Origin of the sequence: Deinococcus fonticola (assembly GCF_004634215.1) — a bacterium.
GTDB lineage: Bacteria > Deinococcota > Deinococci > Deinococcales > Deinococcaceae > Deinococcus > Deinococcus fonticola.
On record NZ_SMMH01000013.1, the window covers coordinates 1 to 108,308 of the forward strand.

Annotated in this window: 113 protein-coding genes, 2 tRNA genes, 1 rRNA gene and 1 pseudogene; 53 read left to right on the forward strand and 64 right to left on the reverse strand. The window is 63.8% G+C overall.

Annotated features, from left to right (window positions below; translation table 11 throughout):
- Window positions 1-104: ribosomal RNA gene (locus E5Z01_RS09145) — 23S ribosomal RNA — on the reverse strand; the annotation flags it as partial.
- A 461-nt stretch (window positions 105-565) separates the two neighbouring features.
- On the opposite strand from E5Z01_RS09145, the gene purE reads away from it, so the two are divergent.
- The 5 genes from purE (at window position 566) to E5Z01_RS09170 (ending at window position 4,920) form a co-directional block, all read left to right on the forward strand.
- A complete protein-coding gene (purE, locus tag E5Z01_RS09150; RefSeq protein ID WP_240738269.1) occupies window positions 566-1,090 on the forward strand; it encodes a 5-(carboxyamino)imidazole ribonucleotide mutase in 525 nt (174 codons plus the stop codon).
- Window positions 1,091-1,205: 115 nt separating this feature from the next.
- Complete coding sequence (gene purK, locus E5Z01_RS09155) at window positions 1,206-2,324, forward strand: 5-(carboxyamino)imidazole ribonucleotide synthase (protein ID WP_135229088.1); 1,119 nt, start codon at window positions 1,206-1,208, stop codon at window positions 2,322-2,324.
- Between the two features lie 72 nt (window positions 2,325-2,396).
- Window positions 2,397-3,551, forward strand: a complete 1,155-nt coding sequence (locus E5Z01_RS09160) for a VanW family protein (protein WP_135229089.1) — start codon at window positions 2,397-2,399, stop codon at window positions 3,549-3,551.
- Window positions 3,552-3,615: 64 nt separating this feature from the next.
- Window positions 3,616-4,188 (forward strand): GNAT family N-acetyltransferase, encoded by a 573-nt coding sequence (locus tag E5Z01_RS09165; protein WP_135229090.1) that lies wholly within the window; start codon window positions 3,616-3,618, stop codon window positions 4,186-4,188.
- A gap of 90 nt (window positions 4,189-4,278) precedes the next feature.
- Window positions 4,279-4,920: a LysE family translocator gene (locus tag E5Z01_RS09170; protein ID WP_135229091.1), complete on the forward strand. Its 642-nt coding sequence runs from the start codon at window positions 4,279-4,281 to the stop codon at window positions 4,918-4,920.
- A gap of 175 nt (window positions 4,921-5,095) precedes the next feature.
- On the opposite strand, the gene E5Z01_RS09175 is transcribed toward E5Z01_RS09170, so the two are convergent.
- Window positions 5,096-6,067: an asparaginase gene (locus E5Z01_RS09175; RefSeq protein ID WP_167757845.1), complete on the reverse strand. Its 972-nt coding sequence runs from the start codon at window positions 6,065-6,067 to the stop codon at window positions 5,096-5,098.
- Window positions 6,068-6,419: 352 nt separating this feature from the next.
- Here E5Z01_RS09175 and E5Z01_RS09180 point away from each other — a divergent pair, with 352 nt between their 5' ends.
- Together E5Z01_RS09180 and pth are read left to right on the forward strand one after the other, a co-directional pair.
- Window positions 6,420-6,830, forward strand: a complete 411-nt coding sequence (locus E5Z01_RS09180; protein ID WP_119765476.1) for a hypothetical protein — start codon at window positions 6,420-6,422, stop codon at window positions 6,828-6,830.
- A gap of 299 nt (window positions 6,831-7,129) precedes the next feature.
- Window positions 7,130-7,768 (forward strand): aminoacyl-tRNA hydrolase, encoded by a 639-nt coding sequence (gene pth, locus E5Z01_RS09185; protein ID WP_135229093.1) that lies wholly within the window; start codon window positions 7,130-7,132, stop codon window positions 7,766-7,768.
- Here pth and E5Z01_RS09190 read toward each other — a convergent pair.
- On the reverse strand, window positions 7,765-9,249 hold the full coding sequence (locus E5Z01_RS09190; protein ID WP_167757846.1) for a pyridoxal-phosphate dependent enzyme: 1,485 nt from the start codon (window positions 9,247-9,249) through the stop codon (window positions 7,765-7,767). The genes pth and E5Z01_RS09190 overlap by 4 nt on opposite strands.
- 62 nt (window positions 9,250-9,311) lie before the next feature.
- Here E5Z01_RS09190 and E5Z01_RS09195 point away from each other — a divergent pair, with 62 nt between their 5' ends.
- Window positions 9,312-10,376, forward strand: a complete 1,065-nt coding sequence (locus E5Z01_RS09195) for a M42 family metallopeptidase (RefSeq protein ID WP_240738270.1) — start codon at window positions 9,312-9,314, stop codon at window positions 10,374-10,376.
- A gap of 93 nt (window positions 10,377-10,469) precedes the next feature.
- Window positions 10,470-11,030 carry a DUF4126 domain-containing protein gene (locus E5Z01_RS09200; RefSeq protein ID WP_135229095.1) on the forward strand — a complete coding sequence of 187 codons (561 nt, stop codon included), beginning with the start codon at window positions 10,470-10,472 and terminating at the stop codon, window positions 11,028-11,030.
- A 54-nt stretch (window positions 11,031-11,084) separates the two neighbouring features.
- Here E5Z01_RS09200 and E5Z01_RS09205 read toward each other — a convergent pair whose 3' ends face one another.
- Entirely contained in the window at window positions 11,085-11,594 is a 510-nt protein-coding gene (locus E5Z01_RS09205) for a hypothetical protein (RefSeq protein ID WP_240738271.1), read from the reverse strand.
- A 59-nt stretch (window positions 11,595-11,653) separates the two neighbouring features.
- Window positions 11,654-12,343 (reverse strand): arginase, encoded by a 690-nt coding sequence (locus tag E5Z01_RS09210; protein ID WP_135229096.1) that lies wholly within the window; start codon window positions 12,341-12,343, stop codon window positions 11,654-11,656.
- A gap of 38 nt (window positions 12,344-12,381) precedes the next feature.
- Here E5Z01_RS09210 and E5Z01_RS09215 point away from each other — a divergent pair, with 38 nt between their 5' ends.
- Window positions 12,382-13,023, forward strand: coding sequence for a PIG-L deacetylase family protein (locus E5Z01_RS09215; RefSeq protein WP_240738272.1), 642 nt, complete (start codon window positions 12,382-12,384; stop codon window positions 13,021-13,023).
- A 195-nt stretch (window positions 13,024-13,218) separates the two neighbouring features.
- On the opposite strand, the gene E5Z01_RS09220 is transcribed toward E5Z01_RS09215, so the two are convergent.
- A complete protein-coding gene (locus tag E5Z01_RS09220; RefSeq protein ID WP_135229098.1) occupies window positions 13,219-14,169 on the reverse strand; it encodes an ABC transporter substrate-binding protein in 951 nt (316 codons plus the stop codon).
- A gap of 117 nt (window positions 14,170-14,286) precedes the next feature.
- Between E5Z01_RS09220 and E5Z01_RS09225 the strand changes: the two genes are divergently transcribed.
- From E5Z01_RS09225 to E5Z01_RS09235, 3 genes are all read left to right on the forward strand, one after another.
- A complete protein-coding gene (locus E5Z01_RS09225) occupies window positions 14,287-14,487 on the forward strand; it encodes a hypothetical protein (protein WP_135229099.1) in 201 nt (66 codons plus the stop codon).
- A 129-nt stretch (window positions 14,488-14,616) separates the two neighbouring features.
- The gene (locus E5Z01_RS09230; protein WP_135229100.1) at window positions 14,617-15,378 is read left to right on the forward strand and encodes a hypothetical protein; all 762 of its coding nucleotides are present in this window, start codon (window positions 14,617-14,619) and stop codon (window positions 15,376-15,378) included.
- Window positions 15,379-15,699: 321 nt separating this feature from the next.
- Window positions 15,700-17,355, forward strand: a complete 1,656-nt coding sequence (locus E5Z01_RS09235; RefSeq protein ID WP_135229101.1) for an adenine deaminase C-terminal domain-containing protein — start codon at window positions 15,700-15,702, stop codon at window positions 17,353-17,355.
- Between the two features lie 114 nt (window positions 17,356-17,469).
- Here E5Z01_RS09235 and E5Z01_RS09245 read toward each other — a convergent pair whose 3' ends face one another.
- The 10 genes from E5Z01_RS09245 to E5Z01_RS09285 form a co-directional block, all read right to left on the reverse strand.
- Window positions 17,470-18,468 (reverse strand): beta-ketoacyl-ACP synthase III, encoded by a 999-nt coding sequence (locus E5Z01_RS09245; RefSeq protein WP_135229102.1) that lies wholly within the window; start codon window positions 18,466-18,468, stop codon window positions 17,470-17,472.
- Window positions 18,469-18,688: 220 nt separating this feature from the next.
- The gene (gene tig / locus E5Z01_RS09250) at window positions 18,689-20,080 is read right to left on the reverse strand and encodes a trigger factor (RefSeq protein WP_135229103.1); all 1,392 of its coding nucleotides are present in this window, start codon (window positions 20,078-20,080) and stop codon (window positions 18,689-18,691) included.
- A gap of 346 nt (window positions 20,081-20,426) precedes the next feature.
- Window positions 20,427-20,512: transfer RNA gene (locus tag E5Z01_RS09255), tRNA-Leu, on the reverse strand.
- Window positions 20,513-20,568: 56 nt separating this feature from the next.
- A tRNA-His gene (locus tag E5Z01_RS09260) sits at window positions 20,569-20,645 on the reverse strand.
- A 93-nt stretch (window positions 20,646-20,738) separates the two neighbouring features.
- Complete coding sequence (locus E5Z01_RS09265) at window positions 20,739-21,167, reverse strand: c-type cytochrome (RefSeq protein WP_119765449.1); 429 nt, start codon at window positions 21,165-21,167, stop codon at window positions 20,739-20,741.
- Window positions 21,154-22,965, reverse strand: a complete 1,812-nt coding sequence (locus E5Z01_RS09270; protein WP_205750479.1) for a cbb3-type cytochrome c oxidase subunit I — start codon at window positions 22,963-22,965, stop codon at window positions 21,154-21,156. Before E5Z01_RS09270 ends, E5Z01_RS09265 begins: the two co-directional genes overlap by 14 nt.
- 31 nt (window positions 22,966-22,996) lie before the next feature.
- Window positions 22,997-23,557 carry a cytochrome c oxidase subunit II gene (locus E5Z01_RS09275; protein WP_119765447.1) on the reverse strand — a complete coding sequence of 187 codons (561 nt, stop codon included), beginning with the start codon at window positions 23,555-23,557 and terminating at the stop codon, window positions 22,997-22,999.
- 2 nt (window positions 23,558-23,559) lie between these two features.
- Complete coding sequence (locus E5Z01_RS19480; RefSeq protein WP_158591570.1) at window positions 23,560-23,730, reverse strand: hypothetical protein; 171 nt, start codon at window positions 23,728-23,730, stop codon at window positions 23,560-23,562.
- A complete protein-coding gene (locus tag E5Z01_RS09280) occupies window positions 23,727-24,149 on the reverse strand; it encodes a CBS domain-containing protein (protein ID WP_119761633.1) in 423 nt (140 codons plus the stop codon). Before E5Z01_RS09280 ends, E5Z01_RS19480 begins: the two co-directional genes overlap by 4 nt.
- Window positions 24,150-24,355: 206 nt before the next feature.
- Window positions 24,356-25,165 carry an AfsR/SARP family transcriptional regulator gene (locus E5Z01_RS09285; protein ID WP_135229104.1) on the reverse strand — a complete coding sequence of 270 codons (810 nt, stop codon included), beginning with the start codon at window positions 25,163-25,165 and terminating at the stop codon, window positions 24,356-24,358.
- Window positions 25,166-25,212: 47 nt separating this feature from the next.
- Between E5Z01_RS09285 and E5Z01_RS20215 the strand changes: the two genes are divergently transcribed.
- On the forward strand, window positions 25,213-25,347 hold the full coding sequence (locus tag E5Z01_RS20215) for a hypothetical protein (RefSeq protein ID WP_276321247.1): 135 nt from the start codon (window positions 25,213-25,215) through the stop codon (window positions 25,345-25,347).
- Here the strand turns inward: E5Z01_RS20215 and E5Z01_RS09290 are convergent.
- The 3 genes from E5Z01_RS09290 to E5Z01_RS09300 form a co-directional block, all read right to left on the reverse strand.
- Window positions 25,322-26,416, reverse strand: a complete 1,095-nt coding sequence (locus E5Z01_RS09290) for an alpha/beta hydrolase (RefSeq protein WP_135229105.1) — start codon at window positions 26,414-26,416, stop codon at window positions 25,322-25,324. The two genes, E5Z01_RS20215 and E5Z01_RS09290, sit on opposite strands and share 26 nt — an antisense overlap.
- 10 nt (window positions 26,417-26,426) lie before the next feature.
- Window positions 26,427-27,326, reverse strand: a complete 900-nt coding sequence (locus tag E5Z01_RS09295; RefSeq protein WP_135229106.1) for an aldo/keto reductase — start codon at window positions 27,324-27,326, stop codon at window positions 26,427-26,429.
- Window positions 27,327-27,497: 171 nt separating this feature from the next.
- Window positions 27,498-28,475, reverse strand: coding sequence for a homoserine dehydrogenase (locus E5Z01_RS09300; protein WP_135229107.1), 978 nt, complete (start codon window positions 28,473-28,475; stop codon window positions 27,498-27,500).
- Between the two features lie 127 nt (window positions 28,476-28,602).
- On the opposite strand from E5Z01_RS09300, the pseudogene E5Z01_RS09305 reads away from it, so the two are divergent.
- The 4 genes and pseudogenes from E5Z01_RS09305 to E5Z01_RS09320 all read left to right on the forward strand — a co-directional run.
- A pseudogene (locus tag E5Z01_RS09305) lies at window positions 28,603-29,184 on the forward strand (SDR family NAD(P)-dependent oxidoreductase); the annotation flags it as partial.
- A 250-nt stretch (window positions 29,185-29,434) separates the two neighbouring features.
- Window positions 29,435-30,967, forward strand: a complete 1,533-nt coding sequence (locus E5Z01_RS09310; RefSeq protein ID WP_167757847.1) for a class I adenylate-forming enzyme family protein — start codon at window positions 29,435-29,437, stop codon at window positions 30,965-30,967.
- Window positions 30,968-31,028: 61 nt separating this feature from the next.
- Window positions 31,029-31,409 (forward strand): RidA family protein, encoded by a 381-nt coding sequence (locus E5Z01_RS09315; RefSeq protein WP_135229108.1) that lies wholly within the window; start codon window positions 31,029-31,031, stop codon window positions 31,407-31,409.
- A complete protein-coding gene (locus E5Z01_RS09320) occupies window positions 31,406-32,377 on the forward strand; it encodes an aldo/keto reductase (protein ID WP_135229109.1) in 972 nt (323 codons plus the stop codon). Before E5Z01_RS09315 ends, E5Z01_RS09320 begins: the two co-directional genes overlap by 4 nt.
- 67 nt (window positions 32,378-32,444) lie before the next feature.
- Here the strand turns inward: E5Z01_RS09320 and E5Z01_RS09325 are convergent, their stop codons facing one another.
- Both E5Z01_RS09325 and E5Z01_RS09330 read right to left on the reverse strand, forming a co-directional pair.
- The gene (locus tag E5Z01_RS09325; protein ID WP_240738273.1) at window positions 32,445-33,164 is read right to left on the reverse strand and encodes a HepT-like ribonuclease domain-containing protein; all 720 of its coding nucleotides are present in this window, start codon (window positions 33,162-33,164) and stop codon (window positions 32,445-32,447) included.
- 232 nt (window positions 33,165-33,396) lie between these two features.
- Window positions 33,397-34,398, reverse strand: a complete 1,002-nt coding sequence (locus E5Z01_RS09330; protein WP_135229111.1) for an MBL fold metallo-hydrolase — start codon at window positions 34,396-34,398, stop codon at window positions 33,397-33,399.
- Between the two features lie 110 nt (window positions 34,399-34,508).
- Here E5Z01_RS09330 and E5Z01_RS09335 point away from each other — a divergent pair, with 110 nt between their 5' ends.
- On the forward strand, window positions 34,509-34,901 hold the full coding sequence (locus E5Z01_RS09335; RefSeq protein WP_135229112.1) for a 4'-phosphopantetheinyl transferase superfamily protein: 393 nt from the start codon (window positions 34,509-34,511) through the stop codon (window positions 34,899-34,901).
- Here E5Z01_RS09335 and E5Z01_RS09340 read toward each other — a convergent pair.
- The gene (locus tag E5Z01_RS09340) at window positions 34,898-36,919 is read right to left on the reverse strand and encodes a DUF4132 domain-containing protein (RefSeq protein WP_167757848.1); all 2,022 of its coding nucleotides are present in this window, start codon (window positions 36,917-36,919) and stop codon (window positions 34,898-34,900) included. The two genes, E5Z01_RS09335 and E5Z01_RS09340, sit on opposite strands and share 4 nt — an antisense overlap.
- A gap of 228 nt (window positions 36,920-37,147) precedes the next feature.
- On the opposite strand from E5Z01_RS09340, the gene E5Z01_RS19485 reads away from it, so the two are divergent.
- A complete protein-coding gene (locus tag E5Z01_RS19485; protein WP_167757849.1) occupies window positions 37,148-37,441 on the forward strand; it encodes a hypothetical protein in 294 nt (97 codons plus the stop codon).
- 162 nt (window positions 37,442-37,603) lie between these two features.
- Window positions 37,604-37,786, forward strand: coding sequence for a hypothetical protein (locus E5Z01_RS19490; RefSeq protein WP_167757850.1), 183 nt, complete (start codon window positions 37,604-37,606; stop codon window positions 37,784-37,786).
- 38 nt (window positions 37,787-37,824) lie between these two features.
- Here E5Z01_RS19490 and E5Z01_RS09345 read toward each other — a convergent pair whose 3' ends face one another.
- The 4 genes from E5Z01_RS09345 to mqnC all read right to left on the reverse strand — a co-directional run bounded on the left by E5Z01_RS09345 (window position 37,825) and on the right by mqnC (window position 41,734).
- Complete coding sequence (locus E5Z01_RS09345) at window positions 37,825-38,229, reverse strand: hypothetical protein (protein ID WP_135229114.1); 405 nt, start codon at window positions 38,227-38,229, stop codon at window positions 37,825-37,827.
- Window positions 38,230-38,330: 101 nt separating this feature from the next.
- Window positions 38,331-38,735, reverse strand: coding sequence for a hypothetical protein (locus E5Z01_RS09350; protein WP_135229115.1), 405 nt, complete (start codon window positions 38,733-38,735; stop codon window positions 38,331-38,333).
- 288 nt (window positions 38,736-39,023) lie between these two features.
- Complete coding sequence (locus E5Z01_RS09360) at window positions 39,024-40,256, reverse strand: class I SAM-dependent RNA methyltransferase (protein ID WP_135229117.1); 1,233 nt, start codon at window positions 40,254-40,256, stop codon at window positions 39,024-39,026.
- A gap of 287 nt (window positions 40,257-40,543) precedes the next feature.
- Window positions 40,544-41,734 (reverse strand): cyclic dehypoxanthinyl futalosine synthase, encoded by a 1,191-nt coding sequence (gene mqnC / locus E5Z01_RS09365; protein WP_119765419.1) that lies wholly within the window; start codon window positions 41,732-41,734, stop codon window positions 40,544-40,546.
- Between the two features lie 81 nt (window positions 41,735-41,815).
- On the opposite strand from mqnC, the gene E5Z01_RS09370 reads away from it, so the two are divergent.
- A complete protein-coding gene (locus tag E5Z01_RS09370) occupies window positions 41,816-42,202 on the forward strand; it encodes a YchJ family protein (RefSeq protein WP_135229118.1) in 387 nt (128 codons plus the stop codon).
- Between the two features lie 368 nt (window positions 42,203-42,570).
- On the opposite strand, the gene E5Z01_RS09375 is transcribed toward E5Z01_RS09370, so the two are convergent.
- Entirely contained in the window at window positions 42,571-44,166 is a 1,596-nt protein-coding gene (locus tag E5Z01_RS09375) for a gamma-glutamyltransferase family protein (protein WP_135229119.1), read from the reverse strand.
- Window positions 44,167-44,261: 95 nt separating this feature from the next.
- Here E5Z01_RS09375 and E5Z01_RS09380 point away from each other — a divergent pair, with 95 nt between their 5' ends.
- Complete coding sequence (locus tag E5Z01_RS09380) at window positions 44,262-45,527, forward strand: cation:proton antiporter (RefSeq protein WP_135229120.1); 1,266 nt, start codon at window positions 44,262-44,264, stop codon at window positions 45,525-45,527.
- A gap of 63 nt (window positions 45,528-45,590) precedes the next feature.
- Here the strand turns inward: E5Z01_RS09380 and E5Z01_RS09385 are convergent, their stop codons facing one another.
- Window positions 45,591-47,522: an N-acetylmuramoyl-L-alanine amidase gene (locus E5Z01_RS09385; RefSeq protein WP_135229121.1), complete on the reverse strand. Its 1,932-nt coding sequence runs from the start codon at window positions 47,520-47,522 to the stop codon at window positions 45,591-45,593.
- Window positions 47,523-47,809: 287 nt separating this feature from the next.
- On the opposite strand from E5Z01_RS09385, the gene paaI reads away from it, so the two are divergent.
- Window positions 47,810-48,169, forward strand: a complete 360-nt coding sequence (gene paaI, locus E5Z01_RS09390) for a hydroxyphenylacetyl-CoA thioesterase PaaI (protein ID WP_135229122.1) — start codon at window positions 47,810-47,812, stop codon at window positions 48,167-48,169.
- Window positions 48,170-48,206: 37 nt separating this feature from the next.
- On the opposite strand, the gene E5Z01_RS09395 is transcribed toward paaI, so the two are convergent.
- The 5 genes from E5Z01_RS09395 to E5Z01_RS09415 all read right to left on the reverse strand — a co-directional run bounded on the left by E5Z01_RS09395 (window position 48,207) and on the right by E5Z01_RS09415 (window position 51,254).
- A complete protein-coding gene (locus E5Z01_RS09395) occupies window positions 48,207-48,881 on the reverse strand; it encodes a DUF2270 domain-containing protein (protein ID WP_135229123.1) in 675 nt (224 codons plus the stop codon).
- A gap of 268 nt (window positions 48,882-49,149) precedes the next feature.
- Entirely contained in the window at window positions 49,150-49,590 is a 441-nt protein-coding gene (gene rplI / locus E5Z01_RS09400) for a 50S ribosomal protein L9 (RefSeq protein WP_135229124.1), read from the reverse strand.
- Between the two features lie 11 nt (window positions 49,591-49,601).
- A complete protein-coding gene (gene rpsR, locus E5Z01_RS09405) occupies window positions 49,602-49,874 on the reverse strand; it encodes a 30S ribosomal protein S18 (RefSeq protein ID WP_119765401.1) in 273 nt (90 codons plus the stop codon).
- Window positions 49,875-49,916: 42 nt separating this feature from the next.
- Window positions 49,917-50,819: a single-stranded DNA-binding protein gene (locus tag E5Z01_RS09410; protein ID WP_135229125.1), complete on the reverse strand. Its 903-nt coding sequence runs from the start codon at window positions 50,817-50,819 to the stop codon at window positions 49,917-49,919.
- A gap of 123 nt (window positions 50,820-50,942) precedes the next feature.
- Entirely contained in the window at window positions 50,943-51,254 is a 312-nt protein-coding gene (locus E5Z01_RS09415) for a 30S ribosomal protein S6 (RefSeq protein WP_135229126.1), read from the reverse strand.
- Window positions 51,255-51,383: 129 nt separating this feature from the next.
- On the opposite strand from E5Z01_RS09415, the gene E5Z01_RS09420 reads away from it, so the two are divergent.
- Window positions 51,384-52,478 (forward strand): WD40 repeat domain-containing protein, encoded by a 1,095-nt coding sequence (locus E5Z01_RS09420; protein ID WP_135229127.1) that lies wholly within the window; start codon window positions 51,384-51,386, stop codon window positions 52,476-52,478.
- 6 nt (window positions 52,479-52,484) lie between these two features.
- Here E5Z01_RS09420 and E5Z01_RS09425 read toward each other — a convergent pair whose 3' ends face one another.
- A complete protein-coding gene (locus tag E5Z01_RS09425; RefSeq protein ID WP_135229128.1) occupies window positions 52,485-53,429 on the reverse strand; it encodes a RodZ domain-containing protein in 945 nt (314 codons plus the stop codon).
- A 94-nt stretch (window positions 53,430-53,523) separates the two neighbouring features.
- Between E5Z01_RS09425 and E5Z01_RS09430 the strand changes: the two genes are divergently transcribed.
- Complete coding sequence (locus E5Z01_RS09430; protein ID WP_135229129.1) at window positions 53,524-54,096, forward strand: RBBP9/YdeN family alpha/beta hydrolase; 573 nt, start codon at window positions 53,524-53,526, stop codon at window positions 54,094-54,096.
- A gap of 134 nt (window positions 54,097-54,230) precedes the next feature.
- Here the strand turns inward: E5Z01_RS09430 and trxA are convergent, their stop codons facing one another.
- Entirely contained in the window at window positions 54,231-54,566 is a 336-nt protein-coding gene (gene trxA / locus E5Z01_RS09435; protein WP_135229130.1) for a thioredoxin, read from the reverse strand.
- 112 nt (window positions 54,567-54,678) lie between these two features.
- On the opposite strand from trxA, the gene E5Z01_RS09440 reads away from it, so the two are divergent.
- Genes E5Z01_RS09440 through mltG form a run of 3 tightly spaced genes read left to right on the forward strand, consistent with a single transcriptional unit; the run spans window position 54,679 to window position 57,035 of the window.
- Window positions 54,679-55,002 carry a DUF309 domain-containing protein gene (locus E5Z01_RS09440; protein ID WP_135229131.1) on the forward strand — a complete coding sequence of 108 codons (324 nt, stop codon included), beginning with the start codon at window positions 54,679-54,681 and terminating at the stop codon, window positions 55,000-55,002.
- Window positions 55,003-55,053: 51 nt separating this feature from the next.
- Window positions 55,054-56,007, forward strand: a complete 954-nt coding sequence (locus E5Z01_RS09445; protein WP_135229132.1) for a carbohydrate kinase family protein — start codon at window positions 55,054-55,056, stop codon at window positions 56,005-56,007.
- Entirely contained in the window at window positions 56,004-57,035 is a 1,032-nt protein-coding gene (gene mltG / locus E5Z01_RS09450) for an endolytic transglycosylase MltG (RefSeq protein WP_135229133.1), read from the forward strand. The genes E5Z01_RS09445 and mltG overlap by 4 nt, the downstream gene beginning before the upstream one ends.
- Before the next feature lie 69 nt (window positions 57,036-57,104).
- Here mltG and E5Z01_RS09455 read toward each other — a convergent pair whose 3' ends face one another.
- The 4 genes from E5Z01_RS09455 to E5Z01_RS09470 all read right to left on the reverse strand — a co-directional run bounded on the left by E5Z01_RS09455 (window position 57,105) and on the right by E5Z01_RS09470 (window position 61,322).
- Window positions 57,105-57,890, reverse strand: coding sequence for a hypothetical protein (locus E5Z01_RS09455; RefSeq protein ID WP_135229134.1), 786 nt, complete (start codon window positions 57,888-57,890; stop codon window positions 57,105-57,107).
- 58 nt (window positions 57,891-57,948) lie between these two features.
- The gene (locus E5Z01_RS09460; RefSeq protein ID WP_135229135.1) at window positions 57,949-60,135 is read right to left on the reverse strand and encodes a hypothetical protein; all 2,187 of its coding nucleotides are present in this window, start codon (window positions 60,133-60,135) and stop codon (window positions 57,949-57,951) included.
- A gap of 67 nt (window positions 60,136-60,202) precedes the next feature.
- A complete protein-coding gene (locus E5Z01_RS09465) occupies window positions 60,203-60,595 on the reverse strand; it encodes an ExbD/TolR family protein (RefSeq protein WP_135229179.1) in 393 nt (130 codons plus the stop codon).
- 22 nt (window positions 60,596-60,617) lie between these two features.
- Window positions 60,618-61,322: a MotA/TolQ/ExbB proton channel family protein gene (locus E5Z01_RS09470; protein WP_119765379.1), complete on the reverse strand. Its 705-nt coding sequence runs from the start codon at window positions 61,320-61,322 to the stop codon at window positions 60,618-60,620.
- Window positions 61,323-61,973: 651 nt separating this feature from the next.
- On the opposite strand from E5Z01_RS09470, the gene sufC reads away from it, so the two are divergent.
- The 4 genes from sufC (at window position 61,974) to E5Z01_RS09490 (ending at window position 67,467) form a co-directional block, all read left to right on the forward strand.
- A complete protein-coding gene (gene sufC, locus E5Z01_RS09475) occupies window positions 61,974-62,732 on the forward strand; it encodes a Fe-S cluster assembly ATPase SufC (protein ID WP_135229136.1) in 759 nt (252 codons plus the stop codon).
- A 92-nt stretch (window positions 62,733-62,824) separates the two neighbouring features.
- Window positions 62,825-64,231, forward strand: coding sequence for a Fe-S cluster assembly protein SufB (sufB, locus tag E5Z01_RS09480; protein ID WP_135229137.1), 1,407 nt, complete (start codon window positions 62,825-62,827; stop codon window positions 64,229-64,231).
- Window positions 64,232-64,234: 3 nt separating this feature from the next.
- Window positions 64,235-65,587 (forward strand): Fe-S cluster assembly protein SufD, encoded by a 1,353-nt coding sequence (sufD, locus tag E5Z01_RS09485; RefSeq protein WP_135229138.1) that lies wholly within the window; start codon window positions 64,235-64,237, stop codon window positions 65,585-65,587.
- A 263-nt stretch (window positions 65,588-65,850) separates the two neighbouring features.
- On the forward strand, window positions 65,851-67,467 hold the full coding sequence (locus tag E5Z01_RS09490) for a S8 family peptidase (protein WP_135229139.1): 1,617 nt from the start codon (window positions 65,851-65,853) through the stop codon (window positions 67,465-67,467).
- 74 nt (window positions 67,468-67,541) lie between these two features.
- Here the strand turns inward: E5Z01_RS09490 and E5Z01_RS09495 are convergent, their stop codons facing one another.
- From E5Z01_RS09495 to E5Z01_RS09525, 5 genes are all read right to left on the reverse strand, one after another.
- Window positions 67,542-67,799: a CBU_0592 family membrane protein gene (locus E5Z01_RS09495; RefSeq protein ID WP_119765365.1), complete on the reverse strand. Its 258-nt coding sequence runs from the start codon at window positions 67,797-67,799 to the stop codon at window positions 67,542-67,544.
- A gap of 58 nt (window positions 67,800-67,857) precedes the next feature.
- Complete coding sequence (locus E5Z01_RS09500; protein ID WP_135229140.1) at window positions 67,858-68,274, reverse strand: pyridoxamine 5'-phosphate oxidase family protein; 417 nt, start codon at window positions 68,272-68,274, stop codon at window positions 67,858-67,860.
- Between the two features lie 271 nt (window positions 68,275-68,545).
- The gene (locus E5Z01_RS19965) at window positions 68,546-69,760 is read right to left on the reverse strand and encodes an HD domain-containing protein (RefSeq protein WP_240738274.1); all 1,215 of its coding nucleotides are present in this window, start codon (window positions 69,758-69,760) and stop codon (window positions 68,546-68,548) included.
- Window positions 69,761-69,778: 18 nt separating this feature from the next.
- Window positions 69,779-71,002: a tetratricopeptide repeat protein gene (locus E5Z01_RS09515; RefSeq protein WP_167757851.1), complete on the reverse strand. Its 1,224-nt coding sequence runs from the start codon at window positions 71,000-71,002 to the stop codon at window positions 69,779-69,781.
- A gap of 104 nt (window positions 71,003-71,106) precedes the next feature.
- On the reverse strand, window positions 71,107-71,892 hold the full coding sequence (locus tag E5Z01_RS09525; protein ID WP_338069140.1) for a hypothetical protein: 786 nt from the start codon (window positions 71,890-71,892) through the stop codon (window positions 71,107-71,109).
- A 215-nt stretch (window positions 71,893-72,107) separates the two neighbouring features.
- Between E5Z01_RS09525 and lhpI the strand changes: the two genes are divergently transcribed.
- On the forward strand, window positions 72,108-73,013 hold the full coding sequence (gene lhpI, locus E5Z01_RS09530) for a bifunctional Delta(1)-pyrroline-2-carboxylate/Delta(1)-piperideine-2-carboxylate reductase (protein ID WP_205750480.1): 906 nt from the start codon (window positions 72,108-72,110) through the stop codon (window positions 73,011-73,013).
- 94 nt (window positions 73,014-73,107) lie between these two features.
- Here lhpI and E5Z01_RS19970 read toward each other — a convergent pair whose 3' ends face one another.
- The gene (locus E5Z01_RS19970) at window positions 73,108-73,344 is read right to left on the reverse strand and encodes a GNAT family N-acetyltransferase (protein WP_240738275.1); all 237 of its coding nucleotides are present in this window, start codon (window positions 73,342-73,344) and stop codon (window positions 73,108-73,110) included.
- Between the two features lie 357 nt (window positions 73,345-73,701).
- Between E5Z01_RS19970 and E5Z01_RS09540 the strand changes: the two genes are divergently transcribed.
- The 3 genes from E5Z01_RS09540 to E5Z01_RS09550 all read left to right on the forward strand — a co-directional run bounded on the left by E5Z01_RS09540 (window position 73,702) and on the right by E5Z01_RS09550 (window position 76,075).
- Window positions 73,702-74,349: a metallophosphoesterase family protein gene (locus E5Z01_RS09540; protein WP_420810836.1), complete on the forward strand. Its 648-nt coding sequence runs from the start codon at window positions 73,702-73,704 to the stop codon at window positions 74,347-74,349.
- Window positions 74,350-74,404: 55 nt separating this feature from the next.
- On the forward strand, window positions 74,405-75,385 hold the full coding sequence (locus E5Z01_RS09545; protein WP_135229142.1) for an alpha/beta fold hydrolase: 981 nt from the start codon (window positions 74,405-74,407) through the stop codon (window positions 75,383-75,385).
- A 144-nt stretch (window positions 75,386-75,529) separates the two neighbouring features.
- The gene (locus tag E5Z01_RS09550) at window positions 75,530-76,075 is read left to right on the forward strand and encodes a 3'-5' exonuclease (RefSeq protein ID WP_135229143.1); all 546 of its coding nucleotides are present in this window, start codon (window positions 75,530-75,532) and stop codon (window positions 76,073-76,075) included.
- Between the two features lie 253 nt (window positions 76,076-76,328).
- Here the strand turns inward: E5Z01_RS09550 and E5Z01_RS09555 are convergent, their stop codons facing one another.
- Window positions 76,329-76,901 carry an NADPH-dependent FMN reductase gene (locus tag E5Z01_RS09555; protein WP_135229144.1) on the reverse strand — a complete coding sequence of 191 codons (573 nt, stop codon included), beginning with the start codon at window positions 76,899-76,901 and terminating at the stop codon, window positions 76,329-76,331.
- Window positions 76,902-77,005: 104 nt separating this feature from the next.
- Between E5Z01_RS09555 and E5Z01_RS20220 the strand changes: the two genes are divergently transcribed.
- On the forward strand, window positions 77,006-77,128 hold the full coding sequence (locus E5Z01_RS20220; RefSeq protein ID WP_276321248.1) for a hypothetical protein: 123 nt from the start codon (window positions 77,006-77,008) through the stop codon (window positions 77,126-77,128).
- Window positions 77,129-77,154: 26 nt separating this feature from the next.
- Here E5Z01_RS20220 and E5Z01_RS09560 read toward each other — a convergent pair whose 3' ends face one another.
- Window positions 77,155-77,820, reverse strand: a complete 666-nt coding sequence (locus E5Z01_RS09560) for a TrmB family transcriptional regulator (RefSeq protein WP_135229145.1) — start codon at window positions 77,818-77,820, stop codon at window positions 77,155-77,157.
- Window positions 77,821-77,957: 137 nt separating this feature from the next.
- On the opposite strand from E5Z01_RS09560, the gene E5Z01_RS09565 reads away from it, so the two are divergent.
- On the forward strand, window positions 77,958-78,344 hold the full coding sequence (locus E5Z01_RS09565; RefSeq protein ID WP_135229146.1) for a VOC family protein: 387 nt from the start codon (window positions 77,958-77,960) through the stop codon (window positions 78,342-78,344).
- A gap of 46 nt (window positions 78,345-78,390) precedes the next feature.
- The gene (locus tag E5Z01_RS09570) at window positions 78,391-79,230 is read left to right on the forward strand and encodes a DMT family transporter (RefSeq protein ID WP_135229147.1); all 840 of its coding nucleotides are present in this window, start codon (window positions 78,391-78,393) and stop codon (window positions 79,228-79,230) included.
- A 78-nt stretch (window positions 79,231-79,308) separates the two neighbouring features.
- On the opposite strand, the gene E5Z01_RS09575 is transcribed toward E5Z01_RS09570, so the two are convergent.
- Complete coding sequence (locus E5Z01_RS09575) at window positions 79,309-80,457, reverse strand: branched-chain amino acid ABC transporter substrate-binding protein (RefSeq protein WP_135229148.1); 1,149 nt, start codon at window positions 80,455-80,457, stop codon at window positions 79,309-79,311.
- A gap of 214 nt (window positions 80,458-80,671) precedes the next feature.
- Complete coding sequence (locus E5Z01_RS09580) at window positions 80,672-82,621, reverse strand: alpha/beta hydrolase family protein (protein ID WP_135229149.1); 1,950 nt, start codon at window positions 82,619-82,621, stop codon at window positions 80,672-80,674.
- A 236-nt stretch (window positions 82,622-82,857) separates the two neighbouring features.
- On the opposite strand from E5Z01_RS09580, the gene E5Z01_RS09585 reads away from it, so the two are divergent.
- The 3 genes from E5Z01_RS09585 (at window position 82,858) to E5Z01_RS09595 (ending at window position 84,527) form a co-directional block, all read left to right on the forward strand.
- Window positions 82,858-83,049: a hypothetical protein gene (locus tag E5Z01_RS09585; protein ID WP_135229150.1), complete on the forward strand. Its 192-nt coding sequence runs from the start codon at window positions 82,858-82,860 to the stop codon at window positions 83,047-83,049.
- A gap of 75 nt (window positions 83,050-83,124) precedes the next feature.
- Window positions 83,125-84,231, forward strand: a complete 1,107-nt coding sequence (locus tag E5Z01_RS09590) for a M20 family metallopeptidase (protein WP_240738276.1) — start codon at window positions 83,125-83,127, stop codon at window positions 84,229-84,231.
- The gene (locus tag E5Z01_RS09595; RefSeq protein ID WP_135229151.1) at window positions 84,231-84,527 is read left to right on the forward strand and encodes a hypothetical protein; all 297 of its coding nucleotides are present in this window, start codon (window positions 84,231-84,233) and stop codon (window positions 84,525-84,527) included. The genes E5Z01_RS09590 and E5Z01_RS09595 overlap by 1 nt, the downstream gene beginning before the upstream one ends.
- A 13-nt stretch (window positions 84,528-84,540) precedes the next feature.
- Here E5Z01_RS09595 and E5Z01_RS09600 read toward each other — a convergent pair whose 3' ends face one another.
- On the reverse strand, window positions 84,541-85,653 hold the full coding sequence (locus E5Z01_RS09600; RefSeq protein ID WP_135229185.1) for an MFS transporter: 1,113 nt from the start codon (window positions 85,651-85,653) through the stop codon (window positions 84,541-84,543).
- 216 nt (window positions 85,654-85,869) lie between these two features.
- Here E5Z01_RS09600 and E5Z01_RS09605 point away from each other — a divergent pair, with 216 nt between their 5' ends.
- The gene (locus E5Z01_RS09605; protein ID WP_135229152.1) at window positions 85,870-86,349 is read left to right on the forward strand and encodes a hypothetical protein; all 480 of its coding nucleotides are present in this window, start codon (window positions 85,870-85,872) and stop codon (window positions 86,347-86,349) included.
- 148 nt (window positions 86,350-86,497) lie between these two features.
- Here the strand turns inward: E5Z01_RS09605 and pfkA are convergent, their stop codons facing one another.
- The 4 genes from pfkA to E5Z01_RS09625 all read right to left on the reverse strand — a co-directional run bounded on the left by pfkA (window position 86,498) and on the right by E5Z01_RS09625 (window position 89,296).
- Complete coding sequence (pfkA, locus tag E5Z01_RS09610) at window positions 86,498-87,502, reverse strand: 6-phosphofructokinase (protein ID WP_135229153.1); 1,005 nt, start codon at window positions 87,500-87,502, stop codon at window positions 86,498-86,500.
- A 183-nt stretch (window positions 87,503-87,685) separates the two neighbouring features.
- Complete coding sequence (rsmI, locus tag E5Z01_RS09615) at window positions 87,686-88,528, reverse strand: 16S rRNA (cytidine(1402)-2'-O)-methyltransferase (protein ID WP_135229154.1); 843 nt, start codon at window positions 88,526-88,528, stop codon at window positions 87,686-87,688.
- Window positions 88,528-88,758 (reverse strand): hypothetical protein, encoded by a 231-nt coding sequence (locus E5Z01_RS09620; protein ID WP_135229155.1) that lies wholly within the window; start codon window positions 88,756-88,758, stop codon window positions 88,528-88,530. Before E5Z01_RS09620 ends, rsmI begins: the two co-directional genes overlap by 1 nt.
- Window positions 88,759-88,834: 76 nt before the next feature.
- A complete protein-coding gene (locus tag E5Z01_RS09625; RefSeq protein WP_135229156.1) occupies window positions 88,835-89,296 on the reverse strand; it encodes a hypothetical protein in 462 nt (153 codons plus the stop codon).
- Window positions 89,297-89,509: 213 nt separating this feature from the next.
- On the opposite strand from E5Z01_RS09625, the gene E5Z01_RS09635 reads away from it, so the two are divergent.
- Window positions 89,510-89,950, forward strand: a complete 441-nt coding sequence (locus tag E5Z01_RS09635; protein WP_135229158.1) for a 23S rRNA (pseudouridine(1915)-N(3))-methyltransferase RlmH — start codon at window positions 89,510-89,512, stop codon at window positions 89,948-89,950.
- Window positions 89,951-90,042: 92 nt separating this feature from the next.
- Here the strand turns inward: E5Z01_RS09635 and E5Z01_RS09640 are convergent, their stop codons facing one another.
- Complete coding sequence (locus E5Z01_RS09640; RefSeq protein ID WP_135229159.1) at window positions 90,043-90,846, reverse strand: enoyl-CoA hydratase-related protein; 804 nt, start codon at window positions 90,844-90,846, stop codon at window positions 90,043-90,045.
- Between the two features lie 41 nt (window positions 90,847-90,887).
- Between E5Z01_RS09640 and E5Z01_RS09645 the strand changes: the two genes are divergently transcribed.
- From E5Z01_RS09645 to E5Z01_RS09675, 8 genes are all read left to right on the forward strand, one after another.
- Window positions 90,888-91,289 (forward strand): RuvX/YqgF family protein, encoded by a 402-nt coding sequence (locus tag E5Z01_RS09645; protein ID WP_135229160.1) that lies wholly within the window; start codon window positions 90,888-90,890, stop codon window positions 91,287-91,289.
- Window positions 91,290-91,348: 59 nt separating this feature from the next.
- Window positions 91,349-91,510, forward strand: a complete 162-nt coding sequence (locus E5Z01_RS19495) for a hypothetical protein (RefSeq protein WP_167757853.1) — start codon at window positions 91,349-91,351, stop codon at window positions 91,508-91,510.
- A 238-nt stretch (window positions 91,511-91,748) separates the two neighbouring features.
- Window positions 91,749-94,892 (forward strand): Ig-like domain-containing protein, encoded by a 3,144-nt coding sequence (locus E5Z01_RS09650; protein ID WP_135229161.1) that lies wholly within the window; start codon window positions 91,749-91,751, stop codon window positions 94,890-94,892.
- 125 nt (window positions 94,893-95,017) lie between these two features.
- A complete protein-coding gene (locus E5Z01_RS09655) occupies window positions 95,018-96,703 on the forward strand; it encodes a long-chain fatty acid--CoA ligase (RefSeq protein ID WP_135229162.1) in 1,686 nt (561 codons plus the stop codon).
- 69 nt (window positions 96,704-96,772) lie between these two features.
- A complete protein-coding gene (locus E5Z01_RS09660; RefSeq protein WP_135229163.1) occupies window positions 96,773-97,165 on the forward strand; it encodes a hypothetical protein in 393 nt (130 codons plus the stop codon).
- A gap of 47 nt (window positions 97,166-97,212) precedes the next feature.
- Entirely contained in the window at window positions 97,213-98,373 is a 1,161-nt protein-coding gene (locus E5Z01_RS09665; protein WP_135229164.1) for an alpha/beta hydrolase, read from the forward strand.
- A 139-nt stretch (window positions 98,374-98,512) separates the two neighbouring features.
- Window positions 98,513-99,589, forward strand: coding sequence for a peptidase C39 family protein (locus tag E5Z01_RS09670; protein WP_240738277.1), 1,077 nt, complete (start codon window positions 98,513-98,515; stop codon window positions 99,587-99,589).
- 106 nt (window positions 99,590-99,695) lie between these two features.
- Window positions 99,696-100,505: a hypothetical protein gene (locus tag E5Z01_RS09675; protein WP_135229165.1), complete on the forward strand. Its 810-nt coding sequence runs from the start codon at window positions 99,696-99,698 to the stop codon at window positions 100,503-100,505.
- On the opposite strand, the gene E5Z01_RS09680 is transcribed toward E5Z01_RS09675, so the two are convergent.
- The 9 genes from E5Z01_RS09680 to E5Z01_RS09720 all read right to left on the reverse strand — a co-directional run bounded on the left by E5Z01_RS09680 (window position 100,498) and on the right by E5Z01_RS09720 (window position 108,131).
- Window positions 100,498-101,331: an HpcH/HpaI aldolase/citrate lyase family protein gene (locus E5Z01_RS09680; protein ID WP_135229166.1), complete on the reverse strand. Its 834-nt coding sequence runs from the start codon at window positions 101,329-101,331 to the stop codon at window positions 100,498-100,500. The two genes, E5Z01_RS09675 and E5Z01_RS09680, sit on opposite strands and share 8 nt — an antisense overlap.
- Before the next feature lie 81 nt (window positions 101,332-101,412).
- A complete protein-coding gene (locus tag E5Z01_RS09685) occupies window positions 101,413-101,802 on the reverse strand; it encodes a VOC family protein (protein WP_135229167.1) in 390 nt (129 codons plus the stop codon).
- A 56-nt stretch (window positions 101,803-101,858) separates the two neighbouring features.
- Window positions 101,859-102,392 carry a GNAT family N-acetyltransferase gene (locus tag E5Z01_RS09690; RefSeq protein ID WP_135229168.1) on the reverse strand — a complete coding sequence of 178 codons (534 nt, stop codon included), beginning with the start codon at window positions 102,390-102,392 and terminating at the stop codon, window positions 101,859-101,861.
- Window positions 102,389-103,201: an alpha/beta fold hydrolase gene (locus E5Z01_RS09695; protein WP_135229169.1), complete on the reverse strand. Its 813-nt coding sequence runs from the start codon at window positions 103,199-103,201 to the stop codon at window positions 102,389-102,391. Before E5Z01_RS09695 ends, E5Z01_RS09690 begins: the two co-directional genes overlap by 4 nt.
- Complete coding sequence (locus tag E5Z01_RS09700; protein ID WP_135229170.1) at window positions 103,201-104,073, reverse strand: serine protein kinase RIO; 873 nt, start codon at window positions 104,071-104,073, stop codon at window positions 103,201-103,203. Before E5Z01_RS09700 ends, E5Z01_RS09695 begins: the two co-directional genes overlap by 1 nt.
- Before the next feature lie 446 nt (window positions 104,074-104,519).
- Window positions 104,520-105,362, reverse strand: a complete 843-nt coding sequence (locus E5Z01_RS09705; RefSeq protein ID WP_135229171.1) for a PilW family protein — start codon at window positions 105,360-105,362, stop codon at window positions 104,520-104,522.
- Window positions 105,362-105,886, reverse strand: a complete 525-nt coding sequence (locus E5Z01_RS09710) for a PulJ/GspJ family protein (RefSeq protein ID WP_135229172.1) — start codon at window positions 105,884-105,886, stop codon at window positions 105,362-105,364. The genes E5Z01_RS09705 and E5Z01_RS09710 overlap by 1 nt, the downstream gene beginning before the upstream one ends.
- Window positions 105,883-106,347, reverse strand: a complete 465-nt coding sequence (locus E5Z01_RS09715) for a pilus assembly FimT family protein (RefSeq protein ID WP_135229173.1) — start codon at window positions 106,345-106,347, stop codon at window positions 105,883-105,885. Before E5Z01_RS09715 ends, E5Z01_RS09710 begins: the two co-directional genes overlap by 4 nt.
- Window positions 106,347-108,131, reverse strand: coding sequence for a DUF4900 domain-containing protein (locus tag E5Z01_RS09720; protein ID WP_167757854.1), 1,785 nt, complete (start codon window positions 108,129-108,131; stop codon window positions 106,347-106,349). The genes E5Z01_RS09715 and E5Z01_RS09720 overlap by 1 nt, the downstream gene beginning before the upstream one ends.
- Between the last annotated feature and the right edge of the window lie 177 nt (window positions 108,132-108,308).

Here is a 108,308-nt window from a genome sequence, read left to right on the forward strand (position 1 = left end):
GAGTCAATGCGTATCTCCAGCTCGTCAGGGCTTTTCGCAGGTAATCGCGTCCTTCGTCGGTTCCAGTGCCAGGGCATCCACCGTGGATCCTTAGTATCTTGACCTTCTTTCGATTTCATCACGGCAATGACTTTGCTAATCGCCGTGTGGTTCGCTCTTCTTGCTCTTTCGCTTCTCGGTTGTCATGCGTCTCGCCTCGTTCGAGGCTCAGAAACTATATGCCCTGCTTTGAGATCTGTCAACTCCCTGTTGCAGATGATCTCTCAATGAACGGCAAGCAGCGTCCAGCACAGCTCCAATTCATTTCGAAAAACCGCGCGCCTGCCTGCGCCACCTTGCCCGACTGGCCGCGTTGCCCTAGCAAGGGCTCAGCAGTTCTCTGGCGCCCTCCTCCAGCAGTGCCATGCATAGGGAGCACGCCTGTCTGCCCGCTTTGACCGCATAAGCAAGTTGCAGAAAAGGTCGTCAGTCGCCGGAGAACCTGAGTTCGTCTGCTTTAAGGGAGTATCCCGACTGTCCGGCTGGGTGAGTCATACGCCGGACATCCGCCTGTAGCATGGTTGCTATGACCGTGGAAGTGAACGCGCCCCGTGTGGGTGTAGTGATGGGCAGCCGCAGTGATTTCGAGACGATGCAGGGCGCACTGGAGCTTTTGCAGCAACTGGATATTCCTTATGAGGTGCGTGTTCTGTCGGCACACCGCACGCCGCACCTGCTGGCGACTTATGCCCAGCGGGCCGAACGCCTGAACCTGAGTTGCATCATTGCCGGGGCGGGCGGCGCGGCCCACCTGCCGGGAATGCTGGCAGCGTTCACGCGGGTGCCCGTGCTGGGGGTTCCGGTTCAGAGCAAGGCGCTCAGCGGTGTGGATAGCCTGCACAGCATCGTGCAGATGCCCGCCGGGGTTCCGGTGGCGACGTTTGCTATTGGGCAGGCCGGAGCGAAGAATGCTGCGCTGTTCGCTGCCGCGCTGCTGGCGACCACAGACGCGAAGATCCGCGAGAAACTCGACGCCTTCCGCGAGAAGCAGACGCAGGCCGTGCTGGATGATCCTTTCTTTGAAGGTCATCCCCAGGCGGGTGGGATGTGAGACAGGTTCCATCTGATTTTGCAACAGGCGCGAAAACACCGAAATCGCCGTGCTGCCCTACTGTTTTGCAAGTTAAATTTCATCCTGTTAAAAATGGGATTCGACTGGAGTTCCTATGAAAGAGCGGACACTGGGCATTCTGGGGGGTGGGCAACTGGCGCAGATGTTGGCCCTCGCGGCTATTCCCCTCAACGTGCGCGTGGTGGTGCTGGAACCCGACGCGCAGGCCCCGGCGCGCCTTTGCGCAGAGCACCTGGCAGCGCCGTACACCGACCCGGTGGGACTGAATGAACTGGCCGCCTGCGAGGCCGTGACGCTGGAATTCGAGAACGTTCCGGTGGAGGCGCTGGATGCCCTGCATGGACGCGTTCCGGTGCGTCCCGGCGCGGAGTTACTGGCCCGCAGCAAGCACCGCGCCCGCGAAAAACAGGCCCTGCGTGAGGCGGGGGCCGACACAGCGCCGTTCATCGTGATCGAGTCCGCGCCGGAATTGCAGGGGGCCCTGAAGCAGGTGGGTGGGCGCGGCATCCTGAAAACTTCTGAACTGGGCTATGACGGCAAAGGACAGGCACGTGTTTCCTCCGATTTCGAGCTGGGGCAGGCCTGGGAAGCGCTGGGCGGCGTGCCGTGCGTGCTGGAAGGCTTGGTGAACTTCGAGCGCGAAGTGAGCCTGGCTGTGGCGCGTACCCCGGACGGACGGGTGGCTTTCGGGCCGCTGATCGAGAACGTTCACCGGAACGGAATTCTGCGCACGAGCATTTATCCCGCGAATGTTCCAGCCGGCACCGAAGAGAAAGCGCGGGAGATGGCACGGGCGGTGGCCGAACACTGGGGGCTGGAAGGGCTGATGACCCTGGAATTCTTCCAGTTGCCCAGTGGCTCTGCCGGAGAGGGACGGCTGCTGGTGAACGAGGTGGCACCCCGTGTACACAACAGTGGGCACCTGACACAGGACGGCGGGGGCGTCAGCCAGTTTGAAGCGCAGGTTCGCGCTGTGCTGGGCCTGCCTCTGACGGACTGGAAACCTCTTCACCCCTGCGCCATGGTCAATTATGTGGGTGTGGACGGCGCAGAGCCCGAATGGGAGGGCATCGATGCACTGGAAGGCACGCGCGTTCACCTGTACCACAAGGCGCACCGCCACGGGCGCAAACTGGGGCATGTGAATCTCGTCGCGCCGGATGCCGAGACCCTGCGGCAACGCCTGGAGCAGCTGGAGAAGCTGATTCCCTGACCGTCCGATACGCGAATTTCAGGTGAATGTCGCCTCATGGGGCGTCAGCTTCACCTCTCTAGGCTGGTCGATGTGAAACGTTTTCTGCTTCCCCTGCTGACGCTCTCGCTCACCGTGTCCGCGCAGGCTGCGCCTTTTACCCTGACGCTGAGCACCAGCGAGCAGAAAATCGAGAAGGGGAACGTCAGGAATTACCCGATCAGGAAAGCGTGGGTGCTGCCCGCTGACGGCATTGCCGCAAGCAAGAAGCACCATAAATTCAGTTCTCAGCTGTCCGCGAAGCTGAGCGGCATCGAGAAGCAGGTCAACGCCCGTCGGCCTCTCCCGGCGACCTTCAAGAACGTGGGCGGCACCTGGATCGCGGCGGATCAGAACGGCTGGATTTTTGACCGCGACGGCACGAAAGCCAACATCCTGAAAGCCATCAAGGCCGGGAAATCCAACGCCCAGGTGGCCTTCAAGGTGGTGAAACCTCAGCGCAGCGTGCAACTGCTGGCGCAACGGGGCGTGCTGACTTATGTGACCACCGGGCAGAGCAGTTACGCGGGCAGCCCGGCCTTCCGCGAGAAGAATATTCTGGTGGGCGCCAGCAAACTGGATAACTTCTTCATTGCACCCGGCCACGTGTTCGACTTCAACAACGAAATCGGGCAGATCGACGCCAGCACCGGGTACGTGAAGGGCTTCGTGATCAGCGGCGGCACGCTGGCCAAGGAGGACGGCGGCGGCATCTGTCAGGTCAGCACCACCATCTTCCGCGCGCTGTACAAGGCCGGGCTGCCCATCGTGGAACGCCACGACCACAGCCACCGCGTGAAGTACTACGACCCGGTGGGCTTCGAGGCCACCGTGTACGCCCCGGATCTGAACCTGAAAATGAAGAACGACACCGGCAAGTACCTGTTCGTGCAGGCCGGCTGGGACAGGAATGCCCAGACTCTGCGCTTCGACATTTTCGGCGCGAACACCGGACGCAGCGTGAGCCTGAGCAAACCCGTGATCACGAACTTCAAGGCCCCACCCAAGAAACCCACCTACATCCAGGACACGCGCGTGGCCCTGAACACCCGCCGCCTGCTGGATCAGCCCATGCAGGGCATGACCAGCGTGATGACCCGCACCATCAAGGTCAAAGGCAAGGCGGTCAGCAGCGACAAACTCAAGAGCACGTACCGGCCGTGGGCCGCCGTGTACGGCGTGAACCCGAAAGACAAGCGCCTGAAGTAAGGGGCTGGGTCAAACAGGCCATAGCGCGGATGGCGTGGGCAGCACAAAACGGGATGATACGTGGGTGACTGACGCTGACTTTCCCTTTCCTGAGCTGCCCACAGAATTTCGTACCGCCCGCCTGCTGCTGCGTGCTCCCCGCCCCGAGGACGCGCCGGCGCAGGTAGAGGCTATTAACGCCAGCCTGCCGGCGTTGCAGCCGTGGATGGCGTGGGCGCAGGAACCCCAGACCCTCGCGGACGCACAGGAGAACCTGACGCGGGCTGCCGAAGCCTATGCGAAACGCGAGAACCTGCGCCTGCTGATCTGGAACGCGGACGGCACGGAACTGATCGGCAGCAGTGGATATCACTCGCTGGAATGGGATATTCCCAAAGGGGAAATCGGATACTGGATCGCCACCGCCCACACCGGGCAAGGGTACGCGCAGGAAGTCACGCAATTCCTGACCGAGTACGCCCTGGACATGCTGGGCTGGCGGCGTATTGAAATTCGCTGCGACGCCCTCAACGAACGCAGCGCCCGCATTCCCCGACAGCTGGGATACACGCTGGATGCCTGTTTGAAGAACGACGAACGCAGCGTGAGCCACCCGAAGGAACTGCGCGACACGCTGATTTTCAGCCAGGTGAGGTGAAGGGCCCAAAAAACTCTCTGGTGGAGGCTTGTCTTTGAGACGGTTAGACCCTTGCATCTGCGGTGCGCCGGGGCTTGTTACCCTCGTGGCATGACACTTGTTTCTGCGCTGCTGGGGTTCGCCGTGGTGGCGGGCCTGATGACCATTACGCCGGGGTTGGATACGGCGCTGGTATTGCGGAGTGCCATAACCCAGGGTCGAAAAGAAGCGGTGGTGACGGCGCTGGGCATCTGTACGGGTGTATTGGTGTGGGCAGTGGCGGCGGCCGTGGGCATTTCGGCTCTGCTGACGGCGTCTGAAGCAGCTTACACGGTGCTCAAGGTCGTGGGGACGGCGTACATGCTGTGGCTGGGGTTCGGGATGCTGCGGGCGGCATTTCAGGCAAAACCTCACGATCCGGCCCCCACGCCCACCCTGCCTGTTCAGAAAACAGGTTTGCCAGAGTGTTTTCAAAGCGGTCTGCTGACCAACCTGCTGAATCCGAAAGTCGGGGCGTTCTATGTGGCGCTGCTGCCTCAGTTCATGCCAGCGGACACGCCTCACCTGCTGGCGGGCGTGCTGCTGGGCCTCGTGCATACCATCCTGGGAATACTGTGGCTGTCGCTGCTGGCCTACACCGCTCACAGGGCCAGAGCGTGGCTCAGCCGTCCAAAAACGCAACGTCTTGTGGACGGCATCGCTGGAACGGCCGTCATTGGCTTCGGATTGAAACTGGGCCTGTCGCGCCACTAACAAAAATTCTGCCCCCTCAGCGATGAAATCACTGGGAAGGGTCGAGCGAAGCGAACAGGAACAAAAAGCGTTCCGGACGTGCAGTGACCCCTCCGGCGCTCTGCCGCAGGGAGCAGGGAACAAACGGGATGCCGATGAGCTTAACCAGTCATCATCGACCCGCGGCCAGCCCCCTTCAGAACACGCCTTCCGCGAACAGTTGCCGCACGCGCTCCAGATCCATGTCGAGGCTGAGAAGCACCATCAGGAGAAGGCGGGCTTTGTGGGCGTTCAGGAAACTGGCGGGAATGGCGCCGGCCTGTACCAATGTGGCGCCGCCGCCTGCGTAGCCGTACACGGGCAGAACCGGGCCGGCGTGCGTGCGCGTGGCAATGACCACGGGTTTCTGTGTCGTCTGCACCGTTTCCTGCACCAGGGGCAGAAGTTCTGGCGGCAGGTTCCCTGTTCCCAGCGCGGCGATAACCAGGCCGTCGGCCCGCTGGGCGGCCTCGGCGTAGCCCTCCCCCTTCCAGCCGGCATAGGCATACAGAATCTCGACTCTGGCCGCCAGCTCTTTGGGGCCGAAGGTGGGGCGCGGTTCGGGTGAGGCGAAGTAACGCACGTGCGCCGCGTCCTCGACCCGGTCGATGCGGCCAATGGGGCCGGGATAGCCCCCAAAAGCGTCCACGGCGCTGGTATGGACTTTCGTGACGGTGCGCGCGTCGAAAATGTCCCCGCCGAACACCACGAGCGGGCCGCGTCCTTTCGTTTCGGGATACAGGGCGACCTGCGCGGCGTCCAGCAGGTTGCCGGGCCCGTCCCAGGAGGCTTCGGCGGCGTGGCGCATGCTGCCGGTCAGCACCACGGGAAGGTGCGGCGGCAGGGTCAGGTGCAGCAGGAAGGCTGTTTCTTCCAGCGTGTCCGTGCCGTGCGTGACGACCACACCGTCGGCGTGCGGCGCGACTTCCTCGATGAGTTGCGACACCTGGAGCATGTGCGCGGGCGTAATGTGCGGGCTAGGCAGGTTGAACGGCTGGTACTCCCTGACCGTCACGCCACTCAGGCCTGGCAGGTCTGGGGCTTCCTGTGGTGTGACGCCGGGGCCATCCGGATTGGGGCGACTGGCGATGGTTCCACCCGTGTGAACGAGTGCAAGACGCTTGGGCATACGCGCAGAGTAACGAATAAGCGGCGCAGCGTGCTTTACCCGGGAACCCTGCCCCAGTGGCATGGTTCAGGACTGCCGGACTGAGCATCTGGCTGATCGGCGGCCTCGACCAACAGCTCGTCCAGTCCGTCAGAAACCAGGAAAGGAAAACCTGCTCTAATAAGCGGCCCTTCACACGACTGACCATCATATGCTTGAAGGTCATTTGGCGCGGGGGAAGCCAGGCAGACCGTCCAACGCCCGAAACGACTCTTGCCCAGTACCAACAACGCTCCCCAGCCGGGTAGGGGGTGGAGAGAACCACAATATCCCCATCATCCTGAATCCCTCTCCCTCTTGCTACCCTCGTGGCATGACTGCTTCCGACACTCCTTTCCGCAATAAGCTGGACGCCCTGGCAAAAGCTTTAAAGACGTACCACAAGGCCTTGCTCCACTTTGCGCGGGGTGAGTACGAGTTCCTGCACGGCCCGGTGAAGAATGAATTCGAGCTGTACTCACTGGTGATGAACAACCCGGATTTTCAGTGGTTGCGCCCGCTGTCGGGCTTGATGGCCACATTGGACGATGTGCTGGACAGCAAGAACACGACCCTGACGCAGCGCAACGTGGATGACGTGAAGGGCGCACTGGGGCTGCTGTACAGCGATACGGACGCCCGGTTCGCGGATTTCCGGGCCGGCTATGCCCGCGCGAAGAGTGACCCGGCGGTGCGAGAGACTGAAGCAAAGTGGCGCGAGTTGCTGAACGGGCTGGAGGCGTAACCTTCTGAAGCGCCCGCAGGCGATCAAGCCTGACGCGCGTGGAGAAACGCAGCGAAAGCTGGCTGGGTGACGTAAAGGTTGCGGAGACGAACCATCCGTCGATGTATTTCCTACCGCCGGAAACCTTTGTGCCGAGCGTGCTATCCCGCACACGGGGTGGCAGCGTGATGAGTGGCGAGGTAACTGACTAGCCGCTTTCGGCAGGCGGGTTTTACGACAGGTGATTCATCCCGGATATGGTGGGGCCGTTCAAGGAAGAAGTGGAAACGGCAGGTGGATAAAGTCATGGAGAAAAAGTCTTGAAACTGGTGGTGGGCCTGGGCAATCCGGGCGGACAGTACGCGCAGACGCGGCACAACGTGGGCTGGCTGGTGGTGGATGAGGTCGCCCGCCGCGCCGGGGCAACCTGGCGCAAGGACGGCCCAAATGCCGAGACGTGCGAGGTCAGGTTGAGCAGCGAAAAGGTGTTGCTGGTAAAGCCGCAGACGTTCATGAACGCTTCCGGGAAAGCTGTCATCCCTTACCTTCAGTTCTACAAACTGGAGGCGGAGGCCCTGCTGGTCGTGCAGGACGACCTGGACAGTCCCTTTGGCCTGATGAAATTGCGCCCCAGTGGGCGGCACGGGGGGCAAAATGGCGTGCGGGACATTATCCGGCTGCTGGGGCACGATCAGTTCCCGCGCCTCAAGGTGGGCATCAACCGCCCCCCGGCGGGCCGCGACCCGGCGGACTGGGTGTTGAGCAAGTGGCGTGACGAGGAGAAACCCACGTTGGAAGAACTGGTGCGCCTGGGGGCGAACGCCGTGGAAGTGTGGGCAAAAGCTGGCCTGGCCGAGGCCCAGCAGCAGTTCAACAGCACGGACTTGCGGCCAAAACCCGAGCCGGCACCGAAACCCGCTGAGCCGGCGGTGGTGGAACACGACGCCGAGAGCGTCTAATTCAGAATCCACTCTCTGATCTGCGTTTCCGTGAGGTTGCTACCGCACAGGATGGTGGCGACCTTTTTCCCATTGAACTGCGGCGGGTGTGCCAGGAGAGCGGCGACCCCCGCCGCGCCGGAGGGTTCCACCAGCAATCCTGCATGCCGGTACAGGAGTTTCATGGCCTGGATGAGGTGCGCGTCGTCCACCAGCAGCACGCTGTCCACGCTGCCCTGCATGTCGGCCACCGCTTCGGGAATGGGGACGCGCACGGCGATCCCGTCGGCAATAGTGTTCACGCTCTGTGGCTGCACCAGTTGCCCGGTCTGCCAGCTTTCGCGCATGGCGCTGGCCCCGCTGGCGCTCACGCCCACGACGCGGGTGGCGGGCGAGGCGGCCTTGAACCAGCGCCCCACGCCGTTCAGCAGGGCACCGTTCCCGAGCGGGATGGTGATGGCGTCGTAAAGTCCAGCGTGCTGAAGGAGTTCCATACCTATGGTGCCGTGGCCTTCCGAGACCGCTTCCTGCCGGCCGTCCTCAATCATGAGGGCGCCAGTCTCGTGTGCAAAGGCTTGGGCGGCTTCTTTCGCGGCGTCGAAGTCATCGCCTGCCTGACGGACTTCCGCGCCCAGGAGGCGCATTCGCTCGACTTTCAGGGGGTTGGCGTTCACACTGGCAAAAATCACGATGTCGCGCCCGGCCGCGCGGCAGGCGTAGGCCATCGCCTGACCGAAATTGCCCGCGCTGCCGCACACCACCAGGCGGTGATCTCCCTGCGCCGTCAATTGCCGGATCAGGTAACTCGCGCCGCGTCCCTTGAAACTGCGAATGGGGTTGGTGAACTCCAGTTTCAAGGTGAGTTCACAGCCCAGCGCGGCGCTCAGCGGCTCGCAATTGAACTGCGGTGAATTCAGGAACACCGGGTCGATCACGCCCGCGCTCTGGCGGATGTTCTCCAGTGAAAGGCGGTGCCTGGGTCTTCCCTCCCCCACCAGTTCCGCGTGCCGCGCCATGGGTTGCAAGGCGTCTGGCCCATGTGCCCGATCCGTCATCAGAATGCCGTCCAGATGGTCGATCTCGTGTTGCAGCAGTTCCGAGAGATCCGGGGGAAGGTTGAGCCACTCGCGCCTCCGCCCCTGCTCGTCCTGATACGTGAGGCTGATGCTGGTGTGCCGCTGCACCCTTACCACCACGTTGGGAATGCTGAGGCAATCGTCCCACACCTCGAACAGTTCGTCGCTGCGCCAGGTGATGGACGGGTTGATGAGGGTCACCGGCCCCGCACCCAGATTCAGAGCGATCAGGCGTTTCAAGATGCCGATTTGAGGCGCGGCAATGGCCCGCCCGAACCCCATTCGCGCCCGGAAATCATTCAGCGCCGCGTGCAGTGCGGCCACCTCCACCGCCAGTTCTGGTTCGTTGAAACTGACCGACAGGGCCTTCTCCCGCAAGACCGGGTGAGGGACGGTCAGGATGGGCCGCAGGTCAGGCGAGGTCATGCCCGGCATTCTAGGAGGGCTGAAAAGCAGTCCCGGCGCCTGAGCCGTTTTATTCTGTCGCCGTGACGAAAACTGATTTGCGGTTGGATGTGTTGATGCAACTGTCGGATTTGCCGGGCGTGCCGGGCAACGAGGACGCTGTGCGCAAGTTCGTGCTGCGGGAACTGGAGGGCCTGGCCGACGCCGTGCAGGTGGACGCCATGGGGAACGTGATCGCCTACCGCAAGGCGACCGCCAAGGCGAAAAAAGGTCAGAAAAAAGAGCGCGTGATGATCTCGGCGCACATGGACGAGATCGGGTTCCTGGTGCGCCACGTGGACGAGAAAGGCTACCTGCGGGTGCAGCAACTGGGCGGGTTCGACACCCGCAACCTGTTTGCCCGGAACGTGACCGTGCATACGCGCAGCGGCCAGCTACCGGGGATCATGCAGCCGGGCGGCAAACCCGTACACATCGCCGGCCCCGAAGAGCGCAAGAAAATCCCGGAAGTCAGCGAATTCTTCATTGACCTGGGCCTGGACGGCGACGAGGCCAGGCGTCGGGTGCGCGTGGGTGACATGGTGACGCTGGATCAGACCGCCCGTCAGGTGGGCAATCTGGTGTGCGGCAAGGCCATGGACGACCGGGCGTGCGTGTTCATGGCGCTGGAAACCCTGCGTCTGCTGAAGAAGACCTCTTTGAAGCACGACCTGTACGTGGTCTTCAGCGTGCAGGAAGAAGTGGGCCTGCGCGGCGCGATCACGGCGGCTTATGGCGTGGAACCCACGATTGGCATCGGGCTGGACGTGACGTTGGCGGTCGACCTGCCGGCCCTGGGCGGCGGCCCGCACGAAGCGGTGACGCGCCTGGGCGACGGCATTGGCATTAAAGTCTTCGACAGCAGCATGATCAGTACCCGCTGGCTGGTCGACGACTTCTATGACCTGGCCGAGAAGAACGGCATCAAGGCCCAGCTGGAAGTGCTGCCGCTGGGCGGCACGGACGGCGGGGCCATTCAACGCAGCCGCGCCGGCGTGCCGACCCTGACCCTCAGTATCCCCACCCGGTACATTCACACCATCGTGGAAAGCGTGAACGCCGACGACGTGAAGGCTGGCGTCGACCTGCTGGTGGCGTACCTGGCGTGAAAGAGCTTATCCCCTCTCTCACCCGCTTAAGTTAAGGTTCCATAGAGGCCCCCCGCGCCACTTCTACGGTCGGGGGGCGTAGTAGTGTCCGGTATGGACTTGTTTTCCGGGATTCTCTCGTCGCTGGGGTTGTCAGGGGCGGCGGGCCTGAACGCTTACATTCCGCTGCTGATGGTGGGCGCGCTGAATCACTTTGGGGTGATGCACCTGGCCGAACCGTACAGCCTGCTCTCGGAGCCTTGGGTGATGCTGGTGGTGGGCCTGCTGGGCGTGCTGGATTTCATCGGGGACAAGATTCCGGGGGTAGATCACGCGCTGCACGTGGTGGGCGGGCTGGTAAATACGGCGGCGGGTGCCATTCTGTTCGCCTCGCAAACGGGCGTGGCGGAGATTCCCCCGGCGCTGAGCCTGGTGCTGGGGCTGGTGGTGGCGGGCGGGGTGCATGCCACGCGCACGGCGGTGCGTCCGGTCGCCACGGCGACCACGGCAGGCCTCGGAAACCCGGTGCTAAGTGCCGCCGAGGATGTGGGCAGCCTGACCCTCAGCATTCTGGCGATCTTCATTCCGATCCTGGCAGTGGTGTTCCTGGTGCTGTTCGTGGTGGCGGCCTACCGCCTGTACGTCCGGTTCAGAGGACGTCGCCCCACCCTTTGATACCGCAAAGAAAAGCCCCGCTGCGAACACGGCGGGGCTTCTTGTTGAGTGTGCTCAGGTCTGGCGGCGACGGAAAAGACCCAGGCCGCTTCCCTCCGTTGCAGGCGTGACGCTGGGGGACGTCACCTGCTCCAGTTCGTGCAGGGCGCTGCGCAGCCACTCGGGAACGTTGTCCACCAGCTGGGCCTGCGGTACCCACAGCGCACTTTTGAACATGTCTGGCTGCGGGTTCAGGATGCCGGAGCAGTATTCCGTGCCGAAGATCAGGTTCATGCGCAGGGTGGGGTGCTCGGGACGGCCACTGCGGCTGATGTGGCTGCCCACCAGCCGGAAATCCGACACGGCGATGCCCACCTGGGACAGCAGGTGGCGGCGCAGGCCCGTTTCCACCACACCCAGGCCGGGTTCGGTATCCAGCATGATGTGGCCCGGCAGGCTTTGCGGGCCGCCCGGCAACAGAAGGTGATGGGGCCGAACTAGCAGCACATTGCCCTGCTGGCGCACCAGTGCAAAGACAGCCAGACGATAGGTGGGTTTAGGCGGCAGGCTGGGCGGGATGGTCATAATTGTCCTCTGAGGCGGCGTTTTTCTGAGGGACTGAACTCAAGTCTAAAGATTAACCGTCACAATCTTCTTTCACTGTGTGCGTTCACCCGGTTCAGCGGCGCCGTGAGGACGTGGGCACGCAGCGCCGTGACGAGCTCGTAAAAGGCCGCGTCGTGCGCCGGATTTGTCCAGGCGGGCGACTGAACCAGCAGCAGCCCGGCCACCTCCTGTGGGTGCGGCCAGCTGGGGGGGCGGGCCAGGGTCACGCGCCCGAGAACATCTGCCGGCAGCAGCCCCTCAAGTTCGGTGCGCGTGCGGGCCAGGTCATAGCCTTCCGCGACGGGAAGGTGGGCGTGCCAATCGGGGTAGTGGCAGGCGTAGTTGCTGATTTTCCCGGCTTGCAGGGCCAGGCCGGCCCAGTTGCCGGGCCTGACGCGGGCGGGGTCGCCGCTGAGACTGCCCAGGTCGTGGTGCGAATCGACGTTCAGCACCGGCTGAGGGGGAAAAAAGTCCAGCCAGGCCCAGGCGTCGGCGTGACTGAGGGCCACCCAGGCGGGTACTCCAGCGTACTGCCTCAACGCCTGCCAGCCGGAATAAAGCGGAAAGTCGTGCGCCAGAGCGTCCCAGGAATCACCCTGGCGCTGACGCACGCGCCCACGCCAGGCCTCCAGGCGGTCATGGTCGCGGTCACGGGTGCCCCAGATGGGGGCGTCGAACACCAGTTCGCGCGTGCCGCTGAAGGCGTCCCAGTCCACGCTCAGCAGCACGCGGCCTCCGTTTCACGCGGCGCGTTATGCTGGGCGGGATGAAACTGCTGCTGATCGTTCCGCATCCTGATGATGAAGTGTACGGTGCGTCAGGCACCCTGATGACGTACCTGCGGGACGGACAGGCGTGCGGCCTGGTCACCCTGACGCGCGGCGAGGCGGGCCGCACGCTGGGGCTGTGCGACGGCCCCGAGGAACTGGCCCGCATGCGCGAGGTGGAGTTGCAGGCGTGCCTGGAGGTCATCGGTCTGCCGGTTCACGAGCAGCACGCTTTTCCGGACAAGTATCTGAAAGACCAGCCGCGAGAACCCCTGATGGCCGTGGCGCGTGAGGCGATGCAGCGCCACCAGCCGGAGATCGTGCTGACTTTCCCGCCGAATGGCAGCAACGGCCACCCGGATCACGTGACCACCCACCAGATCGTGAAGGCCGCGTGGGACAGCTTGCCAGCAGGTCAGCGGCCCCGCCTGTGGTATTACGCCAGCGACACGCCCCCCGAAAACGAGGCGCTGCTCTCGCAGTGGCTGCCGCCCAACACGCGGCATGACGTGAGCGCGTTCGTGACGCGCAAATTGCAGGCCATCGCCTGCCACCGTTCGCAGGCGCTGAGCACCGTGGATTTCATCCGGAAGTTTCCGCACCGAATCACCAGCGAAACGTTTTACGAAGTGCAGGGCTGACCCGCCTTCCGATGGTGCCGTGACGTTAGCGGCACAACACCGCCATGCAAACCAGTCACCAGCTGAGACGGATTTGAACACCTCTACGTGAAGTTCGGGAACCGCAACCGAATTCATCGTGGGCCGTTCAAACCCGTCTTTTTTCACTCCCGCCCGTTCGGAACAACAGAAGACAATTGCCTGCTCTTGTTCAAATTACTTCAGGGTTTTGCTGACGAGTGAATTGGTGTAGAAGTCGGTGGCCCTGGCCCCGGCAGGCAGTTTGCCCTGCTTGACCAGGGCCGCCACTGCTTTGGCCCAGTTGGTGGGGGTGCTGGCCCCCAGACCGTTCTGGGCGGTGTAGGCGCTGGTCATCAGGGGCGTGCTGGCTTTCAGGACATCCAGCGTGCCGCCGTTTTTCCCGAAGACCGACTGGGCGGTCTTGAACGCCTGAGCAGGGCTACCGACAGTGAACTTCAGGCCGCGCTGGCTGGCGCGCACGACCTGCTTCGCCAGGGTGCCGCTGAGGTTTTTCTCCAGCGTGATCAGGCCGACGCCCACCATCGGGTACGCGCCCGACAGGTCGAGCGTATTCACTTTCGTGCCTGACGCACGGAGTTGCACCACGTCGTTGTTGATGTACCCCACGGCGGCGTCCACTTTTCCGCCGCGCACGGCGTCCAGCTGCGTGTACCCGATCGAGGCCAGCTTCACGTCCCGGCCGTCCTGAAGGTTGGCTTCGTCCAGCACCGCCTGAATGGCGTGGTAACTGCTGCCGTAAGGGCCAGGAATGCCTACCGTCATGCCCTTCAGGTCAGCGGCACTTTTCAGCGCTTTGGTGCTGAACACCGTCACGGGCGACTTCTGGTACATCGCCATGACGTACTTCACGGGCGCCCCCTGGTTGCGGGCGAAAATGGCGTCCTCGGGATCGCCGACCACGAAATTCAGTTTGCCCTGCAGCAGCAGAGGCATCAGCTCGTTGATGTAGCCGTGCTGAAAATTGACGTTCAGGCCCTCGGCCTTGAAGTAGCCCAGTTTGTCGGCCACGTAAAAAGGCGTGAACTGCACGTTCGGGATGTACCCCAGACCGATGTTGACGGTGCGGGTCTGGGCACTGGCCGCCGTGACGGTCGCCAGCAGAAGGGTCAGCAGAGTGCGTTGCATGGCGCGAGTATAGGCACACCACCTGAACGGAAATTGACGGCCCCTTACGCTGCTCTGAATAACCGGACGCCCAGCCGCCGGGGCTTTTGCCAGGCCGGTCTGTGGCACCATCGACAGATGGATCTGGACTCATGGCAACCAAGGGATATTGCCCGGCGACTGGCCACGGTGGTCGCCAGCCTGATCGGCGTCACGGCCTTCCTGGCGCTTTGGCTGGGCCTTCCCACCCATTTTCTTCTGGCCATGCTCGGAGGAGGAGGCCTCGGGTTCCTCAGTTTCCTGCTGGTTCACCCGCTGCTCCGTGCCTTCTACCGGTAACCCCCGCCTGGTTCACCCTTCACGGGGCATGTCGTTTCCTGCGGCCCGGCATGAGGTAGAGTGCAGGTTACGGCTTGCGCACCGCCTGAAAGGCAGGCCCGCGTGGCAAGCATAAGGAGTGGAGTACAGATGACCAACGATGAACAGCAGCACGAGAACGTGCAGACGCCCGAAGAATTGCGCGACGTCCTGCACCAGCTTCAGGGTGAGCCCGACGAGGATGAGGTCTTGGATGCCCAGGAAGCCGCTGCGCAGGGCACCGAGCACGACGACGACGACCAGGAAGGCGAAGAAGACGAGTACATCGACGCCGACGACCTGCTGGAACTGCTGGGTGAACTGAAGGAAATGATGGAAGCGCAGGCCAAGGAAATTCGCGGTTTGCGCCGTGAAATGCGCGAAATGCGCGAGGCCGGCGGCGCAGGCGCGGCGGCGAGCGGGAGCAGCTTCCGCGGCGGTGACCGCAATGAGCGCAGCTTCGGTGGTGACCGCCAGGGCGGCTTCCGCCCGCGCGAAGACCGTGGGGGGTATCCGGGCGGCGACCGTGGCGGCTTCCGTCCCCGTGACGACCGCGGTGGTGACCGTGGCGGTTTCCGTCCGCGCGAAGACCGTGGCGGATACCAGGGTGGCGACCGCGGCAGCTTCCGTCCCCGTGACGACCGCGGTGGTGACCGTGGCGGCTTCCGTGGTGGCGACCGCAGCTTCGGTAGTGACCGCCAGGGCCAGGGCGGCGGCTTCCGTCCCCGTGAAGATCGCGGCGGCGACCGCAACGACCGCAACTTCGGTGACCGTGAATTCCGCCCGCGCGACAACGACGCTGGCAACGAGGGCGGCTTCCGTCCCCGCGCCCGCGCCGATCGTGGCTGGGGCAACCGCCGCAACGACGAGTAAAACAGCTCTGGCCTGATTCCGACCCTTGATGGCAAACCACCATCATGGGTTTCTGTTGCTGCAAAGCACACCGTTTCTGGCTGACCTGCCTGCCGGTCAACTCCGGCACATCGCTGGCGCCAACCCAGAGCCGTGTCACTTCAGACCCCTTCTCAGCCTTCCTCGTCCTGGTGGAGCGGAAGGCTTTCTTATTGTCCAGAACAGCGAAACCGGCATCACCGGAGCTGGGCTGCCAGGCGGGCACCAACAGCTTCCCAGCTCAGGCGCGCTTGGCCTCTTTTACACCGCGCCCTTTCGATCTGGCCTGCCTTAAACTGGATCATGACATCCGTTTCGGTTCGGCGGCAGTTGGTTCAGGTGGCGCGTGGGCGCAGTCCGGGCGACCTGCTGGTGCGCGGGGCACGGGTGGTGCAGCCGGCTTCGCGGGAGATTTTCGAGGCGGATGTGCTGATTGCGCAGGGCCGCGTGGCCGCGCTATTCGGGGCAGGTGAAAGGCGTGAGGCGGCGCGGGTGATCGAGGCGCGTGGGGCTTTTCTGGCCCCGGGGTTCATCGACGCCCACGTGCACATCGAGTCGAGCATGCTGACCCCGGCCGGGTTCGCGGCCGCCGTGTTGCCACACGGAACCACGGCGGTGGTGGCCGAGCCGCACGAGGTCGTGAACGTGCTGGGGCCGCGCGGGCTGGCGTGGATGCTGGAGGCCGGGCGGGCATCGGGCCTGCGGGTGTTCGCCTCGGTGCCCTCATGCGTACCGGCCAGCGAATTCGAGGGTGGCGGCGCCCGCCTGACGCCGGAGGACGTGCAGGGCATGCTGAAGCTGCCGGGCGTGCTGGGGCTGGCCGAAATGATGAACTACCCAGGCGTGCTGAATGACGACCCGGCGGTGTGGGCGGTGCTGGCCGAGGGGTTCGCGGCGGGCGGGCGGCTGGACGGCCACGCATCGGGGGTGTCTGGGCCAGAATTGATGGCTTATGCGGCCGCCGGGCTGCATTCGGATCACGAGGCGACCACGCCCGAGGAAGCGCGCCAGCGTCTCAGGGCGGGGCTGTGGCTGATGGTTCGGGAAGGATCCGCCGCCCGCAACCTGCAGGCCCTGCTGCCGGTGCTGCGCGAGCGGCCGCGCCGGGCCATGCTGGTCTGCGATGACGTGAGCGCCGACGAACTGCTGCAACTGGGCCACCTCGACCGCCTTTTACGGGTGTGCGTGCAGGGCGACCTACACCCGCTGGACGCGCTGGCGCTGGTGACCTGCAACCCGGCGGAGTACTGGGGCCAGCATGACCTGGGGCTGGTCGCGCCGGGCTATCACGCGGATTTCGTGCTGCTAGAGGACTTGCACGACTTTCGGGTGCTGGAAACCTTCGTGGGTGGGCAAGAAGCCCAGGCGGCGGGCACAACTCCGCCTCTGGCCCAGGGAGGCGTCGACCTGGGCCGCAGTTGGGCACACGCCACCTTCGAGATTCCGGCAGCGTGGCCGGTCATGCAGGTGCAGGCCGGGCAGATCACCACCGGGCGCGGCGTGGCAGGGTCCGGCGACTCGCGGCTGGTCGTGGCCGACCGCTACGGGCGCGGCGAATGGGCCGCCTGCTGGACGAGCGGTACCGGCCTGACGGGCGGCACCCTGGGCATCAGCGTGCTGCACGACGCTCACCACGCGGCCTTCCTGGGCGGAACGGACGCCGATATCCGCCGGGCCGGCCTGGAACTGGAGCGGCTGGGCGGCGGCGTGGTGGTGGTGGTCGGGGGTGAGGTGGTCGAGACCTTGCCCCTCCCCTACGCGGGCCTGATGACCGACCGGCCTCCGCTGGAGGTGGCCGCGCAGTTAGAGGCCATCACAGCGCGGCTGGCCGGCCTGGGCTGCCGACTCACGCACCCGGTCACGACCCTCAGTTTTCTGGGATTAAGTGTGATTCCTTCGCTGAAACTGACGCCCAGAGGCCTGCTGGATGTGGACGCCTGGGCGTATATGGTGCGTTAGAGCAGGTCTCCGAATTCCATCATACGTGGAACACCACTCCACCTAACTCCATTCTTCGTTCTGCTCATCTGAATTCACTCGCGCCGCTCGGACAAAAAGCACTTCGTTCTTTTGTCAAATGCCCTCATTCGCGCCGCCCCACCATTTCAGGGCGGCGGCGCCCCAGCTGAGGCCCCCGCCGAACCCGGCCAGCACAAGCTGGTCATTGTCCCTGATCTTGCCGGCCCGCACCGCTTCGGCCAGTGCCAGGGGGATGCTGGCGGCGCTGGTGTTGCCGTACTGGTCGAGGTTCACCACCGCCCTTTCCAGCGGCAGCCCGAAGCGCTGGCAGGCCGATTCGATAATACGGATGTTGGCCTGGTGCGGCACCAGCCAGTCGATCTGCTGCACGGTCAGGCCCGCTTTCCGGATGACCGCTTCAGTCATGTCGCCCATCACGCGCACGGCGAACTTGAAAACCTCGCGCCCGTTCTGCGTGAGGTAAGCGCCCATGGTCTGACCCTCAGGAAGCTGATCGTGTGCGCCGCGCAGGAACAGGCTGGGGCCGCCGGCACTGTCCGCGCCCAGCTCGAAGGCCTGCAAGCCGTACCCGGCAGGCACTTCACCCAGCACCACCGCCCCCGCACCGTCCCCGAACAGGATGGCTGTGCTGCGATCATCCTGATCCACCACGCGGCTCATGACCTCGCTGCCGATCACCAGGGCCCGGCGGGCGGTGCCGGCATGAATCAGGCCGTGTGCCACGCTGAGGGCGTACACGAACCCGCTGCACGCCACACTGACATCCAGCGCAGGCTGTCCCCGGAGGCCCACCTGCCCGGCGATCAGGGCGGCGGTGCTGGGGAACATGGCGTCGGGCGTACTGGTGGCGCACACGATCAGATCAACGCCGGCCAGGGCGTTTGGGGAAAAGGACAGCAGGTTCTTTACGGCGTTGACGCCCAGAGTCACGGCAGTTTCGTCGGGGGCAGCGTGGCGGCGCTCGCGAATGCCGCTGCGCGACACGATCCACTCGTCACTGGTGTCCAGCCGGGCGGCGTAGTGGGCGTTGGGAATGGAAGTGGCGGGCGCGTAAGCCCCAACGGCCTGAATACCGATGGCAGGAGCAGTCATGCCCTGACGCTAGCATTCCTTGAACGCCTGTTCAATGAATTCGGTTCAGCTTTGCAGGCCCCGCCGCTGCCCGCGCTTACGTCTTTGTCCTGGCAACCGCAATGGAAAAGACCGCAGATCAGGCCTCTCCGTTGTTCAGAGCCCTCTCATGCTCAAAAGAACCAACAGCAAGCCCCCCCTTTCATGAAGGAGGGGCAACGCTGTTTGAATCGGCTGGCTGTTACTCGCCGGCCTTCTCTTCTTTGCTTTCCGCGGCGGCTTCCGTCGCCGTTTCTTCTGCCGAGGTGTCGGCCTGCTGCTCGCCGTCCGTCGCCTCTTCGCCCTGCGCTTGGGCGGTTTCGGTTCCCTCGTCCTGCTGGTCAGCCTCTGCGGGCTGCGCTTCGCCGGTCAACTGGGCGATGGCCTGTGCCAGGCCCTTGTCGCGCAACATGCTGATGTAGTAGGCGTTGATGCCGTTCGGGCCGAGCTGATCGGCGAGCTGCTGGGCGGTGATGTTGTTCATCTGGGCCAGCGCGCTCATGGTCTGGTTGAATTCCTGGTCGTTCACGCGCACGTTCAGGTCTTCGGCCAGCTGCTCCAGCGCCAGGTCGCGGCGCACGCGAATCTCGGCGTTCTTGGAGAGGTTGTCCATGAAGTCGCCCAGGCGATCCTGTTCCTTCATGAAAGCCTCGTACTCGCGCCACTGCACGCCCTGACGTTTCAGGTCGTCCTTGATCTCGTCCATCATGGCGTCGCGGCGGCGATCAATCAGAGCCTGCGGAATGTCGACCTGCATGCCTTCCACCAGCTGGCTGATGAACTCCTCGCGGCGGGCGTTGTCGCCCTCCTGCTGGGCGCGGCGTTCCAGTTCGACCTTCAGGTCGCTGCGCAGCCTGTCGATGCTCTCGAAATTAAGGGTCTTGGCGAATTCGTCGTCCAGTTCCTGAAGCTTCTTGGTTTTGACATCCAGCACCGTGACCTTCACGGTGTGCGCGGGGTGCTCGTGGTCACCGTGCTGGTGCGCAGGCACATTGATCTCCACGGTGTCGCCCTTGTTTTTCCCGAGCAGGGCTTCACGCACGTGCTCTTCGGCGACATCCAGGTAAATGGGGTAGCTGCTCTCTTCGCCGTCTTCCTGAATGGTCACCTGGTCGCCCGCCTCGATGGCGCGGTCGGCGGCCTCGAAGGTGGCGTTGCGCTCCTGCAGGTCGCTCAGGGTGCGGCCCAGCACTTCATCGGTGATTTCGGGGCTGGCGGCGCTCATCTGCGCTTCTTTCCAGTTGCCCAGTTTCACTTCCGGGTACGTCTCGCCCTTGACGGTGAACTCGAACGCCTCGCCGCTCTTGAGGGGCTGCGGGTCGATGTTGGCGTCCACCAGGTTCAGCTTCAGGTCACGGGTGCTCTGGGGGTAATGCACTTGCAGCAGGCGGTCGCGCACCTGATCTTCCACGTACCCCGTTCCCACGCGGCCCTCGATGACCTTGCGGGGGGCCTTGCCGGGACGGAAGCCGGGGACGCGCACGTCGCGGGCCAAGCCGGCCCACACCTGATCGTAAGCGCGGTTCACTTCGGCGGCGGGCACGGACACTTTGTACTCAACCTTGTTGCCTTCTCTGCTGATTAACTCTGCCATGACTCTCCCATCTCGCCCGCTCTCCCAGTCTTGCCGGAGCGGGCCTGCATTGTGCTTTGTGTGTGCTCGCGCTCCCTGCACTGCCCCTGAGCGGGGCAGGAGGGGGACGCGACAGACCGCCAGGCATGATAATGCTTTTGCGCCCAGCGTGCGAGGGCCTGTCGAACCTTCCCCGCAGCAGTCCGGCGCCTTAGGCTTTCTGCCAGCGCCGCCGCATACACCAGCAAGCGCATCTGCTTCGCCGCAAGCAGACACCGCCCCTAACCGGCCCGACCCTTGCGGCCCTGCGCTGATGCCGCCAGGAGACCACAAAAAAGCCCACCGAGCAGGTGAGCTTTTCTACGTTTGGTGCGAGGAAAGGGACTTGAACCCTCACTCCCTTCGGGAACTAGATCCTAAGTCTAGTGCGTCTACCAATTCCGCCATCCCCGCACGAGTTGTTAAGGAAACACCCGGCCCGGCTTCATTGGCCTTGCCGGGTGTTTTGTTGGGGTGGCTTATGGGATTTGAACCCACGGCCTCCGCTTCCACAGAGCGGCGCTCTAACCGACTGAGCTAAAGCCACCACGTTTCTTTGCGCTTGCCCGTCTGTCGGGCCTACACAGTGTAGTGGCGGGCGGGCAGACTGTCAACGTGTCTGCCCGCCCGGCGGCGTGTCTTACTTCAGGCTCTTGAGATAGTCGTGAATGGCGTTCACCTGCTCGTCGGTGGGGGGCGCGCCGTCGAGGCCAGTCGTAGCAAAGCGCGGCATGGTGGGGGCCAGTTCCTTTTCAGGGGCCTTGCCGTGCAGCACCGCTTCCTTGAACTGGCCGGCGTCCCAGCTGGCGGTGGTGTTGAGGGCCGGGCCGATGCCGCCCCCGGCGGTGGCGCCGTGGCAGCCGGCGCAGTTACCGGCGAAGAGTGCCTGGCCGTTCACGGGCGCTGGCCCCTGACTGGCGGTCATTTCCGCGCCCGCGCCGCGCTGCACGCCACTGATGCGGTGAAAGCCGATCTGGTACGCGCCGATGCCGATCAGAGTCGCGAGGACTCCGAAGGTGGCCAGCGCCGTGACCTCCCGCCCGGAGAAGCCTTTTTCATCGCTGCTCATTGCATCCCACCTCGCTTTGCACGGTGGTGTAATAGTTGCAGCCCGGCACCAGCGAGGCGTTCTGCGTCAGGCGCATCAGCACCGGGCCGTACATCAGGGCGACCAGCGCAAAGGCGACCACCCACAGCGCCAGCAGGGGTTCGGTGGCCCGCACCAGGGGGCTGGCACCGCGCAGGCTTCTGCCGGCGGGGCTGATGGTTTCGCTGTAAGGCAGCGGCGTGGCGGCCTCGGCGTCGTCCACACGCGGCGAGAGCAGCGTGGCGAACAGCACGTAGAAGAACGACAGGCCCGCCAGCAGCAGGATGACGCCGCTGATCCCGGTCAGGGCCATGGGGATCTGCGAGTGCATGTACCCTTCCTTGTAGATGGGCAGGGCCACGGCGCTGATCAGCGCCCGGCGCGGCACCCCCAGCAGGCCTTCCCAGTGCATGCCGACGGCGAAGAACATCATGCCGATGAACCACAGCCACATGCTGGCCAGCGCAACCTTAGGCGCCACGAGGCGCTTGCCGGTGAGGTGCGGCACCAGCCAGAAGGCGATGGCCATGAAGGTCTGCGTGACAGCGGTGCCCACCGTGATGTGGAAGTGACCGGGAATCCAGGCGGTGTTGTGAATGACCGGACTGAAGGCGAAGCTGGCGGTGATGATGCCGCCCGCGCCGCCGCCGATGAAGGACACCATGGCGAGAATCTGGCCGACCACGACGGGGTCTTTCCAGGGCAGGTGCGTCAGCATGCCGAAAAGCCCGCGTCCACCGCGTGCGCGGGCGGCGTCTTCAAGCGACCCGGCGATGGAAAAGGCGGTCAGCAGGCTGGGAATGGCGACCAGGAAGGTCAGGAACATGTGGATCATCTTCCAGGTGTTGCTGATGTTGGGGTCGGCGTACTGGTGGTGAATGCCGACGGGCGTGCTGTTCAGCAGGAACATCACGAAGGTCAGGCGGGCCAGTGGCTCAGAAACGATGCGCCCGCCAGCCTGTTTGGGCAAGAAGGCGTACCAGGAGATGTAGGCGGGCAGCAGCCAGAAGTACACGATGGCGTGGCCGGTCCACCAGAAGAGGGTCTTGGCGATCAGCGGATCGACGCCGGGGCGCAGACCGAAGACCCACGGCAGCAGCACCAGCAGCGCTTCGGCCACCAGGCCCAGCGAACAGACCAGCCACATCATCCACAGGCTGACGCTCATGAAGGTGACCAGCGGCGTGACCTGGCCGGGATTCTGTTTCTTCCAGCCGACCCAGGTCAGGACGACCTGCCCGGCGACCAGCAGGCTGGCGGCCACCATGATGGTCGCGCCGACGTAAAACGCCCAGTGGCCTTCCATGGGGGGATAGAAGGTGTAGAGCAGCGTGGCCTTGTTCAGCAGCAGGGGCACGGCAGCGATCAGCAGGCCGGCGGTCATCATGATGTAGGTGCCCCAGGCGAACTTCATGTTGATGCGGGCGCCCATGTCACGGGTCGGCAGGTACAGCAGCCAGCCGCTGATGAAGAACTGCGTGAACACCAGCGCGTTCAGCACGCCGTGCAGCGAGAGGCCCTGGTAGTACGATTTCAGCAGGGCTTTCAGGATGGGGTTCTCGTAGACGTTGATGCCGGCGTAGTTAAAGGCCTGGAGCGGGCCGAGCAGCACGCCGATGAACAGCGCGATGAAGGCGGTGGCCACGTAATACTGCGTGACCTTCTTGAGGCTGGCCAGGTACGCGGCGTCCCCGATGGCGGGGGCCACGCGGGCGCGGTAGGCGTCGGGTTCCAGGGTGCGCTGCGGCGCGGGCGTGTCGTAAGGGGGAGAAACCGTCACGGGTTGCCTCCGGCGAGCGGGGTGGGGTGCTTCATGGCTGGGGGGCCTCCACGATGATCTTGTTCAGCATGTTGTGGTGCCCGGTGCCGCAGTACTCGTCACAGACGATGTTCAGCGGGCCGGGGGTCTTGAAGGTGGTGGTGAAGCTGCTGACCTGACCGGGGATCACGGACACGTTGATGTTGGTTTTTTCCACGTAATAGCCGTGTAGCACGTCGCCGGACGTGATGTGGAAGGTCACCGGCACGCCGGCCTTGACCCGGATGGTGCCCGGATCGAAGGCGAAGGCGCGGGCCACCACGAACACCGTCTGGGTGCCGTCGGCGTTGTCCACCACGCCAGGCTTGCTGAAAGGCGTGCCGGCCAGGTTCCTGGGGTCGACGCGGCCGTTCACCACGCCCTGCAGGTGGTGTCCCGCGCCGCCCTCGCCCTCGAGGCGCGGCACGGTGCCGGACACGAAACTGGCGAACACGGCCACCGCCAGCAGCACCGACATGGCGGTGGCAATGCCGAACCAGACGTTCTCGTACTTCTCCATGGTGGCGTGCGTCAGGCGTTTGACAGGCGACTGTTTAAATGGCGACTGGGTCATGCTCAGGCCCTCGCCTGTTGAATGCCCAGCACCAGCATCCAGAACGCGATGGTCACCAGCAGCAGAATGGCGATCACCATCAGCGTGCCGATGGGTTTGGGGCCGTCCTCGTGGTGGTCGTCCACGACGGGCGCCGGGGCGACCCCCTGGGCGGTGAGATCCTGATCGTTCATCCGTTGGCCTCTTGTGGGGTGCGGGCGTAATCGCGCAGCACGTCACTGACGGTCAACAGACCCACCAGTTTCCCGGCGGTGTCCACCACCGGCAGGGCGCCGACCTTGTGCTGCAGCATGGTGTAGGCGGCGTCGCGGGCGTCGCTGTCTTCACTGGTGGTCAGCACGCTGCGGCGCATCACGTCCTCCACGCTGATGGCGGCCAGGCGCGTGGTGGCTTCCCAGGGCGAGAGGGTGCTGACCTTGCTGGGCATGGCCTCGCGCAGGTCACGGTCGGTCACAATGCCTACCAGCGTTTCGCCGTCCAGCACCGGCAGGCGGCGAATGCCGCGCGACTTCATAAGGTGAGCCGCGTCCGGCAAGGGGAGTGCAGGCGCGGCGGTGACTGGTGGACGACTCATCAGTTCACGTACCATCATAGGGTTCCTCCATGCTATGAGCCTGGAATAAAGACATTACGAAGGCATTACAGGTGGCAGCTTGTCACCTCTTCAGAGCCTTTCACAACGACAGAACCTTGATCTTTCTCATGCGCGAGGGCGTCGCCAGGGTCTACTGCTGTGAGGCGGTGCTTTCTGGAGAAGCGAGGGCACGGTGGCCCACGCCCCTCTTCAGGCGGGCTGTTTCAGGTTTTCTGGGGGGTGAAAGGCAGGTGCTCGCACACCCGCTCACCGGCTTTGATGCGTTCGGCCAGCAACTCGGTGTCGTGCATGGGCGTGTCGCCGACCTCGCTGGCCAGAAAGTGACGGTACCGCCGGTAATGCTCGATGGCCGCGAAGCGGTCACGGGTCATCGACAGGCAGGCCATCAGCCGCTGGTGGTGATCTTCCCCGATCAGCGGATCACTCTGCGCGGCCTTGACCAGCGCCTGCGCGGCCAGCGGGCACTCGCGCGCGGCACAGTGCAATTCCGAGAGGGTCAGGTAGCCCTCCACCACGGCCGCGCGGTGCTGGGCGCGGCCCTGCTCGACCCACTCGCCTTGAAGGTGAGGCAGGTACTCGCCGTCTGCGCTGGCCAGTGCCTGACGCAGCAGCTCCTCGCGTTCGCGCAGCGTTTCCGATTGCCTGGAGGCCCGCAATGCCTGGTGCAGGCGGTAGGTATCACTGGCCTCCAGCAGCTCGGGATGCAGGCAGTAACGCCCGCCCTGTTCGGTCACGGCGTCCGGCCACTCCAGCGCCGCGCGCAAGCGGTGCAGCGCCACCCGGAAGCGGTTGGCGGCGGCGGTGTTGTCCTCCAGGCCCCACAGCTGCGACAGGATATCGTGCCGGTAACGGCCCTCCGGGAAAGCGTGCAGGAACCACAGCAATTCCTCGGCGCTGCGGGCGGCCCACACCACACTCCGGCCATCCAGCAGCACGTCCGCCTGCCCGAGGGAGCGCAGGATGTATCGCCCCGCGCCTGACATCACCACGTCTTGCGTTACCGTGCCCGTCATGGGGCTATTGTGCCGCACTTCACCTGGAGAAGTGTCCTGCACCGCGAATGCAGGCCACCATTCGCGAGTTCATGCCCGGCCCGGTGGAGGCGCAGGGCCGTGTGCCGGACGAACTGCTGCGCCGCTACGAAGGCACCGGCGAAATCCAGACGGTGATTATTGCCGGGGACTTGCTGAAGTGAGCCACCAGCGCAGAAAAGCCGGCAACCGCGCCCGCCAGGCTTCCTCGTCGTGCCAGTGGCCTTCGCCGATGGTGACCTGAACCTCCTGCACTTTGGGCCGCAGGGTTTCAGCGAGTTCATAGGTAAGCTGCACGGTTTCGGCGGCTTCCTGCGCGGTACGGCCCTCGTGGTCACCCATGTCCACCCACACGCGGGCCTTCGGGTCGGTGCGGCGCGCCATCCAGCGCAGCAATTCAAAGTCGGCAGGCCAGATGGCGGGGCTGAATACGCCCCAGGTGCCGTACTCGCCGGGGTCACGCAGGCCGGCATACAGGGTAATCAGGCCGCCGAAGGACGACCCGGCCAGGGCGGTGTGCGTGGGCGGCCCGAAACGGCGCTCCAGTTCGGGCTTCAGGCCATCGCGCAGCCAGTCGAGGTACTCGTCCGCGCCGGGGTTGAAGGCGTTCATCTCGAACGGGAACGGGACGTAACGGCGGCTGCGTTCGTCGTTCACGGGCAGCGCGGCAATCCGGAAGGGATGGCCCTCCCCGGCCAGCATGCTGGCTGCGCCGCCGGCGTCCCAGCTGGATCCGGCGAAGGTGGGGCCCTCGTCGAACACGTTCTGACCGTCGTGCAGGATCAGCAGCGGCAACTCGTCCGGGGTGCCTTCGGGCCACCACAGCCGCACCAGCTGTTCCCCCCAGGGAGCGGCCAGCGCAAATTCCGCACGCGGTGGGCTGGAACGTGGCGGTCGGCCTCTCCCCTGCCGGTCGTCCTGCCAGCCGGCCAGCGAGAGGGTGACCATCTGCCTGTCCGCGTGAATCACCGCCTTGTGGGCAGGGGCGCGGCCTCCCCAGGCGTCTCCTTCCTCGGTCACGCAGCCGTCTGTGCCGAGGAGGCGAACCTTCACGCCAAGCAGCGAACCCACGGGAAGGTCGGCGATGAGCACCGCCCCCTGTGTCTCGCGCTGGAAGGCCCAACCTTGCGGATCACTGCTCCAGCCCCGGTGGTCGCCCGTCAGGAAAAGTGTCCCGGCGGGCGTGCCGGGCGGCAACTCGGGAATCACGAAGCGCACAGCCGTAGCCGTCATGGCCGGGCGGTCATTTCTGCTGGCCAGCGTATTCCTGCCGACCCACCTCGTCCAGCGTACGGAAATCCTCATCGCTGAGGATCAGCCCGGCGGCGGCGGTGTTCTCCTCCAGGTGCTTGACCTTGCCCGTGCCAGGAATGGGCAGCATCACCGGGCTGCGCCTGAGCAGCCACGCCAGGGCCACCTGCGACGGCGTGGCGTTCAGGCGCTGCGCCAGGGCGACCAGCACGCTGCCCTCGCGGGCCAGCCCGCCCGCCGCCAGCGGATACCACGGAATAAAGCCGATGTTCTCACGCTGGCAGTAGTCCAGCACGTCCTCGGACTTGCGGTTCACCAGGTTGTACAGGTTCTGCACCGTCGCCACCGGGAACACCTGCCGGGCCGCCTGAATTTCCTCGACGTTCACCTCGCTGAGGCCGGCGTGGCGAATCACGCCGTCGTCCATCAGCTTGCGGATGGCATCGAACTGCTCGTCACGCGGCACTTTCGGGTCGATGCGGTGCAGTTGCCACAGGTCGATGACCTCCACGCCCAGGCGGCGGCGGGAAATGTATGCCTGCTGAATCAGGTACTCCGGGCGCCCGCACGGCGGCCACACGTTCGGGCCGGTGCGCGTCAGACCGCCCTTGGTGGCGATGACCACCTGATCGTAGGGGTGCAGCGCCTCGCGGATCAGTTCCTCGCTGACCGCCGGGCCGTAACTGTCGGCCGTGTCGATCAGGTCGATGTTCAGCTCCGGCACGCGCCTGAGCGTCTGCAAGCACGCCTCGCGGTCGGCTGGGTCACCCCACACGCCGTCCCCGGTCACGCGCATGGCCCCGAAGCCCAGGCGGTTGACGCTCAGGTCACCGCCAATTTTGAACGTGCCGCTCAAAGCTGCATTGGGCGTTGCCTTCTGTTCGCTGGTCATGCCGACAGGGTAGTGGGAGGCGGTGAATGATCCGTGGTGAAAAAGCTTAATCAAAACCTCAATGTTTACTGAACATGACCCAGCGAAGCAGTACAGATTCTGGAGCAAGCGGGCATGTGGCGCCCTGACATTCCTTTTTCACTCGCTGTCGATGACCACCTTATACAACCCTCAATGCAGCGGCACGTGCCCCGGAAAGCCCAGCAGGTAATCGAGCAGGTCGCCCACCATGGCAGACGCGGTGACCATGCCGCCCGCGCCGCCCCCGGCGAAGATCAGGGAACCGCATTCCTCACCCTCGTACACCATGGCGTTGCGGCTGGCCCCGGCGGTGCACAGCGCATGGGTTTCGGGCAGGCGCCTGGGAGCCACGGTCGCCTTCCAGCCGCCCTGCCCTTGACTACTGGCGCTGCGTTCCAGTTCGGCCACGAGTTTGTACTTCTCGCCATTCTGGCGGGCGTCCTGAATGTCCGCCAGGGTCAGGTGCTCGATGCCGGTCACGTCCACGGCGCGGTAAGGGAAGTTGCCGTCGGCGCAGAAGCGGGCCATGACAGTCAATTTGTGCGCGGTATCGAATCCCCCCACATCCAGGGTGGGCGGGTCTTCGGCGTACCCCAGGGCCTGCGCTTCGGCCAGGGCCTGCGCGTACTCCTTGCCCTGCTCCATCTGCGTCAGGATGTAATTGCAGGTGCCGTTCAGCACGGCTTGCAGGCGCACGAAGGTGCTGGCGCGCAGGACGGTGCTCATGGGGCCGATGACGGGTGTGCCGGCCATCACGGACGCTTCGTAGTACAGGTTGCCGTCGAGGGCATACTCGCGCAGAACGTCCCAGCGCTCGGCCAGCAGCGCCTTGTTGGCCGTGATGACGCTGCGGTGCGACCGCAGGTACGGGTGCAGAATTTCCAGCGGACGGTCGATGCCGCCCATCGCCTCGATCACCACGCCGCATTCCTGCAGGAAATCACAGGTGTCGGTGACCCGGATGCCGCTGGGGATGTTGCGTTTCTTGTTCACGTCGCGCACAAGCACGCCCGCCACTTCCACGTTCACGCCGATGTCGTCGAAAATATGCTTGCGCCGCTCAATCAGGTTCAGGACGTCCTGCCCCACGGTGCCACTGCCCAGCACGCCCACGGTCACGGTCTTCATGCGCTTCAGAGTAACGGCCGGCCGGGCCGGGAAAGCCGAAAGGTACAGCTTGCGAGGACGCTGAACAGGTGAAGCCTGCTGGTTTGCGGGTAAGTGACGCGCCCGGTTGTGCTAAACCTGCCCTGTCATGCTGGGCCGCTTGCTGCTTTCTCCACCGGCGTGCCGGGACATAGGGCGGGTACGGGCGCGGTGGGGTGGCCGCACGGTGCTGGTCACAGGCGCGTCGGCGGGCATTGGGCGTGAAGTCGCGTGGCTGCTGGGCCTTGCGGGAGCGCGGGTGCTGCTGCTGGCGCGCAGTAAGGCGGAATTGCAGCAGGTCGCCCACCAGATCAGGGCGCATGGGGGTGAGGCGGAAGTGCTTGTCGCTGACCTGTCGAAGCCAGATCAAGTGGAGGCGGCCATCAACGACATCAAAGCCAACCACGCGCGGCTCGACGCGGTGGTCAGCAATGCGGGGCGTTCTATTCGCCGCTCCGCCTTCAAGGCCGCCGAGAAGCGCGACCTGGAGCGTTCCCTGGCGGTCAATTTCACTGGCCCGGCGGCGCTGCTGCTGGGGCTGCTGCCGCTGTACCAACCGGGGACGGTGCTGGTGAATGTGTCCACCGTGTCCGCCAGACCACCCGCCGGGCCGCGCTGGGGAGCGTATCAGGGCAGCAAGGCAGGGTTTGACGTGTGGTTTCAGGCTCTGGGGGCAGAAATTCAGGTCTCCGGTGTGCGCTGCACCAGCGTCTACCTGCCGCTGACGCGAACACGCATGAGTGCGCCCACGTACCACCCTTCTACCCCAGCCCTGAGCGCACCGGAGGCGGCAGAATCCGTGTTGTACGCCCTGGTGCGCCCGGTCACGCGGGTGGCTCCGTGGTGGTTGGGGGGCAGGAACTGGCCGCGCTGGTGTTCCCTGGCCTGTTCCGACGCCTGTTCGGTCTGGTGGCCCGCTGGGACAAGTACAGGGAAAAAACGTGAGTCAGGCGGTCACTTTCCGCGACTGGCAACAGCTCTGGCGAGTGCTGACGGACACCGGCGCCTTCGGCCCACAACCCCTGAGAGGCGCGGGGCAACTCCTGAGGTCTCTGGCCCAGCATGGCCCGACGCCTTACGCGCTGGTGGCCTGGCACGCCCTGAAAGGAACGCAGATTACGGCCGTCGATGCCCACGACGGCGTGCTGACCTACCGCGAACTGCAATGCGCCGCCGACGCGCTGGCCGGCGAACTGCGCTTCCTCCTGACTCCAGGAGCGCGGGTAGGGCTGCTGGGGCGCGGAGGAACGCGCTGGCTGGTGGGTTTGCTGGCCGCCACGCGCCTGGGGGCAGACGTGGTGTTGCTCAATACCCTGCACAGTCCTGCCGAGTGGGCCGAACAGGTGCAAGAGCTGCATCTCAGCGCGGTCTTGCACGAACCCGCTTACTGCACCGGGCTGCGTTCCTGCCCGCACAGCGCCGCGCTGGTGAACCTTTCCCTCACCGAGACACGGCAGTCCCCTCTCCCAGGGCGTCCAGGATTCGGGGCGGTGACGCTCCTCACGTCCGGCAGTACGGGAACGCCCAGGGCCATCAAGCGCCACACCGGATTGAAGCACGCCCAGGCGGTGTTGCCTGCCACGGATTTCCTGTCGCGCCTGAGCGTGAAAGCCGGTGAACGCGTCTGGCTCCCGCCCCCGCTGTTTCACGGGCAGGGTTTAAGTGCACTGATGCTCACGCTGGGGTTCGGTGGCACGCTGGTGCTTGGCCCGGAACCGCAGCCGGAGGCACTGCAGGAAAGTCTGAGGCGCACTTCGCCGCACTGGATCATCGTGGTGCCCACTGTGCTGCGCCGGCTTCTGGACGGCCTGGACACCTCTGTGACGCTGCCCAGCTTGCGGGGTGTGGTGAGCGGTTCGGCGCCCCTCTCTCCGGCCCTGGCCCAGGAGGCTTTACAGGCCTTCGACGGGCGGCTGTTCAACCTGTACGGCACGACCGAAACCGGGCCTCTCTGTCTCGCCACACCCGCCGATTTCCAGCAGCGACTGGAAACGGTAGGAAGCGTTCTGAACGGCGTGCATGTCAATCTACAGGGCGGGACAGTGAATGTCCGCAGCCCGTTCCTGGCCGTGCCAGACAGCTGCTGGAATACAGGAGATCTGGCCGAGTGGAATGACAGCGGCCACCTGCGCCTGCTGGGCCGGGCGGATGACCGCTTCATCTGCGGTGGCGAGAATATCGACCCGCTCGCGCTGGAAAGGCGTATAGAGGCGCTGCCGGGGGTGCTGGAATGCGCCGTGTGGGGTGAACCCGATGAAGAGTACGGTCAGGTGGTTCACGCTTTGATTGTGCCCGCAGATAAAAACAGCACCATTCAGCCCTTGCACGCCGCCCTGAGCAGCGCCCTGCCGCGCACGTTTCGCCCGCGCTCCATCACGCTCTGTCCAGATTTACCGCGCAACGCCGCTGGAAAACTGGTCAGGCGTCACCTGCCCGAGTGGCGGGATCAGTTCGCCGCTGCTGACCAGCATTGAGCCCAGGCGAGCTTTCCCACTCACCACTAACTCCTTCTCGCTTCGGCGTTACCCTGAAGCCATGCGGCAGAACATCAGCGGTTCATCTCCCTGGGAGGCGAAGGTCGGTTACTCGCGGGCGGTGCGCGTGGGGAATATGGTGCAGGTGGCGGGAACCACGGCCACGCGGGAGGGCCGGGTGGTGGGCGTTGGGGACGCTTACCTGCAGACGAAGGTGGCGCTGGAGATTATTCGCGGTGCACTGGAAGAGGCCGGGGCGCGGCTGGAGGACGTCGTGCGAACGCGAATGTTCGTGACTGACATCACCCGCTGGGAGGAGGTCGGTCGGGCGCACGGCGAAGTATTCGGTGACATTCGCCCGGCGGCGACGATGGTGCAAGTGGCGGCCCTGATCGACCCGCAGCATCTGGTGGAAATCGAGGCGGAGGCGATTCTTACATGAGCGCATGGCCTGCTCGGGTGCCGCAACTGGGCCTGGGGCTGGCGGCGCTGGGCCGGCCGGGGTACATCAACCTGGGGCACGGCGCTGATATGGGCACTAACCTGGGCGCCGACAGGAGCGTGGAGGCCATGCGCCGTCACGCCTGGGAAGTGCTGGATGCCGCCTGGGCGGGTGGAGTGCGTTACTTCGATGCGGCCCGCAGTTACGGCCTGGCCGAGGAATTCCTGGGCGGCTGGTTAAAAGAACGCGGGCATGAGGCGCTGGTGGGCAGCAAGTGGGGCTACACCTACGTGGCAGGGTGGCGTCCGGACGCGCAGACGCACGAAGTCAAAAGTCACGACCTGGCAACGTTACAGCGGCAGTGGCCGGAAACCCTGGCGGCCCTGGGGCGCCAGCCGGACTTTTACCTGATTCACTCCGCGACCCTGGAGACGGGCGTGCTGGGAAATGAGCAGGTGCTGGGCAGGCTGGCTGAACTGGCAGCGCAGGGCGTGCGGGTGGGCCTCTCCACCAGTGGGCCGGGGCAGGCGCAGACCCTGCGCCAGGCCATGAAGGTGCGCATCGACGGCGTGAACCCGCTGAGCGTGGTGCAGGCGACGTGGAATCTGCTGGAACCCTCGGCGGGAGAACTGCTGGCCGAGGCGCATGCGGCGGGCTGGACCGTGGTGGTGAAAGAAGCGGTGGCGAACGGGCGACTGACCTCTCACGGATTGACGGGCAAGGGGGATGTTCCACAACCCCTGGCAGACGTGGCTGCCGAGTTGAGCGTTACGCCGGACGCTGTCGCGCTGGCCGCCGCCTTGCAGCAACCCTGGGCCGATGTCGTGCTGAGCGGAGCGACCACCCCGGCGCAGCTAGGCAGCAACCTGAACTCCCTGGCCTTACACGTCCATTTGCCGGCTCTGGCCGCACTGGCGCAAAGCCCGGAAAAGTACTGGCAGGAACGCTCGGCTTTGCCCTGGAACTGAGGATTTCCAAGTTAACCTTCAGGGCAAACAAGGGGCGGAAACATTCGGAATGTCGGCTTTGATGAATTTAACGCGGTTCTGCCGACCTGCTCGTCGTGCCCGTGGGCACTTCCGCCAGCGTCTGTAAAGCGGGCCGCAGAGCCGGCAGTTCCACGCGGGCGGTGTGCCACACCAGCGCCGGGTCGATGCCGAAGTAATCGTGCGCCACCAGGTTGCGGATGTCGCGCAGGTACGCCCACGGCACCTGCGGATTCCTGTCCTGCACACTCTGCGGAATGAACTTCGTGGTTTCGCCCAGCCGCGTCAGGTTGTGCAGCACGGCGTCCTGCGTGCGCTCGTCGCGCAGGAAGGTCGTCAGGGACAGCTCGGCGGTGTACGCGGCAATCCGGTCAAGGGCATCAAGCAGGTCGAAGACGCGCCAGCGCCAGCGTTTCTCGCGGTGAGCCTCGCGGACGGACAGCGGAAGCAGCATGACATCCACGGCGTCCTCCAGAATCTCGCCGCGCAGCGGGGGCTTCAGGGCGGCCGGCGTCATCACGTCCACCCGGCGTTTCAGGAGGTCTTCCATGACGGCCTTGACGCGCATCAGGTCGAGCAGGCCCACCTGGGCACCGGGGTGAAAATCCACCAGCAGATCGATGTCGGAGGTCTCGCCCGCCTCGCCGCGGGCCACCGAACCGAACACCCGCACCCGGGCGACGCCCAGTGCCTGCCACTGCGCCGCACCCTGCCGGATGATCCGGGCCACACTGGACAGGCGCACATCGGGAAAAAGGGGCAGGGTCACGGGCGAAGTGTAGAGCATTTGCCAAAAGAAGGCCGTGCTTTTTAGTCGAGTAGAGCGAGTGAATTTAGATGAGCAGGACGAAGAAGGGAGTCATGCGGGGTGCCCTTCCACATATGAAGGAATTCGGAGAACTGCTCTAGAGTGCGGCCGCCAGAAAAGAAGACCAGAAAAGAAAAAGCGGTGGGATCACGTGACCCCACCAACTTCCGGATTCAGTTGAACTGCCGGCGGCTCAACTCCACTGCCACACCACGGGTTCATATTCGTACCCGCCTTCCTTGAGGGCGCGGAGGTGACCGATGCCGTGAAAGGGGAAGTGGTAGCCCGTCACCCACATTTTCTCCGCCGCGGCCATGGGGAAGATTCTGGCGCGGGTGGCCGCGGCCTGCGGGCCATCGGTATCGAAGCCGAGGTAAGCGCCAGGATGTTTAAGGCTCAGCAGAAAGTGCCCGGCCGCGTCCCCGAACACCATCAGTTTCTCGTTGCCACTGACGGCCTGTACGCTCATGTGCCCGGGGGTATGACCGGGCGTCAGCAGGGCGCTCAGGCCCGGAACGATCTCGGCTCCGTCGTCCAGCAGCGTGAACTGATCCTTCAGGGCGATCAGGTTGTTCTTCACGGCGTCGTTCGGCTGAGCCTGCGTCGTCCAGTACGTGAAGTCTGCACGGCCCATGACGTGCCTGGCCCGGCTGAAGGTGGGCTTGCCGCCCTGGGTCAGGCCACCGATGTGATCCCCGTGCCCGTGGGTGATGAACACCGTGTCGATGCTGTCCACGGCGATGCCGGCGCGGCGCAGGTTAGCTTGCAACTGTCCGGCCTCGCCCCCGCGCCCGGTATCGATCAGCACGCGGTTTTTGCCGGTGTCGATGACCACGGGGTTGAAGTGGTTCACGGTGTTCGTGGCGGCCACACTGTACTCGGCGAGGGTGGCGGCGAACTGCGCCTGCATGTCCTCGTTCTTGCCCCAGGTGGGCAGCACGGCGGCCAGCGGCGCGGTGCCGTCACTGACCAGCGTCAGGGTCAGCTCACCGATCTTCTGGCGGTAAAAGCCGTTGCCGTTCAGGGTGCCAGCCTGGGCCGCCGGCGCAGCCTGACTCGACGGTGCTTGATTCGACTGTGCTTGACTCGATTGCGCCTGAGCCACCGGGGCGGCCGCGGCGGCCAGTCCGGCAGCGCCGATCAGGCGCAGGGTATCGCGGCGGTTCAGGGCGGGAAAAGGTTTCTGGTCGGTCATGGGATGGCCTCCTGGGGGTGAAGTCGTTTGATGTTAAGACTGAGCTTAAACGGTTGCTGCCCCGTCATCACTCCTCATGAAGCGCGACTTAAGGGCGTATGCTGCCCCCGATGATCGTCGCCGTGGGCCATGACCTGATCGAAATAGAGCGCATTCGGCGCATGCTGGAGCGCGAAGGCCAGCGCGCCCGCAAGCTTTTCACGGCTACGGAACTGGCGTACTGCGCCCGCCTGCAAGACCCAGCGCCCAGCCTGGCCGCCCGCTTCGCCGCCAAGGAAGCCTTCCAGAAGGTGTGGCCGCGCCCGCACCGCTGGCAGGACGTGTGGGTGATCCGCGAGGAAACCCCGGACGGCCCTTTTCCCTTTGCCCGCCCACGCCTGGGGTTCGCGCCTCACATCGCGCAGGAAATGAAAGAGTGCGGCTGGGTGGCCCACTTGACCCTCACGCACACCAAGGAACACGCCTCAGCGGTGGTCGTGCTGGAAAGTACCCGGCTGGACTAGCGTTTCAACTGCTGCAAGATCACCGGGTCAGTGATGCCCGTGTCGTCGGCCAACAGGAAGGCCTTACTCAGCACCAGTGACAGCACGCGGTCGCCATCGAAATTCACGTCCGGGCCGTCATTCTTCCCGCCGGGGCTGCTTCTGTCAGGCACGATGCACAGGTACTGGTCATTGGGTTCCATCAGGATGTTGCTGCTTCCCAGATGAATTTTGTACGCTCGCACGTCCCCGCGTACCCGCAGGAATTTCCCGTCCAGTTCCAGCCGGTCTTTGATGTTCAGGCGCGGAATCAGGCGTTTCAGATACTCGGCGCGGGTTTTCGCGGTTTCGTTCAGTTCCCCGAAACTGTAGCTGTGCCAGTACTCGCGGAACCGCCCGCCCGGGCCGCCATCCTGCCACGTGGGGTCGTTCCCGACACTCGCCACGCCCACGAACAGGTCGACGTCCCGCAGAATCTCGGACAGCACCAGCGGCGGAATATCTGCCAAGACCAGGGGGTTCACGGGTTGCTGCGTCTGGTTGACCCACATGCTGTACCCGCCTCCCCCAGCGTGCGCGTGGTTTTCCGGCGCATCTATAGGGTAGAAGCGCACCTGATCGGTGGTCACGCGCAGGTACGTGCCGCTCTCGGTGGTGTCCGTGCCGTAATCTTCACCAATCCCTTCAATCCAGTACTCGGCCCGCAACCCGTAGGCGGGCAGGTCACGCATGGCGGGCGGGTAACTGTCGTCCACCATCAGGCGCAGTTTGTTGCGCCAGCCACGCAGGGCCGCCAGTTGATTGAACTGGTGCTGCTTCAAAATGTGGCCCGCGAAGCGGTTGCTGTAGGTGTTCGTGCGCCGCTCGGCGTCGGTTAGGACGCACACTTCCCGCCACGCCTGCTTAAAAGGCTGCCGAACCTGCAATTCCTCCAGCCGGTCGCGCCACGCCAGGACTTCCTCGACGGTACGCCCAATCGGGTGCCAGAGCTTGATGACGGACTCCGGCTGGACGGCCACGGGTTCGCCGTTCAGGTCACGCAGGTCACCGTCGGCCCAGAACGCGGGAACGCCGTCCACCAGCCAGATCAAGCGCCGCGCCACCGTTCCGGCCAGTGGGTGGTTCAGGTAACGTTCCAGCCAGCTTTCCCCCCGCCACTCGCGGGGTTGGATCATCAGGCTGTCCAGGCGTTGCGCCAGGGCGGACGCGGCCTGTTCCGCCTCCTTCTGCGCGACCTTCAGTTCCTTCAAGTCGTCGGCAAAGTCCTTTTTCACGGCGGCGGGCACGCTTTTCAACACCTTTCCGCCCTTGCTGAAGGTCAGTTTCGCGCCGTCCGCATCCACGCTCAGGCGGGCCTCGGCGTCGCCCAGCACCTCCACCCGTTCGCCCACCGTCTGCATACCCAGGGTGGGCACGCCCATGTCCAGCAACTCGTCCGGGCTGATGTTCAGGCGCTTCGAGACGACCTCCAGCGCCTTCTGCACTTCCTTCAGTGTTCCCTTGAAGGTCACCGTGGTACTGAGCCGCGCCAGGGCGGACAGGGCCACTTCACTGTCGATCTGCCCCAGCGCGTACACCGCCGCGTTCGCCACTTTCGGTTCGCGCGGCCCTACACCCGGCACTTTCTTCAACGCGGACTCCACCACGCCCGGCAGCAACCGCGTCAGGGCCGAGTCCGCCACCAGCGGCACCATCCACAACAAACCCTTCAGCGACAGGGCATTGAAGTTATCCAGCACCAAGTTTGGGTCAGGGCCGTACTGGGCAGGTTGAAGGGCAAACGTGCGCGGCCTGGACAGGAGCGGCAGACTAACCGCGAGCACCGCCCGAAAGTTCCCCGCGCCCACCGCGTCAAGGTGCTTCTGGGCTTCCTTGAGCCACTTCGCCGAGGGTTTCCCTGCCGAGGCGGAACGCGCAAAGGCCGCCAGCGCAGGCCACGGCGCACGCTCCGCGTCGGGCAAGGCGTCCAGTTTGGCAAGGAATGCATCCGACCACGCCTCACCGGGGTTGAGTTCGGGGCGCATGGGAAGCCCAGTCATGGCTTCCCCATACTTTGATAGCCGGATAACAGTGAGTGCCTTCGGCGAAATTTCTCCTTGCACGGCTCTCTGATTCAGTTTCTCCTGAAGGGCCAGCGTGGAGGGATCGACTTCCCACTTGCCGGCTCTCCACTGCGCGGCGTATGACAAAAATGGACTTCCACGCATGGACACGATCTGGTCAAACTGCTCCCATTCTTTCCCGCCCTCTAATGTGCCAAGGAGGGAATGAATGATCCCGATGTGATGGCTGAATTTATGATTGAGCGCCGCTGTGGAATCAGTCAGAGACTGATCGTCAAGCGCCATGGTCAGCAGATGGCGTCTGGCCCCGGCAGGCAACCGAGAGATAACCTCACAGAATTCTGCGTTCCAGGAGGGAGCCGAGGTTCTGTCGGCGTACGCGGTCAGTCGCGACCAGACTTCCTCGGCCTGAGCCACCGGGCTGTTTTGCGTCACCTCGTCTGTCTGAAGCCGCCTGATTTCGCTTATGTAGTCCGCCAGTTCCTGCGCTGCCTCTGACCAGCGTTCAGCAAGGCCAGCGTACATGCGTAGGAGTTGCACTCGTTCGTCTATTTTTCCAGAGGTTGAGTTGTAGAAGATGCTTGCCACGACAGCCTGCTTCTGGTTGGTAGCCCATTGGACAGCCGCCAGCATCTCCCAACTCGTAGCGAAGGCCGGAGCATGAAAAAGCCACTTTGCCAGTTGGCCACAATGACTGGGAGTGCGACTGGCAAAGAAATCTTTGATGAAGTTCCTTGCGGCCAAAGCGTCATCCGGCTGCAATTTATGCAGGAGGTAATTGAAGGTGTGGCCGATATTGCTGGAGCCATTCCCCGCTTCCAGTGCCTCTTCCACGGCGTCTAGAAAATCCTGAAGGGTGGGGTGCTGTGGAAAGGTCATCTCTACCCCCCCACCAGTGGCACGAGTTTCAGGAACGTGACTTCCAGCGGTTCGCCCAGCCTTAACGTCACCGTTTCGTCTAATTCATCGGCTTGCTCATCTCCGACGAGGACGATGATTCCGTTGCGTTGGAAAGCTTCCTGTGCTCTGGCGTACTGTTTTTCCCAGTCGATTTTGCGGTGGTGGGGCGTGGTGGGGATGTTGAGTTGGCGTTCCATGCCTTCGGGGGTGACGAGGCCCCGGAAGCGTTGCCCGTTACTGGCGTTGTATTCGGTGCATTCCTCGTACACGCGGCGGCGGATGAGTTCGCGGATGGTGACGGTTTCGCTGTCGAAGTCAAGCTGGCGGGCGGGGATAGGCTTCAGGCCGGTGGTGGTTTCGTCAAGGAGCTGAACGGTGTATGGCATAGGTGAACCCTCCTGATTATGTTTACAGCATAACATATTAGGGTGCAGGTTACATTCGTTTGGCCTGTGCCGCCCATCAACCGCATAGATGGCCTGCTGATTTACGGCCCCGCCTGCTCCGCGAGGGGTTTGCCATCACGGCCCAGCACCCGAAAGTCGTACGCCTGATGGCTCAGGTTCTGCCAGTTGACATTCTGGTTCTTGCAGGCGTCCGGGAATTCCATTTCGGTGCGGGAGGGGTAGCGGTGCTCCAGGCTGTCCTGGCGGTACTGTTCGAGGGTGCGGGCCAGTTCCAGGGCGCAGTTCTGCGCGGCGGCCCGAACAGTCACGGTGGTCACCGCGTCCACCGTCAAGGTGTGCGGCCTCTCGGCCCGCAGGGCCTTGACTTCCGCTTCCAGCGCAGCGACCCGCCTCCCGAGTTCGGCGTTCTGCTGCCGCGCCTGCTGATCCTGACACGCGCACAGCAGGGCAGGCAAGAACAGCAGCAGGGCAGTACGCGGAGTCATTGATGGGCAGCGTACCGCCCGTGGCTGTGGCCTTCCTGAATCGTTACTTGAGGAACTGAAATCAGGAAGAGTTGGTGGAATGAAACCTTTCCACAGCAGGCAAGCTCAGGAAGATCAGACAGACGGACACCTCCGAACTCAAGCGTCAGGCTGCCCAGGCGGCGTGCGACTTCGAAATCAGCAATTTGGCGCTCTACCGCTGGCGAATTCAAGCTCAGAAAATTGGCCAGGCTGCTGTTGCCCTGCCTGACCTCAACGGCACTAAACCGATTCGCCTCCAGTCCAGTTTTACCGCTCCAACACACTGACAATCTCGACATGGCTGGTCTGGGGATAGAAGTCATGCGGGGTGACAGTACCCAGTTTCCAGCCGTAACGGGCGAGTTCACCCACGTCCCTGGCCCAGGTGGCGGGGTCGCAGGAGATGTAGACGAGGCGGTCGGCGGTGCTGTGCTGAATGTGTTGGCGGGCGGCTTCGTCCAGCCCGGCGCGCGGCGGGTCGACGACGATCACGTCCGCGCCCATTTCGCTGAAGCGGGCGGCGTCCCCCTGGCGGTAGGTGATGTTCTTCTGCCCGCTTTGCTGCACGTCCTGCCGTCCGCGCTCCAGGGCTTCTTTGCTGGTGTCGAGCACGGTGACGCGCCGGAAATTCGGGGCAAGGTGACGGGCGATGGCGCCGGCCCCGCCGTACAGGTCGGCGGCGTGGTCGCCTTTTCCAGCCAGTTCAGCGGCGTGAATGTATGCCAGTCCGGCGGCCTGCGGGTTCACCTGCGCAAAACCTACGGCGCTGACACTGACTTCCACACTCCCGAACCGTTCACGAATTTCGCCTTCCCCAGCAATGAGGCGCACGCCTGCGCTGAAGCGTTTCCCGGCCGGTTCAGCCAGGGACACACCCACCACGCCCGCGTCCATCAGGTGATCACTGGCCCGGAGATACTGGCGGGGCTCGCCGGAACCGATAATCGCCGCGACCACTTCACCCGTGAGTTTGCTGGCCCGGAACGCGATTTCCGTGGCAGGGTCGAGGCGATCGGGGTCGAGTTTGTCCAGGATGGCCTGGATTTCCGGCATGACCAGCGGGTCGGCCTGGAACACCAGCGGATCATTGCCCCGCCGCTCGCGGTAGGCGAAGCCCTGCGGGGTAATCAGGTACTGCGCGGTGTTGCGGTAATTCCAGGCGTCGGGGCTGGGAACGGTTTTCTCGACTTCATGGCGAATTTTCGCAATACGGGTCAAGGCTTCTTCCACGAACCCGCGCTTGTAAGCCAGTTGCGCCTCGTACGTCGCGTGCCCCAGGTCAGCCGTCGGCAAGTCCGGCCCATCCACCCGGTCCGGGCTGCGGCGCAGCACCTCCACGACGCTGCCCTGCCGCACGCCCTTTCCGGCCTTGATGCTCGCCGTGACGCGTTCTCCGGGCAAGGCTCCGCGCACCAGCACCACGCCAGCATCGTCACGGGCCAGGCCAAAGCCCCCCGCGACCAGTTTCTCAATTTCCAGCGTGACAAGCGAATCAGACATGATGTTCAGGGTAGCACCCACCACCCGGACTGCCTTACGGCGCCCGCCGTAGCGGTGTTGCAGCGCAGCCTTGCCAGTCGGGGGTGAGGCTTCGCTTAGCCTGAATCGTTGATGGAGAAGTAGCCGCTCCTGGGTGCACGTGCCTAAGAACCGAACCTCGAACCTCCAAGAAACATCGCCCTGCTGCCTTAACCACCGTCCCGCAGCTACTTACCGCAAAGAGCCATTCCTTAGAGCAACGTCAGTTTGCTTGTTCCCGGTGGGGATAGGGCCGCACGCCAACGCGATTACCGGCCCGCTCCCACCGCGCGTTCCTTCTCTCTGTTTTCTTCGCTCTGGTGGAGCACTTCTTCCACATTCGGCCATTCGATGATCTGAAAGCGGCTGTTGCGGATGGCGGGCGTGAATCCGGCGTCGTGGGCAATGCGGATGAGTTCGCGTTTGGTCACGCTGTGGCGGTCATGCCCACCGGCCGCGCTGACCACGTTTTCTTCGAGCATGGTGGAACCTAAATCGTTCGCGCCGTAGTACAGGGCGGCCTGCGCGACCTTGAAGCCCTGCGCGGGCCAGGAGGCCTGGATGTTGGGGATGTTGTCCAGCGCGATGCGGGCGATGGCAAGTTGCTGAAGGTATTCGTGCGCGGTGGCGCCGGGGGCCTTGCCGTGCAGGCGGGTGTTTTCGGTCTGAAGCGTCCACATGGCGAAGCCTGAAAAGCCGTTACCGTCGTAGTCCTGTGTAGCTTTGTCCTGCTGATCACGGATTTTCAGGAGGTGGCGGGCACGCTGGGCGTAACTTTCGCCAAAGCCGATGACCATGGTGCTGATGGTGTACAGGCCCTTGCGCTGCGCAGCGTCGATGATGCGGAACCAGTCGTCGGCGCGGATACGGGCGGGAGCAGCCCCCGCACGAACGTCGTCTTCCAGAATCTCGCCGCCCGCGCCAGGCAGGCCGTCCAGGCCCGCTTCGATCAGCACGTCCAGCAGTTCGTCGAGGCTCAGGCCGAAGGTCTTCTCGAAGAACAGCACTTCCTCGGGCGAAAAAGCGTCGATACGGATGCTGGGGTGGTGTTCCTTGATGTGCCTCAGCAGGCCGGTGTAATACTCCAGGGGCAGTTCAGGGTTCACGCCGCCCTGCATCAGAATGCGGTTGCCGCCCACGTCCTCGAGTTCACGGATTTTCTGGCTGATCTGCTCGTAGTCCAGGGTGTAGCTGTCTTTCTGGCGGCGGGTACGGTAGAACGCACAGAAGTTGCAACCCACGTTGCAGATGTTGGTGTAGTTGATGTTGCGGTCGATCAGGAAGGTCACGACGTTGGGGTCGCGGCGCGCGAGGCGCAGGTCGTTGGCGACGGCGGCCACATCGGGCAGTGGCAGCGAGTACAGGCGCTCGATCTCCTGGGCGTCGAGGCGTTCGCCGCGTGCAGCCTTCTCCAATACAGGGTCGAGCACGGCGGCAGCGGTGGCGGGGAGGGCGGTCATGCCCTCAAGCGTAGCACCGGGCCTGTGGGGCATTTGTGCAGCGGGGTTTACCGCCCCGGCCTGAACCTCTACCCTCTGTCTATGCCTGTGTTCTACCCGCCTGTCAAACCCTGCCCGTGTGGTTCCGGCCGCAGTTACGCGAGTTGCTGTCAGCCTTTTCATACCGGGGCGCAATGGCCGGAAACACCGGAGAAGCTCATGCGTTCGCGGTACTCGGCCTATTTCCTTCAGGACACGGCTTATGTGCTGGAAACGTGCCACCCGGAGAAACGCCCGGCTGACCTGGATTTGAACGATGGGATCAGGTACACGGGCCTGACCATTCACGAGGCGGTGAGGGATGAGGTGGAGTTCTCGGTCACGTTGAAAACGCCGGACGGGCACACCCACCGCTTCCGGGAACGGAGCCGTTTCGAGCGGCTGGGTGGGCGTTGGGTGTACGTGGATGGCAACGTTAGTATCAGGTAAACACGATGTGACAATTACGTCATGATCGTTGCGTACACTGGGGTTACCAGCGCAATTGAATATCGCGGGCCGGGTGAAGTCCGCAGCGCCGAGGGCCGCCTGCAAAAGCAGCGGCTCTTCTTCTTGACCGTTTCAGATTCTGAAGCTGCCGGTCAACAATGCTGGGGGGATGTTCTAGACGCAGGGTAGCCAGCGAGAGGATTGAGCTGAACTGTACTTTGCATCCCCTCGCGCCATTTCTCGGGTGACAGGCATCAGGAGTCCTCTGGCCGCGCCCAGAGCGCTCTGAACGACGGCTCACCTACCACCCAGCGACTTCCTGGACACTGCCCTCTACGCCTGCGTCAAGCCATTCGCCGACGCTTGCCTTACCACACCGCGATGTGGCCGTCGGTGCGGCTCTCGGTGCCGCCTTCCAGTACGCCGGTCTCGGGGTCACGGCGAATCATCTGGCCGCGTCCGAAGCTGCCGGACTCCAGTTGCACGCTCACTTCGTGGCCCCTGGCCGCCAGTTCACGGGCGAGCTGGGCGCCCAGGTGGTGCTCGACTTCCACGCGCTTACCACTGAGCCACTGCCAGCGCGGGGCGTCCAGCGCCTGCTGCGGGTTCATGCCGTAGCGCACGGTGTTCAGCACCACCTGCAGGTGGCCCTGGGGCTGCATGAAGCCGCCCATCACGCCAAAGGGGCCAACCGGCGTGCCGTCCGCGCTGGTCAGGAACCCGGGAATAATGGTGTGGTAGGGGCGTTTGCCGGGTTTCAGGGCGTTGGGGTGCGCGGGGTCGAGGTGGAAGTTGTGGCCCCGGTTGTGAAGCCCGATACCGGTGCCGGGAATAACCACGCCGCTGCCGAAGCCCATGTAGTTGCTCTGGATGAAACTGACCATCTGGCCGCCCTCGTCGGCGGTACACAGGTACACCGTGCCGCCGGCACTGGGCGCGGTGGTGGCCGGGTCGTGCGCCGCGTCCGAGAGGTGCTGGCGGTGCGCCTGCGCGTTGGCGTCTGACAGCAGGTGCTCGACATCCACCGCGACGTGCCGGGGGTCGCCCACGGCGGTGTGCGCGTCGTGAAAGCCGCGCTTCATGGCCTCGATTTGCAGGTGCAGCCCGGCCGGGTCGTCGCGCCGCTCGGGCAGTTCCAGGCCGTTCAGGACATTTAAGGCAATCAGCGCGGCGATGCCCTGGCCGTTGGGTGGAATCTCGTAGAGGCGGTGACCGTCAAAGTCGGTGTAAATAGGCGTGACCCACTCGGTCTGGTGCGCGGCCAGGTCTTCCCCGCGCAGGAACCCGCCGGTGGCGCGGGCGTGCGCGTCGATCTGCTCGGCCAGCTCACCCTGGTAAAAGCTCTGGCCGTGACTGCGGGCAATGCTTTCCAGGGTGCGGGCGTGGCCTTCACTGCGCCACAGAGCGCCGGGGCGCGGCGTGAAGCCTTCAGGGGCGAAGGTGCGCAGCCACTCGTCCAGAATGGGCAACTTCAGGGCGCGGTAACTGCGGATGGCCCGCGCCCAGTTGGCCGCCAGCACCGGCGACAGCGGGAAGCCCTCGCGGGCGTATCGGATGGCGGGGGCCAGCACCTGCGCGAAATCCAGTTTCCCGAACCGGGCATGCAGATCTGCCCAGCCACGCACCGCGCCGGGCACGGTCACGGGCGTCCAGCCGTGCCGGGGCATCTCGCCGCCGGCCAGGGCGTCCAACGTCAGCCCGGCGGGCGCGGCCCCGCTGGCGTTCATACCGTGAACCTCGCCGCCGGCCCACACCAGCGCGAAGTTGTCCCCGCCGATGCCGTTGCTGGTCGGTTCGACCACGGTGAGCGCGGCGGCGGTGGCGATGGCGGCGTCCACGGCGTTGCCGCCCGCTTGCAGCACGCTCAGGCCCGCCTGCGCGGCCAGCGGTTGACTGGTCCCCACCATGCCCCGGCGGGCGTAGAGCGGGCGGCGCACCACGGGAAAGTCTGGATTGAAGGGCATGGCGCAGGCTAGCACCACCACGCAGCTGAAAAGCAGCGCGGGACGCGTTTGCGATGAGGGGCCTCATGTTCTGACCTGTGGAGTACAGTAGGCGCGTGCTGACCGCCTTCGCCGTTCTGATCAGTTTCACTGCCGTGCTGGCGTATCTCAACGAGCGCACCCTGAAGCTTCCGACCACGGTGGGCGTCACGCTGGCGGGCGCGTTGAGCAGTTTCGTGATGATCGTGCTGGATGCCACCGGCCTCACGCCGGGCGTGCGCGGCTGGGCCTCGCAACTGCTGGAGACCCTGAACTTCACCAACTTCGTCCTGAACGGCATCCTGAGTATCCTGCTGTTTGCCGGAGCGCTGAGCCTGGATGCCCGGCAGATGATGCGCCAGCGCACCAGCATCCTGACCCTGGCGGTGCTGAGTACCCTCATCAGCACGTTCATCATCGGGTTCGGCGCTTACGCGGTGTTCGGGCTGGTGGGCCTGAACGTGCCCCTGATGTGGTCGCTGCTGTTCGGGGCGCTGATTTCCCCGACCGACCCGGTGGCGGTGCTCGACCTGCTGAAACGCGCCCAGGTGCCCAAGAAAATAGAGACGCTGATTGCCGGGGAAAGCCTCTTCAACGATGGCGTGGGCGTGGTCGTGTTTCTGGTGCTGGCGGGCATGGCGGGCATCGGTGCCCACCACGGCGAGGCCAGCCTGGGCAGCGCGCTGACGCTGTTCGTGCGCGAGGCGCTGGGCGGCATGGCCTTTGGCGCCGTGCTGGGCGCGCTGGGGTACGCCATGCTCAGAAGCATCGAGCAGCGCGCGGTGGAGATACTGATCACGCTGGCGCTGGTGGTGGGCGGGTACGTGGCCGCCACCGCCCTGGGCATCAGTGGCCCGCTGGCGATGGTGGTGGCGGGCCTGGCGCTGTCCGCCGGCAAGCACGCCGCCATGAGCGACGAGAGCCGCGAACACATCGAAGGCTTCTGGGAAACGGTGGACGAGGTGCTGAACATCGTGCTGTTCGCCTTTATTGGCCTGGACGTGATGCTCACGCAACCCACTGCCCCTCAGCTGCTGGCCGCGGCCCTGCTGATCGGCGTGGCACTGGCCGCGCGCTGGGCCAGCGTGGCGCTGCCTATGCTGCTGCTGCGGGCCCGCGAGGGGTACGCCGCCTACACCGTGCGGCTCCTCACATGGGGCGGCCTGCGCGGCGGCATCGCCATCAGCCTGGGCCTGGGCCTACCGCCCAGCGAGTACCGCAGTACCCTGCTGACCGCCACCTACCTGATCGTGCTGTTCAGCATCGCCGCGCAGGGCCTGAGCATCATGCCCCTGGTGAAAAAAGCCGTGGACGCCGAGCAGCGGCGCTCGAACCTGAACTGAGGCCGTACAGGGGTGTCAACGGTAGGCACGCCGACCCGGTCAGTTGTATTGGGTTTTGTGCTCTTACTTCCCGGCACCGCCCACTGCACTTCGGGTAACGCTGTTGTTGGCGGTGACGCCGGTAATCAGGGCGTCGCGGATGCCGTTGGCGATGCCCAGGGCCAGGCGGTCGAGGTAATTGTCGTCCCTGAGGTTCAGGCCGTCGACGGGGTGGCTGGTGAAGCCCACCTCGATCAGCGCGGCGGGGATGCGGCTGTTGCGCAGCACGGCCAGCGAGCGGCTGCTCTTGAGGCCCTGGTCGAAGGCGGCGGTGGTCTGAATGGTGTTGCGTTGCAGCAGCGCGGCCAGGTTCTGCGAGAGGGGGTGGTTGGGGTTCCACCACGTCTCGATGCCGTACCCGCGCAGGACGTTGGCGGGGGCCATGGCGTTCACGTGAATGCTGACGTACAGTTGCGTGCCGGGGGTGCCCAGGCCAGCCCGCATGTTCAGGTCGGTGTTCTTGTCCCGGCTGAGTTGCGTGTCGCGGTCACGGGTCATCACGACATCCACGCCCGCGGCCTTCAGCAGGTCGCGCACGCGCAGGCCCACTGCCAGGTTCACCTCCTTCTCGACCACCGCGCCGACTGCGCCGGGGTCGATGCCGCCGTGACCGGGGTCGATCACCACGCGGGGTCGGGCGTAACTGGCGCTGAGGGCCAGGATGGCGGTGCCGCGCGCCGTGGGAATGGGTGGCACGCTGGCCACAATCTTCTCGCTCGGTTTCAGGGCGGTGGTGTCGGCCAGGGCCGGCGAGAGGTCGATGGCCAGGCGGTAACGGTCGCTGCCGCTCGCGGGGGGCAGCAGTTGAGAACGCCAGCCGCTGCGCACAGTGGTGGGGGCTGCGGTCAGCAGGCTCACGTGAACGCCGCCGCTGACGGCGTCGTAACGCCAGCCGCGCACTTCAGGCGACACGTCCGCTTCCATCTGGGCGGCGGGGCCGACCGTGACGCCGCTCAGTTCGACGCGCATCCCCAGCGCGGTGGGCACCAGGCGGTAACTGGCGCCGGCGGGCAGGTCAAGCACCACACGCGTCAAGCCGGGGTTCTTGCCGATGCGCGGGGCGCTGAGGGGCACGCTGGCACCAGCGTCGCCGGGCACACGGCCCGTCAGGGGGCTGGGCTTCTCGGAGTCTGCGCCGGGCAGGGCAGGTGCGGGCACCACTGGGCCGGTACGGATGGTGTCGCCGGGCGGCAGCCCCACGCCATTGCCGCCACTCGTGAGCGCTGTCTGTGCGCCCTTGACAGTGGCATGATTCACCGTTCCGGCACCCACGGCACCCGCCGCGCCCGAACCGACAGTACCGGGAAAAAGCCCGGCCCCCGCTGCGGCACTCGGGGATGTCGGCAGCGGGGCGCTGAGGGTGGCCTGGGCAGCGGTGGTGGTGGCTGGAGCAGCGGCCAGCACGCGGCCCTTGACGGTCGGCCCGGCCCCGCCGGAGAGCGTGCCACCGAATTCCAGAATCAGCACTCTGGTGCCGCCAGCAATGGTCGCCTCACTGGCCCGCCAGCCTTCGGTGGTGGAAAGCGGAAAGGGCGTCACCAGCGTGACCTGCCCGCCACCTGCACGGTATTCAGTCACGGTGGCCCCCAGGCGCGCCGTCACGGCGGGAATGACGCGCGCCCCCTGCACGTCGATGCGCAGGCCGCTGAAAGTCGGGGTCAGGGTGTACGTCAAAGGGCTGGCCGGCAGATCGAACACGATGCGGGTGGTGTTGCCGTCGGAACTGCTGCGCGGGTTCCCGAAGGCGGTGACAGGGCTGGCCGCGGAGGCGCTGGCCGGGGTGGCGGCGGCGGGCGGGGGCACGTTCAGCGTCGCGCCCGGTACGGTGACGGCGTTGCCGCTGCGGAGGGAGGGGGTGGCCTGCGGGGGTGCCCCGCGCTGGAAGGGGTCGGTCTGTGCGGCGGCCCAGGAACTGAGCAGCAGAGCTGATGAGAGCAGGGTGGCACGGGCCTTCATGGGTTTTATATTGGAACGCCGAACGTGAGAAAGCCACATTTCCCCTCATGATTAAAGGCTATTTCTCTGACTGACACGTCAGCCAAAAGGATGAGAAAATAAAGCGTCTCTTCAATCGAGCAGAGAACGACCCTTCTGAAACGCCAAAAACTGCGTCCGGCCTGTGGTCACCAGCCGCGCCACACGGCTCCATGTGACCTTTGCATGACATTTCAAAAAGCTAAAGGGCGTTCTCATCGAACAGTCGGGGCCGGCCTGGCAGTGACCTTCCGGGGGTAGCCTGACGTATGAGTCTCGAGTCCACCCTGGGCATGACCGTTCTGGAAGCGTCCCCCACCCTGACCCGCATCGCCATGACCGTCAACGAGGCGGGACTGAACATGCACGGCACCGCGCACGGCGGCGTGATCTTCAGCCTGGCCGACGAGGCGTTCGCGGTGATTTCCAACCAGGAAGCGCAGGCCGTCGCCGTGGAGACCCACATGAGTTTCTTCAAGGCCGCGAACATCGGGGATGAACTGGTGGCCGTGGCCGTGCCGGAACGGGTGGGACGAACCCTCGCTACCTACCGCGTGGATGTGCTGCGCGGCGACGAGAAAATCGCCCTGTTCCTGGGCACCGTCAGCAGGCGCGAGAAACCTGCGTAAAACCTCTAACGGTGCGCCTCCGCTGTAAAAGCTGCCCTCAGCCTTCTTCCAGTGGGTAAGTCCGGTAAGCCCGCACCGCCAGCCAGATCAGGTAACCGTAAAACGTGAATACCCCCAGAAACACCAGCCAGCCCGGAAAACTCCCGATGTCTGCCAGTTCCAGGGCCGCCGGGAACTCCAGTTTCCAGCCTTTCGGCATCTGCAAATCCAGCTTCGCAAACCAGGCCAGCAGCACCGCCGTGTAAATCCACAGGTAATTGCGCCCCAGCCGCCAGCCCATCGCGTCGTTGCGGCTCATGGGACTGCGCGGTTTACTCAACTCGGCCAGCAGCAACTGATGCCAGTTGGCGTCCACCTTATCGCCCAGCATGGCCGGGTAGAAAAACCGTTCCATGATCCGCACGCGGTGGTGCGCAATCTCGTAAGTGCGAAAACGCCGCGCTTCCAAACGCAGAAAAAAGTAGTTCATGAACATGGCGAACAGAAAGGTCGCGTGACTGTTGTTCACGTCCCCCAGCGCGAAACTCGCCAGGCCCGCGGTGGTCACCACCGACCAGTTGGTGGTCATGTCCAGCCGCTGACGGTAAGCCGTCATTTTCCCCACCTCGGCGCGGTACAGGTGAATCAGGGCATTCGCCTGGTTGGTGCTGTAACTGACTTCCGTGAGGCCTTCCGGGTGAACGGCCCCCTGTCCCCCACCCGCACCGGGCATCAGTTCCCCTCCTCCGTCATGAACACCAGGGTAACAGGTACGCGGGAAGCCGTGCGCGGTGCGCGGTTTCAAGTGCGTGGAAGTGGAAAGGGATCAGGTTAAATTCAGGTCTTTAGGGTGGTGGCTGGTCGGTGAGCTACTGGCGGAAGGAGACATCTTGCCGGAACTGGCCCGCATTCCAGAGTGTGAACTGCCGGAACTTGTCCGCCAGCATTGGCAATAACGAAAAAACCCCGCCACGTGGACGGGGTTCTTCTTTTCCCTTGGGTTACTTCGAGGCGTGAACCACGAGTTTCATGGGGATGGTCACTTCGGGGTGGGCGCGGTAGGCGATGTCGTACTCGCCGATTTCCTTGACGGTCTTGGGCATGTCGATGCGGCGCTTGTCCACGTCGAAGCCCAGTTTGTCGAGCGCACCCTGCACGTCAGCGTGCGTCACGGCACCGTAGATCTTGCCTTCGCCGGCGCGAACGCTGAGTTCCACGGCCACGCCGTTCAGGCGGCTGGACAGGTCTTCGGCGGTGGCCTTTTCCTGTGCCTGGCGCTTCTGGATGCTGCGCAGCTGGGCTTCCAGCGTCTTCATGTTGCTGCTGGTGGCGGCGGCGGCTTTGCCCTGGGGGATCAGCCAGTTGCGGGCGTACCCGTCCTTGACTTTCACCACTTCACCGGTCTTGCCGAGCTTGCCGGGTTCAAGAAGAATCACTTGCATGTCTCTTCTCCTTATTTCCTGACCAGTTTCTCGGTGTAGGGCAACAGGGCCATCTGACGCGCAATCTTGATGGTTTGCGCGATGCGGCGCTGGTGCTTGGCCGAGAGGCCGGTGCGGCGGCGAGGAAGGATTTTGCCCGTGTCGCTTACGAAGCGGCGGAGCATCTTCACGTCTTTGTAATCGGTAATTTCCAGTTCCCCGATGGAGAACGGATCAACCTTGGGCTTGCGGGGGCGCTTGGGGCCCTTCCCGCGCGGCTTACGGTCACTGTTGCCTTGCGTCATTTCAGTTCCTTGTGCCTGCCTTCACTCCTCAAGCGAGGAGGTTTAGAAAGGCAGGTCTTCTTCCTCGGGTGGGAAGTCGTCGAGACCCTGGTCAATGTCTAAGTTGCCCGAACGGTTCCCCGCGCTCCTGGCGGGAGCACTTGCCCTGGCGGCGGTGGCCGCCGGGCGCGCCGGACTGCTCGCGGTCTGCGTGCGAGGTGCGGCGGGGGAGGCAGCGTAGCCGGCGGTTGTGCCGGCAGCGGCGCCTCGGGCGAGACTTTCGACTCTCGTCGCTTCTACTTTGGTGCTGTTGCGCTTGTTGCCGTCTTTGTCCGTCCAGGATTCGTTCACGAGGCGCCCGACGACCATGATGGGGTCACCTTTGCGGACGCTCTGCATGCTTTCGGCCAGTTCACGCCACAGGGTCGCGTCGATCCAGTGGGTTTTTTCCTGGCGTTGTCCCTGGCGGTCATTCCACGTTTCGTTCACGGCCAGGCCGAGTCCGAGCACGGCGTCTCCGGCGGGCGTGTAACGCAGTTCGGGGTCACGGACGACGTTGCCAATCAGGACAACTTCGTTCATGCCGCTGCCCATGCGTACGCCGCCTCCGGCGTCTGACACGAGCTCCGGTTCGTAACCGAGCTGCTCCATGCGCAGCGCCTTGACGCGCACCATGCTGCGCTTGCCACCTTCCGGGGCTTCCCATTGGCTGTACTCCAGGCTACCTTCGACCATCACGGCGTCGCCGCCTTTCAGGTTGCGTTCCGCCTGCCACTCGGCGGGTTTGCCGAGAATGGAAACGCGGTGGTACCACGGGAGTTTGCGTTCGCGGCCGTCCGTGCCGATCAGGTGATCTTCGCCGGCCACGGTGGCTTCAAACACGGCGGTGCCGCTGGGGGTGTAACGCAGTTCGGGGTCACGGGCGAGTGCGCCGATCAGGAAAACGTGGTTCATGCCTCTGGCCATACTGGTACTTCTCCTTTGCTGTCGTAGCTAACTAGGTTGCTTTCGTTGCTTGCCGTGCGGCCTGTCGAGCAGGTTGACCAGACAGTAACAAGCCTGCGTTATTCTGTCAAGTACAGAAAAGACTCAGGCTTTCTTGGTCTTCCACTCCGGGCGGTCTTTGACCACCAGGACGCGGCGAACGTGGTCGCGCAGGCGCAGGCTGCTGGCAATGTCCTTCTCGGGGTTGCCGGCGGCCTTGATGGTGTAGAACAGAATGCGTCCCTCGCGGTCTTTACCAATGTGGTAAGCCAGGCGGGTGTTGCTTTCGCGGTCGTCCAGACCAACGATTTCTGCCCCGGTGTTCTTCAGGGTGTTCTCGATGTAATCCTTCTCGATCTGCACCTGCTCGGCGCTGAGGTTGGGGTTCAGGATCAGGTTCAAGTCGTACTGTTGCATGTTTCACCTCCTTGCAAAACGGCGTCGCATGTTCCGGGCGGGGGGTGACCTGGCCGGGGCAGCGCAATTGACCAGAGTAGCAGATCATGGCGCGGGGGGCCAGAGGTACGGCGGGTGTTACGCTGTCTCATGCGACTTGCGAGTGTGGTGGCCCTGCTGACGTTGTCAGTCGCTGGCGCAGTCTCCCCTGTTGCTTTGCCTGTGCCGGAGATTCAAAACCCGGTGGCTTTGACAGCGGTAGCGCACGTGAACGGGCAGGTGCGGCTGGCCTGGACGGAGAAAACTACAAATTTCCAGCTTCATGCCGCTGTGCTGAGCAAAAACGGCTGGGAGCGCCTCGGCGGCGTGCTGAACGAAGACCCGACCTTCAACGCCCTGCAACTGATGTCCTGCACTGGCCCGGACGGGCGCTGGTGGCTGGGCTGGGCCGAGGACGCCGGGATCGCGCACGTGGACTCCTGGCTCATGCGCGTGTGGGATGGTCAATCTTGGCAGGCGAAAGTCAGCGCCGTGCGCCGCAACCTGAGCGACGCGGGCCGCTCGCGTTCCTTCGACGTGATGAAAAATGGCGTCCCCACCTTGCTGTGGACGGATCTGGCGGTGCCGGGCGCGTGGGCCGCCTCAGTGCGCCCGCTGCGCTGGGATGGGAAGACGTGGCTGCCGGACGCGGTGCTGAGCGACATCAAGTTTGCAGGGTTCGCCCCGGACGTGCGGGTGGGGCCGGGCGGGTTGCGAACTGTGGTTTTCCTGGAAGGCAATTACGCCAGCATGAATGTCGTAGTCATGCGTGAAACCCTTCCCGACCGCTGGGAACGCCTGAGACCGCCTCTGAACCGCACGCCTGGTTCATTCACCACACAACCTCGCCTGAACCTGACGCCTTTCGGTCAACCTGTAGTGGCCTGGATCGAGAGTAGGGACGACGATCCAGACCGTGTTTTCGTGAGTCGCTTGAACGGGAGGGCGTGGCAGCGGCTGGGTGGTGCCTTAAGTGCCGGGAACGAGATGGCCGAGACGCTGGCCCTGGCGCTGGGACACGACGGTCAACCGCGGGCGGCATGGCTAGCGGACGGCAAGCTCCGCGCCGCGCAGTGGACGGGAAGCCATTGGGAGGCGCTGACACTTCCCGGAACACGGAACGTTACGGGCGTGAGCCTCAGCGAGGACGGTGAGTTTCTGGCCGCCAGCGTGAACGGCAAACTTCACTTGTGGAACTGGCCGTAAGCGGACTCAGTACCTTCTGGTGAGCGCCTGTCCATCTGGCCCCATGGTCTCGGCGGCCCCGCCGTCCACGCTGACTTTCACGGCCCCGGCGTTTCCGGCGCGCAGGGTGGTGCCGTTGGGGAAAGTGCGGGTGGTGCCGGCACCCAGGATACCTTCGTACAGCACGTTGCCGTCCGGCGCGGTGGCCCGCAGCCACGACGCGCCGCTCAGGGAAACGGTCACGCCCTTGACCGGAGCAGGCGGGGCCTTGGGAACGGGCACCGGCAGGGATTCCTGCACCTGCCCGGTACTGGCGTCCGTCATGATGCTGGCCCCCATGTTGAGGGGCATCAGGCGCACCTTCAGGTGCCGGCCCTGGCGCAGATCAATGTTCTGCTTGAAGGGCATGCGCCCACCGTACTCGACTCGCAGCACCGCGCCCTGGCGGGCCTCGGTGGGAAACGAGCGAATGGGGGCGCGACCCAGCTCACGGTTATCCAGAAAGACTTTTGCGCCCCCCGGCAGGCTCTCGACCGTCAGGTTCACGTTCACGGGCGCGATGGGTTCCTCCACCTCGACAGGCACTTTGGCAGTCGTTTTAGGAGCGCGGGACTGCCAGAACGAGTAGGCGGCCGCCCCACCGATCAGCAGGACAGCCAGCAGAGTGGGCAGGGCCGCCCCGCAACCGCGCCGGGCGGGTTCCGTCGTTTGCAGGTAAGAGCGCTGCACCGGAGGCGCATTGTCCGGGTACAGGGCCTCCAGATCGGCCAGCAGCGGCGCGGGGTCGAGGGCCAGGTCGCGGGCATAGGTGGTGATGTACGAGCGCACCAGCGCGCGCTCCGGCAGGGCGCCCAGTTCCTCGGCCTCGATGGCCCGCAGGTACTCGCTGCGAATTCTGGTGCGGGCCGCCACATCGGCCAGGTCGTGGCCCTGGGCCTCACGCGCCTGTTGGAGGGCAGCACCGAACGTCATACGCGTCACTTTAATGCATGTAGGGCACAAGCGTGGAAAAGGTGATTTTAGCCATGCTCCACGCCCTGCTTTCCACCATCCCGTACACTGCCCTATGCCGCCGCAAATTGTGATCGTGCCGGGCCTGGGAGACAGTGGGCCGGAGCACTGGCAGACGCTCTGGGAGCAGAAATACGGGGCCGCCCGCGTGAGGCAGGACGACCCGGAGAACCCCACGCCGGCCGCCTGGGCAGAACGTCTGAATGAGGTCATCGAGGCCACGCCGGGCGAGCTGGTGCTGGTGGCCCATTCTTGCGGCGTTCCGACGGTGGTGCACTGGGCTCGGTTCTACGGCGCTAATGAACGGGTGAAAGGGGCCTTGCTGGTCGCTCCGCCCGATATGGATCACCCCAATCTGCATCAGCAACATCCCGCTGCGGCCCAGATGGCTCCGGTGCCCCTGTCTCCCCTGCCGTTCCCGGCCCTGGTGGTGGCCAGCGAGAACGACCCCTACGCCAGCCTGGACCGGGCACAGCAGTTTGCGCGGGCCTGGGACGCCGAATTTATCTCGGCAGGCGAGGCCGGGCACATTAACATTGCCAGTGGGCACGGCGACTGGCCCGACGGTGAAGTTCTGCTCTCCGAAGCCCTGCACGCCTGGACACCGCCCGACATCGTCCGGATTTAGCGCAGACAGTCAACAGCGGGCAGAAAACGCAGAGGATGACGGCAACACGCCAGCCCCTCATTTTTTCTACGGCCTCCCAGCCAAAAAAGCAGAGGGCGAGAGTGAACAGCTCTCGCCCGTCTGCGCTGCGGTGTTCAGTTCGCGGCGACGCTGGCCCCGGCGTGCTTGTCGAGCAGGGCCTCGAAGGCGCGCTTGGGCTGTGCACCGACCAGGGTGTCGACGGGCTGGCCGTCCTTGAAAAGAATCAGGGTGGGAATGCTCATGACGCGGAACTGTCCGGCGGTGGCGGGGTTGTCGTCGACATTCACCTTGCCTACCTTGACGCGCCCCTCGTACTGACCGGCGAGTTCCTCGACGACTGGCGCGATGATGCGGCAGGGGCCACACCAGGGAGCCCAGAAGTCCACCAGGGTCAACCCCTCGGAAATTTCGTTGCTGAAGTTGCTGTCCGTAAGCTCAACGGGTTTCATGCCCGGCAGTATACGTCCCCCTGGTATGGTTGCGCGTTAGGTCCGGGGTGGGGTTTCCCTCATTGAGTGCTTACCTGATGAGCAGCGTGCTCACGCCCGTTAAGCTGCGCTTATGCGGTCGGATTTGCAGGAGGGCGCGGCCCTGTTCAACGCGGGCTTGTGGTGGGAGGCCCACGAGGCCTGGGAGGGGCCGTGGATGAGCGCCCGGGGCCAGGAGCGGCAGTTCATTCAGGGCCTGATTCTGCTGGCGGCGGCCCTGCACAAGCGCTGGCACCATGGCAGCCTGACTTCCCGCAATTTCGAGAAGGCCCTGACGAAACTCGCAGACGTGCCGGAGGTGTATGGGGGCATAAATGTCGCCCGGCTCCGCGAGGAGGTTCGCCTGGCCCTGAACACCGAGGGAATGCACCCCCAGATTCCTCTGCCGTCAGCCTGAGCGGCGCCTGAGCTGTGCCCGCCGGAGGGTGCGCTATCCTACGCGGCAGTCATGAGCGAACGTCAACCTCTGGTCTCGCTGGGTGATCTCACCTGGGACGTCCTGGCGAAACCCGACACCATGCTGCTGCCCGGCGGGGACACCACCGGCCGAATGGAACTTTCCGGCGGCGGCAGTGCCGCGAACCTGGCGGTGTGGGCGCGGCGCGTGGGCCACCCGTCGACTTTTGTGGGCAAGATCGGCCAGGACCGTTTCGGTGACCTGGCCGTGCAGGAACTGGAGGCCGAGGACGTGCAGGCCGAGGTGATCGCCACCCGGGCGCACCTGACGGGCGTGATTCTGGCCCTGATCGACCGCCGGGGCCAGCGGGCCATGCTGACCGGACAGGGCGCGGACTGGGAGTTGCTGCCCGAGGAGCTGCCGGTGAAAGTACTGGAAGGCGCGGGGCACCTGCACCTGACTGCCTGGAGCCTCTTTCGTGACCCGCCCCGCGCGGCGGCGCTGGCGGCGGCCAGGCTGGCCAAGGCGGCGGGCGCGACCCTCAGCCTCGATCCGGGGAGTTTCCAGATGATTCAGCAGATGGGTGTCGACAGCTTTCTCAATGTTGTGGATGGTATTCCTTTTGACGTGATGTTCCCCAACGACGACGAAGCCCGCGCCATGAGCGGTGAACACCAGCACGACAGGGCGCTGGACTGGCTGCGGGAGCGTTACCCGCAGGCGCTGGTGGTGCTGAAAATGGACGAGGACGGCGCCCTGATCGAGGGGCCGCAGACGCCGCGCGTACACGTACCCGCCACGGATGACCAGCTGGTGGACGCCACGGGCGCGGGCGACGCCTTCGGCGGGGCGTTCCTGGCCGGGTGGCTCAGGCACCGTGACGCGCAAAAGGCCGCGCAGGTGGCGGTGCAGGTGGGGGGCTGGGTGGTGTCGCGCTTCGGTGCCCGACCGCCCGCCGACGACGAACTCACGCGCCGCCTGACCTTGCAGGCGGTGAGCGCGTGACGCGCCTGCAAGGGGGCGGCCTGCCCACCTGGCTCAAGGTGCTGCTGGCCCTGCTGGTGCTGGCCCTGCTGGCGGTGCTGGGCGCGGCCATGTACGTGAAAAGCCTGTTCGGCCCGGCGGGCGGCGGAACTTACGAACTGGAGATCAAACCCGGCGAAACGCCCGGCACCATTGCCCGCAAACTGGAAGAAAACCGCATCGTGAAAAACGCGCGCGTGCTGCGCTACGTCATGGATCAGAACGGCACCGCCAGCAAGCTGAAGGAAGGGTTCTATGACCTCAACGGCAAGATGAGCGTGAATCAGGTGGCGGACAAACTGGCTGGCCCCGCCCGCATTCAGGTGGTCAACGTGACTATCCCCGAAGGCCGGCGTATCAAAGACCTGCCGGCCATCTTCCAGGCAGCCGGCTTTAATGGCGCGCAGATTGCCGCCGCACTGAAGGACACCAGCCTCAGCACGTACGCCAGCGGCAAGCAACCCGACCTGGAAGGCTTCGTGTTCCCCGCCACCTACGAATTCCGGCCCAAGGACAGCGCCAGTACCATGGTGAAAAAGATGGTAGAGCGCATGGATCAGGAATTCACGCCCGCCAACGTCGCCAAAGCCAAAGCGCAGGGCCTCAGCGTGCGCGGCTGGGTGATCCTGGCCAGCATGGTGCAGGCCGAAGCTGCCAATGACGGCGAAATGCCCGTCATTGCCGGGGTGTTCCTGAACCGCCTGGATGAGGGCATTGCGCTGGGCAGCGACCCCACCGTCGCCTACGGTCTGAACAAAGACCTGCCGGAACTTGACCGGAGCGCCGGGGACTTTACCAAGGACACGCCCTACAGCACCTACACCCGCCAGGGGCTGCCCGCCGGGCCGATCAACAACCCCGGCAACCCCGCTTTAATGGCTGTCCTCGATCCCAAGCGCAAAATGAACGACGGGCGCGACGCCCTGTACTTCCTGCACGCCAGAGACGGCAAAATCTACGTGAACCACACCTACGCCGAGCACCTGCAGGACAACGAGCGCCACCGCTGAGAAAACCGGAGCGGGTGGTGAGAAGAGGAAGTTTTCCCCTTTCTCACCACCCGCTCCTTTATCCCACTATTACTGGAATTTACTCAGATCGAAGGTGACGCTGTACGCGCAGGGGTTATCGCCGTTCTCGTTGCGAATCAGGAATTCCGCCTTGTCGCTGGCGCCGATGCCCGCTTCCAGCGGTTTGAAGTAGTACACCAGTGTGCCTTGCAATGGCCCTTTGGCCGGCGCGGGCGCCGCAGCTGCCGGGGCGGTCTTGTCGGCGGGGGCAGGAGCACTTTGCGGAGCCGCAGCGTCCAGCGGTTTCCAGTCGTTCACGTAGCTTTTGCGGGTCGGCGCGATCATTTTTCCGCCTGGGCCTCTAAGGCGCACCATGTAGGCGTCGCGGGCCTTCTCGCTGGGCAGGCCGCGCACGTTCACGTCCACGCGCAGTTCGCCGTCGGCAATTCGTTTGCCGGCCAATTCCGCGCCCAGGGCGTCCGGCACGGTCAGGTTCCTGAAGCTGTCGCGGGCGTCCTGCGCCTGGAAGTACAGCTGGTCGGCCTGCCCGCTGACGGTGATGGTGCCGACCCGGCTGCCCCTGACGTAGTCGGCCGGCTTGGCGATCCAGTCGGCCACGCAGGCGTCCCCACCGTCGAAGGCCTTCACCAGACCGTCCCCGGCGGCGAACTTGCCATCTTTGACGTTCAGGTCGAGGGTCAGGTACGTGGCCACGGTATCACGGCGTCCGTAAGCGCCGTCGATGACGTTGCGGGCCGTGGTTTCCTCCAGTTTCGGCACCCACGCCAGGGCCGGGGCGGAACAGAGGACGGTCAGGGTCAGGAGCAGGAGTTTCGGGAGTCCGGGTTTACGCATGTTGAACCTCATTTCAAACGGTGTCAGTGACGAGAAACTGACGCGTGCAGGGGCGAACTTAATCCTTCAGGTAAACGACGCGGCAGGCCTTGCCGGCGGCGCGGAACTGCGCGGCGGCCGCGGCGTCCAGTTCGGTGTCGGTGAACACACTGGAGTTGGGGGCAAACTTGGTGGGCCTGATCTTGCTGGCCTTCACGCGGGTAACGTTCTTGAACCCGCCGATGGCCCCTTCTGACGTGATGTAGGTGTGCAGGTTGCCTTCTTGCACCAGCTGGCTGCTCACACCACCAATCAGGGCGGCGTCGGGCCACAGTTGCGTGCCAGCCGCGTCGAACACGAAACTGCTCATGTCGCGCTGGAAGTTACCGAGGCCGCGCACGTCCACGACCACCGAGCAGTTCAGGGGCCGGTTCTCGTTTCCGGCGGTGGCCCCACCGCCCCCCCCGGCCCGGGCCGTTTCGCCGCCGCCTGCGCCGGAACCGCCGGCCCCAGTGCCGCCAGTTCCAGAGCCGCCCTGGCCGGCCGCGCCCGCCGCCGGAGCCGCCCCGGCGCCGGAACCGTTGCCCGCTCCGGTGCCTGCGCCGCGCCCGCCTGCCGGGGTTTCCCCAGTGCCGTTGCCACTGCCGGGGGCGGTGCCCGTGCCGCCAGTGGTGGGGCCGCGTCCGGCAGCCGGCGCACCTGTTTCGGTGGCGCCACCTGCGCCGTTGCCCGTGCCGCCCGTGGACTGGCGCGGCGCGGCTGCGGCCTCGGGGGTGGTGCCATTACTGTTCGGTGTTCCCCGGTTGGGCGCTTCGGTCTGCGTACCGGGAGACGTACTGGTGGCCGTTCCTCCACTGCGCGGGTTGGTGGTCGGGGTGCCTGCGCCTGTTCCGGCCGCGGCGCCGGGCGTCTGCGCGGCCCGTGGGGTTTCGGCGGCGGGGGCGGCGCTGCTGCCCGCGCCCTGTGCTCCGCGCGACTGGGGGTTTGGCGTGGGTTGGGGGTTGGGGCTGGCCGGCGTGGGCGTGCGGGCCGGCGTGGTGGCGGCCGGGGCCTGAGCGGTTGGGGCAGGCGTGGTGGCCTGTCCGCGTCCGGTGCTGGTGGTCGGCGCCGCCGTGGGGGGGGTTTCGGTCACCCGGCCAGCCCGGCCCGCGTCCGTGGTCGGGGCGACCGGAATGGGTTCCCCGCGCCCGGTGGTGGACGCCGTGGGGGCGGTAGCCGTGCTGCTGCTGGCCTGAGGGCGGGCCGGAATGCGTGCCGTGGCTGGCCCGGCGTCCACATTGGTGTTCGCCGACGACGCACTGGGCCGCGCCGGGGCGGGCTCCTCGGTACTGGTCGCCGCGCCGCGTGCGGGGGCGGTCGAGTCGGTTTCACTGCTGGGCGCGGCCTGGTCGCGCCGTGGCAGTGCGGTGACGGGCTGCGGTTCCGCTTCGGGTGCGGCGGCGGGGGCCGGCACGGGCTGTGCCGGGGTTTCCGGGGCGGGGCGCACAGCTTCCGGCTGCGGTTCCACGCTGCCCGGCACGCTGGGCCGCGCCTGCGCCTGCTCCGGCGCGATTTCCGGTGTGGCGGGTTGCGGGTTGGCGGGCGTGGGCAGCGAAGATTCTGGAATGTCGATGGTGTTGTCCGGTACGCGCACGGTGGAACCGGAGTCGGTGGCGATGGCTTTGGGAACGGGCAACGGCTCTGCGCCCGTGACTTTCGGCAATTGCGGCAGCGGCGCGGACTCAGCGGGTTGCAATGGATTCACGGCCTGCGCCGGCTGCTCGGCGGGCGTGGGATCCTGAGCGGGAGACGCCGCAGGCGTCGGGGCCGGGGTGGCGGGCGGGCGCACCGGAGCCTGCGGCGTGGGCGCAGCGGGCGGGGGCGTGGCGGGTTTCACCGGGGCGGCGGGGGTCGGGGCAGGTCTGGTGGCCTGCACCACCGGTTTTGCCGGCACAGGTTGCGGCACTGTCTTCGGCGGCGTTGGTGGTGGCGTTTTCGGTGGAGTGACTGCCGCAGCGCTGCGTGGGTTCACTGGGGGGCGCGGCGGCGTGACCGGGGCCGCCGTTACGGGTTGCGGCAGGTCAGCTGGGGCGAGTGTCACCACTTCCAGCGGCGCACTTTTCAGCTCCTGCCTGGTGGGCGGGCGGAAGGCGGGCCTGTCCGGCTTCAGCAGCGCCAGGCCGCCCAGCAGAGCCACGTGCAGCAGCACGGTCGCCGTGATCGACACGGCCCGGTCACGCCGCTCCTGATCCGGCGGCAGGGGTTTACGGGGAAAGAAAGTGGTCACGTGCGCCTCACTGTCATCAACCTCACTGCTGTGCCCCTCAATACTCCTGACTTCACGGCTCCTACCTTCACTGCGCCGTGCGCGTTCCTAGCGCCAGCCGCTCCCCGCCGGACGCTTTGATCACGTCCATGACCTTTACGACCGCGCCATAATTCCCACGCTCGTCGGCGCGCAGGCCCACCACGCCGTTTGAAGTAACAAGCAGCGGCTTAAGTTGCATCTTCAGTTTGGTCAGGGTAGTTTCCTTACCGTTCAGGAACACCTTGCCGCTTCTGTCCACACTGACGATGGGCAGGGCCGGCGTTTCCTTGACGGTGGTGCTGGCCCGCGGCAGGTCGAGCGGCAGGGCGTTTTGCCGGACGCCCAGGCTGCTGGTCAGGAAGAAGAAGATGAGCAGCAGCAGCACGATGTCGACCATCGGCGCGAAGTCGAAGTGAATGGCCTGATCATCGTCGCGCATGCGGCGGCGGAGCGCGGCCACCTCAGTCCCCCACCACGGGCGTACCCGGCACATGGTCGAAACTCAGGGTCACTTCCGGGACACGGGCTGGCGCCGGAGCCACCGCCACGGCACTGCCCCGGCCCAGCCAGGAGGGAAGTTCTTCACGCACGCGCTCGGCCTGCGTCATGATCGCGTCGGCCCGGCTGCGCAGCGCGTTACGCAGCACGTAAGCCACGATGGCGATGATCAGACCGGCGGCCGTGTTTACCAGCGCCTCGCTGATGCCCTGCGCCAGTTGCGCGGGCGTGGGGGCAGAGGTCTGGCTGAACACGATGAATGAGCGCACCATGCCCACCACCGTGCCCAGCAGGCCCAGCAGCGGGCCGATCTGTGCCGCCGTCCCCAGGGCACTCAGGCCCGCGTACACGCGGCTGTCTTCCTGCAAGATCGCGGCGTTCATGGCCGCCTGGGCTGCGTCCGGGCCACGGTCGGCGCGGCTCAGGCCCGCCCGCAGCACGTTGGCCGCCGGGGAGAGATTGCCCGAGGAATCCACTTCACGCAGCGCCGCCACCGGGCCGCTCTCTGCCGTAACGGCCCGCGCCCGCTCGATCAGCGTGCTGGCCGTTTGCCCCAGCCGCGAAAGCGCCATCACCCGCATGACCGCCAGGTACACGACGTACAGCGAAAGGGCCAGCAGCACCCACAGCAGCGGGCCAGCATTCCGGGCGAGATCCAGGACATTCATTAAGAACTGATTACCACGCCTTTGCATGGCAAGCGTGAAAAACATGGGAGAAAAGCCCGCAGACCGCCGGTCTGAAAGTGGTTCTGTCCCGGCGCCAGTACCCTAGGCTTAGAGCCGCCTATCGCCCCGCCAGCCCGTTGGATAGCAGTTCCTCGGACTTTTTTATGTTCACGAGTCCTACACCTCTGCCGCCAGGGTGATTGTGTAGAAGGAATTCATGATGATGTCCAGTTCCCCGGCGTTCAGCACACCGGATTCCGGCACGACCTCGTGGATGGACTAGGGCTAGAGCGTGGCTTCACCAGCCAGTCGGTTAGCGCTCTCGTCCCCGAATTGCGGGTTGCTGGCAGTCACACACCGAGGCAGCCGGTCTACTCGTCGGTTAGGGCTGCCCCAATATTCCCCTCTTCAGTAGGGAGATCCCCACTGCCCCCATTTCATCTTTCACAGCGCATCTTTTCTTTTTGGCTGCTCGTTCCAGTTGGGCAATATTGCCCAGATCAGTGGCATGACCACAACCGCTATCACTGCGCGGGTACTGTCCTAAATCCACAGTAACTTACTCAGATTTCAGGTAAACTATGCAGGCAAACAGGAACCATTCCTGAAAAGGAACTGCCCTGAAACCCTGCACCCCCAGCAAGGAGACCCATGAGCGAACACCAGATCGAAATCCGCAACCTGCACGCCAAAGTCGGCGACACCGAGATTCTCAAGGGCATCAACCTCGTGGTGCCGCGCGGCGAGCTGCACGCCATCATGGGGCCGAACGGCAACGGCAAAAGCACCCTGGCCAAAGTCATCGTCGGTGACCCCGACTACGACGTCACCCAGGGCGAAGTGCTGGTGGACGGCCAGAACATCCTGGAGATGGAACCCGACGAACGCGCCCGCCTCGGCGTCTTTCTGGCCTTCCAGTATCCGGTCGAGATTCCCGGCGTGACCATCGCCAACTTCCTGCGCCTGGCCATGCAGGCCCGCAAGGAAGAAGGCGAAGAAGTCTCGTTCACCGAGTTCTACGGCAAGCTCACCAGCGCCCTGAAAACCCTGGAATGGGACGAGAGCATCGTCGAGCGCTACCTCAACGAGGGCTTTTCCGGCGGCGAGAAGAAGCGCAACGAGATTTTGCAGATGCTGATGCTGGAACCCAACTACATCATCATGGACGAAACTGACAGTGGCCTGGACGTGGACGCGCTCAAGATCGTCGCCAAGGGCGTGAACTCCATGCGCGGCGAGAATCTGGGCGGCCTCATCATCACCCACTACCAGCGCCTGCTGGACTACATCGTTCCCGACAAGGTTCACATCATCGTGAATGGCCGCGTCGTCGAGTCGGGCGGCCCCGAGCTGGCCAAGAAGCTGGACGCCGAGGGCTACGACTGGGTCAAGGAACTGGCCACCGCCTGAAGCCGCGGAGGGCTGAAGGCCCAGTGTCGCCGGACGCTCTGGCTCTCCCGCCTTCCACGTTTCGCCTTGTCTACCCTCTCAAGGAGAATCCAATGACCGTCAATCCCGAAGCAAGTCAAATCAACAAAGAGTACGAGTACGGCTGGAGCAACCCCGAAAAGTACGCCATCAAAGCGCCCAAGGGCCTGAGCCGTGAAGTCGTGGAAATGATCTCCAAGGCCAAGGAAGAGCCGCAGTGGATGCTGGATTTCCGCCTCAAGGCGCTCGATATCTTCCTGAGCAAGCCCATGCCCGAGTGGGGCGCTGACCTGAGCGGTCTGAACCTCGACGAGATCTACTACTACATCAAGCCCGAAGGCTTCAACGCCCGCTCCTGGGACGACGTGCCCGAGGACGTGAAAAACACCTTCGAGCGCCTGGGTATTCCCGAAGCCGAGCGTGCGGCGCTGGCGGGCGTGGGCGCGCAGTACGAGAGTGAAATGGTGTACCACAACCTCAAAGAGGAGTGGGAGAAGCTCGGCGTGGTGTTCCTGTCCATCGAGGACGGGATGCGCCAGTACCCCGACCTGTTCCGCGAGCACTTCGCCACCATCGTGCCGCCGGAGGACAACAAGTTCGCGGCGGTCAACTCGGCGGTGTGGTCGGGCGGCTCGTTCGTGTACGTGCCCAAGGGCGTCAAGGTGGACATTCCCCTCCAGACGTACTTCCGCATCAACGCCGAGAGCAGCGGCCAGTTCGAGCGCACCCTCATCATCATCGATGAGGGCGCGCAGGCCCACTACATCGAAGGCTGCACCGCGCCCGCCTACAACGCCGATTCCTTCCACTCGGGCGTCATTGAAATCGTGGTGAAGGAAGGCGCACGCTTCCGCTACTCCACCATTCAGAACTGGAGCCACAACGTGTACAACCTGGTGACCCAGCGCGCCGCCGTGTACGGCAACGGCGTGATGGAATGGGTGGACGGCAACCTGGGCAGCAAGGTCACCATGAAGTACCCCGCCTGCTACCTCCTGGAAGAAGGCGCGCGCGGCGAAGTGCTGAGCATCGCCATGGCCGGACGCGGGCAGCACCAGGACGCGGGCGCGAAGATTGTCCACTTCGCCCCGCACACCAGCGGCACCATTGTGTCCAAGTCGATCAGCAAGGACAGCGGACGCAGCAGCTACCGCGGCCTCGTCAAGATTTACGAAGGCGCGAAGGGCAGCAAGACCAACGTGGAATGTGACGCCCTGCTGCTGGATGAAGAAGCCCGCACCGACACCTACCCCTACATCGAGATTGAAGAAAAAGACGCCAGCGTGGGCCACGAAGCCACAGTGTCCAAAATCAACGACGAGCAGATCCTGTACCTGCAAAGCCGTGGCCTGAGCGAAGACGAAGCGGCGGGATTGATCGTGCGCGGCTTCATCGAGCCGATTGCCAAGGAACTGCCTTTGGAATACGCCGTGGAACTGAACCGCCTGATCGAACTGGAAATGGAAGGGAGCGTCGGGTAATCCATGACCAAATTCACCGAACAGTTACAACAGGCGGGCGGCCCCGAGTGGCTGACTGCCAAGCGCCAGGAATCGCTTGACCTGTTCACGTCGCTGGACGTGCCCAGCGAGGGCGTGGAAGCCTGGAAATACACCCGCGTGGACGTGGATTTCGACGCGCTGCAACCCCACCCCAAGCGCGAGGCCGTGACCGATACCGCCAAGTTGCCGACAAGCGTACAAAAGCGCCTGGGCAGCACCGACGTGGGCGCGTTCCTCGTGCTGGACGGCCCCGACGTGGTCTACCGCACCGAGCTTCCCGCCGACCTGCGCGAGAAGGGCGTGATTTTCACCGACCTGAAAACGGCGGTAGAGCAGCACGCCGACAAGGTGCAGCAGTACCTCTACTCGGTGGTGCCCGCCGAAGTGCCCGACGACACCACCATCGCCGCGCCCGGCACCACGCCCAGCAAGTCGCCCGACCCCTCAGAGGGCAAGTTTTCGGCTCTGGCAGCGGCCCTGTGGACGAACGGCGCGTTCGTGTACGTCCCACGCGGCGTGGAAGTGGAATTGCCCCTCGGCTCTTTCCGTGTGATGAGCGAGGCGGGGACGTACACCGCGACCCGTACCCTGGTCGTGGCCGAGGAAAACAGCCAGGTCACGTTCATCGACGAGCAGGACAGTGAGGAGCTCCCCGGCACCTACGCCATCGGCGCGGTGGAACTGGTGGTGAGGGCGGGCGCGCGTCTGCGTTACGTCTCCATCCAGAACTGGGGCAAGGGCGTGACCCACATCCAGCGGCAGCGCGGCGATGTGGAGCGCGACGGTACGCTGAACAGCCTCGTGGTGACGATGGGCGGCACGCTGAGCCGTACCGAAATGCAGAGCTACCTGCGCGGGCAGGGCGCGGATTCCGAGATGCTGGCGCTGTACTTTGCCTCGGAAGACCAGCACTTCGACCACTACACCCTGCAACACCACGCGGCAGCGCACGCGCACAGCGACCTGCTGTACAAGGGCGTGAACAGTGACGAGTCGGTAGGCGTGTTCAGCGGCATGATCAAGGTGGACCTGAACGCCCAGAAGACCGACGCCTACCAGAAGCACCGCACCCTGATGCTGAGCAGCGAGGCACGGAACTTCAGCGTGCCGCAACTGGAAATCAACGCGAACGACGTGCGGTGCAGCCACGGCAGCACCACCGGCCCGGTGAACCAGGAGGCGCTGTTCTTCCTGCGCTCGCGCGGCATCAAGAAGGAGCTGGCCGAGAAGATGCTGGTCACGGCCTTCCTTGAGGACGTTCTGAGCCGTCTGCCGCTCCAGAGCGTCGTGAAGTACATCGAAGGCATCATCGCTGAGAAAGTCGGCGCAGCGTAAAGCAGCAGTCAGACAGAGGCGGTCAGCTTGCCGAAGCTGGCCGCCCTGTACTTTCACAGCTCCCGCGTTCGGCATCGGTGAACGATTTTCAGGAGGGCGAGCGGGAAAGGTTGTGCTGCTCTTGCCCATTTCTTACACTCAAATTCCATTAAAAACGCTTGCGCTGTTGAGTACGCCCCTGCGGCGACTTGTCGTCTTCACAAGGGTGAAATATCGAAAGAGGACTGGAAGGTGGCGCCTGCCCCTACCCACAAGGAGTGGAGATGAAGAACTTTGCAACAAGCACCTGGCTGCCTGCGCTGGCCGGCTTGACGCTGGCCCTGACCGCCTGCGGCACCTTGCCGAACACGCAGACCCCCCCCACGCTGAGCGTGGTCAACGGAACGGATGACCTTCAGAGTGTCAAACTGGGCACGCAGGCCCCCTTGCTGGGCTCTCAGAACGCGCAGGCCATCGAGGGGCAGTACATCGTGGTGCTCAAAGATGGCGTGGCCCCGCAGCTCAGTGCGCAGAACCTGGCAGGGCAAGGCATGAGCGCCCAGAGCCTGTCAGCGCAGCACCTGGTGGCGCAGACCTTTGGCCTGAACGCGCAGGGCCTCACGCTGCTTCAGGTGTACGGCAAGGCCGTTCAGGGATTCGCGGCGCGGCTCAGCGCGCAGAACCTCAACCAGCTGCGCCTCGACCCCCGAGTAAAGTACATCGAGCAGGACGCCATTTCCGCTTCTTCAGCCACCCAGAGCGGGGCCACCTGGGGCCTGGATCGGATCGATCAGCGCAACCGGCCCCTGAATGGCAGTTACGTGTACAACACGACGGCCAGCAACGTCACGGCTTACATCATCGACAGCGGTATCTATACCGGGCACAGTCAATTCGGCGGCCGGGCTTTCTGGGGTGGCAACTGGACAGGCGACGGCAACAATTACGACTGCAATGGTCACGGCACCCACGTGGCGGGCACGGTGGGCAGCGCCACGTACGGGGTCGCCAAGGGTATTCGCCTGATCGCTGTGAAGGTGCTGGGCTGTGATGGGTACGGTGCGAACTCCGGGATTATCGGTGGAATCAACTGGGCGGCCTCGAACCGCAGCGGGCCGGCGGTGGCGAACATCAGCATTACGGGCGGCTACAGCCAGGCGGTAAACGACTCGGTGAACAGCGCCGTCAACAGCGGCCTGATCATCGCCATTGCGGCCGGAAACAACGGCGATAACGCCTGTAACTACAGCCCGGCCAGCGCCGACAATGGGATCAATGTGGGCAACGTGACCAGCAGCGACATCCGCAACAGCAGCAGCAACTACGGCGCCTGCCTTGACCTGTTCGCGCCCGGCACGAATATCACCAGCACGTCGGCTTCGGGCGGCACCACCGTCATGAGCGGAACCAGTATGGCCACCCCGCATGTGGCGGGCGTCATCGCCCTGTACCTGTCGGCCAATCCCAACGCGGGGTTCAGCAGCGTGAAGTCGGCGCTGCTCGGCTCGGCCACCACAAATATCCTGGGCAGCATCGGCAGCGGCAGCCCTAACCGCATGCTGTACAGCCAGCTCGGTGGCGGCACCACGCCCACTCCCCAGCCCGGCAGCGCCACCTATAGCGCCTACCTACAGCAGGGACAGACAGCCACTGCGCCGGCCCTGGCAGGCTTCAGTTACACGGGCGGCACCCTGACCGGAACCCTCAGTGGCTCCAGCGGCACCGATTTTGACCTGTACCTGCAAAAGCTCAGCAGCGGCAGCTGGGTGACGGTCGCCAGCAGCGAGGGCAGCGCCAGCAGCGAAAAAATTACTTACCGTGCATCCAGCGGCACCTATCGCTGGCGGATCTATGCCTATGCCGGTAGCGGGAACATGACCCTGGCCGAAACGCGCCAGTAAAGTGCCAGGGGGCGGCCTCCCTACGTGAGAGGAGGCCGCCTACGCGCTGCCGTTCATGTTGCCAGGGTCAGTGTTCAATGCCCGCCGCCCAGTTTGCCGGGCCACAGCAGGGCAATCAGACTGACGATGGCCCAGGTGCCTTCCAGCAGAATGAAGCCCCAGTTGACTTCCAGCACCGCCACGAAGGCCAGCAGGGCGCTGCCGACGAAGTTCAGGAGGCTGTAGGGACGGCTGCCGACCTGCATGCGGCCCATCTGGCCCAGCACATAAGCCGCGAGAATTTGAATGGCTCCCAGAATGGAAATGATTTGAATGATCGTGTGGCTGAGCATCCGCCAAGCTCATCACGCGCTGGAATCGGATTGGTGAGCAAAAGGCTTTACACGACCGTTACAGGTCGATTTCGCCTTCGTCTTCGCCCCACCAGTTGATGCGTCGGGCGTCCACAACGATCATCACGAGGCCCTCGGTGTCCAGACCATCCTTGAACCACTGCTTGAGCTCCTCGCGCCAGTGGTCTTTCATGACGCGCTTGTCGGTCAGGATGCGCGCTTCACCCTGCACGGCGATGAACAGGAATTCCTTATCGTTGCGGAAGCCGAGTTGCACGTGCTTGTTCTGCTCGATGTCGTGCGCCATGCGCGAATCGGCCCAGGTAAAGAAATAACTGGTGCCGTCATATTCGACTTCGCCGTTGTTGCTCATGGGCCGCCCGCCCAGGTGGCCGTAACTGGTGACGGTGGTGAGCATGCACAGGTCAATGCCCTTCATTTTCTGCGCTATTGCCTTCATTTCTTTGCTTGCCATGCCTCAGCGTAGGGTGGGTCAAACGGTGGTGGGCGTGAGGGACGGCTGGATTTCTTAACGCTTCACGCAGATGAGTACCTGACGCCAGCCGACCAGTTTTGTCCAGGCTGCTGCCCAGGCTGGCAAGCACTCTGGCGTTTTCCTCGACCCCTGCACGAAGGTAAGTGTTCAGGTTAAAGCACTGGCATAGCCGCAGGCGACGATTTCGCGTTGGCCCTGACAGCATTGAATCACGGGAAGAAGGCCATGCTGGGGCTAGAGGCGCCCCGCTCTAATTATTCACTACCAAACTATTCACAGGTTTACTTACTTTCCCAGGCAATAGCGTTCCGGCCTCCACGGCCTCCCACATCACCTGCTGGGCCAGCATCCACAGCGCTGGGAACTCCCGCAAACGGGACTCCTTCAGCTTCAGAAGGCGCTCTACCGTCAAGTCCGGGTAAGTCTCGGTGCAGCCCACTCCGCCCCATCCCCAGGTCAGCAGCATGGGTTGCAGCGCGTCCAGCGCACGGGCAAAGCGCGCCTCACTCTTCTCCTGCGCCTCGAACTCGTGCCACAGCGAGAGGAAAAACTCTGTCTGATCGGCGGGCAGCAGGCCGAACAACTGCTGCGCGGCCTGCGCTTCGTTCACTGCCTGCGCCGCCAGGTTTGCGTCCGTGGTGTCGAAGTGCGTATCCCCAGCGTAAATCTCCACCAGATCATGCGTCACCAGCAGTGCCACCACTCTGGAAATGACCGTTCCAGGGGGCGCTTCGTCAGCGAGAAGCAGGGCCATGAGTGCCAGGTGCCACGAGTGCTCCGCGCTGTTCTCGGCGCGTGAATGGTCGTGAAGGAAAGTCGTCCGTTCAACGAGGCGCAGGGCATCGCACGCGGTCAGAAACTGAATTTGACGGGCCAGACGGGTTGAAACTTCGCGGCTCTCCCCAGCCATACTTACGCCTTCGCGTTCCATCCAGCCCACGAACAACGGCCAGAATTGCGGGTGGTTCAAGACGCGCCGCTTCAAGGCCACATACCCGTCCGATGGGCGGCCCCACTGCTGCGCGGCGCATCCACCCTCCCCCCAGGTCAGCAGCGCCGGAGCCAACGCGTCCAGATGGCGGGCAAACTGGGCTTCGGGCGTCTCCCCGGCCTCGAATTCATCCCACGCGGCAAGCAAGGCAGGAAGGTCATGAAAGAGCCGGGCGGCGGCCTGTTGCTCGCGTTCCTGTTGGCGCCGCCTCGCCTCGGCGGACGCCTCGATGTACTCGTCCCCCGCGTCAATCTCCACGAGGTCATGCACCAGCAGCAACTCCACCACACGAGGAAGGCTCGTGCCAGCAGGCGCGTATTCGGCCAGCACCAGCGCCATCAGCGCCAGGAACCACGAGTGCTCGGCACTGTTCTCCAGGCGACTGCCCCCAGATAAAAAATTCTGCCGGGTCACCCGCTTGAGTTTATCGGCAGTCAGAATAAAGTCCCACACGGGCGCAACACGCTCAGGCATGGTGAAGTGTAGCAGCCCTCACCAACTGCTTCCGCCGGAATTGTCGGTGCTGGAACTGCTGCTGCCGTTGCTCCACGAACTGCCACTGTCACGGCTGCTGAAACTGCTCTCGCTTCTGGCCGGCATGGCATCGCGCCTGGCTTTCTCCTCGGCGGCCTTGCGGGCTTCTTCCGCCGCTTCACGGGCCACGCGTGCGGCTTCTTCCTGCTGGTAGGCGGCGTAGCTGGCGTCACTGAGCGAAGCGTTCCACAGGCGATCAAACTGCACCTGAATACGGGGCGGGTCAAAGCTGAGTGGGTCGACCAGCCAGGCACCCACCTGACCCTGCAAGTTGCGCAGGCGGCCCAGCTTGCGCCGCGCCTCGGCGTCCTCACGCATGAATAACTGCTGTTCGGTGGCCTGAATTTCCTGCGCCAGTTGCAGGTTCATGGGGGAAATAGTCCGGCGCATGTCCACTTCACGCTGTTTTTTCCAGCGGGTGAAACTTACCGTGAACCAGCCGGCCAGGGCCGACAGGATGCCGACCATCCACCACACCCACGCCCGCTGCCACCACGGCGTTTCCTGCACCATCACCGGGTTGCCGTCGTCGCCGAACTTCACGTCGCTCAGGGACGTGTCGGGCTTCTCCACCGGAAGCTCGTCGGCCATGGCCTGGTCGAGGGCGGCCAGCACGCTGGGACTCACGAAATCCAGGCCGGGGTTCAGGGCGCGGGCACGCTCCAGGGCTGCGCGTCCCTTTTGCCACTGCCCCAGTTCGCCGTAAGCGCGGGCCTGAAGGAAGTACGCTTTCGGATCATCGCCCAGCGCCAGCAGCACGTCCGCCAGCACATCCAGCGACCGGGCCGGGTCGCTGCGGACAAGGCGATCCAGTTCATTCGGTGTGGGGTAAGGCACGCCCAGGTTCTGCTGTTTCCACTGCGGCAGGGCTCTGGCCTGCGCCAGCATGGCCCGCGCCTGCATCAGGTCTCCCTGCCGCGCCAGCACGCGGGCCAGCAGCAGGCGGGATCGGGCAGACTCCGGATGGGCCTGCATGGCAGCCCTCGCGGCGCGTTCGGCCCTGTCCAGTTTCCCGGAATTCATCAGGGCAATAACTTCATCCGGAGTCAACAGTTCCTGCTGCACCCGAATAAGTTGCCCCTGGACAGGTGGCATCTGGACAGGGCCGGAGGGTGTCTTAAAAAGGCGTGCGTCGACACCCCCCGTCAGCAAGACCGTGAGGATCAGAAGCGTACGCCACATAGCTGACATGGTAAGTGGTCAGGTTGCAGGAGCCGTGCGCAAATAAGCGAGCCAACGAAAAAGACCCCCGCCACGCTGGGCAGGGGCTTGTCAGTAGATAGTGCTCAGACTTTACGGTCGGCGTCGAGCATGTCGCGGTCGGCCTGATCGTTGTTCATGTTGGCCTTGGCGCGGTCTTCGGCGGCCAGGGCGTCGTGCTTGGGATTGCCCGTCACGGCCCCGGCCACTTCATGGCCCACGGCGCGCAGACGATCGGCACCTTCCTCAATCTTGTTGCCGGCAGCCGACGCCACGTCGCCAGCGGCGCTGCCCGTACGGGCCACCGTGTTACCGGCGGTGGCGGCGGCCCCGGCCATGCCCATGTCGCCACCAGCCACGAAACGGCCATTGTGGCGGCTGACGGCAGCGTTCAGCACATCGGCAGGCACGTTGTCTTCGACAGCCACGGCGCGCCCGCCACCACTCACGCTGGTGTGAATTTCGTCGTAATGGTTGTCGTCGAGATCGTAGCCACCAGCGGTGCGCCCGTCAGCGTTCTCGTCGATTCCGGCAGCACCACCTGCTGCGCCCACCGCCGCACCCACGCCGGAACCCAGCGCGGTCATGCCCAGAATCACGGGGAGGGCCAGGCCGCCAGTGGCGACCACGGCGCCCGCGCCCAGCACACCGGCGGCGGCGCCCACCAGGGCACCCACGCCCGTGCCTTTAACGGCACCAGCGCCGGCATCTTCTGCGCCCGCCGAAGCGTCACCCACGACTTCGCCGGTCGTGGTGGTCGTGCGGCGGTTGAAGGTGGCGTTGCCCAGTTCGGGGCGGGCCACACCCTGGCTCTGCAGGTCGGCAATAAAGGCGTCAGCGTCGGCCACCGTCGGGAACAGAATATGTTTCATGCCTTCAATGTTCGCTGACCACCCTGGACTTCCCCATGAGATTTATCCAAAGGCCACTTAAACAGGCATTTGTGGGAAGGTAACTTTTGATTTATCTCGCCTGTACAGAGCGGTGGGGGCTGGTTTTGAGCGGGTGAATGTGCTGTGCGATAAACACGCGTGTTTCTGGAATCCAGGCATGACCTGATGTCGGGCTCTACAAGAACAGTAGAGGCGTGACGACCCCGACCCTGGATGCCCGCACTACCGCCTGTACCCTTCCCATGCCACTCTTGCTGACTGAGTTGAGGGGCGTGGTGAGGGAATACGCCGCCGGTGAGGTGCACTGCCCGGAACGGCTGGTGGTGCCACTGCCGCAGGGTGTGATGCTCTCCATGCCCGCCGTGGCCCCGGACTTGGCAGTACACAAACTGGTCAACGTCTGCCCCGGCAACAGTGCCCACGCCCTGCCCAGCATTCAGGGGCTGGTCAGTGCCTACGACGCCGCCACCGGCTCGCCGCTGTTCACACTGGATGCTCCCACCGTCACCGCCCGGCGCACCGCTGCCGTGACCCTGCTGGGAATCCAGGTGCTACACGGTGCGCCCCGCCATGTCACGCTGGTCGGAACAGGAAAGCAGGCGGCCGGTCACGCCCACGCCCTGCGGGAAGTGTTCCCGGACGCGCAGATCACGGTGGTGGGGCGCACGCGCGAACGCGCCCAGGCCTTTGCACAGGGACTTGCAGAGGAACTGGCGCCGCCCGTGCAGGTCGCCAACCAGGTGCCGGTGGACGCGGACGTGGTCATCACCACCACCACCAGCCGCACGCCGGTGTACGACGAATTGCCCAGGGCCGACCGCTTGCTGGTGGGCGTGGGCGCATTTACACCAGACGCCGCTGAAATCGGCCCGGGCGCGGTTCTGGGCAGTGACCTCTACGTGGATGACCTCGCCGGGGCGCGCCACGAGGCAGGGGACTTCATTCAGGCGGGCGTAAACTGGGCGTCCGTGCGTTCGCTGGCAGACGCACTGGACACTCCACCCCGCGCCGGTCGGCCGGTGGTGTTCAAGAGCGTCGGGTGTGCCGCCTGGGATCTGGCCGCGTGCCGCGTGGCGCGCCGGGAACTGGAGAAGGCGTAAGACTGTTCTGCCCTACCCGTCTTTTCTCTCAGTCCGTTTTCCAGACGGGCTGGAGTTCAAGGCATTGTTCAGAGCTCTCTATCCCGTAACGCCCTTAACGCTGGTGGGCCCAGGTGTGCAGGTCGCCATCCTCCTCACTCCAGCTTGACCCAGTGCGGCGAAATCCCAGCTTCTGCAAGACCCGTTCACTCGCCAGATTGGTCACGGAAGTTTCCGCCGTCAAGGTGCGCACGTCCGGCCAGGTGTGCAGGTGCCTCACCAGTTCAGCCACGGCTTCCGTCGCGTACCACTGGCCCCAGGCGGCAGGAATCAGGCCGTACCCGATCTCCACCTCTCCTGCGCCGTTCGGCGGATCTGCTGCCCATCATGCCCACAACCAGCCCCGTGGCGGCCTGCACCAGCACGAAAGAACCGAGCACTTCCCCCTCTTCAGGCCCCTCTTCAGACAAACCATGCAGCAACGCCGGAAAAATCGGCAACGGATCACCAGGCCAATCCGTTGGAAAACGCAATTCCAGCTCCCCATGCCGCAACGTGAATTCATCATGCCGAAGGCGTTCCCGAAGGATGTCCCGGCTGAGAGGCAGTAAAAGTAGGCGCGCAGTGCGAACACTGGTCACGTCCATTAACCTACCCTGAGCATCTGCCGAGTTCATCTGCCCGATCCACTACCCTGAGGCCTCTCCCCGTGACTGTCTCCCCCGCCGCCACCAAACGCCTGATGCTGCTGGCCGACTATGTGCACCCGTTCGTGTACCGCAGCGGCTTCCCCCAGGGCGTTCCGGAGGTGGACGCCGTGCTGGCCGCCGGTGACCTGCCCGGTTACTATCTGGAATTCCTGGCCAGCAAACTGCCCGTACCGATCATTTACGTACACGGCAACCACGAAAACGAGTTCGTGAACGAGGGCGACGGACGCCTGGCACCCAGGGGCGTGATTCCTGCTCACGGGCGCGTGATCGAGGTGGCGGGGCTGCGTGTGGCGGGGTGGGGCGGCGCGCCGCGTTACCGCCAGGGCGGCCACGGCCAGTACAGCGCGCGCGAAGCCCGCTGGGGTTTCCGGAAACTGGGCTGGCAACTGGGCCGCCGCCCGCTGGATATCCTGCTGACGCACGCGCCCCCCAGCGGCCCGCACGCCGGAACCGACTTTGCCCACCGGGGCTGCCCGGAAATCACGCGCTTCATGCACCAGCGCCGCCCAGCCCTGGTCATTCACGGCCACATTCACGAGTACGAGGGCAGAAAAATCGAGTACACCGACGAGGCGAGCGGCGCCCGCGTCATCAACGCCTACGGGTACAGGATTATTGAAGTGCCGCTGGCCGAGAGCCGCTAGCCGGCGATGAGAATGAGGTCTGCCTGCCGCCTGCTCTGCGTCGTCAGCGTCTAGAATGCCCCGCATGACCCACGACGACTACACCGACCTGCCCGACGAGGTGTTCGAGGAACGCCTGAACGGCGCTGACCTGTACTTCGAGGTGAGCGGCCCGGAGGACAGCAACACAGAAGACAGCGCCACAGAGAACAGTGCCGAGCCGCCCATCGTCTTCTTGCATGGCGGCCCCGGATACAACAGCTACTCGTTCCGGGCACTGCTGGGTGACCGCCTGGCCGCAGATTTCCCAGAGAGGCGCGTGGTGTACCTCGACCAGCGCGGCAGTGGACGCAGCGGCGCCCTGGAAGACACCGAACAGGGTGGCGACACACTGGACATCGACACGCTGGTCGAGGATCTGGAAGCTGTGCGTGACTTTCTCGGTGTCGACCGGATCGTGCCGCTGGGCCACGGGTTTGGGGCGCTGGTGGCCCTCGATTACGCCCGGCGTTACCCCCTGCACACCGCCCGCGTCATCGTGGTCAACCCCTGGGTACACTTCCCCGAACTGGCGTACACCCTGCTGGCCGAAGCGTCCGCCCAGCGCAGCGTTCCCCTCGAAGACCCGGCCGAGCAGATCCGCAGCGACACCCCCGAAGGCCAGTACCCCAGCATCGGCGCGGCCCGCATCGAGGCCGCTTTCAGCCTGCTGAACGCCCGCGACCTGCTCAACCTGATGCAGTTCACCGACGCCCCCACCCGCATGCACCTGGAATTCACCGACGCCGAAGGCCAGCTTGCCGGAGGCGGCGAAGTGCAGCAAGCCCTTGTCAACCAGGGCCTCTGGGAATTCGAGTACCCGCCCTTCCTGACGGAAATCAAACGCCCCGTGTTCGTCATCGCCGGAGCGGGCGACCGCACCAGTTACCCCGAACAGGTCGGCTGGGTCGCTGACCTCGCCGGCGGCGACGTGACCGTCCTGAACACCGGCCACTACCCCTGGCTCGACGACGAGGACGCCTTCATTGAGGCGCTGGGCGAAGCGCTCACGCGCTAGCAGCCCGATTATTCGCTGCCGCGCCGCTCTCTGGGCTCCACATCGGGAAAGGCAACACCTCCCGATGGCGTTCCCGTGGCAGAAAGGGCGTTCACCCCCGCCATAAATCCCGTCTACCGCATCCTCCCTGCTAACCTACTGAGCGTGGACGTGGTGGTGTTTGATCTGGAGACGACGGGCCTTTCCCCGGAGAAGGACGCCGTGGTGGAAATCGGCGCGGTGCGAATCGTGAATGGACGGGTAGACGAGTCGCTCAGGTACGAGACGCTGGTCAAGCCGACGAACGCGGCAGGGGACGTGGTTCGCATTCCGTGGTACACCGAGCGCATTCACGGCATCAGTGACGAGATGGTGCGGCATGCCCCGACCATTGGGGAGGTGCTGCCGGAATTCCTTGAGTTCGTGAACGGTTCGGCGGTGGTGGCGCACAACATCGGATTTGATGGTGGGTTCATGCGGGCAAACGCGGCGCGGCTAGGGCTGGCCTGGAACCCGGCGGCGGAGTTCTGCACGGTGCAACTGTCGAGGCGGGCTTTTCCGAAGGAGCGGGCGCATAACCTGACGGTGCTGGCCGAGCGGCTGGGCTTAAATTTCGCGCCGGGCGGACGGCACCGGAGTTTCGGGGACGTGCAGGTGACGGCGCAGGCCTATGTGCGGCTAATGGAGTTGTTGCAGGACGCCGTGAAATAAGCCGGTTTCTTGTCCTGGCGTCGGAGCCGGGCGCGGCTGGGACCGCGAATGTTCGGAGGTTACCGCAGGCCGCATTTCAGCTCTCCGCACGTCATCGTTCGGCCGCCCCATGCGTAAGGTCAACAGACGGGATGCTGAAGCAGGAAGTGGGCATAGACCTACGCCGAACGACGCAGAAGTCAGGAGTGAGAGGAAAAACGTCCCTGAGACGTCATCTTTCAGCCAGTAGACACGAGGGCAGAAAGATTCTTCCCTACTCTTTCTCCCGCATATCCTTGAGGGTCACGCCCCACCTGTAAAGATCGTTCAGCAGGGGTTTCACACTCTTTTCAACGATCTCGGTGGGTTGAAATTGGCCGCCTTTGATCATCTGAGAGACCATGGGAATGCTGATGGCGGGTTTCACGACCATCATTTGCAGGGCAGTCATGGTTTGCTTGCTGTGCTCGGCGGCCCGCAACCCGGCAGAAATGCCGCCGTAACTGACGATGGCGGCAGATTTATCGGCCCACTCGACCACCAGGTAATCCAGGGCGTTTTTCAGTGGGGCGCACATGGAGTAGTTGTACTCGGGTTCCACGAACACGAAGGCGTCCGAGCCGGCGATGCGGGCGCTCCAGTCCCTGGTGTGCTGGTGCTCGTACTGTTGCAGGGCGGGGTGCTTGGGTTCGTCCAGAAACGGCAGGTTGATTTCCGCGAGATCCGCGACTTCCACTTCGAACCGGTCATCTTTCCTGGCGTGGTCGGTAAACCAGTCTGCGACGGGCTTGCCGACCCGTCCGGGGCGGGTGCTGGCGATCACGACCTGAAGTTTCAGTTTGCTCATGGGCACAGTTTGGCGTGCCTGCTGCCGGGTAAACGCACCAGGGCTTAACCCTCCAGTATGGAAATGCGAATCAGGAGGGAAACGCGGGCTTTTCCATCCAGTGAATGCCGGACAGCCTGAAGCACATGCACGAGTGGACACAGGAACTCAAGGCCCGTCAGGCGGCAGAGGTTGAAGAAGCGGCCAGAGCTGAACCGCATCTTAGCCACTGGGAACCCGGCGACTGAATCAGCTTCAAGTGTGCCAGGGCTGATCAGGCGTTTTTCTTCGCCGCGAGTTGAATGTAGCCCTCGATCAGGTGAATGACCACAGGGTTATGGGTGTGCACGCCGTGCGATTCGCCGGGGCGGCCTTCCTCGATGAAGTGGCCGATCAGGGCGGCTTCGTTGTCACGGGCCAGCAGGAAAGCGAGCTGACCGGGCGCGGCGATGTCGGGCAGGCCCTTCAAGTCCGAGCGGAACAGCTCCACGCCCCTGGGTGTGAGGCGCTCCAGTTTGTCGGCCAGGCCGGCATCCCCGGCCATGTAAACGACCCGCCGGGCGTTCAGGATCAGGTCCTCGGCGAGGCTGCGGATGGCCGCTTCGCCGTTGAGGTGATACACCGCTTCCGGGGCGGGATCGGGGGCGAGGCGCGAGAGATCACGGTCAAGCGCGGCGAGGCGGTCATCGAAGGAGCGGCGCGAGCGGGCCAGATACTCGCGGGCGCTCAGGGGTGCGTACTCCAGCGGATTCTGGCCGACCTTGGCGGCGAGGCCGCGCCCTTCCAGGCGTTCCAGGGTTTCGTAAATCTTGGGGCGGGGAATGCCGGCCTGGCGGGCGACGCGGGCGGGAACGGCGCGGCCCAGCGCCAGCAGGGCGGTGTAGGCTCGCGCTTCGTATTCGGTCAGCCCGAGTGCTTGCAGGTGGATAACGGCGCTCATGTGTTGTGAAGCATACGTGATTTCGCCGCGTTTCTCACCTGTCGCTAAGGTTTGAGTGGACAGTCTCTTGCGGCCCGTCAGCAGGTGTCCCGGCGCTTGTCCCGTTTGCGGCTGGCCCTTTCTGCCTACACTCAGGGATGCCCCTGATCACTGGCCTGGATCACGTTCAACTGGAGGCCCCTACCGGCTGCGAGGACGCCGCCCGCGCTTTTTACGGCGCGCTGCTCGGCTTAGCCGAACTGCGCAAACCGGCGGCCCTGCAAAAAAATGGTGGGGTATGGTTTGGCCTGCCGGACGGACGGCAGCTTCACGTTGGCGTGACGCCTGACTTTCAACCCCGGCGCAAGGGGCACCCGGCCCTGCGAACCGCCGACCTGAACGCGGTTCAGGTTCAACTGGCCACGCATTCCGTCGCTTTCGAAGCCGATGATCAGGCGGGCGTGCCCCGCGTGTTCCTGCAAGACCCCTGGGGAAACAGGCTGGAAATCGTGCAGGGCCAGCACGAGAGCCACTTCGGGGCTTGAAGTCGTTCGGCCAGCGACTCTCCCCGGTAAACTCCTGCCTGATGGAGTGCCGCCTTTGAACCCTGCCGTGAGTGGCCTGCTGTCCGCCCTGACCTACGGGGTGGGTGATTTTCTTTCGGGGGTGGCCAGCCGCCGGGATTCGCCGCTGCGCGTGGTGGCGCTGACGCACCCCATCAGCGCGGTCATGCTGGCGCTGCTGGCGTGGGGGCTGGGGCAACCGCTTCCGCCTGCCGTCGACCTGGGCTGGGGCGCGGCGGGCGGGTGGATGGGCCTGGTGGCGGTATTGGCGTTTTACCGGGCGCTGGCGCTGGGCCCGATGGGAGCGGTGTCGGTGGCGGCCGGAGCGCTGTCCGCCGTGGTTCCCGTGATTTTTGGGCTGCTGGGCGGCGAGGTGCTGGGCCGGCAAGGCGGGCTGGGGGCGCTGGGCGTTCTGGTGGGTACGGCCCTGCTGAGTCCGCACCCCGGCGAGCACGGTGAGCAAAAGGGCCACGGCGTGCCACTGGCGCTGGTGGCGGGTCTGGGATTCGGGTTCTTCTTTGTGCTGCTGGGCCAGGCACAGGATGAGGGCGGCATGCTGTGGACACTGGCGGCGGCCCGCCTCGCCAGTTCGGTGGTCATCCTGCCCATCACCCTGAAACGGGTGGGTCTGAAACCCCGGGCGCCGGCCCTCATCTTCAGCTCGGCTCCGGGCGACCTGCTGGGGAACCTCTTTTACCTGATGGCCGTTCAGGGTGGCGGCCTGGCCATCGGGGCGCTGCTGTCCAGCCTGTACCCGGCCTTCACGACGCTGCTGGCGGTCATGCTGCTGCGCGAACGCCTGAAGGCCCGCCAGTGGGCGGGCGTGCTGCTGGCCATGCTGGGAGCCACGTTGCTCAGCACCCGATAGCACCGACCAATGAAAAAGGCCATGAGCCTGGAGGATGCTCCCCCGTGCTCATGGCCCAAGGCCCACACCTACAGCCCTTCAGCGTTTGATGTTGGCGACGCCCACGTTCACGCGCTTGCCGTCGCGGAACCCGGCGATATACATCTTGGCGTTGGTGCGGTCGCCGCCCGCGTCGAAACTCACCTCGCCGGTCAGCAGGCCCTTGAAAGTACCCTTGCGCACGGCGGTTTCGACCTGCGTCCGGCTGGGCACCTTGTTGCCGTTCGCCTTGTAGGCGTTCAGGATGCCTTGCAGGATGACTTTCGCGGCGTCGTAACTGACCACCGCCGTGCCCTGCATGTCGATCCCGAAGGACTTCTTGTAGTTGGCAGCCAGGGTTTTGGCAGCGGCGATGGAATTGGTGTCGGGGGTCAGCGACGTGTAATACACGTTGTTGGCGCCGTCACCGGCCAGTTTCACCAGATCCGGGCTGTCCAGACCGTCGCCGCCCATCAGGGGCACCTTCACGCCCTTGTCGCGCAGTTGCTTCAGGAAGGGGCCGATCTGGCCGTACAGCCCGCCGAAGTAGATGGCGTCGGGCTTGAGGGCCTGAATTTTGGTGATGACGGCCGTGAAATCGCGTTCCTCGGCGGCCACGCCTTCGGATTGCACGATGGTGGCGCCCTTAGCTTTCATGGCCTTTTCAGCCTCGGCGGCCAGGCCCTGACCGTAAGGGGTCTTGTCGTTCAGGACATATACCTTTTTGGCCTTCAGGGTATCCACCACATAATTGCCGCCGCTGCCGCCCTGCGCGTCGTCACGGGCGCATACACGGTTCACGTTCTTCAGCCCCCGATCCGTGATCTTCTCGTTGGTGGCGGTGGACATCACCGACACCAGGTGACTGGCGGCCATGGCCTGCGTGGCGGGAATAGCCACGCCGCTGGTCAGGGGCCCCACCACGCCCAGCACCGCCTTATCCGCGATGACGCGGCGGGCGGCGGAGGTGCCGGTGGTCGGGTCGGCCTGGTCGTCGTAGGCGACGAGTTGCAGGGTCATCCCCGCCTTGGCGAACTCGGCTTTCATCTCGTTGACGGCCAGTTGCGTGCCGTTTTTCAGTTGCAGGCCCAGGTTGCTGACCGGGCCAGAGAGGGCGCTGATGGTGGCGATTTTCACGGTGGTGGCGGCGCTGGCCTGCCCCAGCGTCAGGGCGGTCAGCAGACTGATTCCAAGAGCATATTTGTGCATGGTTCCTCCAGATGGGCTTAGGTAGGCCCACTGTATCGCCCACCTTCTGAGAAGCAGTGGCCCGTGTTCATACGGCCTGAACCCCGAGGGCACAAAACTTCCTTCTGGAGAGAGAAAACCAGCCACTCACTCACCCATGCAGTGGTTCAGACAAGTTCGGGCGGCCAGCCGCGACTGCCCGACCTCAACCGGTCAGTAACCCCGCCAGAGCGCGTTACAGCCAGCGTCCGAGCCAGTCGAGGTACTCGCTGAGGCGTTTGAGGCGGCGATCCGGGCGCCCCGAGCGCGAGAGTTCGTGATCCTCACCGGGGAAGCGCACGAAGCGCACAGGCACGTCCAGCAGGGTCAGGGCGGCGTACCACTGCTCGGCCTGCTCGATGGGGCAGCGGTGATCCAGGGCGCTGTGAATGATCAGCGTGGGGGTCTTGACGTTCTCGACGTACTTCAGGGGGCTCAGGTCCCAGAGTTTCTGGGCGTCGGCGCTGCGGTGGAAGCTGAGGCCCAGTTCGTGCGGCCAGAAGCTCAGGCCGATGTCCGAGGTGCCGTTGAAGCTCAGGTAGTTACAGATGCTGCGGTCGGTGATGGCGGCCTGGAAGCGCCCGGTGTGGGCGGTGATCCAGTTGGTCATCAGGCCGCCGTAACTGCCGCCCATGACGGCGGTTTTTCTGGCGTCCAGCGCCGGGTAGGCCTTCAGGCAGGCGTCGAAGAAAGCCATCAGGTCGTCGTAGTCCACGCTGCCCCAGCGCCCGTGAATGGCGCTTTGCCAGGCCTGGCCGTAGCCGCTGCTGCCACGCGGGTTGCTGTAGCACACGCCGTAGCCGTTGGCGGCGAACAGCTGGAATTCGTGCTGGAAGCCGTACCCGTAGTCGGTGTGTGGCCCGCCGTGAATGTTGAGTAGAGCGGGGGCCTTCTGTTTTTTCTTGAGGTCGGGCAGCATCACCCAGCCTTCACCTTCCCCCAGTTCGTTTTGAAAAGTGACCTTGTGGGGGGGCACCGGCTGGAAGGTCAGGTGTTCGCCCAGGGTGGTCACGGTCTGGCCGTTCAACTCCACTTCCGGAAAGCGTGTGGGGGACTCGCGGATCAGGGCCACGCCCTGCGCGTTGGCGGTGAAGGCGGAAATTACCTGCTCGGGGTGGTGGTCAAAGGCACTGACCTGCGGCTGGCCCGTCAGCGAGGCGCGGAAAAGGCCCACACTGCCGCGCACGGTGCTGCTGAACACCAGGGTCTGGTCGTCCAGCCACGCGGGCGTGCCCGGCATGGCCCCCACGTGGCAGTCGCCGGCCACCGAATTGCCGACCAGGTGGTCGTGGCCTTCATCCAGGCGCGTGATCTTGTCGCCACCTACCAAGTAGATGTGGCTGTACTCGGTGTTGCCGCTGCCTTCGGGGCGGCCGATCAGCGCGAACTGCTTGCCGTCCGGGTGCGGCACGGCGGCCATGATGCCGGAATTCCAGCGGGTCAGCTGCTTGACCTTGCCTTTCAGGTTGAGGCTGAAGACCTCGTTGCGCCACTCGTACGCGGCTTTCTCATCGGTGGCAGCCACGAACAGCACGCCGCTGGAGTCGGGCAGCCACACCACCGACTCCATGCCGCGTTCCGGGGCGTACCACTCGCTGAGCTTGTCTTTGTGCACGTCGTACAGCCACAGTTTCGCGGGCGTTTCCGGCAGCCAGTCCAGGCCGTTGAAGCGGTAGCGGGGCCGGGTAATCACGCGGGCTTCGCCGCGCTCGTCGCGTTTGTCCTCGGTGTCCCCGCCCGACTGGAAGCAGAGGTAACGCCCGTCGGGACTCCACTTGACGCCCCCCACACCCTGCTTGAAACGCGTGACGCGCCGGGCTTCGCCCCCACGGGCCGGCAGCAGCATCAGGGCCCCTTTGACCTCACCGCTGCTGCGCACGAAAGCGATGGTCTCGCCGTCCGGTGACCAGCGCGGCGAACTGTCCCCGCGCCCCGACTCGCCGTGCGTGAGCTGCCGGGTCGTCTTGCCGTCAGACCACCACAGGCGGCCCCGGTAACGCGGTTTAGCGAACTCCTGATCGATTTTCTCCAGGTTTTCTTCCTCGATGCTGGACAGCACGAACACCACCTGCTGCCCGTCCGGCGAAACCTGCGGGTCAGAGGGAAACACCAGCGAAAGAAGGCTGTCGGGTTTCATTTTTGACATTTCACGCGCAGCATAGCGTTTGGGCAATGCGGAGCCGGGGCCTGGCGCCCCGTTATTGTGACATTTCCCACTGTCCAATGAACTCTGTATTAAGTCACGTCACCATTCTCTGACCAAACTCGCATCGGGGAACCTTATGCTGATCTTATCAGCGGAATCTTCCCTGTTTTTTGCGTCCAGTAGGGCGTCCGCTCCTTATTCTCCAACACCTTCCCGCTTCTTTAAGGAGACAGCATATGCAAGAACTGGCCTGCACCTGGGTTCCCGGCACCATCGACATCGTGCGCCTGAAAATCGGCAAGCGAAACATTGAAATGACCAGCACCCGCCTCAGCCGTATCTTCGGGCCGCATGCCCTGAACGACCTGTACCTGAAAGGCCGCGCGCTCATCACGGCCAATCCCGAACAGGTCTCGCTGCTCGCCTAATCCCCCTTTCAACATCACGCCGCCCTTTGTACCTGAGGGCGGTTTTTCTTTTGCAGGCACTACAGTAGAAGCAACATGAAAGCCAACACTGCTGCCGATCTGCGGGCCATGCTCCAAGACCTGAAAACTCTGGTGGACATCGAGTCGCCGTCCACCGACCTGGCCGCCATCTCGCGCGTGATGAACGTCGTGGAAGGCTGGGCGCGTGACCTCGGCGCAGAAACGCGGGCGCTGCCGGGCGGCACCCGCGAAATGAATTTCGGCGTACAGGACGGGCAGAAATACTTACTGGTGCTGGCCCACGTGGACACCGTGTGGCCCCACGGCACCCTTAAGCACATGCCGTGGCGCGAGGACGCCGAGCGGCTGTACGGCCCCGGCACCTACGACATGAAAGCCGGCATCGTGGGGGTGTTTCACGCCCTGCGCAGCTTCGGGAAGGTCTGGCCGGCAGGCGGCATTAAATTACTTGTTTCCCCGGATGAGGAAATCGGCAGTCCGACCAGCCGGAGCCACATCGAGCAGGCGGCGCGGCAGGCCCGCGTGGTGCTGGTGGTCGAGCCGCCCGTGGCCGACAGCCACAACCTGAAAACCGGGCGCAAGGGAACCGGGCAGTACACCCTGACCTTCACCGGCATTGCCAGCCACGCCGGCAACAAGCCCGCCGAAGGCGCCAGTGCCATCACCGCCGCCGCCGAGGCTGTCCTGGCCTTGCAGGCCCTGGCGCGGCCCGAGGCCGGCACCACCATCAGTGTGGGCAAAATCGCGGGCGGCACGGCCACCAACGTCGTTCCGGCAGAATGCTTTTTCGACATGGACGTGCGCGTCAGCACCCTCAGTGAGGCCGAGCGCGTGGACAAGGGCGTGCATGGCTGGAAGCCGGGCGATTCACGCGTGAAAGTCAAGGTGCAGGGCGGCCTGAACCGCCCGCCTTTCGAGCAGACGCCCGGCACGCTGGCCCTTTACGAGAAAGCGCGCGCCATCGCCGCCGACCTGGGCTTCGAGCTGGGTCACGAGGTGGTCGGCGGCGGCAGCGACGGCAACTTCACCGCGCCGCTGGCCCCCACGCTGGACGGCCTGGGTTCCCCCGGCGACGGTGCTCACGCCAGCCACGAACACGTCAGGCTCGACCGCTGGCCAGCGCACGTACAACTCCTGACCCGGCTCCTTCAGGAGGTCTGATGTTTGGGCTCTTCCGGAAAAAGCCGCCCGCCAACCCTTACGTGAAGCAGGACGACCCGCAGACCTTCCGGGTGCGTGTGAAAACCAAGGTTCACGGCGATCTGGTAGAAATCCGCTTCACGAAAAGCGCCCACATTGGCGTGGGCGACGACGGCAACCATCTTTTCCGCAAACCCATCGTGTCCGCCGAGCACTTCGACAAAGGTGAACTGGCGGTGCATTTCGACCGCGGCTACAACGTCACGGGCGTCGAGGCGGACGGCGTGGAATTTATTCCCGTGAGCGACTGGAGCTGAGAGGAGAAGCGCCTCAGTTTTGAAAGGTCGTGCGGGGCGGTTCGGGCAGGCGGTAGGCGATCAGGGCGCTGGGCACCAGCAGGCTCAGACTGGCCAGGGCCGCCGTGGTGGGGTTCGTCGCGTCGGCCAGGGCGCCCACCAGAAAGACCAGCAGGCCGGCCACGCCCCAGGAGAAGCCCATCATGATGCTGCTGGCCACCGCCACGTGCCCCGGCGCGTACTCCTGCGCGGTCACGACCCCCACCGGAATGCTGGCGTTGGCGGCCGCCCCCACCATGAAGGTCAGCGGGTAAAACCACCAGTGAGCCGGGCTGGACAGGATCAGCGCCGCGAAGAAGGGAATGGTGCCCAGAATGGCGGCGCGCAGCACAGGTGTGCGCCCGTAGCGGTCACTGTAGCGCCCGCCCAGAATGCCGCCGATGGCGCTGCCCACGGCGTACACCGCCAGCGTGATCCCGACCTCCCTCTGGCCGAAGCCGCGGGCTATCAGCATGAACGGCAGCATGGCGTTGTAGCCCATGCTCGCCAGGCTGCGCAGCACCGCCATACCCCACAACCACACGATGGGGCCACGAAAAATGCCGACGTACTCGGCCATGCTGTGCCGCCTGCCCTGCTGTTTGCCGCTGGGCGTCACGGCAAAAGTGATGGCCGCGACGCCCACGCCGATCAACGCGAACCAGGGCAGGTGCGTGAGCCCCACCCCGGCAAACACCGGCCCCAGCGCCATGCCGCCCGTGCCCCCCGCGCTGAAGATGCTGGCCCACAGGCCGCGTTTGTCCGGCGGGCTGTTCTGCGCCACGTAAGCGGCCCCGGCCGGATGGAAAAATCCACTGCCGAACCCTGCCACGGCCACCAGGAGCAGCAGCACGCCGAACCACGGCACGAACCCCATCAGGGTCAGGCCCACCCCGGTCATCAGCGGGCCCAGGGCCGCCGCGTAACGCCTGTCCACGCGCTCCCCCACGATGCCCAGCAGGGGCTGGAGGACACTGCTGGTCAGGCTGTAGATGCTGCCCAGTAAAGTCACTGCGGCGATGCTGACCCCGTATTTCTGCTGCAGGGCCGGCGTCAGGGGCGTCAGCATGGCCCCGTAAGCGTCGTTGATGAAGTGCCCGGCGGTCATCGCCAGGGCAATCGCCGCCGCGTAACGGGGCACCGACTGAACAGTCACGGAAGAAGACACGCCCTCACCCTACGCCCCGCGCGCGGCCAGGAAAGTGCGTCCGTCTCGGCAGGTTCGCCGCCCCTCATGGCGCCCCCAACCCCCGCGGTCTTCAACAGGGCTGCTCAACAGGAATTTGGCACGTTTCGGAAAACGCCAGCTCAGTAAGCTGGAGGTATGATTGAGACATTCCGTCAACACCTGTCACAGTCGTTCAGTTCGGAAGCGCAACTGGACGGTGCGGTGAGCGGATTGTCTGCCTTCGACTGGCAACCGGTCGCCGACCTGTTCGCCATGCGCCTGCCGGAATTCGACGCGGTGTACGCCCTGCCCGGTGCGGAGCAGCTGGGCGCAGAAATCGCGCAGGCGCGTGGCGTGCCCGAAGTCAGCCGCTCCGGCTGGCCGGGCGCGGGCGGCGAGGTGCTGATCCTGAGCGCGCAATTGAAAGACGGTCAGGCTGAAGAGGCCGTCTTCACGCAGGCCAGGGACTCAGGCTGGCAGGTGGCCCTGATCGCTGCCGCTGTCGAGTACACCAGTCTGGGTGGGCGCGCGCGGCTACACCGCCATGACGTGCCGGTGCGCGCCGCCGCGCAGGTCGCCACCACCCCGGGCGGCCTGATCTTCGAGCGCCGCGCTCCCGAACGCTGGAATCACTGATTCTGGGCGGCAGTGAAGCACCACGCGGGTCGGCTCAGAGCCCGACCTCACAGGAGGCCCATGTCATACCGTTTAGAGCGGTATGTTTCTCTTGCTCACGCTGTTCGGCAAAAGAGAAGGGATCACCATTTTCTTTTTCAGAGTGGTCTCAGATGCTCAGCACCCTGGCGCAGCGGTACAGGTCGTGGCTGACATCCTTGCTGTTCTGCCAGGTTTCAGGCAACGGCGTGTAGGTGATGCCGCCCGCCGTGCGGCCGACCATGACACCTTTCTGGCCGTCCATCAGGGCGTATACGGCTGCCTCGCCCAGGCGGCTGGCCAGAATGCGGTCGCTGGACACGGGCGAGCCGCCGCGCTGTATATGACCCAGAATGGACACGCGCGTCTCCAGCCCCGTTCCGGCCTGAATGGCGTCCCCGACGGCCTGCGCTCCGCCGTCGTAGCCCTCGGCCACGATGATGATGCTGCCTTTCTTGCCCTTCTCGACCGACTGCTTCACGATCTCCACGACGCTCTCGATGGGCTTCTCGTCCTCGGGAATGAAGACCTCTTCCGCGCCGCCGGCCACGGCGACGTCCAGGGCAATGTGCCCGGCGTGGCGGCCCATCACCTCGATCACGAAAATGCGTTCGTGGCTGGCCCCGGTGTCGCGCAGTTTATCCACGGCGTCCAGCGCGGTTTCCACGGCAGTGAAGTACCCGATGGTGTGGTCGGTGCCGTACAAGTCGTTGTCGATGGTGCCGGGCACACCGATGACCGGAATGCCGTGTTCCTCCTGAAGGTGGTAGCCACCGTGAAAACTGCCGTCGCCACCAATCACAATCAGGCCACCCACGCCCCACTCGCGCAGGTACCGGGCCCCTTCGGCGCGGCCCTCCGGGGTACGCCAGGTGCGGCTGCGGGCGGTCAGCAGAATGGTGCCGCCGCGCTGAATGGTGTTGGCCACGTCCCTTGGCCCCAGCAGGTGCATTTCGCCCCGGTGCAGGCCCGAAAAGCCGCGCCGCACGCCCACCACCTCGATACCCTGGCTGGCGGCGGCGCGAACGACGGCGCGGATGGCGGCGTTCATACCGGGCGCGTCACCGCCACTGGTCAGCACGGCCACTCGTTGGATTCCGGCGGGGTTGGGGTGAATTTCGTTGATTTCAATCATGGCTGGAAACCTCGTTCTCAAGGATTAGAGCAGTCCTCCGAATTATGCGCTCTGCGGAAGGGCACCCCAGAGCGCTCCATTCTTCATTCTGCTCGTCTGAATTCACTCGATCTGCTTGGAAAAAACCACTGCGTTCTTCTGTCAAATGCTTTAGGACGCGCTCAAGGCAGGTGGCGCCAGACTTCACTCACCCGTGGCTTTCAGGGCCAGGGCGTAAGCGTCATTCTTACGCAAACCGTGTTGTATCAGCTGGTCACGAATGTCCCGGACGCTCTGTCCATCCCGCGCCCATTCCTGCGCCAGCGCCGCGAAGTCCGGAGTGTCCGCCGCCGCTTCCTCCTCACTGCGCCCCGAGACGACCACCACGATCTCCCCTCTCACCTCTGTGGCAAAGGAAGCCGCCAGTTCCGTGAGCGTGGCGCGCCGGGTCTCCTCGAACTTCTTGGAAAGTTCGCGCGTCACACTGGCCTGCCGCCCGGCACCGCATGCCTGTGCCAGGTCGTTCAGCGTATCCGCGAGGCGGTGCGGACTCTCGTACAGCACGGTCGTCTCGGCGCGGGTGGCCAGGGCGTGGAGGCGTTCCTTACGTTCGCGCCCACTGCGCGGCAAGAAGCCCTCGAAGGTGAAGCGGGCCGTGGGCAGGCCCGACAGCACCAGTGCCGGGACGAAGGCCGTGGCCCCCGGCAATACCTCCACCGGAATGTCCAGCTTGACGGCGGCCCGTACCAGTTCCGCGCCGGGGTCGCTGATGCCGGGCGTTCCGGCATCCGACACGTAGGCCAGGCGGGGATGCTGTTCCAGCACCTGTTCGGCGCGGTGCATGGTGTGCGCGTCCAGGCGCACCAGCGGGCGGCGCAGGCCCAGGTGAGTCAGCAGCGCCCCGGTGCGGCGCGTGTCCTCGCAGGCTACGGCGTCCGCGCCGCGCAGCACTTCCACCGCCCGCAGGGTGATGTCCCCCAGGTTCCCGACAGGCGTGGGCACCAGCCACACCCGCGCGTCCTGGGCCGCGCCCACTTCTGGCGGCATCAGGCGGACGGTTCGGCGGCCGCGCTGCCCATCTCCAGCGCCAGGCCAGGGTTGGCCTCAGGTTTCACGCGCACCTTGACCTTGCGCGAGGAGCGCTTGATGGCGTTGGAAATCTTCGCCCGCAGCAGTTCAGTTTCCCCGACGGTCACGGTGACCACCGTTCCTTCCGGCAAGCGCGTCCCGATAACGACCACCACGCCGTTTTCCACGACACCCTTGTAGGCCCTCACATTGACTCCTGTTTAACAGACGGCCTTTGCATCCTGACCATTCTGAACGTTTTTGCGGCCTGTGTCATGTTGCCGCTCATGAACGGGGGGGCGCCTGGCCCGCCTGCTTTTTCGCGGCGGCTTCCCTCGCGCGGCGCTGACGCCTTTCCGCCGCGCCCAGCGCTTCTTGCAGCGCCACGATCTCGGATTCGCGCGCCCCGCCCAGCCGCGCGTAGCGGTCGATCACCTCCGCCGCCTCGCGCCGGCGCCCCAGCCGCAGCAGCATGGCGCCCAGATGCTCACCGTTCACAAAGTAGGCGCGGGGGTTTTCCGGGTCGGCCTGCACCTGCTCGCGCGCCTGTGCCAGCAGGGCCAGCCGCGCCGAGTGGCGGTTCACCTGCCAGCGCACGCCATACGCCGCCAGCGTGAAAATCACCACTGCCCCCAGCACCGAGGCCGTCAGCGCCTCGGGCACGCCCAGCTGCGCTGCCAGCCGCACCGATACCGGAAACATGAAGGCCAGCATGACCACCACGGCCAGGGTCGCCGCGTAATTCACGCCCGCTCCACTTTCAGAGCATTTGACAAAAGAACGCCGTGATTTTGTCCGAGCAGCGCGAGTGAATTTAAATGAGCAGGACGAAAAATCGAGCGCTCTGTGGAAGGGCACCGCAGAGCGCGTAATTCGGAGAACTGCTCCAGCATACCCACCATTTTAATACGGCCTGCGTCCAGGGCACGCTCCCGCTGCCGATTCCTTATCCTGAATGTCATGCGCCTGCACCTCATTACCGTCGGCGAACCCAAACTTGCGTACGCCCGCGCCGGCTGGGACGAGTACGAGAAACGCCTGCGCCGCTACCACAAGGTTCAGGTGACGCGCGTCAGCGGCAAAACCCAGGCCGCCGAAAGCGAGGCGGTGGCCCGCGCCGCCGGCAAAGCGCCCCTGATTCTCCTCGATCCACGCGGGCAGCAGTTCACCAGCGAGCAACTTGCCCAGTACCTCGACGCCCAGGCGCTGGGCGGGCACGGCGAACTGGCCCTGGCCATCGGCGGCCCGGACGGTCACACCGAGCCGCTTCGCCAGCAGGCCCATCACCTCTGGAGCCTGAGCCGCCTGACGCTGCCGCACGACCTGGCCATGCTGGTGATGACCGAAGCCCTTTACCGCGCCGCCACCATCAGCGCCGGTGAACCCTACCACCGGGGGTAGATCAGGAGATTCAACTGGTCAGCTGCGCTGGACGGGACACCTTATCGATGAAGTGGCTATGCGTCGCGTCCGCCATGCTGGCTCCTGACTGCTTATTCCTGAGGGCCTGCCGACGGGCCGTTCACGAAGTTCGCCGGGCGTTTCTCCTTGAAGGCCGTGACGCCCTCCAGGTGCTCCCAGTGATCACCGGCACGCTGTTGCAGGTCGGCTTCCAGGTTCAGGGCCTCGTTCAGGCTGCCGGTCAGGGCGGCGTTCAGGGCCCGTTTGGTCAGGGCCAGGGCGTTGGCCGGCCGGGCCGCCAGACGCTCGGCGTAGGCCTGCACGTCCTGCCGGAAGGTGTCGTCCGGGTACACCGCTTCGCACAGGCCCAGGCGCAACCCGTCCTCGGCGCGTACCTTCTCGGCCAGGGCCATCAGTTCGAAGGCCCTGTTGAACCCCACCAGGCGCGGCAGAAACCACGTGCTGCCGCTGTCGGGAATCAGAGCGATGTTGCTGAACACCTCGACGAACACGCTGGACTGCGCCCACAGGCGAATGTCACCGGCCAGGGCCAGGCTGGCTCCAGCCCCCGCCGCCACACCATTCACGGCGCTGATGACCGGCTTGTTCAGGGTGCGCATGGTACGGATCAGGGGGTTGAAGGTCTGGTGCAGGTGCTCGGTGAAGGACAGCCCCTGTCCGGACACGTCGCCCAGATCCTGACCGGCGCAAAAGCCCCGGCCCTCGCCGGTCAGCACCACCACGCGCACCTGCGGGTCGGCGTCGGCCCGCTGAAGTTCGGCGGTCAGTTGCAGCAGCGTGTCGGCGTTGACGGCATTGAGCTTGTCGGGCCGGTTGATGCTGAGGGTACGGACACCGGCACGGTCTTGCACCAGGATATTGGGCTGTTCACTCATGCCTCCAGGGTAACGCCGACACGCTGCTACACTCGCCCGGTATGCCTGAACTGCCTGTCATTCTGGCGCTGGACGTCAGCAAGAACCGGATCGGCTTCGCCGTGAATCAGGGGCGGCTGGCCTTCGGGCGAGGCAGCGTCGACCGCAAGCGCCTGCCGCTGGATTTAAAGGCGGTGCGCCTCAAAGTGGCCGAAACCGGCGCGGCCGAGTTGCTGCTGGGTCTGCCACTCAGCACCGACGGCAAGCGCAACCCCGCGCTGGATCGCGTCCGGGCCTTCGGGCAGGTTCTGCTGGAGAAAGGCTACGTGGTGCGTTACCAGGACGAGCGGTTCACCACGCGCCGCGCCCGCGATCTCGGGGTCAACGATCTGGACGAAGCGGCCGCCGTGGAGATCCTCTCATTGTTCCTGCTGGGTCAAGATGAGAACAAAGAAGATTCATAATTTTTTAATCTTTCTCAGGAATAAGTCTCGGATGAGTGAACAGGATCAAAAATTTAAGAATGAAGTTTCCCTATGCGGCTTCTCTTTTCTATAAGGAGCAGACGGCGCGGCGTCAGGAAAAACCCATATGGAATGTCCTAAACGGCCTGAAGCAAAGCGAAGACACCCAGGAAACGGAGGCATCGCAGCCGCCGATCTTCTTAAAAATGATTCGAAGCTGATGATGAGGGAAGTGAACTGTCGTCCTGAAGGCACAAATCTTCTTGACACCTCATAAGCCTCATCCTGTATACTCCCACAAGGATTTCATCCTGAACTAACGTGGCTTGACTGGGCAAGTGAACAACTGGGTGGACAGGAAACCCGGCAACTGGATCCAAACCAGCGTTCTACGAAACCAATCAACAGTCCACGGATAGGGAAGGCAACGGGGAATCCCCACTCTTTCTCGGAGGAAGTATGAAGAAAAACGTCGCACTGATGGCCCTGACCGGCATCCTCACCCTGGCGTCTTGCACGCAAACGGATCCGGCAGACAAGACGAACCCTGTGGTGAATCTGACGGCCAACCCCACCTCGCTGGCTAAGGAAGGTGGCACCACCACCCTGACCGCCAGCGCGTCCGACAACGTTGCCGTGACCAAGGTCGAGTTCTACCGTGACGGTGCCAAGATCGGCGAAGACACCACTTCACCGTTCACGTACGTTGACACCCTCGCTGCCAACGCCACGACCTCTACCAAGAGCTACAGCTACACGGCCAAAGCTTTTGACGCTGCGGCAAACAGCGCCACTTCCTCGGCCGTGGCCGTGACGGTGGCTGCCACGACGGGCGGTCCTCCTCCTATCACTGAGGGTGAAGGCTACAGCCTGGCAATTACCAGCCCGACTCCCGGTCAGACCGTCACTGGCAACAGCGTGCAGCTGACCTACACCTACAGCGGACTGACTGACTTGCAGTGCGGTGTTGACGGAAGCCTTAAAGCCCCCACCAACCCCGGTAGCGCCAGTGGTGCCTGCACGGTCGATCTGAGCGGCGTTGCCAACGGCCCCGTGAAACTGGTCGTAACCGGCAAGGACAGCAAGGGCACCGTTCGCACGGCCTTCGTGACGGTCACCAAAGCTGTCACCAACCCCACGCCTAACATTACCCCTGCCTTCAATCCCGAGCAGCAGATCACTGATACTGCTGGAACCAACGGCGTTGATTACACCAAACCAGCATTTGCGCAGGGTGCCTGGCGCATTATCCCGCAACAGATTGATGATAGTGGTTATACCCCTGTGGTGTATGCCCGCGGTAAGGTCTGGGTAGACGCTGGCCCCAGCAGCGCGAGTCGCGTTGAACTCTGGGTCTCCAATACCAGCAATGGCCCTGCCCGTCTCTACCTTTACGATGGTGCGCCCAAGAGCAAGGCCGTGATGTTCGATACCAATCAGCTCAATGGCGACCAAGGTAAGGTGCTCTACCTCGTCACCCGCACTTACTCTGGCTCCAGCGTTAAGACCAGCTCCTTTGCTTTCATTGTCGACAACTCTGCGGCCGAGCCTGCCGATCCTGAAATTGATAAGGGCACCGGTACAAATGACCGCTTTATCCGTGATCTGCGCGGCGTCAAGGACGCCAACTGGGCACGTGGCACCATTATCAACTACATCAGCAACAATGACCTGAAGGACATGGCTGGCCCTCTGCCTTCTGGTGTTGATCGCGTCACCTTCTACTACGTTCCGAAAAGTAAGTACAACCTAATCAACGCCTTGCCTAACACTCTGGGCCGTGTCGCTCAGATCAAGAGCAATGCCACGAAGTCTCGCGCCGTTGAAGCTGCTGGCCCTGATGGCAAGTGGCTGACCACTTACGACAGCGTCGCAGAGAAGGATGTTGAAGGTGCAACCTATTACATCTATGCAGTAATCACCGATCAGCTTGGCAATGAAGTCGACAGCACCTACTTCCAGAAGGTTTCCTTCGACAACTTCGCTCCTGCTGTCAGCGCCAATCTGCGGGACACCAGTCCTTACCCCTACGCTTCTTGCGCTCCCACGAAATACATCAGTGACTGGTTCAAGTTTGATGTCCAGGGTGCGTCTGACAAGGGGGTTGGCTTCGTAGCTGTGGATGAAACCCTTGCTCCAAACAATGTGATTAGCCTGGATGGTGTGTCTGTTACGTTGACTGGCCCTGTGGTGAACGGTGTGGTTCCCACGATCGTTGGTCCTGCTGCCAATGAATACGACTCCAACCTGGTGTCGGATGGCAACTACAAGCTCAATGCCCGTGTTTCCGACTTGCTTGGCAACACCGTTGATCAGCAGATTGGCGATTTCGTGATCGACAACACCGACCCTGCTGTCAACTTTGTCAGCCCGCTGCCTGGCCAGACGATGACCAGTGGCGATCAAGTGCGCGTGAATGCTCAGGTCACTGAAACCGGTGCTGGCGTTGACCCGAACCGCACCGTGATGATGTGGAACGATTACGCCAACAATGCTCCCTCTGTTGTACGTACACGTGCCAACGGTTATATTGGCGCTCCCGTAGAATTTGCCAAGGGCAGTGATGCCCTGTGGCGCGCGATGGCTCCCGACAACTTCAACCAGAATGTTGACCTGGTGAATCTCGTTGTGGACTGTGCGGGCAACGCCACCATAGGCACGCGTACTGTTAATGTTAATCCTCGAGTTCCAGTGAGTGCTGCAAAACTGCCTTTGCTGGGCCAGTGGGATACTTACAAATATGGCAGCGTGCCGGTCTACACCCTGCCTACTCAGACCGTTCTGCACAACTTCTTTGGTGATGATGGCATTGTCGATTTCACGGGTGGAGTTGATGGCCTCTTCACTGCTGATATTGCCGTTAACGGTACTAGCACTCGAGCTGGTAGTGGATCGAACATCGATACCGTGGTCTTCCACCGTCAGTACTTGACGGAAAGCTGGAACAATATTGTGGCCTGGCAGACCGGCAAGTTCCCTGATGGAACTCCTTCTGGTTACACCTACGCCAGCAAGATGCTTGACCCGACCATTCAACGTCAAGGGAATGCCCTGGCGGCCACCCGCGGCTTGCAATGGGTTGGTAAGACAGACGCTGCCGCCGGTGCTACGCCGCTGTTCAATATGGTGCCCACCCAGACCTCGGCTAACTTCTACCGCATGACTGGTAACTACAAAGACCTGGAACACGGCGTAAGTGGCGTGACTGGCCTTGTTACCGATACCTTCGGGATGTACAGTTACACTATCGAAGAAGAATATGGGTACTCTGTCAAGAATACGACCAATGCCACTACCCTGGCTGGTTCATACACGGCAGGCATTAGCACTGTTAAACTCGATTTCTCAGTCGCTACGTATATGCCGCTGACAGAGGAAGCTGCAGTAAGTGGTTATCATCTCCAGGGCTCTACGAACGGTACCTCCTTCGTGGATCTCGATCCTTACACCACCTGGGATAAAGCGAGTATTCCGGCGGGCACTTCCGACCTGCGCGTTACCTACTCCGTTCCTGAAACTCCTAAATACACGTACTTCCGTTTGAAGCTGTCGAGTGGCGCAGACGTGTTCTATAGCCAAGTTTTCACGCTGAACGTTCAATAACCGTTCGGAATGTAAAAGCCTCCCCCAGGGAGGCTTTTTTTATGGTCTGCAATTTTGCCCGCTATACTGACTGCACCAGCCGACAATTGCCCATCAAAAAAACTTCTTTACTATGGAGACCACCCATGCAGTCCAACATGATGCCGGTTCCCCTGACCATTCCTTTCATTCTGGAGCGTGCCCGTACCACTTATGCGGCGCGTGAAGTGGTGAGCCTGCTGCCGGTGGGCCGCAACGAGCAGGGGCAACCCATTCCGGGGCGCCACAGCACGACTTACGGCGCGGTGGCCGAGCGTGCCCTGCGGCTGGGCGCAGCCTTGCAGGCGCTGGGGCTGGCGCAGGGTGAGCGGGTGGCGACCCTGGCGGTAAACAGTTTCCGTCACCTGGAAGCTTACCTGGGCGTGCCGAGCGCGGGGTTCGTGCTGCACACCGTGAATATTCGCCTGCACCCGGAGCAGGTGGCGTGGATTCTCAACCATGCTGAAGACCGCGTGCTGCTGATCGAGAACGTGTTCGCGGCGATGATCCCGGCTCTGCGGGCGGCCTGCCCGAAACTGGAGCACATTTACGTGCTGGGGCCAACGCCACAACCCATTGCGGGCGTGGAGGGGTATGACGAGTGGATTGCCGGGCATGACCCCCTGCGGCAGTACCCGCCGCTGGACGAGAATGCAGCGGCGGCCATGTGTTACACCAGCGGCACCACCGGGAACCCCAAGGGCGTGCTGTACAGTCACCGCAGCACGGTGCTGCACTCGCTAGCCAGCGCCCCGAAGGACGCCCTGAATGTGGGCGAGGCGGACGCGGTACTGCCCATTGTGCCCATGTTCCACGTGAACGCCTGGGGGTTGCCGTACACCTGCGCGATGTTCGGCGCGAAGCAGGTGTTCGCGGGGCCGTTCACGGACGGGCCGACCCTGGCGAAACTCATGCAGGACGAGGGGGTGACCATCACGGCGGGCGTGCCGACCATCTGGATGGGCCTGCTGGCCGAACTTGACCGCGCCCGCAACGACGGGCAAGCGTACGACCTGTCACCGATGGAGCGCATGATTGTCGGCGGGAGCGCCGCGCCGGAAGCCCTGATTCGCAGTTTCCACGAGCGGCACGACCTGAAACTGGTGCAAGCCTGGGGCATGACCGAAACGCACCCGCTGGGCACCGCGAGTACCGTGCCGCCGGGCGTGGACGCCCGCAGTGACGAGGGCTACGCCCTGCGAGCCAAGCAGGGCCGCGCCGTGCCCCTTGTTGAAATTGAACTGCTGAACGAGCAGAACGAACCTGTCCCGCACGACGGGCACACCATGGGCCGCCTGATGGTGCGCGGGCCGTGGGTGGTGGACAGTTACTTCAGGGACGAAGGCCAGCAGAACTTCGTGACGCTCGACGGGCAGTTGTGGTTCGATACCGGCGATATCGCCACCATCAACGAGAAAGGCTTTATGCAGATCGAAGACCGGGCCAAAGACCTGATCAAGTCGGGTGGCGAGTGGATCAGCAGCGTTGACCTGGAAAACGCCATCATGGGTCATCCCGCCGTGGCGCAGTGCGCCGTAATCGCCATGGACGATGAGAAGTGGGACGAGCGCCCGCTGGCGGTGGTGGTGCCCAGGGCCGGGCAGACCGTGACGCACGCGGAAATCGTGGAGTTCATCGCGCCGAAATTTGCCCGGTGGTGGCTGCCGGACGCCACGGTGCTGACCGACAACATCCCCATCGGGGCCACCGGAAAGTTCCTGAAACGCGAACTGCGTCAGGAGTACCGCCACTACAAGACAAAGGACTTCCCTCACCGCGCCGACACCTTCTGAGGGTTGATGCCAGAAGTCGTCCCTCTTTGGAAGGATTTCGGCGCTCTGGGAAAGGCTTATCTTTCCGGCATGACTAAAGCACTCCTGCTTCTGTGCGCCCTGACCGTGACTGCTTCCGCCGCCCGCCTCGACATCCAGGCCGGCACCACTGGCCCACACTTCATCGCGCAGCCGGCTGTCAAGGCTCGCCTGGGCCAATTGCTTGGGCCGGCGCGCCTGACGCGGCTGCAAAAGGACTTTCAGACGGTATCGACCGTGCAGAACAGCCCCAGAGTGGCCGCATTCAGCGGCTGTCAGGCGCACGACTGCGGCGCGAATGACGCCGTGGTGATCTACGACCGGGCCAATGACGCCCTTCAGGTGGTCATGCATGTCAAAGGCCGGAAGTTCACGTACACCGAGAAGAAATCCTTCAGCAGCAAGTTCTTTAACACTGACCTGAACACCCTGCTGAGCAACTGACGCCTGCCAGCAGAACAGTAGGCCGCCGTACCCGTACAATCGCGGGTATGGCGGTTTCTGTTTCTGGGCAGCAGGTGACTTTTTCTCCCCCGGCGGGCGCGGTGGGCCTGGTCGGGGACATGACCGACTGGCGCAAGCGTGAGCCGATTCTCGTGGTGGCTGGCCAGCCTATCGTACTCACGTTGCCGCGTGGGGCGTGGGTGGAATACGCCTGGGTGGGCGCGGACGGCGAGGCGTTCGCCGACCCCGACAATCCCCGGAAGTCGCTGAACCCCTGGTGGCCCTACCCGCGTGCGGCGGTGGTGGGCGAGTACGCCCGGCACGCGGTGTGGCAACAGCCGGACGCCACGCAGAAGGGGGAAACGCGGCGCCTGACCTGGGACGGCACGGTGTTTCCGGGCAAGCGGCGGGCCATCGTGCAGTTGCCTTTCGGTCACGACCCCAGTCGGCCCACACCTGTCTATTACGTGCAGGACGGCGTGGCGTTCTACCGCACCGGCAAACTGGGCGAGGTGATGGATCGGTGTGTGCAGGCGGGGCTGGCGTCGGGCGCGGTGCTGGTGTTCGTGGAACCCGGCGACCGCAACGAGGAGTATTACCTGAACGACCGCTATCTGGACTTCCTGCAACAGGAGGTTTTCCCGCAGGTCGAGGGCCAACTGGTCATGGTATCTGAGCGTGGGCTGTGGGGCGCGAGCCTGGGCGGCCTGATTTCCCTGTACCTGGGCAGCCGGCACCCGGAGTTGTTCACGCGCGTGGTCAGCCACAGCGGGGCCTTCATTGCGCGGCCCGGCGCGACGTACCCGAACGGCGTGATCGACAGCACCACGGCGGGCGAGTGGCTGCGGGAGCAGCTGGAAAAAAGCCCACCCAGGCACCTGAAAACCAGTCTGGACACCGGCACCCTGGAGTGGCTGACCGGCCCGAACCGCCGCATGGCCGCGCAGTTTGCCGACCAGTTCCTGACGCACCAGTACCGCGAGTACCCCAGCGGTCACAACTGGGTCACCTGGCGCGAGGCCCTGCCCGAAGCGTTCCTGTACATGCAGGGCACCCATCAGGCGACGGCCCGACCAGCAACGGGCACGGACGGGGATGACCTGCGAAAAGCAGTCGAGGAGACTGTCAGGGCCCTCCGCGCCGAAGGCGGCCTGAGTGACGGACAGATCAACGCCCTCCTTGAACAGGAGTTGAAAAGACCCCTCTAGCGCAGAGCGGACGGGCAAAGCGGCGAGAGCGGGCGGCGGTGTCTCCAAGTTGCCCGCTCCGACGTGGAAACCTGCTCCAGGACGCCTGGCCCGGCGGTCACTCACCACTTCCGCCTCACCAGCCGGCATAGTCGGGGCGATGAGCCGTTCCTTTGCCATGCTTCCGCTTCTGCTGGCCTGCGCGGGCAGTGCCGGCGGTTGGTCGTTGACCTACCCGAACAGCACCACCACCATTCACGAGCGGGCCGCCGAGTTGCAGAGTGCGGAACTGCGTGGCGTGCAGGTCATTCAGAACCACTGGAGCCTCACCGCAGCCAGCAAAACAGGCACGGCGACCAGCCAGCCCATCAGCGTGGCGGCGTTCGATGAACTGGTGCCGTCGTGGAACAGCGTGACCGGGAAGGCGGGAAGCGTCACCGTGGAGGTGCGGGTGCAGACGCCCACCGGGTGGAGCCGCTGGTACTCGTTTGGCACCTGGAGCGCCGCAGCGGGCCGCAGCAGCGCCGGCAGCCAGAAGGACAGCGCGGGGCAGGTGAATACCGACACCCTGCGCCTGAACGCCAAGGCCACGGCCTTCCAGTACCGCGTGACGCTGCGCGGCGAGGGAACGCAGGTGCGGCTGGTGGGGTTCAACACCAGTGACCGCCTGAAGCGCACCGTCGCCCTGGGCCAGAGCAGCGATAAGAAAGCGTGGGGAAAAACCAACGTGGTGCCCCAGCGCTCGCAGATGATCTACCCGGACGGCGGCGAGGTGTGGTGCAGCCCCACCAGCGTCAGCATGATTCTGGCGGATTACGGCGTGAACATTTCCGTACCGGAAGCCGCCAGAGGCATGTATGACAAGGCTTACGACGGCACCGGAAACTGGCCTTTCAATACCGCTTACGCCGGGGAACTGGGCATGCGGGCCTTTGTGACGCGCCTGCCCAGCCTGGCCGCCGCCGAGAAATTCACAGGGGCGGGCATGCCGCTGGCCGTCAGCCTGGGCTGGAAGAAAGGCGAGCTGCCCGGCGCGCCCCTGGACTGGAGTGACGGTCACCTGATGGTGCTCGTCGGCTTCGATGCCAGGGGAAACCCCATCCTGAACGACCCCGCCGCCCCAAACAACGACACCGTGCGACGCACCTACCCGCGCGCCGCCTTCGAGAAACTGTGGCTGACCCACAGCGGCGGCCTGGCGTACGTCATCGCCCCGCCGAGCGCAGAATTGCCGTAAAGGGCTGCGGGGGACCAAGGAGACTAAAACAACGTCCTGTTCATCGATTCCCTCGATTTACAGGGCATGATCTTTTCCACAACCGACAACCCTCTAGACTCTGGCCATGTTGTTTCCGACCACCTGCCCGAATTGCCTGCGTGAGAACCGGGCGGAGTTCACGGACAGCAGCATCCATGAGCTGACGTGCCCGAACTGCAAGGCGCGCTACTGCGTGTTCGTGCGCAAGCAGAAGTTCGAGATGCTGTTCGACCTGGGCACACGGGCGCTGCTGGACGGGTACGCGCGCGAGGCGGTCGCCAGTTTCGCGGCGGCGCTGGAGCGGTTTTTCGAGTTTTACGTGCGGGCTTTCGCGCTGGAGCGGGCCGCGCAGCGTGGCGAGGAGTTCGGTGAGGCACTGGGCACGCTGAACGCGGCGTGGCGGCACGTGGTGAGCCAGTCGGAGCGGCAGGTGGGCATGTTCGCGCTGGCCTATCTGCTGCGCGAGGGCAAGGAACCGGAGTTTCTGAGCGGCAAGGCGCTGGGCACGGACTTCCGCAACAAGGTGATTCACCGGGGCTACATTCCCGGCCACGCCGAAGTGGAGGAGTACGCTGCCCGCATTTTCGCGCTGATCGACCGCCTGCTCAGCGAACTGGGCGACACGGCGCAGCACGCGGAGCTGGCGCAGGAGAAACTGTTCGCCGATCACCTGGCAGCGTTGCCGGACAGCGTGACCGCCATTTTCGAGGAGCATCCCGGTATGTTCCGCGCCCGGCGCTTCGGGCAGGAGCACCTGGCCAAATCGCGCCCCTCACCCGCGAACGTGAGGGGCCCGAATGTGGGGGGCAGTGCGGCGCCCCTGAACGATGCACAGGCCTTCCAGCAGGCCCTCAGGGAGCGCAGTCAGGGCCTGCGTCACTTCAAATTCAAGTAGCTTGACTCTGAGTCGCCTGCCAGAACGCGAGGGTCTCCGCCGCCTGGTCGGCGTGCATCTGCTCGACCAGCGCGCCCCGGTAGGTGACGACGCTTTTGCCCTCGGCTCGGGCCACGTTCCAGGCGTCGAGCAGGTTCCGGGCGTCTTCCGCTTCGGCCTGGGTAACGCCGAAGACGGCGTTGGCGGCAGCGACCTGATCCGGGTGAATGACGGTCTTGCCGCTGAAGCCCAGCAGGCGGCCCTGGTCGCACTCGCGGGCGAAGGCGGTGGGGTTACGCACATCGTTAAATACAGCGTCGATGGGCTGTTTTCCGGCGGCGCGGGCGGCGACCACCACAGCGGTTAGGGCGTACAGCAGTGGCAGGCGTTCGGGGTGGGGCCTGGTTTTCAGTTCGCGGGCCAGGTCGTTCGCGCCGACCAGCAGGCCGCGCACGCCCGGCGCGGCGGCAATGGCGGGGGCGTTCAGGACGCCCCGTGGCGTTTCGATCATGGCCCACAGGGGTAGGCGAACGTGCAGGTCGAGGACGGTCTGGGCCTCCTCGACTTTCGGCAGCACCAGACCGTCGGCGCCCGCCAGCAGCACCATGTCGCGGTCGTCGTGTTCCCAGGGGGTGTCCAGACCGTTCACGCGCACCAGCACCGGGCAGGGCCACTGGCCCCTCAGGGCCTCGCGGACGTTCTGGCGGGCGGTGTCCTTGTGTTCGGGGGCCACGGCGTCCTCCAGATCAAGGATCACCGCGTCCGCGCCGAGCGTACGGGCTTTCTCGATAGCGCGGGGTTTGTCACCCGGCACATAAAGCATCGAGCGCATGGGTTTAACGCTCATGGCCGTGCTCCCCGCGTTTCCGGGCGGCACTGGAAACCAGCAGGAACGGCAACAGGGCCAGCACAAAGTTCAGCGGGCGTTTCATACGTCCATTATTCCCCAGATGCTGGCGGGCGCGAGTTCCAGCACGTTGCCGGCAGGATCTTTGAAGTACAGGCTCTCGCCGCGTTCACCCCAGGCGTAGCGCGTGACATTCAGGCCCTGCGCCTGAAGTTTCTTCTCCCACTCGTCGGTATGGTCGCGGTCAATGGACAGGCAGGCGTGCCCGCCCGGCCTCCCAGCGTGCGCGGGGACATCACCGGGTCTGGCACTCGCGGCGGGGTTGAAAATAAGGAGCATGCTGCCGTCCAGCCGGTAAAACAGGTGCCTCCCCTCCACTTTGCTGTAAAGAGCCAACCCCAGCACTTCCGTGTAGAACTGTTCAGCCGCGGCCAGATCATCGGCGTACAGGCAGGTTTCCAGGGCACGCATGCCTTCAGTGTTCCACGCCGTTCCCGTTTCCGGCGCTTTCCTGGCTGGGGCCTTCTTCACTGCTGCGGCCAGTCCCGGCGCAGCAAGGCCAGTTTCACGCTGTCCCAGCGTCTCCCCTGCCAGTGACGGGCTTCAGGAATGCGGGCGCACTCGTGGTAGCCAGCGCTCTGCGCCGAGCGGATCAGGCGTTCGTTGCCGGACCAGGTGGTGAGGGTGATGACGTGGGCGTCCGTTTCCTGAAAAGTTCGCGCCGTCCACTGGCGCAGGGCTTGACGGCCCAGTCCACCGCCCCAGTGCTGCGGGTCGTAGATGACGATGCCGAGTTCCCACCACCCTCCTCCTGCCGGCGCTTCCTCGTAGCGCGTGACCATGCCGATACATTCACCGTTCAGGGCAATGATCTGGCGGTCGGGGCTGTGGGCCACGGTCTGGGCTTTCTCCAGATAAGCTTCGTAACTCATGGGTTGCGGTTTACTGGCGAAGTACGGGCCGTCCCAGCGCATCCACTCCGGGTTTTCTTCGCCGTGCAGCCAGCGCCACAGCGTGGGCAGGTCAGCGTCCTGACGGGAACGAAGGGTCAGGTTCGTCAAGGCAACGCCTTCAGCCAGGCTTCCAGCACGGCGTTAAACGACTCGGGTTGCTCCAATTGGGGCAAGTGGGCAGTTCCGGGCATAACGTGCAAACTGGCATCTGGAATGCTGCGGGCGGCGTACTCGCTGTTCTCGTGGATACTGGGCAGGTCGAGGTCGCCCACAACCAGCAGCGTGGGCACCTTGATGTCGTTCAGGCGCGGATAGGCTGGTTCAGGTTCGGTTTCATCGCCGGGGTTCTCGGCTTTCAGGGCCTTCCCGTTCATCTCCAGAAGAAGCTCGCGGAGTGGCCCGCTCACCCGTCCCGCCGACCGGCCGGGGCCGTCGAGCCACAGTTGGGCTTCCAGTTCGTTCAGGCTGTCCAGATCACCGGCCTCCAGCGCGGCGTCCATCTGCTCGTCCAGGCGCAGCACTTCGGGCGGCCACTGCGTCAGCCTGGGGGAACCACTGATGGCCGTGCCAATCAACACCAGCGCCCGCACGCGTTCCGGGTCGGCCAGGGTGAAGTCCAGCGCCAGACGTCCACCTTTGGAATTGCCAACCAGGACGGCCTGCTCCAGTCCGGTGGCGTTCATGACGGCCAGGACATCCTCGGCAGGGGAGTAAGGCTCGGGAGTCGACGTGGTTTCGCCGTATCCACGCTGGTCGAAGGTGACGACCGGGTGAGCGGTCTGAAAATGCTGCACCTGCGCGGCCCAGGCGCGTTGATCGGCGACCCCGGCGTGCAGGAACAGCAGCGGTAGGCCGTCCCGTGACCCGGACGAGCGCACGGCCAGTTGTGCCTGACCACTGGGCACGGTCAGGGCCATCAGGGCAGCACCAGGCGGGGGGCCGGGCCGGGGCCAAGGGCGCGGCGCTGCACTTCACGCAGGGTGGTTTCACCCGTTTCCTGGATGCCGTGCTTGCGGAAACTGGTGCTCAGGCTCTCGGCGTCGCGGCGCAACAACTCGCGGAAGTGCGGGTTCTGACGGGTGGTCAATTGTGGAAAGTCGATGATGATCACGGTGTTCTCCCACCAGAGAAGGTTGTAGGTGCTGTAATCCCCGTGCGCGTACCCCAGCCGCAGCATGTCGGCCATACCGTTCAGGCTCTGGTTCCAGGCACTGCGGGCCTGTTCGGGGGTGAGCCTCGCTTCGCTGAGGCGCGCGGCGGGCTGGTCTTCCGTGCCGATCAGGCGCATCAGGACGGCGGGAACGGTTTCGGCATAGGCCTTCACGTTTGGCCCTACCAGGGGTTCGGGAACGCTGAGCCCGGCCTGCCAGAGGTGCCACAGGTGCGCCCACTCGGCCATCACCCAGTCGAATTGCAGCATCTCCAGGCCCTTGCGGCTGCGGTTATGCATGGCCCGCGCTGCGCGTTCATCCAGAACAACTTGCCCTTCGCGGTAGATGGCGTCGTTCTTGAAACTCCGGGCGGCAAAATCCCGGTAAATCTTGAGCAGGGCCGTTCCTTTGTAAGTGTTGGCAATGTACGCGGTGGCTTCCTTGCCACTTTTCAGTTCTGCCAGCACTTCGGTAATGAACCCGCCGTCGGTCAGGCGGCGAATCATGTCGTCCGCGATGTCCTCAGGTTGCTCGGCGGTGAGGTCGGTGATTCGGCGGCGACCTGCGGGTTTGGTGTGTTTGCGGCGAAGGCGCTGTTCGCTCTCGCCCCACTGGTCTTCTGACCAGCGGGCGCTCATCGTAAAGCTCGCTTACAGGGGTCGATGGATCCCGAAGGCGGTGCCGGTGTCTGTCCTTGAATCAGCAAAATAACTCCGTTCTGCGCGATTGAAACCTTGGGTTGCGGCCGTCTGGGTGTCAATAATGTTGATTTCAGTCATAGTCAGCACCTCCTTTACGGGTGATGTCCCTACCGTAGCAGGTCATTGTGGGCATCGTCACTAGGCATAAGTGCCTAGCCGTTTGGCTTCAAAGGCGACCGGCTTGAACTAGGGTGGCCCAGCTGGTCATACGCAATGGCTTTAGACAGGTCGGTGGGGTTCCCGACCCTCCTTTTCATCGTCGCCATCCCGCGTTTTCTTCTTCTTGCCGTCTTGGGCAGAACGGATGCCCACAAGGGCGCCCCCGTCTCTCCATGAGATGCAACGTCCGTGGCCGCAGGCAGGCCAGACTGTACCGTCACCCCTCAGTTGGCGGCGGTTTTGCCCAGGTTGGTGGGAAACACCGAAATCGTGTACTCATCGGTGGCATTGGGAAGCCGCAGCAGCTTGCCGGCAATATTCCGAGTCACCGCCAGGTTGACGGTGACGCTATTGACAGGATTGGTCAGAGAGGAGGCAGATCCATTGGCAGTCCCATATCCGAACATCGTGTAAACATTGCCCGTTGTGGTAAAGCCTGTCGTCAAGGTAGTGGGAGCTACGTAATCAGTCAACAGATTACTGGTGCTCCCGTTTGGAGGGGCAGGCAACGTAGACGGTGGAAAAGACGTAGGACTAGAGGATATCAGACCACGATACTCGGCCAGTACCCAGGTGTCGTCATTCGGAGCATCCGGCCCTGGATTCCGCCAACTTTCCGAAAGTGTCGCGGCTACCCAGACACTTCTTTTCACAGGAAAGTAGGCCAGAAAACGGTAGCAGCCGTTCTGACTCGGGCCCGTGGTCGCCGTGCTGGTCGAGGTGGAATTACAGGTGTTGGTACTGCTACGCGGAGGCAATAGCATGGCGAGGATAGGATCAGTTCCAACTGTCCAAGTGTTACCCCCAGCAGGACGTCGTGTTAATGCCGTATCCGTCATTTTGATGGTCTGGCCCTGAGGGTAGATATACCAGGCTTCCTTCAGCTTACCGGCGATCAATTGCTGGGCGTTCAGCGTTTCCTGTTGCAAGTCAGCGCGCGCAGACGACTGCATTGACGCCTTCGAGGACTGCATGAAAAAAGAGACGAGAGCAGTCAGAATAATGCCCATCAGGGCCATGCCGACCAGCAGTTCAATCAGTGTCAGTCCCTGTCTTTTCCCTTGCATTATTGTGGCCTCAGGACATCAAGCTCAAGTTTGACATCACGAGCACCCACGACCTGATTGGTTCCGGAGAGTGTCCCCGTCTGAACCACGATCCGACGCATGGTTGGTATTGCCCCACCCGTCAGCGCAGCATTCGTTGCAGCGGTACTGCAAGTCGCCTTCTTAATATCGTTTACTGGGGCAGAACTGGCCGGGCTGGCGACAGCATTGGCCTGGGTAATGGGTTCAGCGCGAGTACTGAGGTTAATGAACTTGGCCGTATAACCAGGAGGTAGGGTCAGGCCTGGCACACAAGCCTGATCATAGTTAGCTGGGGTGCTGCCAGAGGCGGGGACAGCCCAGGCTTTCCTGACCTGCTCAATGACATCTTGCACGCCGCTGGTCGTTCCCAGTTCCTGCTGAGCCTGCTGGTTCAACTTGAGCGAACCGGACAGCGTGGAGGACAGCACGACCATCAAAATACCGAAAATCAGGATGGCCACCAGAATCTCAATGATGGTAAACCCGCTGCGATTGCCGTTCATGATCCCCCCGCCACAATGACCTTCCCAGTCACACCCACAATGCGCACTTCAATGGAAGGCAGACTTGTCATGGGACTCCTTAAAGTGAACACATTCCCGGTTGCGCCCAGTTCACCATAAGGCGCAGTGTAGGTCACCTTATTAGTGATACTGCTGCCACTGCCACAGCCGGTGGTGCAGGACATACTCACCTTATTGACCACCGGACGCGACTGACCAGCCACGCTGTAAGCCGTGATATTGCCATTTGTATCCAGAGTCCAGTCGATAGCCACATCTGCGCTGCCGCGCTGCGCCTGCGAACGTGCCCGGCGAAAGTCCGAGGCGACCTGATTGGCGGCTTCACGCAGTTCAGCTTTGCGGATGCTGGAGATCACATTCCAACCGAAAATGCCAGCAAGAATACCAATAATGGCTAACACGATAAGAATTTCAACCAGAGTAAAAGCGGAAATCTTCATTAAAAGTCAGCAGCCTTGCCCTGTCGGGTAGCAATATTATCAAATTTCTGCAAAGTACTACGAGCGTCCAAAAGCTCCCATTTAGGAGATACGGGAAAATACGGTGGAGCAAGACCTTCTTGGAAACGCTTATCGTAACTGAAATCACGACTATAGTTCGATGGATTTGCGGTACCCACAGCACCATAATATTTCTCAATTACTCCCCCAACCAAGTTGATCGGGCCACGGTTTCCACCAGTATTATGGTTATAAACATGAAATTCTTTTTCACTTGCCATTAATGCCGCATGGATAACAACATTGTTGGGAGCCTGCTTCATGATCCTTATATACTCAGACTGACTATATAAACCAAGAACATTCTTTCTATCTTTACAAGGTGGGTTAATGTTTTGTGTCTCATAAACACTATTGCGACAAGGTGTCTCAGCGAGCGCCAGATCAGAGCGAATTTTTATATCCTTATCAGAAGCTAGCGTAAGTCCCATAAATGACGCGACAGCGGGCTGCGCCAAGGAAGAGTTGTCCGTACCTGCCGCTCCTGCGGCTGTCGAACGGTTAGTTTGAGGCCCAATCACTGACTGAAATCCATTCTCCGCATAAAGGAGTCCATTAAATTTGTCGGGCAACAATGACCATCCGCTTCCGGCCACTACATCTTTCACACTAATATTTTTATTTTCATCAATCCTATACAGGTATTTGCTATAATTATACGAGCAGCCGTTTACATTGATAGCAGTTTCATTACAAGTTTTACTGGCAATAGGCCTAATAAATTGATATTCTGTTTCTCCTTCGGGAACAATCCACTTGCGATTAACTGGATCATACTGCGTCAGAGCAGTACCGTTGCCATAGCCCGCAAACAATTGCACACCATCATTAGCTCCCAATCTTAATCCTTTTCCTCCTTCTGGTAGAGCAGCATTATTTTCGTCAAGACCATCAACCGCTTTAATTTGATTAGTGGAATTTGTTGGCAGCGGTAGCCAACTATCAGCAAAATTGGGATTGTAGCCATTAAAATTTACAGAAGTATTATTTTTTACATAATTAGTTATCCCGGCGCTCTGCTGCGCAGATGTTCCATTAAAATTTTTATTAAGTGTTGTACCCAAGTATACACCGTAATCATGGATACAATCTGTAGAAGTATCAGTAATAGAATTTAGGCTGGCCGTAGTACAACCAGCACTACTAACTATCCCTTTAAATGTTGGCGCCCCTCCGAAAGAAAAATAGCCATTGGTATGAACAGGGCCATCATAATTGATGCCAGTTAAAAATTGAACTACGCTTCCAGCAACACTTTGGTGGATATCAGTAAAAAGTACATTATCCAATAGTGAGGGCTGAACAATGTCAAACCACCATTCAGATGCATCCGTTGGGGACGCGGCAATAACACGCGAAGAAGACCCAATGGTGCCTCGACTCATCATATTGCTAGATTTAAAGAATATGCGGTAATGATCAACTTCCAATTTTAAGATTCGAGAGATGTAAATTTCGGATTTAGTTTTCACAGATGCTGCATCTGTTTGGACTGTCTGAGTAAACAATTTGCGCCAGAATTCATTTTTCGCTGTTTCAGTAAAACTAGTTGGCCTCTCTAAATTTGGAAGCGCCTCATACGCTGCATCAGTAAATATTTTTGAAAAGAGGATGTAGTCGCTATTAGTCGTGCCAGTTTTTAAATTGCACGACTTTGCATAAGGATAAGATTTATTTTTCGCCGGGTCTTTATCAATATGTTTATAGCCACCCGATACTGCCACCCAAGTGTCAGCGGGACTGGCTACATTGACATTACATAAGGCTTCGACCCCTGACGGCCTGACAAATTTTATGAGAAGACGTCCCCGATAGGGGATAATTTCTGTTTGTGACGACAAAAATGCTCCTCGGGGACGTACCCCGACTCTACCAGAATGTCCGCCCCTTCCTCAGTTCCC

Bases quoted from the DNA above. Each gene is read 5' to 3' on its own strand.
- purE (WP_240738269.1), top strand. From the start codon at position 566: ATGACCGTGGAAGTGAACGCGCCCCGTGTGGGTGTAGTGATGGGCAGC.
- purK (WP_135229088.1), top strand. From the start codon at position 1,206: ATGAAAGAGCGGACACTGGGCATTCTGGGGGGTGGGCAACTGGCGCAG.
- E5Z01_RS09170 (WP_135229091.1), top strand. From the start codon at position 4,279: ATGACACTTGTTTCTGCGCTGCTGGGGTTCGCCGTGGTGGCGGGCCTG.
- E5Z01_RS09175 (WP_167757845.1), bottom strand. From the start codon at position 6,067: ATGCCCAAGCGTCTTGCACTCGTTCACACGGGTGGAACCATCGCCAGT.
- E5Z01_RS09180 (WP_119765476.1), top strand. From the start codon at position 6,420: ATGACTGCTTCCGACACTCCTTTCCGCAATAAGCTGGACGCCCTGGCA.
- E5Z01_RS09190 (WP_167757846.1), bottom strand. From the start codon at position 9,249: ATGACCTCGCCTGACCTGCGGCCCATCCTGACCGTCCCTCACCCGGTC.
- E5Z01_RS09200 (WP_135229095.1), top strand. From the start codon at position 10,470: ATGGACTTGTTTTCCGGGATTCTCTCGTCGCTGGGGTTGTCAGGGGCG.
- E5Z01_RS09205 (WP_240738271.1), bottom strand. From the start codon at position 11,594: ATGACCATCCCGCCCAGCCTGCCGCCTAAACCCACCTATCGTCTGGCT.
- E5Z01_RS09215 (WP_240738272.1), top strand. From the start codon at position 12,382: ATGAAACTGCTGCTGATCGTTCCGCATCCTGATGATGAAGTGTACGGT.
- E5Z01_RS09220 (WP_135229098.1), bottom strand. From the start codon at position 14,169: ATGCAACGCACTCTGCTGACCCTTCTGCTGGCGACCGTCACGGCGGCC.
- E5Z01_RS09225 (WP_135229099.1), top strand. From the start codon at position 14,287: ATGGATCTGGACTCATGGCAACCAAGGGATATTGCCCGGCGACTGGCC.
- E5Z01_RS09230 (WP_135229100.1), top strand. From the start codon at position 14,617: ATGACCAACGATGAACAGCAGCACGAGAACGTGCAGACGCCCGAAGAA.
- E5Z01_RS09235 (WP_135229101.1), top strand. From the start codon at position 15,700: ATGACATCCGTTTCGGTTCGGCGGCAGTTGGTTCAGGTGGCGCGTGGG.
- E5Z01_RS09245 (WP_135229102.1), bottom strand. From the start codon at position 18,468: ATGACTGCTCCTGCCATCGGTATTCAGGCCGTTGGGGCTTACGCGCCC.
- tig (WP_135229103.1), bottom strand. From the start codon at position 20,080: ATGGCAGAGTTAATCAGCAGAGAAGGCAACAAGGTTGAGTACAAAGTG.
- E5Z01_RS09265 (WP_119765449.1), bottom strand. From the start codon at position 21,167: ATGAGCAGCGATGAAAAAGGCTTCTCCGGGCGGGAGGTCACGGCGCTG.
- E5Z01_RS09275 (WP_119765447.1), bottom strand. From the start codon at position 23,557: ATGACCCAGTCGCCATTTAAACAGTCGCCTGTCAAACGCCTGACGCAC.
- E5Z01_RS19480 (WP_158591570.1), bottom strand. From the start codon at position 23,730: ATGAACGATCAGGATCTCACCGCCCAGGGGGTCGCCCCGGCGCCCGTC.
- E5Z01_RS09280 (WP_119761633.1), bottom strand. From the start codon at position 24,149: ATGATGGTACGTGAACTGATGAGTCGTCCACCAGTCACCGCCGCGCCT.
- E5Z01_RS09285 (WP_135229104.1), bottom strand. From the start codon at position 25,165: ATGACGGGCACGGTAACGCAAGACGTGGTGATGTCAGGCGCGGGGCGA.
- E5Z01_RS20215 (WP_276321247.1), top strand. From the start codon at position 25,213: ATGCAGGCCACCATTCGCGAGTTCATGCCCGGCCCGGTGGAGGCGCAG.
- E5Z01_RS09290 (WP_135229105.1), bottom strand. From the start codon at position 26,416: ATGACGGCTACGGCTGTGCGCTTCGTGATTCCCGAGTTGCCGCCCGGC.
- E5Z01_RS09295 (WP_135229106.1), bottom strand. From the start codon at position 27,326: ATGACCAGCGAACAGAAGGCAACGCCCAATGCAGCTTTGAGCGGCACG.
- E5Z01_RS09300 (WP_135229107.1), bottom strand. From the start codon at position 28,475: ATGAAGACCGTGACCGTGGGCGTGCTGGGCAGTGGCACCGTGGGGCAG.
- E5Z01_RS09315 (WP_135229108.1), top strand. From the start codon at position 31,029: ATGCGGCAGAACATCAGCGGTTCATCTCCCTGGGAGGCGAAGGTCGGT.
- E5Z01_RS09320 (WP_135229109.1), top strand. From the start codon at position 31,406: ATGAGCGCATGGCCTGCTCGGGTGCCGCAACTGGGCCTGGGGCTGGCG.
- E5Z01_RS09330 (WP_135229111.1), bottom strand. From the start codon at position 34,398: ATGACCGACCAGAAACCTTTTCCCGCCCTGAACCGCCGCGATACCCTG.
- E5Z01_RS09335 (WP_135229112.1), top strand. From the start codon at position 34,509: ATGATCGTCGCCGTGGGCCATGACCTGATCGAAATAGAGCGCATTCGG.
- E5Z01_RS09340 (WP_167757848.1), bottom strand. From the start codon at position 36,919: ATGACTGGGCTTCCCATGCGCCCCGAACTCAACCCCGGTGAGGCGTGG.
- E5Z01_RS19485 (WP_167757849.1), top strand. From the start codon at position 37,148: ATGAATGATCCCGATGTGATGGCTGAATTTATGATTGAGCGCCGCTGT.
- E5Z01_RS19490 (WP_167757850.1), top strand. From the start codon at position 37,604: ATGAAAAAGCCACTTTGCCAGTTGGCCACAATGACTGGGAGTGCGACT.
- E5Z01_RS09345 (WP_135229114.1), bottom strand. From the start codon at position 38,229: ATGCCATACACCGTTCAGCTCCTTGACGAAACCACCACCGGCCTGAAG.
- E5Z01_RS09350 (WP_135229115.1), bottom strand. From the start codon at position 38,735: ATGACTCCGCGTACTGCCCTGCTGCTGTTCTTGCCTGCCCTGCTGTGC.
- E5Z01_RS09360 (WP_135229117.1), bottom strand. From the start codon at position 40,256: ATGTCTGATTCGCTTGTCACGCTGGAAATTGAGAAACTGGTCGCGGGG.
- mqnC (WP_119765419.1), bottom strand. From the start codon at position 41,734: ATGACCGCCCTCCCCGCCACCGCTGCCGCCGTGCTCGACCCTGTATTG.
- E5Z01_RS09370 (WP_135229118.1), top strand. From the start codon at position 41,816: ATGCCTGTGTTCTACCCGCCTGTCAAACCCTGCCCGTGTGGTTCCGGC.
- E5Z01_RS09375 (WP_135229119.1), bottom strand. From the start codon at position 44,166: ATGCCCTTCAATCCAGACTTTCCCGTGGTGCGCCGCCCGCTCTACGCC.
- E5Z01_RS09385 (WP_135229121.1), bottom strand. From the start codon at position 47,522: ATGAAGGCCCGTGCCACCCTGCTCTCATCAGCTCTGCTGCTCAGTTCC.
- paaI (WP_135229122.1), top strand. From the start codon at position 47,810: ATGAGTCTCGAGTCCACCCTGGGCATGACCGTTCTGGAAGCGTCCCCC.
- E5Z01_RS09395 (WP_135229123.1), bottom strand. From the start codon at position 48,881: ATGCCCGGTGCGGGTGGGGGACAGGGGGCCGTTCACCCGGAAGGCCTC.
- rplI (WP_135229124.1), bottom strand. From the start codon at position 49,590: ATGCAAGTGATTCTTCTTGAACCCGGCAAGCTCGGCAAGACCGGTGAA.
- rpsR (WP_119765401.1), bottom strand. From the start codon at position 49,874: ATGACGCAAGGCAACAGTGACCGTAAGCCGCGCGGGAAGGGCCCCAAG.
- E5Z01_RS09410 (WP_135229125.1), bottom strand. From the start codon at position 50,819: ATGGCCAGAGGCATGAACCACGTTTTCCTGATCGGCGCACTCGCCCGT.
- E5Z01_RS09415 (WP_135229126.1), bottom strand. From the start codon at position 51,254: ATGCAACAGTACGACTTGAACCTGATCCTGAACCCCAACCTCAGCGCC.
- E5Z01_RS09420 (WP_135229127.1), top strand. From the start codon at position 51,384: ATGCGACTTGCGAGTGTGGTGGCCCTGCTGACGTTGTCAGTCGCTGGC.
- E5Z01_RS09425 (WP_135229128.1), bottom strand. From the start codon at position 53,429: ATGACGTTCGGTGCTGCCCTCCAACAGGCGCGTGAGGCCCAGGGCCAC.
- E5Z01_RS09430 (WP_135229129.1), top strand. From the start codon at position 53,524: ATGCCGCCGCAAATTGTGATCGTGCCGGGCCTGGGAGACAGTGGGCCG.
- trxA (WP_135229130.1), bottom strand. From the start codon at position 54,566: ATGAAACCCGTTGAGCTTACGGACAGCAACTTCAGCAACGAAATTTCC.
- E5Z01_RS09440 (WP_135229131.1), top strand. From the start codon at position 54,679: ATGCGGTCGGATTTGCAGGAGGGCGCGGCCCTGTTCAACGCGGGCTTG.
- E5Z01_RS09445 (WP_135229132.1), top strand. From the start codon at position 55,054: ATGAGCGAACGTCAACCTCTGGTCTCGCTGGGTGATCTCACCTGGGAC.
- E5Z01_RS09455 (WP_135229134.1), bottom strand. From the start codon at position 57,890: ATGCGTAAACCCGGACTCCCGAAACTCCTGCTCCTGACCCTGACCGTC.
- E5Z01_RS09465 (WP_135229179.1), bottom strand. From the start codon at position 60,595: ATGCGCGACGATGATCAGGCCATTCACTTCGACTTCGCGCCGATGGTC.
- E5Z01_RS09470 (WP_119765379.1), bottom strand. From the start codon at position 61,322: ATGAATGTCCTGGATCTCGCCCGGAATGCTGGCCCGCTGCTGTGGGTG.
- sufC (WP_135229136.1), top strand. From the start codon at position 61,974: ATGAGCGAACACCAGATCGAAATCCGCAACCTGCACGCCAAAGTCGGC.
- sufB (WP_135229137.1), top strand. From the start codon at position 62,825: ATGACCGTCAATCCCGAAGCAAGTCAAATCAACAAAGAGTACGAGTAC.
- sufD (WP_135229138.1), top strand. From the start codon at position 64,235: ATGACCAAATTCACCGAACAGTTACAACAGGCGGGCGGCCCCGAGTGG.
- E5Z01_RS09490 (WP_135229139.1), top strand. From the start codon at position 65,851: ATGAAGAACTTTGCAACAAGCACCTGGCTGCCTGCGCTGGCCGGCTTG.
- E5Z01_RS09495 (WP_119765365.1), bottom strand. From the start codon at position 67,799: ATGCTCAGCCACACGATCATTCAAATCATTTCCATTCTGGGAGCCATT.
- E5Z01_RS09500 (WP_135229140.1), bottom strand. From the start codon at position 68,274: ATGGCAAGCAAAGAAATGAAGGCAATAGCGCAGAAAATGAAGGGCATT.
- E5Z01_RS19965 (WP_240738274.1), bottom strand. From the start codon at position 69,760: ATGCCTGAGCGTGTTGCGCCCGTGTGGGACTTTATTCTGACTGCCGAT.
- E5Z01_RS09515 (WP_167757851.1), bottom strand. From the start codon at position 71,002: ATGTGGCGTACGCTTCTGATCCTCACGGTCTTGCTGACGGGGGGTGTC.
- E5Z01_RS09525 (WP_338069140.1), bottom strand. From the start codon at position 71,892: ATGAAACATATTCTGTTCCCGACGGTGGCCGACGCTGACGCCTTTATT.
- E5Z01_RS09545 (WP_135229142.1), top strand. From the start codon at position 74,405: ATGCCCCGCATGACCCACGACGACTACACCGACCTGCCCGACGAGGTG.
- E5Z01_RS09555 (WP_135229144.1), bottom strand. From the start codon at position 76,901: ATGAGCAAACTGAAACTTCAGGTCGTGATCGCCAGCACCCGCCCCGGA.
- E5Z01_RS20220 (WP_276321248.1), top strand. From the start codon at position 77,006: ATGCCGGACAGCCTGAAGCACATGCACGAGTGGACACAGGAACTCAAG.
- E5Z01_RS09560 (WP_135229145.1), bottom strand. From the start codon at position 77,820: ATGAGCGCCGTTATCCACCTGCAAGCACTCGGGCTGACCGAATACGAA.
- E5Z01_RS09565 (WP_135229146.1), top strand. From the start codon at position 77,958: ATGCCCCTGATCACTGGCCTGGATCACGTTCAACTGGAGGCCCCTACC.
- E5Z01_RS09575 (WP_135229148.1), bottom strand. From the start codon at position 80,457: ATGCACAAATATGCTCTTGGAATCAGTCTGCTGACCGCCCTGACGCTG.
- E5Z01_RS09580 (WP_135229149.1), bottom strand. From the start codon at position 82,621: ATGTCAAAAATGAAACCCGACAGCCTTCTTTCGCTGGTGTTTCCCTCT.
- E5Z01_RS09585 (WP_135229150.1), top strand. From the start codon at position 82,858: ATGCAAGAACTGGCCTGCACCTGGGTTCCCGGCACCATCGACATCGTG.
- E5Z01_RS09590 (WP_240738276.1), top strand. From the start codon at position 83,125: ATGAAAGCCAACACTGCTGCCGATCTGCGGGCCATGCTCCAAGACCTG.
- E5Z01_RS09595 (WP_135229151.1), top strand. From the start codon at position 84,231: ATGTTTGGGCTCTTCCGGAAAAAGCCGCCCGCCAACCCTTACGTGAAG.
- E5Z01_RS09600 (WP_135229185.1), bottom strand. From the start codon at position 85,653: ATGACCGCCGGGCACTTCATCAACGACGCTTACGGGGCCATGCTGACG.
- E5Z01_RS09605 (WP_135229152.1), top strand. From the start codon at position 85,870: ATGATTGAGACATTCCGTCAACACCTGTCACAGTCGTTCAGTTCGGAA.
- pfkA (WP_135229153.1), bottom strand. From the start codon at position 87,502: ATGATTGAAATCAACGAAATTCACCCCAACCCCGCCGGAATCCAACGA.
- rsmI (WP_135229154.1), bottom strand. From the start codon at position 88,528: ATGCCGCCAGAAGTGGGCGCGGCCCAGGACGCGCGGGTGTGGCTGGTG.
- E5Z01_RS09635 (WP_135229158.1), top strand. From the start codon at position 89,510: ATGCGCCTGCACCTCATTACCGTCGGCGAACCCAAACTTGCGTACGCC.
- E5Z01_RS09640 (WP_135229159.1), bottom strand. From the start codon at position 90,846: ATGAGTGAACAGCCCAATATCCTGGTGCAAGACCGTGCCGGTGTCCGT.
- E5Z01_RS09645 (WP_135229160.1), top strand. From the start codon at position 90,888: ATGCCTGAACTGCCTGTCATTCTGGCGCTGGACGTCAGCAAGAACCGG.
- E5Z01_RS19495 (WP_167757853.1), top strand. From the start codon at position 91,349: ATGAAGTTTCCCTATGCGGCTTCTCTTTTCTATAAGGAGCAGACGGCG.
- E5Z01_RS09650 (WP_135229161.1), top strand. From the start codon at position 91,749: ATGAAGAAAAACGTCGCACTGATGGCCCTGACCGGCATCCTCACCCTG.
- E5Z01_RS09655 (WP_135229162.1), top strand. From the start codon at position 95,018: ATGCAGTCCAACATGATGCCGGTTCCCCTGACCATTCCTTTCATTCTG.
- E5Z01_RS09660 (WP_135229163.1), top strand. From the start codon at position 96,773: ATGACTAAAGCACTCCTGCTTCTGTGCGCCCTGACCGTGACTGCTTCC.
- E5Z01_RS09665 (WP_135229164.1), top strand. From the start codon at position 97,213: ATGGCGGTTTCTGTTTCTGGGCAGCAGGTGACTTTTTCTCCCCCGGCG.
- E5Z01_RS09670 (WP_240738277.1), top strand. From the start codon at position 98,513: ATGAGCCGTTCCTTTGCCATGCTTCCGCTTCTGCTGGCCTGCGCGGGC.
- E5Z01_RS09675 (WP_135229165.1), top strand. From the start codon at position 99,696: ATGTTGTTTCCGACCACCTGCCCGAATTGCCTGCGTGAGAACCGGGCG.
- E5Z01_RS09680 (WP_135229166.1), bottom strand. From the start codon at position 101,331: ATGAGCGTTAAACCCATGCGCTCGATGCTTTATGTGCCGGGTGACAAA.
- E5Z01_RS09685 (WP_135229167.1), bottom strand. From the start codon at position 101,802: ATGCGTGCCCTGGAAACCTGCCTGTACGCCGATGATCTGGCCGCGGCT.
- E5Z01_RS09695 (WP_135229169.1), bottom strand. From the start codon at position 103,201: ATGGCCCTGACCGTGCCCAGTGGTCAGGCACAACTGGCCGTGCGCTCG.
- E5Z01_RS09700 (WP_135229170.1), bottom strand. From the start codon at position 104,073: ATGAGCGCCCGCTGGTCAGAAGACCAGTGGGGCGAGAGCGAACAGCGC.
- E5Z01_RS09705 (WP_135229171.1), bottom strand. From the start codon at position 105,362: ATGCAAGGGAAAAGACAGGGACTGACACTGATTGAACTGCTGGTCGGC.
- E5Z01_RS09710 (WP_135229172.1), bottom strand. From the start codon at position 105,886: ATGAACGGCAATCGCAGCGGGTTTACCATCATTGAGATTCTGGTGGCC.
- E5Z01_RS09715 (WP_135229173.1), bottom strand. From the start codon at position 106,347: ATGAAGATTTCCGCTTTTACTCTGGTTGAAATTCTTATCGTGTTAGCC.